Origin of the sequence: Cryobacterium sp. Hh11, assembly GCF_004404045.1 — a bacterium.
Classification (GTDB): Bacteria; Actinomycetota; Actinomycetes; order Actinomycetales; family Microbacteriaceae; genus Cryobacterium; species Cryobacterium levicorallinum.
In genome coordinates this window covers 1-113,893 of the sequence record NZ_SOHF01000026.1, presented here as the reverse complement: position 1 = coordinate 113,893, position 113,893 = coordinate 1, and the positions used below count along the sequence as shown (strand labels likewise).

The 113,893-nt window shown below is 65.3% G+C and carries 103 protein-coding genes, 4 tRNA genes, 2 pseudogenes and 1 riboswitch (1 of these 110 cut by a window edge); of the genes and pseudogenes, 41 read left to right on the top strand and 68 right to left on the bottom strand.

Going from position 1 to position 113,893, the window contains the following annotated elements; genetic code table 11:
* Nucleotides 1-941: the end of a helix-turn-helix transcriptional regulator gene (locus E3T46_RS13060; RefSeq protein ID WP_134578874.1), read on the top strand. The gene continues 1,723 nt to the left of window position 1, outside the view; 941 of the gene's 2,664 nt are visible here — the last part of the coding sequence; its start codon lies beyond the left edge, outside the window; it ends in the stop codon at nt 939-941.
* A gap of 36 nt (nt 942-977) precedes the next feature.
* Here E3T46_RS13060 and E3T46_RS13055 read toward each other — a convergent pair whose 3' ends face one another.
* From E3T46_RS13055 to ald, 4 genes are all read right to left on the bottom strand, one after another.
* Nucleotides 978-2,264: a bifunctional GNAT family N-acetyltransferase/ATP-binding protein gene (locus E3T46_RS13055; RefSeq protein WP_134442847.1), complete on the bottom strand. Its 1,287-nt coding sequence runs from the start codon at nt 2,262-2,264 to the stop codon at nt 978-980.
* Nucleotides 2,265-2,342: 78 nt separating this feature from the next.
* A complete protein-coding gene (locus E3T46_RS13050; RefSeq protein ID WP_134578873.1) occupies nt 2,343-4,100 on the bottom strand; it encodes an aldehyde dehydrogenase family protein in 1,758 nt (585 codons plus the stop codon).
* A gap of 38 nt (nt 4,101-4,138) precedes the next feature.
* Nucleotides 4,139-4,381, bottom strand: a complete 243-nt coding sequence (locus E3T46_RS13045; protein WP_134578872.1) for a hypothetical protein — start codon at nt 4,379-4,381, stop codon at nt 4,139-4,141.
* A 32-nt stretch (nt 4,382-4,413) separates the two neighbouring features.
* Complete coding sequence (gene ald, locus E3T46_RS13040; protein ID WP_134473181.1) at nt 4,414-5,529, bottom strand: alanine dehydrogenase; 1,116 nt, start codon at nt 5,527-5,529, stop codon at nt 4,414-4,416.
* 150 nt (nt 5,530-5,679) lie between these two features.
* On the opposite strand from ald, the gene E3T46_RS13035 reads away from it, so the two are divergent.
* Together E3T46_RS13035 and E3T46_RS13030 are read left to right on the top strand one after the other, a co-directional pair.
* Complete coding sequence (locus E3T46_RS13035) at nt 5,680-6,165, top strand: Lrp/AsnC family transcriptional regulator (RefSeq protein WP_092452027.1); 486 nt, start codon at nt 5,680-5,682, stop codon at nt 6,163-6,165.
* 22 nt (nt 6,166-6,187) lie between these two features.
* A complete protein-coding gene (locus tag E3T46_RS13030; RefSeq protein ID WP_134578871.1) occupies nt 6,188-6,814 on the top strand; it encodes a LysE/ArgO family amino acid transporter in 627 nt (208 codons plus the stop codon).
* Between the two features lie 86 nt (nt 6,815-6,900).
* Here the strand turns inward: E3T46_RS13030 and E3T46_RS13025 are convergent, their stop codons facing one another.
* The 3 genes from E3T46_RS13025 to E3T46_RS13015 are packed head-to-tail and all read right to left on the bottom strand — an operon-like array spanning nt 6,901 to nt 8,392.
* Nucleotides 6,901-7,230, bottom strand: a complete 330-nt coding sequence (locus E3T46_RS13025; protein WP_134578870.1) for a hypothetical protein — start codon at nt 7,228-7,230, stop codon at nt 6,901-6,903.
* Nucleotides 7,230-7,877, bottom strand: a complete 648-nt coding sequence (locus E3T46_RS13020; RefSeq protein WP_134578869.1) for a hypothetical protein — start codon at nt 7,875-7,877, stop codon at nt 7,230-7,232. Before E3T46_RS13020 ends, E3T46_RS13025 begins: the two co-directional genes overlap by 1 nt.
* Complete coding sequence (locus E3T46_RS13015) at nt 7,874-8,392, bottom strand: RNA polymerase sigma factor (RefSeq protein WP_241980736.1); 519 nt, start codon at nt 8,390-8,392, stop codon at nt 7,874-7,876. The genes E3T46_RS13020 and E3T46_RS13015 overlap by 4 nt, the downstream gene beginning before the upstream one ends.
* 186 nt (nt 8,393-8,578) lie before the next feature.
* Here E3T46_RS13015 and E3T46_RS13010 point away from each other — a divergent pair, with 186 nt between their 5' ends.
* The 8 genes from E3T46_RS13010 to E3T46_RS12975 all read left to right on the top strand — a co-directional run bounded on the left by E3T46_RS13010 (nt 8,579) and on the right by E3T46_RS12975 (nt 13,834).
* Nucleotides 8,579-9,055, top strand: a complete 477-nt coding sequence (locus E3T46_RS13010) for an Asp23/Gls24 family envelope stress response protein (protein WP_134578867.1) — start codon at nt 8,579-8,581, stop codon at nt 9,053-9,055.
* A complete protein-coding gene (locus E3T46_RS13005; RefSeq protein ID WP_347232619.1) occupies nt 9,052-9,246 on the top strand; it encodes a DUF2273 domain-containing protein in 195 nt (64 codons plus the stop codon). The genes E3T46_RS13010 and E3T46_RS13005 overlap by 4 nt, the downstream gene beginning before the upstream one ends.
* Nucleotides 9,243-9,668, top strand: coding sequence for a hypothetical protein (locus E3T46_RS13000; protein WP_134578866.1), 426 nt, complete (start codon nt 9,243-9,245; stop codon nt 9,666-9,668). Before E3T46_RS13005 ends, E3T46_RS13000 begins: the two co-directional genes overlap by 4 nt.
* Nucleotides 9,665-10,306, top strand: coding sequence for a DUF6286 domain-containing protein (locus tag E3T46_RS12995; RefSeq protein ID WP_134578865.1), 642 nt, complete (start codon nt 9,665-9,667; stop codon nt 10,304-10,306). The genes E3T46_RS13000 and E3T46_RS12995 overlap by 4 nt, the downstream gene beginning before the upstream one ends.
* Entirely contained in the window at nt 10,303-10,923 is a 621-nt protein-coding gene (locus tag E3T46_RS12990) for a hypothetical protein (protein ID WP_134578864.1), read from the top strand. The genes E3T46_RS12995 and E3T46_RS12990 overlap by 4 nt, the downstream gene beginning before the upstream one ends.
* A 78-nt stretch (nt 10,924-11,001) precedes the next feature.
* The gene (locus E3T46_RS12985; protein ID WP_134578863.1) at nt 11,002-11,175 is read left to right on the top strand and encodes a CsbD family protein; all 174 of its coding nucleotides are present in this window, start codon (nt 11,002-11,004) and stop codon (nt 11,173-11,175) included.
* 95 nt (nt 11,176-11,270) lie between these two features.
* Nucleotides 11,271-12,374 (top strand): YihY/virulence factor BrkB family protein, encoded by a 1,104-nt coding sequence (locus E3T46_RS12980; protein WP_198419213.1) that lies wholly within the window; start codon nt 11,271-11,273, stop codon nt 12,372-12,374.
* A 176-nt stretch (nt 12,375-12,550) separates the two neighbouring features.
* Nucleotides 12,551-13,834 carry a hypothetical protein gene (locus E3T46_RS12975; RefSeq protein ID WP_134578862.1) on the top strand — a complete coding sequence of 428 codons (1,284 nt, stop codon included), beginning with the start codon at nt 12,551-12,553 and terminating at the stop codon, nt 13,832-13,834.
* Between the two features lie 123 nt (nt 13,835-13,957).
* Here E3T46_RS12975 and E3T46_RS12970 read toward each other — a convergent pair whose 3' ends face one another.
* The 4 genes from E3T46_RS12970 to E3T46_RS12955 all read right to left on the bottom strand — a co-directional run bounded on the left by E3T46_RS12970 (nt 13,958) and on the right by E3T46_RS12955 (nt 18,144).
* Entirely contained in the window at nt 13,958-14,476 is a 519-nt protein-coding gene (locus E3T46_RS12970) for a CarD family transcriptional regulator (RefSeq protein ID WP_134578861.1), read from the bottom strand.
* Nucleotides 14,477-14,487: 11 nt separating this feature from the next.
* On the bottom strand, nt 14,488-15,156 hold the full coding sequence (locus E3T46_RS12965; RefSeq protein ID WP_134442863.1) for a TetR/AcrR family transcriptional regulator: 669 nt from the start codon (nt 15,154-15,156) through the stop codon (nt 14,488-14,490).
* Nucleotides 15,157-15,236: 80 nt separating this feature from the next.
* Nucleotides 15,237-17,594, bottom strand: coding sequence for a trehalase-like domain-containing protein (locus E3T46_RS12960; RefSeq protein WP_134578860.1), 2,358 nt, complete (start codon nt 17,592-17,594; stop codon nt 15,237-15,239).
* Between the two features lie 205 nt (nt 17,595-17,799).
* The gene (locus E3T46_RS12955) at nt 17,800-18,144 is read right to left on the bottom strand and encodes an HPF/RaiA family ribosome-associated protein (RefSeq protein ID WP_104132281.1); all 345 of its coding nucleotides are present in this window, start codon (nt 18,142-18,144) and stop codon (nt 17,800-17,802) included.
* Between the two features lie 264 nt (nt 18,145-18,408).
* Here E3T46_RS12955 and E3T46_RS12950 point away from each other — a divergent pair.
* Nucleotides 18,409-18,594: pseudogene (locus E3T46_RS12950) on the top strand (ABC transporter ATP-binding protein); the annotation flags it as partial.
* A gap of 27 nt (nt 18,595-18,621) precedes the next feature.
* Nucleotides 18,622-19,629: a heparan-alpha-glucosaminide N-acetyltransferase domain-containing protein gene (locus tag E3T46_RS12945; RefSeq protein ID WP_134578859.1), complete on the top strand. Its 1,008-nt coding sequence runs from the start codon at nt 18,622-18,624 to the stop codon at nt 19,627-19,629.
* A gap of 7 nt (nt 19,630-19,636) precedes the next feature.
* Here E3T46_RS12945 and E3T46_RS12940 read toward each other — a convergent pair whose 3' ends face one another.
* Complete coding sequence (locus E3T46_RS12940; protein ID WP_134578858.1) at nt 19,637-20,407, bottom strand: hypothetical protein; 771 nt, start codon at nt 20,405-20,407, stop codon at nt 19,637-19,639.
* 123 nt (nt 20,408-20,530) lie between these two features.
* On the opposite strand from E3T46_RS12940, the gene E3T46_RS12935 reads away from it, so the two are divergent.
* The 7 genes from E3T46_RS12935 to E3T46_RS12905 all read left to right on the top strand — a co-directional run bounded on the left by E3T46_RS12935 (nt 20,531) and on the right by E3T46_RS12905 (nt 27,126).
* Nucleotides 20,531-21,376: a MurR/RpiR family transcriptional regulator gene (locus tag E3T46_RS12935; RefSeq protein ID WP_134578857.1), complete on the top strand. Its 846-nt coding sequence runs from the start codon at nt 20,531-20,533 to the stop codon at nt 21,374-21,376.
* Between the two features lie 145 nt (nt 21,377-21,521).
* The gene (locus tag E3T46_RS12930; protein WP_166790280.1) at nt 21,522-22,217 is read left to right on the top strand and encodes a tyrosine-protein phosphatase; all 696 of its coding nucleotides are present in this window, start codon (nt 21,522-21,524) and stop codon (nt 22,215-22,217) included.
* Nucleotides 22,210-23,019, top strand: coding sequence for a metallophosphoesterase (locus E3T46_RS12925; RefSeq protein ID WP_134578855.1), 810 nt, complete (start codon nt 22,210-22,212; stop codon nt 23,017-23,019). Before E3T46_RS12930 ends, E3T46_RS12925 begins: the two co-directional genes overlap by 8 nt.
* Nucleotides 23,020-23,028: 9 nt before the next feature.
* Entirely contained in the window at nt 23,029-24,066 is a 1,038-nt protein-coding gene (locus E3T46_RS12920) for an ABC transporter substrate-binding protein (protein ID WP_134578854.1), read from the top strand.
* Between the two features lie 70 nt (nt 24,067-24,136).
* Nucleotides 24,137-25,741 (top strand): iron ABC transporter permease, encoded by a 1,605-nt coding sequence (locus E3T46_RS12915; protein ID WP_134578853.1) that lies wholly within the window; start codon nt 24,137-24,139, stop codon nt 25,739-25,741.
* 18 nt (nt 25,742-25,759) lie between these two features.
* Nucleotides 25,760-26,836, top strand: a complete 1,077-nt coding sequence (locus E3T46_RS12910; protein ID WP_134578852.1) for an ABC transporter ATP-binding protein — start codon at nt 25,760-25,762, stop codon at nt 26,834-26,836.
* 38 nt (nt 26,837-26,874) lie between these two features.
* Nucleotides 26,875-27,126, top strand: coding sequence for a hypothetical protein (locus E3T46_RS12905; protein ID WP_134578851.1), 252 nt, complete (start codon nt 26,875-26,877; stop codon nt 27,124-27,126).
* 150 nt (nt 27,127-27,276) lie between these two features.
* On the opposite strand, the gene E3T46_RS18535 is transcribed toward E3T46_RS12905, so the two are convergent.
* The 3 genes from E3T46_RS18535 to E3T46_RS12895 form a co-directional block, all read right to left on the bottom strand.
* On the bottom strand, nt 27,277-27,537 hold the full coding sequence (locus E3T46_RS18535; protein WP_241980724.1) for a hypothetical protein: 261 nt from the start codon (nt 27,535-27,537) through the stop codon (nt 27,277-27,279).
* Nucleotides 27,538-27,650: 113 nt separating this feature from the next.
* On the bottom strand, nt 27,651-28,283 hold the full coding sequence (locus tag E3T46_RS18530; protein WP_241980723.1) for a permease prefix domain 1-containing protein: 633 nt from the start codon (nt 28,281-28,283) through the stop codon (nt 27,651-27,653).
* A gap of 223 nt (nt 28,284-28,506) precedes the next feature.
* Nucleotides 28,507-28,938: an ABC transporter permease gene (locus E3T46_RS12895; RefSeq protein WP_166790279.1), complete on the bottom strand. Its 432-nt coding sequence runs from the start codon at nt 28,936-28,938 to the stop codon at nt 28,507-28,509.
* Here E3T46_RS12895 and E3T46_RS18525 point away from each other — a divergent pair.
* Nucleotides 28,909-29,109: pseudogene (locus E3T46_RS18525) on the top strand (hypothetical protein); the annotation flags it as partial. The gene E3T46_RS12895 and the pseudogene E3T46_RS18525 sit on opposite strands and share 30 nt — an antisense overlap.
* Here E3T46_RS18525 and E3T46_RS18040 read toward each other — a convergent pair.
* A complete protein-coding gene (locus tag E3T46_RS18040) occupies nt 29,106-29,360 on the bottom strand; it encodes a hypothetical protein (RefSeq protein ID WP_166790278.1) in 255 nt (84 codons plus the stop codon). The pseudogene E3T46_RS18525 and the gene E3T46_RS18040 sit on opposite strands and share 4 nt — an antisense overlap.
* Nucleotides 29,361-29,770: 410 nt before the next feature.
* Here E3T46_RS18040 and heR point away from each other — a divergent pair, with 410 nt between their 5' ends.
* Nucleotides 29,771-30,574, top strand: a complete 804-nt coding sequence (gene heR, locus E3T46_RS12880; protein ID WP_134578849.1) for a heliorhodopsin HeR — start codon at nt 29,771-29,773, stop codon at nt 30,572-30,574.
* Between the two features lie 26 nt (nt 30,575-30,600).
* Here heR and E3T46_RS12875 read toward each other — a convergent pair whose 3' ends face one another.
* The 4 genes from E3T46_RS12875 to E3T46_RS12860 all read right to left on the bottom strand — a co-directional run bounded on the left by E3T46_RS12875 (nt 30,601) and on the right by E3T46_RS12860 (nt 34,577).
* Entirely contained in the window at nt 30,601-31,647 is a 1,047-nt protein-coding gene (locus E3T46_RS12875; protein ID WP_134578891.1) for a TerC family protein, read from the bottom strand.
* Nucleotides 31,648-32,316: 669 nt separating this feature from the next.
* Nucleotides 32,317-33,534 (bottom strand): HipA domain-containing protein, encoded by a 1,218-nt coding sequence (locus E3T46_RS12870; protein ID WP_134578848.1) that lies wholly within the window; start codon nt 33,532-33,534, stop codon nt 32,317-32,319.
* Nucleotides 33,527-33,997 carry a helix-turn-helix domain-containing protein gene (locus E3T46_RS12865; RefSeq protein ID WP_134578847.1) on the bottom strand — a complete coding sequence of 157 codons (471 nt, stop codon included), beginning with the start codon at nt 33,995-33,997 and terminating at the stop codon, nt 33,527-33,529. Before E3T46_RS12865 ends, E3T46_RS12870 begins: the two co-directional genes overlap by 8 nt.
* 490 nt (nt 33,998-34,487) lie before the next feature.
* Nucleotides 34,488-34,577 (bottom strand) — tRNA-Ser (locus tag E3T46_RS12860).
* A 46-nt stretch (nt 34,578-34,623) separates the two neighbouring features.
* Here E3T46_RS12860 and E3T46_RS12855 point away from each other — a divergent pair.
* Both E3T46_RS12855 and radA read left to right on the top strand, forming a co-directional pair.
* Nucleotides 34,624-35,442 (top strand): SGNH/GDSL hydrolase family protein, encoded by an 819-nt coding sequence (locus tag E3T46_RS12855; protein ID WP_134578846.1) that lies wholly within the window; start codon nt 34,624-34,626, stop codon nt 35,440-35,442.
* Between the two features lie 53 nt (nt 35,443-35,495).
* Nucleotides 35,496-36,857, top strand: coding sequence for a DNA repair protein RadA (gene radA / locus E3T46_RS12850; RefSeq protein ID WP_134443658.1), 1,362 nt, complete (start codon nt 35,496-35,498; stop codon nt 36,855-36,857).
* Between the two features lie 149 nt (nt 36,858-37,006).
* Here radA and E3T46_RS12845 read toward each other — a convergent pair whose 3' ends face one another.
* The 21 genes from E3T46_RS12845 to tilS all read right to left on the bottom strand — a co-directional run bounded on the left by E3T46_RS12845 (nt 37,007) and on the right by tilS (nt 60,672).
* A complete protein-coding gene (locus tag E3T46_RS12845; protein WP_134443659.1) occupies nt 37,007-37,414 on the bottom strand; it encodes a dehydrogenase in 408 nt (135 codons plus the stop codon).
* Between the two features lie 275 nt (nt 37,415-37,689).
* Nucleotides 37,690-38,334 (bottom strand): hypothetical protein, encoded by a 645-nt coding sequence (locus tag E3T46_RS12840; RefSeq protein ID WP_134578844.1) that lies wholly within the window; start codon nt 38,332-38,334, stop codon nt 37,690-37,692.
* A 133-nt stretch (nt 38,335-38,467) separates the two neighbouring features.
* Nucleotides 38,468-43,204 carry an ExeM/NucH family extracellular endonuclease gene (locus E3T46_RS12835; protein ID WP_134578843.1) on the bottom strand — a complete coding sequence of 1,579 codons (4,737 nt, stop codon included), beginning with the start codon at nt 43,202-43,204 and terminating at the stop codon, nt 38,468-38,470.
* A gap of 212 nt (nt 43,205-43,416) precedes the next feature.
* Entirely contained in the window at nt 43,417-43,965 is a 549-nt protein-coding gene (locus E3T46_RS12830; protein WP_241978742.1) for an amino-acid N-acetyltransferase, read from the bottom strand.
* Between the two features lie 294 nt (nt 43,966-44,259).
* Nucleotides 44,260-46,785 (bottom strand): ATP-dependent Clp protease ATP-binding subunit, encoded by a 2,526-nt coding sequence (locus E3T46_RS12825; protein WP_134578842.1) that lies wholly within the window; start codon nt 46,783-46,785, stop codon nt 44,260-44,262.
* 155 nt (nt 46,786-46,940) lie between these two features.
* Complete coding sequence (gene cls, locus E3T46_RS12820) at nt 46,941-48,404, bottom strand: cardiolipin synthase (protein ID WP_134578841.1); 1,464 nt, start codon at nt 48,402-48,404, stop codon at nt 46,941-46,943.
* A 6-nt stretch (nt 48,405-48,410) separates the two neighbouring features.
* Nucleotides 48,411-48,590, bottom strand: coding sequence for a hypothetical protein (locus tag E3T46_RS12815; protein ID WP_092451794.1), 180 nt, complete (start codon nt 48,588-48,590; stop codon nt 48,411-48,413).
* A gap of 35 nt (nt 48,591-48,625) precedes the next feature.
* Nucleotides 48,626-48,772 (bottom strand): hypothetical protein, encoded by a 147-nt coding sequence (locus E3T46_RS18035; RefSeq protein ID WP_166789492.1) that lies wholly within the window; start codon nt 48,770-48,772, stop codon nt 48,626-48,628.
* Nucleotides 48,773-48,785: 13 nt separating this feature from the next.
* Nucleotides 48,786-50,312 carry a lysine--tRNA ligase gene (gene lysS, locus E3T46_RS12810; RefSeq protein ID WP_134578840.1) on the bottom strand — a complete coding sequence of 509 codons (1,527 nt, stop codon included), beginning with the start codon at nt 50,310-50,312 and terminating at the stop codon, nt 48,786-48,788.
* A gap of 47 nt (nt 50,313-50,359) precedes the next feature.
* Complete coding sequence (panC, locus tag E3T46_RS12805) at nt 50,360-51,232, bottom strand: pantoate--beta-alanine ligase (RefSeq protein ID WP_134578839.1); 873 nt, start codon at nt 51,230-51,232, stop codon at nt 50,360-50,362.
* On the bottom strand, nt 51,229-51,990 hold the full coding sequence (locus E3T46_RS12800; protein ID WP_092451788.1) for a DUF2520 domain-containing protein: 762 nt from the start codon (nt 51,988-51,990) through the stop codon (nt 51,229-51,231). The genes panC and E3T46_RS12800 overlap by 4 nt, the downstream gene beginning before the upstream one ends.
* A complete protein-coding gene (locus E3T46_RS12795; protein WP_134578838.1) occupies nt 51,987-53,648 on the bottom strand; it encodes a PH domain-containing protein in 1,662 nt (553 codons plus the stop codon). Before E3T46_RS12795 ends, E3T46_RS12800 begins: the two co-directional genes overlap by 4 nt.
* Nucleotides 53,645-54,181 carry a PH domain-containing protein gene (locus E3T46_RS12790; RefSeq protein WP_134578837.1) on the bottom strand — a complete coding sequence of 179 codons (537 nt, stop codon included), beginning with the start codon at nt 54,179-54,181 and terminating at the stop codon, nt 53,645-53,647. Before E3T46_RS12790 ends, E3T46_RS12795 begins: the two co-directional genes overlap by 4 nt.
* On the bottom strand, nt 54,174-54,656 hold the full coding sequence (locus E3T46_RS12785; RefSeq protein WP_134578836.1) for a DUF3180 domain-containing protein: 483 nt from the start codon (nt 54,654-54,656) through the stop codon (nt 54,174-54,176). The genes E3T46_RS12790 and E3T46_RS12785 overlap by 8 nt, the downstream gene beginning before the upstream one ends.
* A complete protein-coding gene (gene folK / locus E3T46_RS12780) occupies nt 54,653-55,186 on the bottom strand; it encodes a 2-amino-4-hydroxy-6-hydroxymethyldihydropteridine diphosphokinase (RefSeq protein ID WP_134443667.1) in 534 nt (177 codons plus the stop codon). The genes E3T46_RS12785 and folK overlap by 4 nt, the downstream gene beginning before the upstream one ends.
* The gene (gene folB, locus E3T46_RS12775) at nt 55,183-55,545 is read right to left on the bottom strand and encodes a dihydroneopterin aldolase (protein ID WP_134578835.1); all 363 of its coding nucleotides are present in this window, start codon (nt 55,543-55,545) and stop codon (nt 55,183-55,185) included. The genes folK and folB overlap by 4 nt, the downstream gene beginning before the upstream one ends.
* Nucleotides 55,542-56,396 (bottom strand): dihydropteroate synthase, encoded by an 855-nt coding sequence (gene folP / locus E3T46_RS12770; protein ID WP_134443669.1) that lies wholly within the window; start codon nt 56,394-56,396, stop codon nt 55,542-55,544. The genes folB and folP overlap by 4 nt, the downstream gene beginning before the upstream one ends.
* A gap of 32 nt (nt 56,397-56,428) precedes the next feature.
* On the bottom strand, nt 56,429-56,998 hold the full coding sequence (gene folE, locus E3T46_RS12765) for a GTP cyclohydrolase I FolE (protein ID WP_092451776.1): 570 nt from the start codon (nt 56,996-56,998) through the stop codon (nt 56,429-56,431).
* Between the two features lie 6 nt (nt 56,999-57,004).
* Nucleotides 57,005-59,014 (bottom strand): ATP-dependent zinc metalloprotease FtsH, encoded by a 2,010-nt coding sequence (ftsH, locus tag E3T46_RS12760; RefSeq protein ID WP_134443671.1) that lies wholly within the window; start codon nt 59,012-59,014, stop codon nt 57,005-57,007.
* 82 nt (nt 59,015-59,096) lie between these two features.
* Entirely contained in the window at nt 59,097-59,669 is a 573-nt protein-coding gene (gene hpt, locus E3T46_RS12755) for a hypoxanthine phosphoribosyltransferase (protein ID WP_092451772.1), read from the bottom strand.
* A gap of 28 nt (nt 59,670-59,697) precedes the next feature.
* Complete coding sequence (gene tilS / locus E3T46_RS12750; protein WP_134578834.1) at nt 59,698-60,672, bottom strand: tRNA lysidine(34) synthetase TilS; 975 nt, start codon at nt 60,670-60,672, stop codon at nt 59,698-59,700.
* Nucleotides 60,673-60,717: 45 nt separating this feature from the next.
* Between tilS and ppa the strand changes: the two genes are divergently transcribed.
* Nucleotides 60,718-61,209: an inorganic diphosphatase gene (ppa, locus tag E3T46_RS12745; protein ID WP_092106945.1), complete on the top strand. Its 492-nt coding sequence runs from the start codon at nt 60,718-60,720 to the stop codon at nt 61,207-61,209.
* A gap of 339 nt (nt 61,210-61,548) precedes the next feature.
* On the opposite strand, the gene E3T46_RS12740 is transcribed toward ppa, so the two are convergent.
* Together E3T46_RS12740 and E3T46_RS12735 are read right to left on the bottom strand one after the other, a co-directional pair.
* Nucleotides 61,549-63,000: an NlpC/P60 family protein gene (locus tag E3T46_RS12740; protein WP_134578833.1), complete on the bottom strand. Its 1,452-nt coding sequence runs from the start codon at nt 62,998-63,000 to the stop codon at nt 61,549-61,551.
* A complete protein-coding gene (locus tag E3T46_RS12735) occupies nt 62,993-64,342 on the bottom strand; it encodes a M23 family metallopeptidase (RefSeq protein ID WP_241980722.1) in 1,350 nt (449 codons plus the stop codon). Before E3T46_RS12735 ends, E3T46_RS12740 begins: the two co-directional genes overlap by 8 nt.
* Nucleotides 64,343-64,597: 255 nt before the next feature.
* On the opposite strand from E3T46_RS12735, the gene E3T46_RS12730 reads away from it, so the two are divergent.
* From E3T46_RS12730 to E3T46_RS12700, 5 genes are all read left to right on the top strand, one after another.
* Nucleotides 64,598-64,670, top strand: a tRNA-Glu gene (locus E3T46_RS12730).
* A 99-nt stretch (nt 64,671-64,769) separates the two neighbouring features.
* Nucleotides 64,770-64,843: transfer RNA gene (locus E3T46_RS12725), tRNA-Asp, on the top strand.
* A gap of 70 nt (nt 64,844-64,913) precedes the next feature.
* Nucleotides 64,914-64,989, top strand: a tRNA-Phe gene (locus E3T46_RS12720).
* A gap of 506 nt (nt 64,990-65,495) precedes the next feature.
* Nucleotides 65,496-66,167 (top strand): haloacid dehalogenase type II, encoded by a 672-nt coding sequence (locus E3T46_RS12710; RefSeq protein ID WP_134578832.1) that lies wholly within the window; start codon nt 65,496-65,498, stop codon nt 66,165-66,167.
* A gap of 372 nt (nt 66,168-66,539) precedes the next feature.
* Complete coding sequence (locus E3T46_RS12700; RefSeq protein ID WP_134578831.1) at nt 66,540-68,438, top strand: Na+/H+ antiporter; 1,899 nt, start codon at nt 66,540-66,542, stop codon at nt 68,436-68,438.
* On the opposite strand, the gene E3T46_RS12695 is transcribed toward E3T46_RS12700, so the two are convergent.
* Together E3T46_RS12695 and E3T46_RS12690 are read right to left on the bottom strand one after the other, a co-directional pair.
* Nucleotides 68,435-68,809, bottom strand: a complete 375-nt coding sequence (locus tag E3T46_RS12695) for a multidrug efflux SMR transporter (protein ID WP_134443678.1) — start codon at nt 68,807-68,809, stop codon at nt 68,435-68,437. The genes E3T46_RS12700 and E3T46_RS12695 overlap by 4 nt on opposite strands.
* Before the next feature lie 11 nt (nt 68,810-68,820).
* A riboswitch (guanidine-III (ykkC-III) riboswitch) is annotated at nt 68,821-68,885 on the bottom strand.
* Nucleotides 68,886-68,974: 89 nt separating this feature from the next.
* On the bottom strand, nt 68,975-70,024 hold the full coding sequence (locus tag E3T46_RS12690) for a dipeptidase (RefSeq protein ID WP_134578830.1): 1,050 nt from the start codon (nt 70,022-70,024) through the stop codon (nt 68,975-68,977).
* Between the two features lie 471 nt (nt 70,025-70,495).
* On the opposite strand from E3T46_RS12690, the gene E3T46_RS12685 reads away from it, so the two are divergent.
* The 5 genes from E3T46_RS12685 (at nt 70,496) to E3T46_RS12665 (ending at nt 76,679) form a co-directional block, all read left to right on the top strand.
* Nucleotides 70,496-72,043 carry a sugar transferase gene (locus E3T46_RS12685; protein WP_134578829.1) on the top strand — a complete coding sequence of 516 codons (1,548 nt, stop codon included), beginning with the start codon at nt 70,496-70,498 and terminating at the stop codon, nt 72,041-72,043.
* 1 nt (nt 72,044) lies between these two features.
* Nucleotides 72,045-73,298 (top strand): DUF1972 domain-containing protein, encoded by a 1,254-nt coding sequence (locus E3T46_RS12680; protein WP_134578828.1) that lies wholly within the window; start codon nt 72,045-72,047, stop codon nt 73,296-73,298.
* The gene (locus E3T46_RS12675; protein WP_134578827.1) at nt 73,295-74,068 is read left to right on the top strand and encodes a CDP-alcohol phosphatidyltransferase family protein; all 774 of its coding nucleotides are present in this window, start codon (nt 73,295-73,297) and stop codon (nt 74,066-74,068) included. Before E3T46_RS12680 ends, E3T46_RS12675 begins: the two co-directional genes overlap by 4 nt.
* Nucleotides 74,069-74,217: 149 nt before the next feature.
* Nucleotides 74,218-75,675 (top strand): polysaccharide biosynthesis tyrosine autokinase, encoded by a 1,458-nt coding sequence (locus tag E3T46_RS12670; protein WP_134470883.1) that lies wholly within the window; start codon nt 74,218-74,220, stop codon nt 75,673-75,675.
* Nucleotides 75,675-76,679, top strand: coding sequence for a glycosyltransferase (locus E3T46_RS12665; protein WP_134578826.1), 1,005 nt, complete (start codon nt 75,675-75,677; stop codon nt 76,677-76,679). The genes E3T46_RS12670 and E3T46_RS12665 overlap by 1 nt, the downstream gene beginning before the upstream one ends.
* Nucleotides 76,680-76,705: 26 nt before the next feature.
* On the opposite strand, the gene E3T46_RS12660 is transcribed toward E3T46_RS12665, so the two are convergent.
* From E3T46_RS12660 to E3T46_RS12640, 5 genes are all read right to left on the bottom strand, one after another.
* On the bottom strand, nt 76,706-77,782 hold the full coding sequence (locus tag E3T46_RS12660; RefSeq protein WP_134578825.1) for a glycosyltransferase: 1,077 nt from the start codon (nt 77,780-77,782) through the stop codon (nt 76,706-76,708).
* A gap of 60 nt (nt 77,783-77,842) precedes the next feature.
* Nucleotides 77,843-82,123 carry a LamG-like jellyroll fold domain-containing protein gene (locus E3T46_RS12655; protein WP_241980721.1) on the bottom strand — a complete coding sequence of 1,427 codons (4,281 nt, stop codon included), beginning with the start codon at nt 82,121-82,123 and terminating at the stop codon, nt 77,843-77,845.
* Between the two features lie 116 nt (nt 82,124-82,239).
* Nucleotides 82,240-83,187 (bottom strand): glycosyltransferase, encoded by a 948-nt coding sequence (locus tag E3T46_RS12650; protein ID WP_241980720.1) that lies wholly within the window; start codon nt 83,185-83,187, stop codon nt 82,240-82,242.
* A gap of 99 nt (nt 83,188-83,286) precedes the next feature.
* Complete coding sequence (locus E3T46_RS12645) at nt 83,287-86,583, bottom strand: LamG-like jellyroll fold domain-containing protein (protein ID WP_241980719.1); 3,297 nt, start codon at nt 86,581-86,583, stop codon at nt 83,287-83,289.
* A 123-nt stretch (nt 86,584-86,706) separates the two neighbouring features.
* Nucleotides 86,707-87,420, bottom strand: a complete 714-nt coding sequence (locus E3T46_RS12640) for a hypothetical protein (RefSeq protein WP_134578823.1) — start codon at nt 87,418-87,420, stop codon at nt 86,707-86,709.
* 172 nt (nt 87,421-87,592) lie between these two features.
* Here E3T46_RS12640 and E3T46_RS12635 point away from each other — a divergent pair, with 172 nt between their 5' ends.
* Complete coding sequence (locus E3T46_RS12635) at nt 87,593-88,720, top strand: glycosyltransferase family 4 protein (protein WP_134578822.1); 1,128 nt, start codon at nt 87,593-87,595, stop codon at nt 88,718-88,720.
* 16 nt (nt 88,721-88,736) lie between these two features.
* Here the strand turns inward: E3T46_RS12635 and E3T46_RS12630 are convergent, their stop codons facing one another.
* Nucleotides 88,737-90,602 carry a hypothetical protein gene (locus tag E3T46_RS12630; RefSeq protein WP_134578821.1) on the bottom strand — a complete coding sequence of 622 codons (1,866 nt, stop codon included), beginning with the start codon at nt 90,600-90,602 and terminating at the stop codon, nt 88,737-88,739.
* 435 nt (nt 90,603-91,037) lie between these two features.
* On the opposite strand from E3T46_RS12630, the gene E3T46_RS12625 reads away from it, so the two are divergent.
* Nucleotides 91,038-91,496 (top strand): adenylyltransferase/cytidyltransferase family protein, encoded by a 459-nt coding sequence (locus E3T46_RS12625; RefSeq protein ID WP_134578887.1) that lies wholly within the window; start codon nt 91,038-91,040, stop codon nt 91,494-91,496.
* A gap of 99 nt (nt 91,497-91,595) precedes the next feature.
* Here the strand turns inward: E3T46_RS12625 and E3T46_RS12620 are convergent, their stop codons facing one another.
* The gene (locus tag E3T46_RS12620; protein ID WP_134578820.1) at nt 91,596-92,657 is read right to left on the bottom strand and encodes an acyltransferase family protein; all 1,062 of its coding nucleotides are present in this window, start codon (nt 92,655-92,657) and stop codon (nt 91,596-91,598) included.
* Nucleotides 92,650-94,014, bottom strand: coding sequence for a hypothetical protein (locus E3T46_RS12615; protein ID WP_134578819.1), 1,365 nt, complete (start codon nt 94,012-94,014; stop codon nt 92,650-92,652). Before E3T46_RS12615 ends, E3T46_RS12620 begins: the two co-directional genes overlap by 8 nt.
* Before the next feature lie 338 nt (nt 94,015-94,352).
* On the opposite strand from E3T46_RS12615, the gene E3T46_RS12610 reads away from it, so the two are divergent.
* Nucleotides 94,353-95,630, top strand: a complete 1,278-nt coding sequence (locus E3T46_RS12610) for an oligosaccharide flippase family protein (protein ID WP_166790277.1) — start codon at nt 94,353-94,355, stop codon at nt 95,628-95,630.
* A 13-nt stretch (nt 95,631-95,643) separates the two neighbouring features.
* Here E3T46_RS12610 and pip read toward each other — a convergent pair whose 3' ends face one another.
* From pip to paaA, 15 genes are all read right to left on the bottom strand, one after another.
* Entirely contained in the window at nt 95,644-96,600 is a 957-nt protein-coding gene (pip, locus tag E3T46_RS12605) for a prolyl aminopeptidase (protein ID WP_134578817.1), read from the bottom strand.
* Nucleotides 96,601-96,637: 37 nt separating this feature from the next.
* Nucleotides 96,638-97,318, bottom strand: a complete 681-nt coding sequence (locus tag E3T46_RS12600) for a response regulator transcription factor (protein ID WP_134578816.1) — start codon at nt 97,316-97,318, stop codon at nt 96,638-96,640.
* Nucleotides 97,315-98,556 carry a histidine kinase gene (locus E3T46_RS12595; protein WP_134578815.1) on the bottom strand — a complete coding sequence of 414 codons (1,242 nt, stop codon included), beginning with the start codon at nt 98,554-98,556 and terminating at the stop codon, nt 97,315-97,317. The genes E3T46_RS12600 and E3T46_RS12595 overlap by 4 nt, the downstream gene beginning before the upstream one ends.
* Nucleotides 98,557-98,582: 26 nt before the next feature.
* Nucleotides 98,583-99,437, bottom strand: a complete 855-nt coding sequence (locus E3T46_RS12590; protein WP_134578814.1) for an ABC transporter permease subunit — start codon at nt 99,435-99,437, stop codon at nt 98,583-98,585.
* Nucleotides 99,434-100,372 carry an ATP-binding cassette domain-containing protein gene (locus E3T46_RS12585; RefSeq protein ID WP_134578813.1) on the bottom strand — a complete coding sequence of 313 codons (939 nt, stop codon included), beginning with the start codon at nt 100,370-100,372 and terminating at the stop codon, nt 99,434-99,436. The genes E3T46_RS12590 and E3T46_RS12585 overlap by 4 nt, the downstream gene beginning before the upstream one ends.
* Before the next feature lie 148 nt (nt 100,373-100,520).
* Complete coding sequence (locus tag E3T46_RS12580) at nt 100,521-102,629, bottom strand: acyl-CoA dehydrogenase (protein ID WP_134578886.1); 2,109 nt, start codon at nt 102,627-102,629, stop codon at nt 100,521-100,523.
* 174 nt (nt 102,630-102,803) lie between these two features.
* A complete protein-coding gene (gene recQ / locus E3T46_RS12575) occupies nt 102,804-104,645 on the bottom strand; it encodes a DNA helicase RecQ (RefSeq protein ID WP_241980734.1) in 1,842 nt (613 codons plus the stop codon).
* A gap of 330 nt (nt 104,646-104,975) precedes the next feature.
* Complete coding sequence (locus tag E3T46_RS12570) at nt 104,976-105,611, bottom strand: copper resistance CopC family protein (RefSeq protein WP_166790276.1); 636 nt, start codon at nt 105,609-105,611, stop codon at nt 104,976-104,978.
* 99 nt (nt 105,612-105,710) lie between these two features.
* The gene (locus tag E3T46_RS12565) at nt 105,711-106,337 is read right to left on the bottom strand and encodes a hypothetical protein (RefSeq protein WP_134578811.1); all 627 of its coding nucleotides are present in this window, start codon (nt 106,335-106,337) and stop codon (nt 105,711-105,713) included.
* Between the two features lie 130 nt (nt 106,338-106,467).
* On the bottom strand, nt 106,468-107,241 hold the full coding sequence (locus tag E3T46_RS12560; RefSeq protein WP_134578810.1) for an enoyl-CoA hydratase/isomerase family protein: 774 nt from the start codon (nt 107,239-107,241) through the stop codon (nt 106,468-106,470).
* Between the two features lie 23 nt (nt 107,242-107,264).
* Nucleotides 107,265-108,410 carry a 1,2-phenylacetyl-CoA epoxidase subunit PaaE gene (gene paaE / locus E3T46_RS12555; RefSeq protein ID WP_134578809.1) on the bottom strand — a complete coding sequence of 382 codons (1,146 nt, stop codon included), beginning with the start codon at nt 108,408-108,410 and terminating at the stop codon, nt 107,265-107,267.
* On the bottom strand, nt 108,410-108,955 hold the full coding sequence (gene paaD / locus E3T46_RS12550) for a 1,2-phenylacetyl-CoA epoxidase subunit PaaD (RefSeq protein ID WP_134578884.1): 546 nt from the start codon (nt 108,953-108,955) through the stop codon (nt 108,410-108,412). The genes paaE and paaD overlap by 1 nt, the downstream gene beginning before the upstream one ends.
* A gap of 8 nt (nt 108,956-108,963) precedes the next feature.
* Nucleotides 108,964-109,725 (bottom strand): 1,2-phenylacetyl-CoA epoxidase subunit PaaC, encoded by a 762-nt coding sequence (gene paaC / locus E3T46_RS12545; RefSeq protein WP_241980732.1) that lies wholly within the window; start codon nt 109,723-109,725, stop codon nt 108,964-108,966.
* An 83-nt stretch (nt 109,726-109,808) separates the two neighbouring features.
* Complete coding sequence (gene paaB / locus E3T46_RS12540) at nt 109,809-110,114, bottom strand: 1,2-phenylacetyl-CoA epoxidase subunit PaaB (RefSeq protein WP_092106867.1); 306 nt, start codon at nt 110,112-110,114, stop codon at nt 109,809-109,811.
* Complete coding sequence (paaA, locus tag E3T46_RS12535; protein ID WP_134578883.1) at nt 110,111-111,088, bottom strand: 1,2-phenylacetyl-CoA epoxidase subunit PaaA; 978 nt, start codon at nt 111,086-111,088, stop codon at nt 110,111-110,113. The genes paaB and paaA overlap by 4 nt, the downstream gene beginning before the upstream one ends.
* Before the next feature lie 219 nt (nt 111,089-111,307).
* On the opposite strand from paaA, the gene paaI reads away from it, so the two are divergent.
* From paaI to E3T46_RS12520, 3 genes are read left to right on the top strand one after another with little or no spacing between them, the layout of a single operon-like run.
* Entirely contained in the window at nt 111,308-111,736 is a 429-nt protein-coding gene (gene paaI, locus E3T46_RS12530) for a hydroxyphenylacetyl-CoA thioesterase PaaI (RefSeq protein WP_134578807.1), read from the top strand.
* A 17-nt stretch (nt 111,737-111,753) separates the two neighbouring features.
* A complete protein-coding gene (paaK, locus tag E3T46_RS12525; RefSeq protein WP_134578806.1) occupies nt 111,754-113,073 on the top strand; it encodes a phenylacetate--CoA ligase PaaK in 1,320 nt (439 codons plus the stop codon).
* A gap of 41 nt (nt 113,074-113,114) precedes the next feature.
* Complete coding sequence (locus tag E3T46_RS12520; RefSeq protein ID WP_134578805.1) at nt 113,115-113,714, top strand: TetR/AcrR family transcriptional regulator; 600 nt, start codon at nt 113,115-113,117, stop codon at nt 113,712-113,714.
* The last annotated feature ends 179 nt before the right edge of the window (nt 113,715-113,893 follow it).

The window sequence follows — 113,893 nt, the reverse complement described above, 5'->3', positions numbered from 1 at the left end:
ATTCCGCCGAGGGGCTGGCCCTGGAGATTTTCCATACCGGTGCCGCCATTCGCTGCCTGACCGGGTCAGACCGGACCGTGGCCCTCGGCGAGGTGAACGGGTGGATCACCAGCGCCATCCAGATGGGGGACCTTGGCAGCCTGGCCCTGCTGGGCTTCGTCGGCGGGGAATTGGACCGGCCGGCCGACAACGGTTCGGCGCAGCCGAATCGCTGGCAGCCCTGGCTGCAGTGCCTGCGCGCGAGTTCGCTCGCCCGGCTGGGTCTGATGGCAGCGGCATCCGCTGCCCGAATGCCGGCGATCGGCCGGTTTGATCTGGGGTTCCTGCTCAACGCAGGCACCGACAGTGCTCAGTTGCTGGCCGTCTACCTGTACGAAACGGCCGGCAATCGCTCACCGATCATTCGTGCCTGGCTGATCGAGATATTTGTGCAGCTCGGCCAGCCCGCCGGCCACGTCACCCGGTTGCTGACCGAACGGGACGATGAAACGGATGCCCGCGACGCGTCGATCTCGTCCGCTCCGGTCGCGACTGCTCACGTTGGGGGAACGCCGGTCACGGGTGCTGCGGTCTCGGACGCTCCGGTTGGTACGACGCGCGTTTCACACGTGGGCTCGAGCATCCCGAACGGCGCAGCGACCCAGCTGGCTTCAGTTCCAATCGACAGCGGGGAACGCGCTGAGTCGTTCGTGGCCTTCGACGGCGCTCACCTGTTGACCGGGAGGGAGAAGGAAATCACCATACTGGCCGAGCGAGGCCTGACCAACCGACAGATCGCGACTGCACTGTATGTCTCGGTGCGCACGGTTGAGTCCCACCTCTACCAGGCGCGAGTCAAGACCGGGCAGAGCCCGCGAGCCGGGCGCACGCCCCTTGCCGTGTTGATCCCCGAGGACTCATCCACCGATCTGAACGACGAGATCACCGACTCCGTAGCCTGACCCCGCAATCCGTTCCGGGCCCGGGCATCCGTTTGGCTAGAGCCGGGCGAGCCGCTCGATGTCTTCGAGGAACTCGGCGGCGACCTCGGCGGAGACGGTCATGCGGGTTTCCGAGATGGCCCTGACGTAGTCCGCGGTGCTCGGACCATTAATGACCGGACCATCGTCGGCCGAGTACAACGCCTTTTCCAGGGCATGCTGGGACGCCCGATGCGCGGCATACTCAACGTCAGCGGGCGAGAATCCCTCGCTCTTTTCGACCAGCACCGCGAGGTCGACCTCGTCCGTCACGCCTTGCGGAATGTACCGCTCCCAGATGGCCTGGCGAGCGGCAACATCCGGCAGCCCGATCGGCACGACGTAGTCGAAGCGGCCGTGGCGGAGAAAGGCGGAGTCGAGCGCACGAATGAAGTTGGTCGCACAGACCAGCAGGCGCCCGGGCTGGTCACGGAACGCCGGGATGATCTTGAGCAGTTCGTTGGTCACGCCCTGCATCGCCGACGGCGGTTCGCCCGAGCGCTGGGACGCGATCTCTTCGACCTCGTCAATGAACACCACCGCGTGTTCCAATTCGGAAATCTTGAGGAAGGTTTCACGCAGCGCCCCGGCCAGACCTTGCGGGTCGGCAGCCAGGCGCGACGGGAACACCTCGATGAACGACCATTCCAGGCGAGAAGCGATCGCCTTGGCGAAGGTGGTCTTTCCCGTGCCGGGAGGGCCGAACAGCACGACCGCCTTGGGCGGAGAAACACCGTACTGCTCGGCCAGTTCCGGCTTGGCCAGGGGCATAACCAGGCGGCGTTCGAGCAATTCCTTCTCGCGCGCCATGCCGCCGACCTTCTGCCAGAGGTCGCGCGGCAGCACCCGGCCGCCAAGTTCGCCGAGCAGCTTGAGTTCCTCGCGCTGCACGGGAATGTGCCGTTCGAAGTAGCGCAGGTTCTTCTTGACCTCGAAGCCGCGGTTGATAAAAGCGTCGACCTTGGTCTCGGATTCGGGCATGAGCGCCGACAGCTTGGTCATGCCGTGCGGGGCCATGCGGGCCTCGAGCGCGGCGAGCATTGCCGTACCGATGCCCTGACTCTGCCACTTTTCCGCGGTCGCCAGAAAGACAATCCAGCCCTGAGCGTGCGCGGCGCGGCCGACGGCGGCACCGATCACCTCATCTCCGTGCAGGGCCACGATGGCATGGTCTTTCTGGCAGGAGGTGAGCACCTCGGACAGGCCGTAAACCGGCTCGGTGTCGGCGGCCTTGATCTCGTCCCACAGGCGCAGAATGCCGTCCAGATCGTCGGAGTGAAAATCGCGCAGTCGCCAGCCAGTCATCGTGAACCTCGCATTATTGGGTGTGCTGCCACACTATTGCACCCGGACTGCAGTCACGAAGTGGCCGAAGGAACAGGGTCAGGCGCGAAAGGCGGCGGCAAGGATGCCCGGCAGCCTGCGCACCGAGGGACGCGCGGCGAATTCGGTCAGCAGGCGAGCGGTCAGGGCGCCACTTCGGGCTGAGACGAACCACGGAGGCTTCGGCAGCAGCGCCCACTCCCCGTGCACGATCGAGCGTGGAAACGGCCGAAAGGGCCCCCGCACGACGGTGCGCTCCACGTCGTCGAGCAACAGGGCATTGTGCACCACGCCGATGCCGCTCTGCACGTCGCTGAGGGCATGCCCCGGGAATGCACCCCACGGCGCCGCCGCTGACAGAAACCCGACGCCGGTCCAGGCGTTGATCGCGATGGTTCCATAGCGCAAACGCGCCAGGGCCTGCTCGAACCCGGCACCGAGCCGGCGGATCGTGCTCGGCACTCCGAGAATATTCGCGCCGAGCGTGCCGAGAAAGTCGCGGTTTACCGTCTCGACGGCCGCGTCGAGAAACGCCTGGCCCGAGCCCGCAAGTTCGACGACGCCGAGCACCGGCGCGAAGTATTCCGTTCTGAGCATATCTTCCGGCCCAGCGGATGCCCACGGCTCGGCCGAGTCCACACCGCCCGTTTGCGGCGCGTCACGACTCGCCCCGGCTGCCACGAGCAGGCGCCCGCCGGGAATCGAACGCGCGGCCGGGTAGGCGGCGCGAGCCGCGCGCATCCGCTCATCGCTGCCGGGGTACCAGGCTGGCCGAGCCGGTGCGGATGCGAGGGCCGCCGCGACCGCGTCCAGAAACGCGCGCTTCTGCGGCCAGGCGGCGCTGAGTACGAGCACCTGTCCGGCGATGCAGTTGTAGCCGCCGTTGTGCAGCCGCATGGTGGCGACGTGTTCGGCCTGATAGCGCAGGTCGCGGGTGCTCCACCGGCCCGGCAGCACGATGATCGGTGAGACACCGCCGAGTTCGCTGGTGATCGGTTTGGTGAGGCGCGGAGCATCCGTTTTCGAGCCGGCGAACACGATGGCGTCGTGGGTGGCCGCGCTGCCGGTAATGTGCACGTGGCCGATGCCGGCGTGGTGCGCGAGATAGTCGCCCACATCGGCGCCGCCGGTGACGATGCAAAGCAGTCCGGCCTCGATGAGTGGGGCGAGCGCCGCACGATAGACCGGCAGCAGGCCGTCGAAGGTGGGGTTGAGCTTGAGGATGGAGACCCGATTGTGCGCCACGAGTTCGTAGAGCACGTCGAGCGGCGCGATCGAACTGATGTTTCCGGCGCCGAGCACGAGGCCTATTCCACGGTCGGGCCTGGGCCCAGAGCCCTCACTGGGTGCCCTGCCGGAAACGTGCTGCCCCAGTCCGGCCCGGGATCGGGCCTGCGCCGCTGTGACGCCTGGTCGCAGCCAGGCCTGGGCGGTGAATCCGTGCAGCAGGAGCCCGTCCCAGGCATTGTGCGGAAGCACAGAAACCGTGACCCGACCGCCCGGCGCCCGCCCCAGCCGCCGGCCGGCGAGCGGGCTGTGTCCGGCGTCGAGCACCCGAAGTGTGCGCTGCAGAGCGGCCAGTGACGTGAGCACGCCGTACGGCCCGGTCAGCCATTCCTCCCCGATCAGCGGCGACGCCTGGTCGAGCCCCTTGGCGTGCGCGGCAGCGAGCACCCAGCGCTCGGCTTCGGCGCCGACGGATGCTGCGACACTCGCCAGCAGATCGGCTCGCGCCGCTAGGGTGGTCGCCGCCCACCCCGCACTCCCCCGTGCCAGCGCTGCGATGCAGAGGTCGAGCCCAGCCTGATCCACCGTCATTGGTCTCCCCTGATTGCCGACCAGCCTAGTGCTGCAGTTCAGGGTACGACGACGGGGCAGTGCAGTTGGGTACGCTCGCCGCTGCGATCGATCTCGTGCTGATCCATCGGCTGGGCGCAGACCGGGCAGCCCCGAACCGGCGCAGGAACGGCAGGCAACAGATCCGACCCGTTCAATCCGACCGGCGGCGGTCCCAGAATGGGAAACAGACGACCGTTGAGCCAGGCCGTCATTCCGCCAGGTCCCTTGATTCGCGGTTGGGAGTCCTTACCGTGTGTCACAACTCTTAGTGTACTGACCAGCCCGCGACCGCTCAGGCGATCGCGTCGGCGACGCTCAGCAGCTCGGCCTGAAACGCCGCAGCGACGTGCGCGTTGGTGATGCGCCCGTTGTGCACATTGAGGCCCTGGGCGAGGGCGGCGTCTTCGGCAATGGCCTTCTTCCAGCCCTTCTGGGCCAGCGCGATCACGTAGGGCAGGGTCGCGTTGGTCAGCGCACGGGTCGAGGTGGCCGGAACGGCGCCGGGCATGTTGGCGACGCAGTAGTAGACGCTGTCGTGCACGGCGAAGGTGGGGTTGTCGTGCGTCGTGGCGTGCGAGCCCTCGAAGCAGCCGCCCTGGTCGATCGCGATATCCACCAGTACAGAACCCGGCTTCATCGATGCGACCATGGCGTCGGTGACGAGTTTGGGTGCCTGCGCTCCCGGAATCAGCACGGAGCCGATCACGAGGTCGGCTTCCCGAACCTGCTCGGCGATCTCGTACTGGGTCGAGGCACGCGTCTGAATTTCGCCGTTGAACCGCGCCTCGAGCTGGCGCAGGCGGGCCAGAGACAGGTCGATGATGGTCACGTCGGCGCCCATACCGAGGGCGTTGGCCGCGGCGTGCTCGCCGGCAACGCCGCCGCCGATCACGACGACCTTGGCCTTGGGGGTTCCAGGAACGCCGCCGAGCAGAATGCCGCTGCCGCCGTTGGCGCTCAGTAGGTGGTAGGCGCCAACCTGCACCGAGAGCCGGCCGGCCACCTCGCTCATCGGCGAGAGCAGTGGCAGCGTGCGGTCGCTCAGCTGCACGGTCTCGTAGGCGATCGCGGTGGTGCCCGACTCGATCAGTGCTTCGGTGCAGGCAGCGGATGCCGCCAGGTGCAGATAGGTGAACAGCACCTGCCCCTGGCGCATCAGCGGGTATTCGCTCGCGATGGGCTCCTTGACCTTGAGCAGCAATTCGGCCGCCGCCCAGACTTCGGCGGCTGTGGCGACGATGGATGCCCCGGCGAGGCGAAAAGCGTCATCGGTGATGCCAGAGCCGAGCCCCGCGCCCTGTTCGATAATGACTTCGTGACCGCGACGGGTGAGCTCATTCACACCGGCCGGCGTGATCGCGACGCGGTTCTCATTGTTCTTAATCTCGGTGGGAATGCCGACCAACATAGGGGCTCCGTTTCGCAGTCGCCAGTGCCGAACGCATCGGCTTTGATAGGAGTAAGACTGCTATTGATTCGTTTCCGCTAGGTTAAATCCGTGGAATCTGCCAGACTTAAAGAATATTTCACGAATTATGCGGTGACGAGGAGAAGTGACATGGCCGAAGCGAAGAGGATTCGATCGCTCGAACCCCTTGACGAGGTCGATCGCATTCTGGTCGCGGCGCTGCAGGCGGATTCCCGCACCACCAACAGCCGTCTGGCTGCGGCGGCCGGAATCGCCGAGTCCACCTGTGTTTCCCGGGTGCGCTCACTGGTCAGCCGCGGAATCGTCACCGATTTCACGGCCATGGTCGATCCCAAGGCGATCGGCCTCGGGCTGCAGGCGCTGATCAGCGTCAGCATTCGCGCCGGGGCCCGCACGCACATTCCGGCATTTCGCGACTCGATCCGGGTGATGCCCCGGGTCGTCCAGCTGTTCTTTCTCGGGGGCTCCGAAGACTTCATTATTCATCTGGCGGCCCGCGACACCGACGATGTCCGCGATTTCGTGCTCGAGCATCTCTCCGCCAATCCGGCCGTGGCGTCAACCCGCACGAGCATGGTGTTCGAGCACTTCTACAACGGTGTCGCCCCCGAATAGTGCGCCCTAAACTGAGCAGGAAATGAACCTCGCCGATACGCTCCTGCCCGCCCTGTTCGGCTTCGGCACCGGACTCGCCCTGATCATCGCGATCGGCGCCCAGAATGCGTATATTCTGCGGCTCGGCATCGCGGGCAAAAACCGCACCGTACTCGCGGCCGTGCTGATCTGCTCCCTGTCCGACGCCGTGCTCATCTTCGCCGGAATCGTCGGAATCGGCGTGCTCATTCAGGCCGCCCCGGCCGCGCTCATCGTCGTGCAGGTGCTCGGCGTCGGCTTTCTGCTGAGCTACGGCGTGTTCGCCGCCGTGCGCGCTTTTCGCCCCGGCGTGCTCGTCGCCGCGGCCACCACCCAGGTGAGCACCAGGGCCGCCGTCGCGACGACCCTCGCGCTGACCTGGCTCAACCCGCATGTCTACCTCGACACCCTCATTTTTCTCGGCTCGGTGGCCAATCAACAGGGCGCGAACGAACGCTGGTGGTGGGGCGTCGGCGCGATCACGGGAAGCTTCGCCTGGTTCTTCGCGCTCGGCTTTGGCGCCCGGATGCTGCGGCCCCTGTTTGCCAAGCGCTCGTCCTGGCGAGTGCTCGACGCGTTCATCGCCGTGGTCATGATCGCCCTCGGCGTGCGGATGGCCTTCGGGGTATAACGGAACTACGCGCGCCAGCACCCCGCCTTGCCGAGCAGCTGAACCTCGCGGTTGGCGCCCGCGGGCACCGGCACCGGTCCAGGCGCTCAGCCGATTCGAGCGACGACCACGGTGATCTCGGCCACCGCCGGATCGCCGGACTGCCGCAGGTGCGCGGCGATCGCATCGTGCACGCGCCCCGACACTTCGCCAGCCGACTCGTCCGCAGCGATGCCGATCCTGGCCGTGACCCGAACGCCGTCGGCACCCTGCGTCCTGACCACCGCCGCGAGTGCGGGCACGCGATGCGTCAGCGCGCCGACGGTGGCCGTGACCACCGTCGCGAGGAGAGGCCCGGCAGGATACAACGAGTCCACGCCGGCAACCCGACGCACCACCTCGTCGAGTTCGTCGGTCGAGGGCAGCACCGCAGACATCATTGCTCCTGTTCGTGAGCGGATGTATCGGGCGCGGTATAGAGGTCACGCACCGTGATATCGATGGCCGCGACGACCAGCTCCGTGTATTTTCCCAAAGCGACATACATCGCCTGGCGCAGGTGCTCGGCCACCCCCGGAATATTCTCTCCCCGGAATACGGTCACGTCGACCGAAATCGTAATGGGTTCACCGGGCACTCTGACGTCTCCGACGAGCACGCAGCGACCGACCAAAATGTTCTCCAGTCGGTCCCCGGTCTCCCGCAGAATGCCTCGAACGGCACCCTCGGTCACGACGAGGCGCGCCGTCGGTGACGAGTGCGCCAGCGGGATCTCCCGGCCGGCGTGCGCGTCCAGGCTGATGTTGTCAAGGATCAACGCGACCCAGCTGTCGGTGCGGAGGGACTCGCGCTTGAGGTCGCGCTCGAGCAGCGACAGCTGCGCCCGGCGCAGGCGCTCGAGACCGCGCAGCGCAATTTCGCAGTCCGGCGACTTGTCGATGCTCGGGTCTGCGGGTAGCCGACCCTGGTCGAGATAGTCGCTGAGTTGCTCAATAGTGTGGCCGTTGAGGCTCGCTTGTTCGCGTTCGGTGTCGTTGAGATCGAAGGCGACGAAGCGCTGATCTGCCGGCGTCAGTTCGGTCATCGCCATTCCTCCATCTCGCGAAGCAGGGTTTTGCGCGCCCGGGCCAGCAAACCGCGCACGGTCGATGTCGGCAGGTTCAACTCGGCGGCAATATCACCGTAGCTGTACTCGGCGATTTCGCGCAGGGTCCAGCAGCGCCGTTGGTCCTCGGGGAGAGCAGCGAGCACCCGGGCCAGCGCCTCGGCTTGAGACTCGACCTCGACCAGAGCGTGCGGGGCGCGGCTTTCCGGCGCCGGGGCATCCGTGTCGTCGATGTTCTCGTGTTGGCGGCGAGCGCGCAGCCGGTCGATGCTCTTGCGGCTGACGATGCGCATAAGCCAGCTCTTGACGGCGCTGCCATCCTCGAGTCGGCCGAGTTGCTGCCAGGCGGTGAGGAAGGATTCCTGCACCACGTCGTCGGTCTCGTCATTGGAGCCGAGAACTCGGGTGGCGCAGACCCGCATGAGCGGTCCGTACCGGCGCACGAGCACCTCGAAGGCCCTGAGGTCGCCATCGGCGGCACGGTCGGCGAGCATCTGGTCGGCTGCCGTATCCAATGGCGAGGAGACCTGCTCACGCACTGTTCCGGGCACGTCGCCTCCTCGTACAAACGATTCGGAAATTTTCCTCATCTTCGCGTGACGAATATGCCACAGGTTTCGTCATACAGGTAACAATCCGCTTTCGGCCTGCACCGATGGCCCGATCTCAAGGAGCTACCCATGGACCTCATCGACACCAACGGCACCGGATCTGCAACCAGGTCGTCTGGCAACCGCCCGCCCGTCGGGACGACTCTGGCCGGCGAACCACTCACCGGCACGGGAAAAACCGTGATCAATGACGGTGTCGTGGCCAAGGTAGCCGGTATTGCCGCCCGCGAGGTCAGTGGTGTGCACGCCCTCGGCGGCGGCGCGGCCCGGGCGCTCGGCGCCATCCGCGAAGCCATGAACAACACGGATGTGAGCCAGGGCATCTCGGTCGAGGTCGGTGAAACGCAGGTCGCCGTGGACGTGACCATCGTCGCCGACTACCCGGTGCAGCTGCAGCAGGTGGCCGACGACATCCGCTCGAGTGTGATTCGGGCCATTGAAGACCTGGTCGGACTCGAAGTCACCGAGGTCAACGTGACCATCGTCGACATTCATCTGCCCAGCGACGACGCCGAGGCCGAGCCGAGCAAAGCTGCACTGCGGTGACCAGCGCAACCCGTACCGGCATGCTGGTCGGCGCGATTTTAGCGCTGACCTGGGTCATTCTGGGGTTCTGGGTATTTCTGTTCGTGGCGCTGGCCATGCTGGTCGGCGCGCTCGTTGGCCGCGTGGTTGACGGCCGCCTCGATCTGGGTTCACTGATCGGAGCGTTCCAGGGAAAGCGTTCCTCGTCGTGAGCGTGGCGACCGACTGGTTTCTCGGTAAAACGACCGCCACCGCGGATGCGCCGGGCACGACAACCGCGCCGCCCGCGACCCGCGGGCGCACCCGAATCGTGCCGAAGGCGCTGCGCCGGATCGTCGGACTGGCCACCGCGGAGTCGCTCGGCGTGGAACCAGGCCAGGTCGGTGTCGAACTCGGCGACGACCACGGCATGCTCGCGCTCACCGTCAGCACCTCGATTTGCGTTGTTCCGCTTTCGCGCGTCATCCGCGAACCGGCCGTCATCGCGCGCACAGGCGGCACCATTTTGGCTCGGGCGGCCACGGCCCAGATCCAGATTCGTCGCCGCGTCGGCGAACTGACCGGCACCGATATCGGCCGGGTCACCGTGCGGCTGACGGGCATTGATGTGCAGCCGGAACGGCGAGTGCGATGAGCAGCGCGACCGAAATGCACGGTGGGATTGACCGGCCCGGCGCGACTGACCCGTCCGCCGGGACGACGACCGCGCGCAGCGCCCGCATCGGTCGCCGCGAAATTCACTCGCCGCGTTCGGCGGCGGCCATCACCGTGGCCGCCGTGGTCATTGTGTTGTGCGGCTGGCTGGGTACCGAAATGGTGCTACTGCTGTTCGGCCAGCCGGCCCTGCTCGCGACGCCGGCCGATCTGGCCGCTGGCGTCGCATCCGCTTCGAGCCTGCCGATTCCACTACTGGGAACGATCGCGGCGGGCTGCGCCCTGCTCGGTCTCGTGCTGCTGATCGTTGCGGTTGCCCCGGGTCGCCGGGCCCGGCATCTGATCAACTCGGAACGCACGGTGACCGTTGTCGATGACGAGGTGATCGCATCAGCTGTGGCCAGGTACGCCGCTCGCGTGGGCGGGATCGACCCGGACAATACCCGGGTCAGCGTCTCGCGGCGCATCGCCACGGTGCACCTGACGCCGACCTCGGGCCAGCCGGTGCAGCAGGCCGCGGTGCAGCAGGCCGTGCGCGAACAGCTCGACGGTCTACAGCTGCGACCGGCGCTGCAGACCCGCGTCGTCGTGGCCGTCGAAGGAAGGGTCGGAGCGTGAACAACACCAACCGCGCGCTCAACCGGAGCGTCGCTTTCGTGGCCGGCCTGATATTGCTCGCCGTGGCCGCACTGCTCGGCCTGCTCGCCACGCAAACAGCGATTCAGGATGCCTGGGCCCCGGTTGCCGACACCGCCCGCACGACGGTCGCGGGCTGGCTCCGGGCCACGCCTCTCGTCGGAACCGACCCGGATGGCACAGCGCACAGCTGGCTGTGGATTATCACCGTCGCTGTGTTGCTCGCGGTCGTTGGCTTGCTGCTCAGCTTCATCCTGCGGCAGGGGCGCGGCCATTCCGGCCAGCTGATCAGCACAAATACGACGGATTGGGGTGCAACCCCTGTCGATTCCGCTGTCGCTGAACAACTGCTGGAGCAGGCGCTCGGCGAGCATCCCGAATTTCTGTCGACCCGAGTCTCGACCTACCGAGTCGCCCGCGATGCCGTACTCAAGATCTCGGTGACCTGCCGTCGCGGAACGTCCCCGACGGACGTCGTGCGCATCGTCGAACAGGCCCTGCGCGCCCTCGACGAGCTGCTGGGCCTGCGCATCCTCGCCCTGCTGCAGATCAGCGGCGGCTTTCGGGTGCGGACCAGCAGCAGCACGCGCATCCGCTAAGCGGATGCTCCCCTACTTACGTTCGACGCGCCCGCGCCGAACATCCCCCCAGAAACACCACACGAAGGAGAGAGCACGATGAGTGCATCAGACAAGATCAAGAACGCCGCGCAGGACCTCAAGGGCAAGGCCACGGAGTCCGTCGGAAAGGCGACCAATGATGATTCCAAGGTCGCCGAAGGCCGTGCCGACCAAACATCCGCCAAGGTCAAGAAGGTCGGCGAGGACGTCAAGGACGTCTTCAAAGACTGAGCAGACCTGCCCGCACCACAGTAGATTGCCTGTGCCGGGAGTCGCGATCACCCTACCGATTCGCGACCCCCGGCCAGATTCGACAGGAGACTTTCATGGCGGGCATTGACTCGGCGCAGAAGGCAACGAAGGCCACCGGGAGTGCGGATCAGGGTCAGGGCCAGAACCTCGCCGATGCCCCGGCCCCCGACGACGACCGCAAGCCGGACACCCCGGCCGAGGTATCGAAGCGGTCGTGGAAGTACATCGCCAAACGCACCCTGAGCGAATTCGGCACGGACCAGTGCACCGACATTGCCGCATCGCTCACCTACTACGCCGTGCTGTCGTTGTTTCCAGCCCTCATCGCCCTGGTTTCGCTGCTCGGTGTGTTCGGCCAGGGACGACAATCCGCCGACACCCTGCTGACCATCCTCGCCTCGGTCGCCCCGGCCGATGCCCTCGAGGTCGTTCGCGGGCCGATCGAACAGTTCAGCACCTCGCCGTCGGCCGGGTTCGCCCTGGTGGCGGGGATCGCGGTCGCGATCTGGTCGGCATCCGGTTATGTCGGTGCCTTCAGCCGGGCCATGAACCGCATATACGAGATCGATGAGGGTCGCACGTTCCTCAAGCTCAAGCCGACCCAGCTGCTCGTCACCGTCATCGGCATCGCCCTGCTGCTCGTTTCCGTGCTGATCCTGGCGATCAGCGGCCCCATAACGGATGCCGTCGGCGCGGCCCTCGGGCTTGGCCAGACCGTGCAGCTGGTCTGGTCCATTGCCAAGTGGCCGGTGCTCGCGGCCGCCGTGGTGCTGCTGATCGCGGTGCTGTACTACTTCACCCCGAACGTGCGGCAACCGAAGTTTCGCTGGCTGTCGCTCGGGGCGTTGCTCGCCCTCGTGGCCATTGTCGTCGCCTCCCTGGGATTCGGGTTCTACGTCACGACCTTTTCAAACTATGCCAAAACCTACGGCTCGCTGGCCGGGATCGTGGTCTTTCTGCTCTGGCTCTGGCTGACCAACCTCGCCCTGCTGTTCGGAGCGGAGTTCGACGCTGAACTCGAACGCGGCCGCCAACTGCAGGCGGGCATTGCCGCCGAGCAGAACATCCAGCTGCCGCCGCGCGGCACGAAGAAGAGCCAGAAAGCCGCGCTGAAGGAGATGCAGACGGTCGCCGACGGCCGGCGCATCCGCAAGGGGAACGCCCGCCCACGCGAGTAAGCGCGGTGCCCGTCCCACCACGTCTCTTTGGACGGGGCCCGGGCCCCGAAACTGTGCCCAGGTTATAACATGGGCCCGCTTTCCGGGCCCGGGCCCGGAAAGCAATACGTGCGGAGGCTGGTTGGATAGAAGGACGTGTCGGACCGGCGACACGGCCGATCTGGTCTGGGGCACGCGTGCGACTGCTCTATGCGCTGCTCCTGAGCGGCATCATCCTGTGTGTGGGGCTGTCGGTGGCGCTGCCCGATGCGACGCTCGTCGCCGGCGGGCTGACCGTCGCCGCGGCGGCGGTGGGCCTGACGCTGGTGAACCGGACCCAGCGCGTGATCGCCATGCTGCTGATCGGCGTAGGGCTGGCATCCGTTCTGCTGGCGCTTCAGCTCGGCGGCCGCATCGAAATCCGCGACCTGTTCTCGGTCAACCAGGACCTCATCGGCATGCTCACCGCGGTGTCGTTTCTGCGACTGGTGACGCCGACCTCACCGAACACGCGCAGCCGACTGCGCGGCCGCCTCGCCGTGGTGCGCACCGCCCTGGCAACGCACGCGCTCGGCGCCATCATCAATATCGGTGCGGTCGGCATCGTCGGCGATCATCTGCGCGGCCGCTCCGCCCTGCGGCTGGCCGACGCAGCACTGTTGACCCGGTCGTTCTCGGCGGCAGCGTTCTGGTCGCCGTTCTGGGCGGCCGCCGCGGCCGCGACCACTCTGGTGCCCGGCGCGAACTCCCTCGTGTTGCTGCTGGTCGGCCTGGCGCTCGCACTCGTCGCGATCGGCCTGAGCGTCTGGGATATCTTCCGGCTCTGGGGCCGGGAGCTACCCGCCTACACTGGGTATTCCCTCAGCTGGGCGCTGGTGCGCGTTCCGCTCGCCCTCGTCGCCCTCGTCATCACCGCCCACCAGGTGTTTCCCGCGGTGTCTGTGCCGCGCATCGTGCTGCTCGCCGGCCTCGGCGTCACGCTGATCGGTCTGCTGATCAGCAACGGCCGCGGGGCGCTGCGCGCGCTCGCCCGGCACGCTCGGCACGACCTTCCTCAGCTGCGCGGCGAGGTCACGCTCTTTGCCGCTGCCGGCGTGCTCGCCGTCGGCCTGCGGATGCTGCTGCCCCTGTTCGACCTGCCGCTGCCGGTGTCCGAGTTCACCGTTCCCGTGGCCTGGACCTTGATGCTCACCATGATTCTGCTCGCGCTGGTCGGGGTGCACCCGGTCGTGTCGGTTGCGATCGTTGCGGCGCTCGTGCATCCGCTTCACCCCGATCCGACCCTGTTCGTGCTCGCTGCCTGCGTCGGCTGGGGTGTCTCGACCGCGGTCGGCCCGATCACCGGCCTGACCATGCTACTCAGCGCGCGCTACGGCATCGACAGCATCACCCTCACCCGCCGCAACCTGGTCTATCTGGCGGCCGTGCTCGTCGCCGCGTGGCCGGCGTTGCTTCTCTGCGCGGCGCTGGTCTCACTCTGAACCCGGTGGCTGCTGCAAGCGTCGCGCGGGACGATCAGCGGATGCCCACGCCCACGCGATACTGCCGCCAAAGAGGTGTGCACCCTCGTTCGCGCGGCGAACGAGGGTGCACGGTCAGGCAGACTAGACGGCTACTTCAACCGGCTCCTCGCTGACGACGTAGTTCTGAATTTCGATGAGCAGCAGGTCGCCGGCTTCCTGGTCGGTCAGGCCCTGGGCCAGAGCGAGCTCGGAGACGAGGATCTGACGAGCCTTTTCGAGCATCCGCTTTTCGCCGGCCGAAACGCCCTTGTCCTGGTCGCGACGCCACAGGTCGCGCACGACCTCGCTGACCCGGTAGACACTGCCGCTGGCCATCTTCTCTTGGTTGGCCTTGTAGCGGCGTGACCAGTTGCCCGGCTCCTCGGTGAAGGCGTTCTGCAGAATTTCGTAGACGGCGCTCACCCCGGCGGCGTCGATGACGTCACGCACCCCAACGAGCTCGACGTTGTCGACCGGCAGCTGAATGGTCAGCGCGCTGGTGTGCACGTTGAGGGTCATGAACTGCTTTTCGACGCCCTTGATGGTGCGGGTTGCCAGGGCCGTGATGGTGACCGCTCCGTGGTGCGGGTAGACCAGAGTTTCGCCGATTTCAATCTTCATGGAATGCGCCTTCAGTGTTGTGTGGGTGATGCAACGCGTAAGGGCGTTGCGCTTGAGGTCTGGGGGTCCTGCAGCCAACCGGGCAGCAGCGCCACGAGCTGGTCGACAAGTTCGTCGTCGGATACGTCGAGGTGGCCGCGCATCCAGGAGCCGATCAGGGTGAGCGCACCGCCAGCCACATAGGTCGTCACCAGTTCGGCGTTCACGGTCTCGTCGAAGACGAGCACCGACTCGAGCATGCGCGTGGCGTAGGCCTCGATGATCTGGTCGTGCGCGCTGCGGGTCAACGGCAGCTCGAGCACGCTCGCGTAGAGGGGAAAATTCTCAACCATATGCGCGACGAGCCGGCCGTACCCGAATCGGGCAGCGCTCTCGCCCGCTCTTAATGGGCGCAGATCCAGGCCGGCCGAGCCGATGTCGGCGAACTGAGCCTGCAGCAGCTCGGCAGCGAGAACGTCGAGGCTCGCGAAATGCGCGTAGAAGGAGCTGCGGCTGATTCCGGCCAGGCGCACGATTTCGGCCACTGAAACGGATGCTGCCGGCTGAGCAATCAGCGTCCGGATCGCCGTGAGAATGAGCCCCCGGGTGCGCTCGGCCCGCGGATCGTGCGTGAGCTTGAACTCTGGGATAACGTCGACCGGCACCTCGGCCACGAGGCCGGGGTCAGTCAACGAAGTCATCCCTCTACTATAGCACTTTTCGGACACGTGTCCGAGACCCGGGCGCGTCCTCACGGCGGACTCGCGGAAACCGGTAGACGCTACCGCCCGCGGTGCTCGTCGAGGAGCTGCGCGCAGCGGATGAAGCCGAGGTGCGAGTACGCCTGCGGGTGATTGCCGAGGTGTTTCTCGGTGGCCGGGTCAAACTCCTCCGACAGCAGCCCGGTCGGGCCCACGAGGATGACCAGCTGGTTGAACAGCGCCTCGGCCTCCTCGAGACGCCCAGCCAGGACGTAGGCCTCGATCAGCCAGGTCGTGCAAATGTGAAAGCCACCCTCGAGCCCGGGCAGCCCGTCGTCATAGCGGTAGCGGAACACGGTTGGACCAACGCGCAGCTCGCGCTCGACGGCGCTGACCGTCTTCTGAAAGCGCTCGTCGTTGACGTCGAGCAGGCCGGACAGCCCAATGTGCAGCACGGCGGCGTCCAGATCCGGGCTGTCGTAGGCGACGGTATAGGACTGGGCTTCCTCGCTCCAGCCCTCAACCAGAACTTCGTCGCGAATCGTAGTGGCGAGCTCGTGCCACCCGGCACCGACCTCGCGGCCGTGCCGTTCCGCGGTACGAATGGCACGATCCACCGTCACCCAGCACATCGTCTTGGTATAGGTGTGGTGCCGCGGCGAGCGCCGGGCTTCCCAGATGCCGTGGTCGGGTTCCTGCCAGCGACTCGTGACGGCCTCGACCATCTCGGTGAGCAGGTGCCACTGAAAGTCCGAGAGCGTTCCCTGCCGGGCGCTGAGCGTGTCGATGAGTTCGGCGACCGGTCCGAACACGTCGATCTGCACCTGGTTGTCGGCAGCGTTTCCGATGCGCACCGGGCGAGATCCGGCATAGCCGGGCAGAGATTCGAGGCTCGCCTCCGTCGACAGTGACGAGCCGGTGACCGAATAGAGCGGATGCAGCCACTGCGCGCCGGGACTGTCCGCCACGACTCCGGCCAGCCAGTGCAAAAAGCCGTCGGCTTCGTCGGTCGATCCGAGGTCGACGAGCGCCTTGACCGTCATCGATCCGTCGCGCAGCCAGCAGTAGCGGTAGTCCCAGTTGCGGGTTCCGCCGATGCCCTCGGGCAGGGACGTCGTCGATGCGGCGAGCACCGCACCGGTTGGTTCGTAGCAGAGGGCACGCAGCACGAGCGCGGAGCGGCTCACGAGCGACGGCTTGACGCTCGGCAGGGTGAGTGTGTTCACCCAGGCACGGGAGTCATTCATGACCGCACCGCGTCTGGCTGCTTCGCCGGCAGCATCCGGAATATAGGGCTCGGTGTCGCCGCAGCGCAGGTTAAGCATGACTGCGCCGGCAGACAGGTCGACGATGGCCGTAGCCGTTTCATTGCGGCCGTCGGAGGTCACCTCGAACTCGACGCCCGGCGCCGATAGCGCGATGGGGTCCGGTGTTCCGGTGATGGTGACGACCCCGTCGGCCGCGTGCATGTTGAAGTGGGCGACGGCGTAGTCGGGTCGGGGCGCGAACACGATGCGGGCCAGACCGGTACCGGTGAGTTTGCGCACGAGGTTGGTGATGCCGAGCGGTGAGGGCTCGATGTAGTCGGTCACGGTGACGTCGGCCCAGCGGGTTTCGACGATCATGGTGTTGTCCACATAACGCTGGCCGAGAACGCGGCTTTTCTTGACCGGTTCGATCGAGAAGTGACCGGCCTCTTCACTGCCCAAAATGCTCGCGAACAGCGAGCCAGAATCGGGCAGCGGATGCGTCATCCAGCAGATGCGCGCTTCCGGCGTCACGAGGGCGGTCGACGTGCCATCGCCGATCATGGAGTGGCGTTCGATGGCAACGACGTGCTGGCCGAACAGCCAGTCCTTGCGCAGCTCAAAGAGCAGGGCCAGCAGTTGCGCGAGCTTCTCTGGGCCGCTGACCCGGTGCGCGGCGACGGATTCGCCGTCGCCGATGCGAATCCCCAGGTCGGGGCCGTGCAGGGTGTTCATCGCCATCTCGTCGCTCGCACCGTCGCCGGCGAAGAAGGCGGCACTGACGCCCAGTCGGGAGCGCAAGCGGTCGAGGGCCGCGCCGGAATCCTGCCTGGTCGCGTCACCGTCGTCGGTGTCGAAGAACTCCGAGTCGAACTCGGCGCCGTTCGAGCCGACCAGGTGCACCTCGCGGGGCAGTCGGGAGTCAGCGGCGAGGTCGCGCAGGGTGCGCCCGCTCATCACGGCCGTGTGCGTGTTGGGCAACGCGGCGAGCGCCCGCAGTGCGAGCGCCGACTCGACGAGCAGCTTCGAGGGCACATCTGACGCGCCATGATACGACAGGGTGCCACCGTAGTTACAGGCCACGAGGAGGGAGGGCGTGCGCGCCAACTGCTGCAAGTCCTGCAGGATCTCGCGCGACAACCCGGCCAGACTGCGCGGTAGGTTCTTGGACAAGTTCAGGCGTTCGGGCATGAGGGAGTTCCTAGCAGAGGAGCAAACAGAGGGACACTGCTGCCAATCGCTGGGCAGACCTAGGCGACGTTACCATCGGCGCTGGGCTGCGCGAACGGTGCCACACCTTCTGGCATGAGGTTGCCAGCCGCGCTGCGCCGCTCGGGGCACCCAGTCCTCGGGGTGCCCCGAGCGACAAAGGGTGCCCCGACCGCCGCGCGGTGAGTTAGACGACCTCGCCCATCGGGAGGTTACCCTTGCGGGCATCCAGCTTGCCGAAGTGGCTCTCCAGCAGGCTCTTCATCTTGTGCAGGGCACCGGTCAGGGCTTCCTCCACGGCGTTGGCGTTTTCGGTGACGACGACGGGCGTGCCGCCGGCTGGGCGGGCCTCGAGGGTGCACTTGATGTCGTCGGCGCTGCTGCGGCCGGCGCTGCCATCGGAGAGGTGAACCTCAACCCGGGTCAGGCGTTCGCCGTAGCGCGAAAGGGACTCTTCGACGATCGTTTCGAGCGCGCCAGAAACCCGCTCGGTGCCGTCAATATTGCTGTCGGTATTCACGATGACCTGCATAATTACTCCTCCAGTTGCTTACAACTTCAGGCTACCGCTCCCGCATGTGAGCGCCGGTTGGTGACGCGTGGTATGCGCACAGCTGCGTCTGAGGCTTAAGTCGTTCGTGTTCCCAACGTGAGGTTGCACCAGTGAAGATTCTCGTCGCTTTCGCGCCGCAGCCCCTGCGCTGACCCTCGCCATTTCGGTTCCGATGCTAGTGCCTTCAACACCTCTGAGGACCTCGGATTCAGCGCCGCCGACCTCGACCGACCTGTCGGCACCGACGAACCCAGCAACAATCTCGACCGGTAGAGCGTCGACCAGCTCATCGCCGCCCTGCTCGGCTACCGGGGAGCGCTCATCGTGGTCAGCCACGACGACGCGTTCCTCGCCCGGCTGCACCTGACGACGACGCTCGCACTTGATCTGACCGGCGCGCTGGCGGAAAGCGTGAACCCGACTGCGTGATGCCGCAAGAACCCGTAGCCTATTCTCATGCAGACGAGGCCTGACCGGGGCGAACGGGTCGTTGCCATCGACATCACCCGCGGGCTGGCGATCATCGGCATGTTCGTGGCCCATGCCATTCCGCGCGCGGGTGACGCCGAATTGCTCGTCGATGGGCGCTCCTCCATTCTGTTCGCGACCCTCGCCGGGGTATCGCTTGGAATCATGACCGGATCGGCGCATCCGCTCGGTCGCGGCCAACGTTCGGATCGCGTCGTCGGCATCGTGGTGCGCGCGCTGTTTTTGTTTCTGCTCGGCCTGGTGCTGTCCAGCCTGCACAGCGGCATCGCCATCATTCTGCACTTCTACGCCCTGATGTTCCTGCTGCTTCTGCCGCTGTTGTTTCTGCGTCGGTGGCTGCTCGGCCTGATCGGCGTCGCGTTTCTGCTGGGGGCGCCCATGCTCGGCGCCGCCCAGGCCGACGTGGATGTCGACCAGTCCACGCTCGCCTATTTCGTCGACTATTTCTTTCTCAACGGCACCTACCCGGTGCTGATCTGGATGCCGTTTCTCCTGGCCGGCCTGATCGTCGCACGGTCCGATCTGCGGCGTGCGAAAACCCAGGTCGCCCTCGTCGGTGTCGGCGCGTCAGCGGCGGTGGCCGGTTACGGCGCGGCCCTCGTGCTCCCTGGGGTCAGCGCCGAGGCGCACTCCGGATCGATCGCCGAAGTGATCGGCTCTGGCGGGCTCGCCATCGCACTAATCGGCGCGCTGCTCTGGCTCACGGCGGTGGAACGTGGCCGGCTGGGTCGGATGCTCCGCGGCATCCTCTCCCCGGTCGGAGCGACCGGATCGATGGCGCTGACCGTCTACACCCTGCAGATTATGGTCCTGGCCATCGTGGTCGCCGGCGGCCGGGAGGTTGACTACCCCGGCTGGCCGTTGCTGATCTGGATGCTGCTGCTCACGTTCATCCTGGCCAGTCTGTGGCGCTATCTTCTGGGCCAGGGTCCGCTCGAGCGTCTGCTCGCCGCGCTGACCCGCGCGCCGCGATAGAGCTGACTCAGCTGATGCCTCCCATACGCTCGAGCGCCGCGCGCATGATCTGCGCTTCGGGCGTCGCGGCCACGTGGTGGTTGGTATAAATGCCGACCAGCCACTGCAGCACCTCGTCTTCGCTCATCGCGACGGCGGTCCAATCCACCCCGGGCTCCGCCGCGGTGCGCGGCTCCCCGGTTTGCGGGTCGAGCCAGGCGCGCGCGATCGGCACGTCGGGGTCAGCGTTGTTCATGTTCCAGAGCAGCGCGATCGGGTGATTGTCGCCGTCGATGTGTTCGTGGTCGACCCGCCCGGACCCCAGCCACGGCAGGGTCAGCAGCTCGCCGATAATGTCGACCTCGATCAGTTCGAGCTGGGTCGGGTCCGTCTCGGGAACATAGAGCGTGAAGCCCTGCTCGAACCACTCGGCGGCCTCATAGATCGAGTCGAGCAGCTCATCCCGTCCATCGATCTCCTGCACCAGAATGAGCGCCCATTCGAGCAGAATGGCGGTTTGATCCTCCGGCCACGGGCTCTCGTACGGGTCGGCGGTGCCGTGATAGTGAAAGCTGGGGCCGGCTTCATCGAGCAGCACGTGCAGTTGACCGCTGTCGTAATCGATCGACAGGTTGAGGGCCTCGCCCTCGTCGTCGCGGTCGGCGAACAGGTCGGGATGGGCCAGCTCCGGCGGCAGCGTGATCGCTGCAGCGAGCCGGGCGCCCAGATCGAGAACGACGCGAAACTGAACGGTGGGAAGGCGCAGGGTTTCATCCTGCTCGTAGTGCTGGTCTGACATATCCAAAGTTTATCGATCAGGCGCGGGCGTGGTCGCCGGTCCGGCCACGCTTGGCGCATTGATCTCGCGTTCACGGGGTCTCGCTACACTCTGGGCAACTACAGCCGAGGAAAGCAGGTCGCCATGAGTGCCGTCATATCTGATCCCCCGACGGGCACGAGCCTGGTCCTCACCCGGCTTAGAGCTTCGCTCCTCGTGCTCGGGCCCAGCGAGCGTCGGGTCGCCGAAGCAATATTGGCCGCCCCGGCCACGGTAATCGAATGGTCAACGGCCGAGCTCGCCCAGACCGCCGGCACCTCGACGGCTACGGTCAGTCGCGCCTGCCAGTCATTGGGATTTCGTGGCTTTCAACACCTGCGACTGGAGGTGGCCCGATCGGCTCCTCTCGCGGTTTCGCCGCATCACCACGCGCTCGATCAGATTTTCACGGATGCAGCGGATGCGATCAGCCTGGGTCGCCAGAGCCTCGATCTGGTCTGCGTAGAGGCGGCCGTCACAGCACTCCTGTCGGCGAATCGGCTCGTTCTGGTCGGGTCGGGGTTTTCTGCTCCGCCATTGCAGGATGCAGCCATGCGGTTCGCGACGGTGGGCCGGTCGGTTGAAGCGCCCAGCGATATCCTGGCCCAACAATTCGCGGCCACCTCGCTCGGCACCGGTGACGTTTGCCTCACAGTGAGTTATTCGGGGGCGAACACCCACACGCTGCACGCCTGCCGAGCAGCCAAGGAAGGAGGTGCCACGATTATTGCGGTCACCAGCTTCGGGCGTTCTCCGCTCACTCAACTCGCCGACATCGCGCTCGTCACGAGCCCGCTCTCCCGTGCACACGTCATCGACCCCTATTTGAGCCGCCTCAGCCATCAGCTCGTCCTCCACACCCTGCACGCCGAATTATTCGCGCGCAGCGACACGAACTCCATCACCATGCGCAACGTCGTGGTCGACGCCCTCGAGGAGGATGAGCGCTGACCGGCCGTAAATCAACGCCGGGCGTAAACATTCCGTCTATCAGCCGTGCGTGCTCCGTTTGCCTCCCGTTTAGCTGACCAACCTACTTTTGCTCTTGTAACCGCGTTTCACACTCCGTGAAATGCTGAAACGGGGGCGTTTGATAATGGCAATCGTCACGCTCGAGGGCGCCTACAACGTGCGCACGTCCGGCCTGCCGGGTGTGTTTCGCGGTGCCGCGCTCGACGAACTCACGCCGGCGGGGACCGCTACCTTCGCCGGCCTCGACATCTCGGTAGTCATCGACCTGCGCGAGGTCGCAGAGCGCGGTCCGGTGCGACACCGCGCCGCGGTCGTCCACAACCCGATCTATCGGCTTCCCGACGGCCCGCCGGTCACCGGAACGCTCGAGGCGGTGTACCAGCAAATGCTCCAGACGCGTGGTCCGGAACTCACAGCGGCCGTCGCTGTCATTGCCGAGACGACCGGTGCCGTGTTCGTACATTGCTCAGCGGGCAAAGACCGCACCGGGTTGGTGGTGGCCCTCGCGCTGCTCGCCGTCGGAACTCCCCGACCCGAAGTGATCGCTGACTACGTACTCTCGGCCGAGCAGGTCGCCCCCCATCGACACGACCACGCTCGAACCGTCCTCGGCAGTTTCGAGCTGACAGGCGCCCAACTGGCCGACGCAATGCGTCTTCATCTGGACAGCCCCGAAGACGCCCTGCTGTTTGCCCTGGCGCAGATCGATGAGCTCGGCGGGAGCGTCGCCTACCTGCGCAGGCACGGTCTGACCTCTGCCCAGCTCCACCAGCTCCACACTCGGCTGGCGGACGCACGCGTTCGGACCGACGATGAGTAACGAATCGGGAATTTTCAGCATCCTGCATCTGAGCGATATTCATGCCACTCAGGGCAACCTGTTGTATGGGCAGATCGATGGACTGGCCCGGTTACACCAAGTCGGTGACTACGTGGTTGCGGCCGGAATGACGCCGGAGGTGGTGGTGGTCACCGGCGACCTTGCCCAACGGGGGCACACCGAGGTTTACCCCGAGGTGAACCTTGCCCTCCACGACCTCGGCGAACGTGTGCAGGCACCCGTGCTCACTGTTCTCGGAAATCACGATTCACCAACGGATGCGCGCTCTCTCACCGATCATGAGACCAGCCACTATCGCAGCGTCATGATCGGCTCGCTACGCTTCGTGTTGCTTGATTCGAGTAGCGGCTCGCTCGGTGAGGAACAGCTGAGCTGGCTCACCGCAGAACTCACGACATCGTGGGGAGTGGGAACCATAATCGCCATGCACCATTCCCCCGTTCCGTCGCCACTGCCCACGCTCTCACGCACCGGGCTGCGCGATGCCCCGGCATTCGCGAGGGCGATCGCCGGGTCCGATGTTCGCATCATTCTCGCCGGTCACTATCACCACCCCATGTCGGCCACCTTTGCCGGAATCCCCGTCTCGGTGGGGCCGTCGCTGGCCTACCACCAGATCATGAATGCCGGCCCGGACACGGTCGGTGGCCACGACCTGGCCATGTTCTCGATCGTGCAGCTCGCCGACGGGCAGATCAGCACAGCCCCCGTCAGTCTTCACCCGGACCCCCCACTTTTCACTTCTCCCGCTCCGCAGTACTCCTTCGCATCACGACCCTAAGGAAAAGACATGTCTTTGAGAAAATCTCTCGCTCCCGCAGCGGCATTAGCGCTGATCGGGATAGCTCTGACCGGATGCAGCGCCCCGGCCGACGCCTCCACTGCGGCAGGCGACGCATCCACCGTGGTTGCCGACGAGGCGACCATCACCCTGTATACCTCGGAGCCACAGGAGAAGATCGATGCCGTGGTGAGCGCATTCAATGTCAACCACCCCGAGATCACGGTCGAGGTGTTCCGCGCCGGCACCGGCGATCTCACCGCGCGCATCGAATCCGAGCGGGTGAGCGGCGAAGTGCAGGCCGACGTGCTTCTCGCTGCAGATGCCGGAACCTTCGAACGCTACAAAACGGATGACCTTCTCCTCGCCTATTCCCCCGCCGACGTCGAGTCCCTCGACCAGGACGTCGTGGACCCCGAGGGCTTCTACGTGGGGACGCGCATCATTCCCACCGTGATCGCCTACAACACCAACCTCGTCGACACTCCGCCGACGTCGTGGCAGGACCTCACCGACGCCGGCTATGCCGGCCAGATCACCATGCCGAACCCCGATGTTTCCGGTGCCGCAGCGTACAACGCCGCGGTCTGGAGCGACTCTGACGAGCTCGGCGACACGTGGCTGCAGGCACTCGCGGCCAACAAGCCGATCATTGCGGAAAGCAACGGGCCTGTTTCCCAGGCCGTCGCATCCGGAACCAGCTCCGTCGGTATCGTCGTGGACTACCTGGCCCGCGAGCTGAAGGCCGCCGGATCTCCGATCGACCTCATCTACCCGAGCGAGGGCGTGCCGTACGTCTCCCAGCCGGTCGGCATCTTCGCCAGCACCGACGAGCAGGCAGCCTCCGAGGCCTTCGTCGACTTCCTGGTGAGTGAAGCCGGTCAGACCCTCGCCGTCAGCCAGTCCTACCTGCCGGTGCGCAGCGACGTCGGAACCCCCGATGGCGCGCCGTCGATGGACGATATTACGATCATCACCCCTGACCTCGCGGTCATCAGTGTGATCCAGGCTGCGGCAGTGGCCCGATTCAATGAGCTCTTCCAGTAAATTGCTCCATCAGGGCCCGGTCGAATCCGACCGGGCCCGTCGCGCTTCCCGGCCATCTCGGTTGGCGCGGGTGGATGGTGTTGACGCGGTGCGGGTGGCATTGTGGTGCGCGGTATCCGCTGTCATACTGCTCCCGCTCGGCGCACTTCTCGCCCTCGCCTTCAGTCAGAATCGACTGGAGCTGCTCCTGACCGGTGATGTCGCGCAGGCGGGTCTGAACAGTATTGTCTCGGCCTCCGTATCGGCCCTGTTCGCCGTCATTGTTGGCACCGTCATCGCCCTCTTGTTGGATCGCAGTGACCTGCCCGGCCGTCGGGTCCTTCGGTTATTCGCTCTATCACCGCTCCTGGTTCCGCCGTTTGTGGGAGCGATCGCCTGGATTGGGATCGCCGGCCCGGCAGCACCGGTCAATACCTTGTGGACGCAATGGTTCGGGTCCCCCCTGTGGAACATTTATGGCGGTGACGGAGTGGTATTTCTGCTCACCGTGCATTCCTATCCCGTTGCGTACATCATCGTCGCGGCTGCACTACGGCGAGTGCCGTCCGACCTGGAGCAGGCCGCCCGCATTAGCGGGGCCTCGATCGGGCGCGCCGTGCGACACATCACGTTGCCGCTGTTGCGTCCGGCCTTTCTCTCAGCCTTCACCCTGATCGCAGTGTCCAACCTCGCTGACTTCGGAATTCCGTCGATCATCGGGCTGCCGGAACGCTATGTCACCCTGTCCACCCTCGTTTATCGGTACATCCAGTCCGGAACCGTCGACGATCCACTCCAAGTGGTCGCAACGGTCGGGGCGATACTGATGTTGTGCGCGGTAGTGGCCATGATTGTCGATATTCTGGCGGCACGCAGCACCTGGGAGCTGGACGCATCCGCTTCGCCAGCGCAGTTGCTTGGCCTTGGGCGCTGGCGACTGGCCACGACGGTCACCACGTGGGGCACTCTGCTGGCTCTAACCGTGCTGCCCCTGCTCGCCCTGATCAGTCAGGCCCTGTTGCCGGCACCGGGAATTCCGCTGACCTTGCAGAACATCACGCTGGATAATCTGAAGCGCGCAACGACGTCGCCCAACGCCATCGCCGGAGCGGGCAACTCCATCATGCTCTCGGTGCTGGCCGGCGTGATCTGCACGGTTCTCGGCCTCGCCATCGGCACCCTCGTGACACGAACTCGAGCCCGCTCGAACGGGATACTGCGCGCGGTCGCGATGTTGCCGCAGGCGATGCCGGGGCTCGTCATCGCCGTGAGTTGGCTGATTATCGCCCCGCGAATCGGACTGTTCAACACCCCGTGGTTGATCCTGTGCGCTTACGTTATGGCGTTCATCGCCCTCGTCGTGCAGTCGGTGAGCGCTCCGCTTCGGTCGACGCCTCTGACCGCGGAGGAAGCAGCGCGAGCGTCGGGGGCGAGCCGGCTGCGCGCTCTCGTGGACATCTCGTGGCGTATGGCGATACCAGCCGCGATCGCCGGCGGCACGCTGGTGGTCCTGACGGCGGTTCGTGAGCTGACCATTTCCGTGCTGCTGCTCGCGCCCGGCTCCCAGACTCTGGGCGTCACCATCTTTAGTCTGCAGCAGGCCGGTTCCTACAATGCAGCATCCGCTCTCTCCCTCGTCGTCACCGTGCTCGGCCTTGCTGGCCTGGGGCTCACCGCACGGCAATCCCGCCGCTAACCCTTAGGAGGACGCATCATGGCATCTGTAGATCTGCACTCGGTTGGCTTGACCTATCCCGACGGCACCGTTGGCCTCGACGCCATCGACCTGCGTATCGCCGACGGCGAATTCGTTGCCCTCGTCGGTCCGTCCGGTTCGGGCAAAACGACGTTGTTGCGCACAATTGCCGGTTTTCTGGCTCCGACCACCGGTCTGATCCGCATCGGTGAATCCGTGGTCGCGAACGCGACGACGAATGTAGCGCCGGAACGGCGACACCTCGGAATGGTCTTTCAGCAGCATGCTGTCTGGCCGCACTGGAACGTCGCCCGCAACATCGCCTACCCGTTGAAGCTCACAAAAGTATCCAGGGCCGAGCGGGAGGAGCGCGTCGCGGCGGTTATGCAGCTGGTTGGGCTCGAAGGTTTCGGCACCCGAAATCCGACCACACTTTCGGGTGGGCAACGCCAGCGGGTGGCACTCGCCCGAGCGCTGGTCGGCAACCCCCAAGTGCTGCTTCTCGATGAAGCGCTTTCGGCACTCGATGAGCCGTTGCGCGATGCTCTTCGCCTGGAGCTCCAGTCTTTGACTCGCTCCATCGGGTTGACCGTGGTGCACGTGACGCACGACCGCGACGAAGCACTCGCTCTGGCCGATCGGGTGGTTGTGCTCGACCAGGGGAGCATTCAACAGATCGCGTCGCCACCGGAACTGGTGTCATACCCCGCAAGCGCCAGCGTGGCGCGGTTCATGGCCGACGCAACTCTTTTCGAAGGAGTGGTGCACGCCGCAGGTTTCACTGCATCGAACCACCCCTGCGCGGTCGGGCACGACGTTCTCGGTACTCGGTTTCGATTCGGCGAAGAGGGAACCCTCGCCGTTCTGCCGGAGGACGTGCGGCTTGACGCCGACATCGATGGCGCCGCCGAAGTCACCTCGTCATTGTTCGGCCGCAGCGGCAATGATGTCATCGTGGATTGGGCCGGCGTACGGGTTCGCTGCCGCGTCACCGGCCGTCGGCCGCTGGTGGGAGAACGGATGACCGTCACCATTCACCGTGCCCTGTTTTATCCCACCGCGTCCCTGGCTGTGCGGGAGGGCGCCGTGCGATGACCTCGCGCTGCAAGGGCGGGCATGGCCGACTGCGCCGTATGAATATCGAACTGTGGTGGCCCAAGCTGACTCCGTCGACGAGGGTAGGGCTGTTGGAGAACAACGGCGACGCTGTGCCGCCGCAGGTCGTCGCGGAGGTCACACGGGCTGGCGGATCGGCCGCCATCGATAGCGACAGCGCGGAATCGGACTACTACCTGTCCGACGAAGACGTCGAGTGGATCGAGACGGTCACCAACGAGGAAGAGCCCACCGAGGGCCTCATCCTCAGCAAAGTACGTCGTACCTGAAATAGCAAAATTTGAGCTCTCGAAATGTCATCGGTGCCATGACCGCGCCCGATACTGGCAGCCGCTAAGCCGGTTACCGTGGCGGCCACCCATATCGGGGGCGCTCGCGGGCACTGAGCGGATCGGCCGCACTCCGGTGCACGCACGCGCTCACGCGAAGCCGAACATCAGGGGAAAAATCACCACCACGATAGGCGCCCACACGCCGTAAACCGGCAGGTACCGCGTCTGCCAGCCTTCGAGCGCCGTGAACGCGCGTCGACCGCGCAGAAATCCGATCGCGAGCCAGGCCGCGCGCACCAGGTGCGCGAGCAGCAGCGGGTTGAGGCCGAGCACGGCGATCTTGTTGGGGCTGAAACCGAACTCGGGGATGCGCGCCAGCATCGCGGTAAGCATCACGGCATCGACCACCAGCGCTGACCAACGCCAGCTGGAGGGCGTCGAACAGCCCCGGCTGGGCGACCGAGTCGCGGGCCGAGATCGAGTAGAGCAGCAGGCTCAGCACGAGCACCAAATGGCGTCCATCAGGATGAGTAGGTTGCGGTCAACGGTGTATCCAGGACGCCGACGTAGGCGACCCCGACCAGCACCCAGAGCAACACCGGGGCGTGCAGCGCCGCGAGAACCTCGGTGGAGCCACCGGCCGCGAACGGGTAGACGTTGGGCAGCACCGCCAATGCGGCAAACGAGACCACAAGGGTTGCCGCGACCGGTACGGTGCGCCGGCGCTTCCAGCCGAAGTAGACGGCGAGAAACGGAAAGCCCAGCAGGCCCAGATTGCGGGCGAGGCCCATTTCGCCGTTGGACCAGGTCAGGCCGGCCTTGACGGCCAGCCCCGCCCCCAGGGCGATGCCGCGCACCACGGCAAGTTCGCGCCAGGCCGGCGCGCGGGTGGCGTCGGCGTCGTCTGGCACGAGTACGAGCTGCTTCCCGAGCCGATCGGAGTGTTCCCGGGCGAATTCCCGAGAGACGGCGTCGAGGTTGCCCAGCCGCTTGATCGCCACGAGGAACGCTTGGTCGTGGTCGAGCCCGTTGGCTAGCGGGTCTTCGATCTGCTTACGCAGGTGGTCTTCCGGCTCCTCCACCTCAGCGGATGCGATGGCGTGGCGTCGCAGCGCGTAGCCGCGCCACCGGTCGATCTCGGACGACCTGCCCACTATCCCGGGCGTCGCAGAGGCCTGGGGCCACAGCGTGCTGCACTGCCCGTTTTGCCACCGTTAGGAGCTGCGCGACCAGCGCATCGCAGCGATCCAGGCCTACCCATGGGCGGTGGCGGTCGACGCACTCGAGCTGGGTTAGCCATCGTGGGTGACGCTCGCCCCGCCCCAGGCGAGCGGGAGGGCCGGAAGGATCCTCAATCCTCGTTGATCACTTCGCGGGTCACTTGCGCGTGGCGCTCCCAGCGGGTCGCACGAAGACCGTGTTGAAAAAGCCCTTGCTCGTGTAGGAGGTGGATCCGTATCGGAAGAGGCGTGCGGCGATTTGGAGCACGACTGGGCTGAGTAGGAAGAGTTCGATGATGACGATGGCGGCTTCCCAGCCGGAGCGGGAGCCGAACGCGTTGCGCAGCATCGCGGTGATCGGCGCAGAGTACGGGAAATACGTGAAGATCTGAACGACGGGACTGTGTGGGTCTGACAGGGCCAATGACAGGGAGTAGAGCGGGACGATCATGAGCACGATCAGAGGAAAGGATGCCGGGACAAGCTGGCAACGGGACTCGTCTTCGCCGACCGATTCGGAAACCACCTCATGGGCACCCGGGTAAGCCTCGGCACGCGGATCAAAGCGGTGCAACGAATGCTCGGTCATGCCGCCTCGGCGGTGACCCTCGACACGTACGCAGACCTCTTCGATGACGACCTTGACGCCGTTGCAGACCGTTTATGTTGCCACGCACCGGCGGCGCGTTTCAAGATTTCGAATCGTCTTGTTCTAGAAGAGGCCCCGCAGCCGCGTTTGCGTCTGCGGGGCCTCCACTAGCAGACGGTCCGGTTTCGGCGGCGGATCAAGACGGTGCCGACCCCAAGCAGCATCAGTGCGAGAAGTTCAAGCGGTCCTGCGTCCACACCAGTGGCTGCAAGGTCACCAGCCTCGGCCTCGATGGTTGAGACGTAGATCGCTGTTCCTTCGGCACCGACGGTGATGTAGACGACGCTGCTCCGCGCAACCCCATCGACACCAACTGCGTCAAGCGTGAGCGTGTGCTGACCTGGGGTCACGCCTGCAGGCATAACCAAATGGCGCCGTGATCACACCTTCGGCCGGCGCCAGCAGCGATCCGAAGAGCTCGGCGTAAAGGCCATTGCGCAGAATCGTCCAACGCAGTGCGCTGCCCTGAATACGTCGATCTGTCCACCGATGTGCCAGGGCAAAGCCCAGGTGATCCCCGTCCGTGGCAACGCTGGTGCAGATCAGGTGCTGCACGCCGTCGCGTTCCGCGGCCGCCACATCGTTCTCATGCCGAAATCAGGGGCAAGCCCCCTCGGTGGTTCTGAACAATCGTTCGCGAGACAGGACGCACGCCACAGCTGGAGAAATGGCCAGCCTCATCCCGGTTTTTACTCGTCGAACCCGATAGTGGATTCGGCGGTGCCAAGATGTCCTCAAGGGCACTAGCCCCCACGAACGAAGGAGCCGTCCCATGTCCAAAAGGGTCTACTCACCCGACGAGCAGATCGATCGGCTGCGGATCTATAACGTTGTTGCCGGAAGTCTGCACCTGCTCCAAGCCGCCGGATTTGCGGTGATTCTCACCATGCTGAGCTCGCAAGTTCTGTTCGCCGTGACGGCGGACTACCTGGCTGGCCCTCCCGGAGTTCCGATTCCACCGGAACGGGTCACGCTCTTCGAAGTGAACATCGGTGTCGGCGTCGTCGCATTCTTGACCCTCAGCGCCTTCTTCCACTTCCTCATCTCAAGTCCCTGGTTCTTTGCGCGCTACAAGAATGGGTTGCAGAACAACCACAACTACTTTCGATGGGTCGAGTACTCCCTCAGCTCGTCGATCATGATCTGGCTGATCCTGGCAATCAACGGGGCCACCGACATCGGTGCGTTGTTCGCCGTTTTCGCCGTCAATGCGGCCATGATCCTGTTCGGTGCACTGCAGGAGAAATACGAACAGCCCGGCTCGGGCGGGCTGCTGCCCTTCATCTTCGGGTCGATGGTCGGCATCGTGCCGTGGATCCTGATTCTGATCTACTTCCTGCGTCCAGGCAGCGTCAGTGACGTCGCGGCCCCCGGCTTCGTCGTCGGCATCGTGATTTCGCTGTTCCTGTTTTTCAATACCTTCGCTGTTAACCAGTGGCTGCAGTACAAGCAGGTCGGCAAATGGAAAAGTTATCTGCAGGGCGAACGCACCTACATCACCTTGAGCCTGGTGGCGAAGACCGCGCTGGCCTGGCAAGTCTTCTCGGGTGCCATTATCCCGGCGATCGCTAGCTAGGGGCCCTGCCCAACGAGGGATCCACGTCACTCATCGGAGCGATCCTTTGCGCTACCGACAGGCACTCGTCCACTGCGGCGGAAGACCGGCTCGGCCGCGGCAAGTTCCTCGTCGGTGGCGATCCGGAACACCCCTGCCGCCTCGGTATGCACTTCGCGTCGACCTTGACCACGGGTGGCGCGGAGGCTGGCCACGATGGACACCGTGATGATGGTCACGACCACTGCCAGGCTCATCGTGGTCGGGATGTAGAAGACATCCAGGAGCAGCATCTTGATACCCACCCAAATCAGAACGAACGCCAGTCCGATCTTGAGGTAAATGAACCGATGGATCAGGTCCGCGAGCAAAAAGTACATGGCCCGAAGGCCCAGGATGGCAAACGCGTTCGCGGTGAAGACCAGGAACGGTTCGCTCGTGACGGCGAAGATAGCCGGGATCGAGTCAACGGCGAAAATGATGTCCGTGATTTCCACCAGCACCAGCACGGCCAGCAGCGGGGTCGCCACCAGAATTCCTGCCTTGCGGATCACGAACTTCTGCCCGTGGTATGCGTCGGTCATCGGCACGAACCGACGAAACACCTTGAGGATACGGGATTTCTCGGGGTGGACGTGGTCGTTACGGGAGTGGAACATCCGCCACCCGGTGTAGATCAGGAACGCGGCGAATACGTACAGGATCCAGGAGAAGTTCTCGATCAGCGCGGCGCCGGCGGCGATGAAAATCCCGCGGAAGATCAGGGCGCCCAGGACGCCGAGGAACAGCACTCGGTGCTGGTACTCGCGCGGGACCGCAAAAGCGGCGAAGATAATCGCCCAGACGAACACGTTGTCCACCGCGAGGGATTTCTCAATCAGGTAGCCAGCAAAGTACTGCTGCCCGAATTCCGCCCCCCACAGCATCCACACCAGCACGCCGAACGCGACACCGAGAGTCACCCACACGATCGACCAGACGGCGGCTTCCCGCACACCGATCACGTGAGCTTTGCGGTGGGCGACCAGATCGACGGCGAGCATCAGCAGGATCACACCCAGAACAGCGAACCACGCCCACAGGGGGACAGTCATGACAAAGACCTCCACGAAATTTTCGTGAAGGTCTTATCTACCGTGCGGCCCTGCGCACCGGAACCCGCGGCGGGAACGTATTGACGATGCGAAGCGAGGATTACTCCCCTTCTGTAGTCATTCAACAGGAGAGTGTGCTTCACGTCAACCGGGCAAGCAGAGGAATGTTTGAGCGAAGCAAGGAAGATGCTGGTGTGAGGCGCTACCCGCGGGTGTCGCGGACGATGAACGCGGAGGCATGAACGCCAACTCATCGTCGAACGCCTCAATGCCGGCATCGTCGTAGCACGCTCTACGACATCATCGAGGGGTAGACACATCCATCTGCGATCTCGCAGGTGAGAGACGATGCCGGGACGAAGCATCGGGCATGCAGATTCGCCGCGCCGATTACGTGAGCCGCGAGAACGTGAGCCGAGCGGTGCCAACAAATGGCCATCGCTTGGATGCTATCCGAAGAAGGATCGCGGTCCGATGGCTGGCCGTCAATCACCATGATGTCGGTGAATGGTGGGCAAACATAACAGTCGCGACCTCTCATTTTCCCAGAGGCGGCTCAGCGAGCGATGGCCGCGACTACCTGGGCTGCACGGATGGGCGTGCGTTCGACGAACCGCGCGACGATGTCGGTCTGCAAATGCGACGGCAACGACGACGCAGCAGCGGCGATCAGTTGCGGCAGGGAATCCGCGACCGCGCTCGCCCAGTCAGTAACCAGTACACGGCTGAGGCCGGCTTCACGGGCGACGGAGCCCCACTCGAACCAGGATTGCTGACCAGCGGGATAGTCCGCAGCAATGCGCATCGAGAGGTTCGTGTTGCGGAAGGCCGAGTCGGTCCGGGGGGGCGTCCGTCATCTGCTCGCCCGGCATACGGGATGAAGCTGCTCACGTCGTACAACGGAGTGAGGTCGACACCGTCAAGGCCGATGAAGACGGAATAGTTCTTGGAGTGGGCGTCGGTATTCAAAACCATCCAGGAAAACACGAGGGCTTGGACGAATGTCAGCTTCGAGGCGGCTTTGCGTTCGTCCGGCACGTGCGCATCAAGGAGACGCAGCACGTCCCTGTACGTGGGGCCGCCGCGGTTCTCGTACTTCTGTAGTCGGGTGACACCCGTAGCCTGGGCGAGATCCTCCTGATGAACGCGGAAGATAGTCGGGACTTCGCCCGGGCTAGCACCAGCATCGACAGCCAGCCGGTCGAAGCGTTCGACGACGAGGGAGTGCTCGCCGTCGAACATGCCGAGTTCCACAGTGGCAGTGTTGATCTCGGCCATCCGGGCGACTGTCATGGTGATGAACTCGACAAGCTCGCCCTCTTTCTGGCCACGTACCCGGGGCTTGAAAATGTGGGTGGTCGGGTGGCTGCCAGTCGGCTCGTACCAGCCCCGCCCGGCGTTGCCGAGCGAGAACTTTCCCTGGGCGCCGCTGAGCGAGAAATAGCCGGTATCCCGATCTGGATCTTGCCAGCTGGTGTCGTCTTCTCGGATCGCGCGGATTCGCGCAGCGATCTCGGCATCGCTGATCGGTTCACTGGTGCTAGTGCTGCTCTGGTTTGGATCACTGCCCGGGTCGGCGAATTGGATGGCTCCGGCCACGTCGGTGCCATATGCGCGCAGCAGCTCGAACGGCTCAGCTGTGGCCAGCCCTGCCCGGACAGCCCACCGCTCACGAACGTCGGCGTTGTCGGGGAGCAGGTTGTCGAGGAACGACGTGAGCGTCGCTCCCGTGAGCGGCGCAGCTCCAACCGGCAGCGACAGACTGACCGGCATCGTGTTTGGGTCGTCCAGCCACGCTGCGTTGTAGGTGAGGCGGTACTGCAAGGGGGCAAGCATCTCGAGCTCGGCTACGTGGGCGCCGTAAAGATACACGTCGAGGCTAGACATTGTCGGGGTCTGGCGTCGTGTTGGTGTGCGTATTTGGAATCGTGTTCGCGGCGGCACGACGCTGCGTAAGTTTCAGGCTTGCCTCGAGGATGCGTCGACGCCCTGCTGCCAACCCTTCGGGATCGACGCTGGCTGTGCGAGCAAATCCGCCCGTGGAGTCTTCGCGCATCTGAAGACTCGCGCCGACCGTATCCGAGGCGATCAGCGACTGCCGCCAGATGCCTTCACCGACAACCTTCGGCGCGCTGTCGAGCCGCGGCGGCCGGATCTCGAGGTTTAGTTCTAAGACGTCGAGGACCGCGGGCAGGCGGGCGGTGCCGGTGTCGTTCTTGCCCTTCTCCAGGCGCGATATCCACTGCCTGGTGGTGCCGGTCTGCTCGGCAACGTCGGTCTGCGAAAGACTGAGTTCGGCTCGGCGCAGGCGGATGAGCTCGCCAAGCTCGACCAGGTCATTGATGAGCATATCGACCTCAGTGAAACAAAGGCGTTCCGTACCTTATGAATGGGATGCAGTTGTTCCATAGCGCTAAGAAACTCAGCAATGGAACAGCAAGGTTCCAGAACTTCTGGAGGCCGTCATGTTCTTAAAGACACTGGTCAGCGAGCGTTCGAGCTGTAGTGTGTGGCGACATGAAACGGAGGGTTCGCCGCTCTGCGCGGAATGGACGACGAAATCGACGGCCGGGTCACTGACCGCGACAATGTCCCTGTGTCACGCCGCATCACGGTGTCTCACGGTGTCTCACGGTGTCTCACGGTGTCTCACGGTGTCTCACGGTGTCTCACGGCCATCATGGCAACTAACGAACGGGCGTAGCGACTACCCAATCCGGGCGCACTCATCTCGAGGACCCGTTGAGCCGCACGTCGGGCACCGTGTGGGCAAACGGCCATTTGGGCAAAACGAAACCCCCTACTTCCCAGTCAAACACTAGGATTTAGGGGGTTTTTCGTGGCGGTACCGGTGGGATTTGAACCCACGGTGGAGTCTCCCCCACACGACTTTTCGAGAGTCGCACCTTCGGCCGCTCGGACACGGTACCGCCGTTGATTCTAGTAGAGACTGAGGTTCGACGCGAATCGGCAAACATGCAGCAGACACACGGATGCCGCGGAGTACCCTCAGCCGGTGACCTCACCGACCCACGCATCCGCTCTGCCATCGCTACCGGAGCCGCCGTTTTTGCCGGCGGCGTCGTGCTGGCCACGACCTTGTGGCGCCGCGACCTGGAACAGCAGAAGGCCATTCTCAACGAGACCCTGCCGGTGCACTCGGCCTGGTGGCGCGACCACGCGAAGCAGTCAGGCGAGCTGCTCTACGTCGCGATCGGCGACAGTGCCGCCCAGGGAATCGGGGCGTCGAGTCCAAGCAAGAGCTACGTCGGCGTGCTCGCCGATCATGTGCGCCTGGCGACCGGCCAGACGGTACGCGTTGTGAATCTCAGCGTCTCCGGCGCGACCGTGGCATTGGCAGTGCGCGACCAGCTTCCCCGCTTCGCCAGGCTGGAGGCCGACCTGGTCACGGTCGCGATCGGCGCCAACGATATCGCCGCGTGGAACCCGGCGGCGTTTGAAGCCGGTATCCGAACCGTGTTCGCCGCACTGCCGCCGCACACCCTCGTCGCCGACCTGCCCTGCTTTCACCTGCCGCACAACGAGGTCAAAGTCGCCGTGGCCAACAAGATCATCCGCCGCGTTGCCGCCGAGCACGAGCTGACCGTGGTTCCGCTGCACGCAACGACGAAGCGGGCCGGCTTTCGCAGCATTCTGACCCACGTAGCCGGGGATCTGTTCCACCCCAACGACCGCGGCTACCGCTCCTGGGCCGAGGCGTTCCTACCGGCGATCAGCGCCGATGTCGCCCACCGGTTCTCGGCGGTCAATCAGGTGTCGGAGGACGCCGACTAGCGCCGGAACCGCGCGCAGAGTCGACTGTCGGTGGCCCCGGCTAGGCTCGAAATATGGCAAAATCCGTCTCCTCTTTCCGCTGCTCCGAATGCGGCTGGACCACCCTGAAATGGGCGGGCCGCTGCGGCGAATGCCAGCAGTGGGGCACCGTCGTCGATGCCGGCCAGACCGCTGGCATCACCCGCAAGCTCAAGGCCGTCACGCTCGTCGGCGATGGTATCGCCCGGCCCATCACCCACGTTGAAACGGATGCCGCCGCTCACTGGCCGACCGGAATCAACGAGTTCGACCGGGTGCTCGGCGGCGGCATCGTGCCCGGCTCGGTAATTCTGCTCAGCGGTGAGCCCGGCGTCGGCAAGTCCACGCTGCTGCTCGAGGTCGCGTCGAAGGCCGCCGCCGCCAAGAGCCGCGTGCTCTATGTCAGCGCTGAGGAGTCGGTGAGTCAGGTGCGATTGCGGGCCGAACGCACCAACGCGCTCGAACCCGAGCTCTATATCGCGGCCGAAACTGACCTCGGCGTGATCCTCGGGCAGATCGACGCTGTGAAGCCCGACCTCATCATCATCGACTCGGTGCAGACGGTGTCGAGTGCGCTCTCCGACGGCTCGCCGGGCATGCCCAGCCAGGTGCGGGAGGTTGCATCCACTCTCATTCGCGTGGCCAAAGATCGCAACCTGCCGGTGCTGCTCGTCGGCCACGTCACCAAGGACGGCTCGATTGCGGGCCCGCGGGTGCTGGAGCACCTGGTCGACGTGGTCTGCCAGTTCGAGGGCGACCGGCAGACCTCGCTGCGGTTCATTCGCGCGCTCAAGAACCGATTCGGGCCCACCGACGAGGTCGGCTGCTTCGAGATGACCGGCGACGGCATCGCCGAGGTGCCCGACCCGAGCGGGCTGTTCCTAAGCCGGGCCACTGAACCGGTCGACGGCACCTGCGTCACCGTCGCCCTCGAAGGCCGGCGGGCAATGCCGGTCGAGGTGCAGGCTCTCGTCACCGACACCCAGGCACCGAACCCGCGCCGCGTCACGAGCGGTGTGGACGCAGCCCGTGTGGCCATGTTGCTCGCGGTGCTGCAGGAGCGCGCCGGCATGAAGCTCTCCGCCAAAGATGTCTACGTGTCGACGGTCGGCGGAATCCGTCTGACCGAACCGGCCGCCGACCTCGCGATTGCGCTGGCCATCGCGTCGGCCTTCACCGGGCTGGCCGTGGCCCACAACGTGGTCGCCTTCGGTGAGATCAGCCTGGCCGGGGAGGTGCGCGGAGCGCTGATGTCGAAGCAGCGCGTGAACGAGGCCGTGCGCCTCGGGTTCACCACCCAGATCGACGCCGCCTGCGGGTCGATCCACGCGGCGGTTGCTCTCGCGCTCGGAACCAGCCGCAGCCCCCGCGACGCCGAACTCGATCGGGCGTTCTAGACTCCATCACTACCCCGCCCCACATTCGGCCGTAGCTGAGCGCTTTCCCGAAAAAAGGATGCAGGCTCGGCGCACTGACCGGCGCGCCGAGCCTGCGCCTGGACCCGGCGATCTATCGGGCAGTTGCTCGAAGCTGCCCGGGCGAGGACTCAGCCGGCGTCGCTCTGGCCAAGTTCGGGGCTCAGCGCCTTGAGCAGATCGGCGGGAGCTGCCTGCATCACGTTCGGCCCGGCGATGTCGAAGAACACCATCTCCAGGGTCGCGGCGTGCACGGTGAGAAATTCCCGCAGCCACTGCCCGTCGCAGACCATGACCTGCGGGTTCAGGTCGTCGGGTACCACGCGCACGTAGTTTTCGGCGGCCGAGAAGAGCAGCAGCATCCGCTTGTCGGAGCCTTCGCGGCCGAAGACCCGCACCTGCGCCGCCTCCCCGTTGACGACGAGTTGCGGCACAATCATGTAATCGTTGCGCAGCGCATAGGCGACGGCGACGACGTCTTGCGCCGCCAGAGCGGCGGCGAGCGCCTCGGAACGGGTGTTGGCAGTCGTATCGGTCACCCATTCATTCAATCAGGCGCAGCCGTACACGCCCAGCTGGCAGCGCATGCCACGAGCGAACGCGCGCTCGAGCCGAGGCCCCAGCGAGCCGACCACCTGTCCCGCCCCAGCCCCAGGCCCCGGCCAGCCCGGCCTCCGTGAGGGGTCGCAAATCGCTCTAGAACGGCCCCGGAAGAACAGTATGCGAGCCCTCACCCACGCACTCGCCCCAGTTCAACGGGAAATAGTGTTCGGTACCACCGCACCGGGCGGGGCGTCAGATTGAGCAGCCAGCCCTAGTTCAGAATCATCAACGCCGGGTCGGCCGCTTCGATACCGTCCACGGTCACGTGCAGGTAGTACGACGCCCCGCCGGCCGGAACTGCGGTGCGGGACTCGGTCTGGCAGGTGTCAACGGCCGAACGGGTGCGATCCCAGCTGATCGGGGTTGCGAGCGGCATGACCACGCCGGGCTTGAGCGTCACCTCGGCGTCGATCGGGTTGGTCTGACAGTCGGTCGAGGTCCAGTAGACGTCTTCACCACTCATCACGGTGAACACCTGCTGCTTGTTGCCGGCGTTGATCACGCAGTCCGTGGTGCCGATGTTGGTCAGGCTCAGCGACAGCTGCGGCAGCACGTCGGCCGCATAATTCGTGGCGTCGGTGATGGCCGCAACCTGCACCGCTGCCGGGTCGCAGGCCGAGCCATCGACGGCGGTGGCCGTCTCGGGAATGACGGTGGCGGCATCCGTCGGCGTGGCCGACTCGGTCGGGGCGGCCGGCTTTTTCGGGGAGTCTGCGTCGCCCTTGCTCACCCCCGGTTGCACGATGATGAGAAAGAGGATCACCAGCACGGCAAGCACGCCGAGCCCCACTACGAAACGCCGGCGCCGGTACACCTTGCTGGACTGGCGGCCGACCGGTTGCTTGATCGTCGACATGCCCCAAGGTTATTGATGTTCGACGCCAGAAGGCGGTAATGGCGTGCGTGTCGGCAGCAATTGCCGCCGGAACAGGCCGGGGCCCGCCCGCAACCGAAACGGTGCGAGCGGGCCCCGGCCCACAAACCATGGCTTAGCGGCGCCCTGGTTTCGGCGGCTTCGGTGCCTTCTTGGCGTGGTCGACCCTGACGTCGGTCCAGCCGATTACGTCACCGTCAGCGTTCTGCGCGGACACGCTGTACTTGCCGTGCTTGAGGCCGTCAGCGAGTGTGACGCTCACCGTGCCCTCTGCGCTGACGAGCAACCAGCCGCCGAGGTTGGCGGCCTTCTTCTTGTCGTAGGCCCACACCGACACGTACTCGCCGGCGTGCGAGGCACCAACCTCGACAGCGACCGTGTCACCGGCCCGATAGGAGTTCCGGTCGGTATCGATCGCGTTCCGCAGCTTTTTGGTGAGATCCTTCGCTGGGGCTGCGGTCGGCGCATCTCCCGGTTCGGTGCTCACGGTTACCGCAACGGCGAGGCGCACGATCGTGCCCGATTCAACCGCGGTCATCTCGAGGACACTGCTCGCGACGGCATCGGCCGGCACCGTGACGGTGACGATGGCTGCGCCCGTCGAATCAACGGATGCCGTACCGACGTCGGTGCCCGACCAGCTCAGCGTGAGCTGGGTGTTTTTCGGGGCGCCGAGCGAGGTGAGGTTGAGGCTGCCGACCGTGAAGGTGATCGTGTCACCCGGGCTGACCGCGGCCGTGGGGGCGCCGGTGATCGAAGCCTGGCTGGCTTTGAACGACGGGGACAGCGGGCTGTTGGCCTGAATGTAGGAGATCCAGGCGTCGCGGTCGACGAGACCCGAGTCGCGGGTATCCGTTCCGTTCGTGAACTCTCGGAAGTTGTCGCCACCGGTGAGCAGAAAGTTGAACGAACCGATGCGGTAGGACTGCGCCGGGTCGATCTGGGCACCGTCGATCCAGATGCCCGTGATGCGGCTTCCGGCATCTCGTGACGCGTCGAAGGCGTAGTTCACGTTGTCGCTCAAGCCGAGTTGCAGGAACGGCCGGCTCGGGATTGTGCCATCGGCGTTGGTCTGCCACTGCTGCTCGAGAACGGTCTTGAACTGTGCGCCGGTCAGGCTCGTCGTCCAGAGGTTGTTCAGGAACGGCAGCACCGCGTTCGCCTCGGCGTAGGTCACCACGCCGTCAGGAGACAGCGAGAGGTCGGCACGCATTCCACCGGGGTTGACGACGCCGATCTCGGCACCGCCGATGGTGGGGTCGGCCAGCGACGCGCGCAGCGAGTTGGCCACGAGCGTCCCCAGAGTGGATGGCGCCATCCGGTTTTCGGCGCACGGCGCGACTCCACCGAGGCACGCCCGGGTGATGTCGGCGGTGACCGAACCCACGGGCACGTTGCCCTGGATCGCGGCCTCGGCCAACGCGGCGTTGGTGATGGCCTGAACCTCGGCGACGCGCGGGTACGCGGCCACGAGGTCGGCATCGGCAACGGTCGAGCGGGCCACGTTGCGGTTCTTCACCGTGGTCGTGTCACCGGAGGCCACGTCATAGCTGAGCACAACCTGGCCGATGTTCTCGCCGTAGCTGCCCGTCTGCAGCACCGGGCGCGTGGCGCCATCGGCCGCGCCGGGAACCGGGGCGTCCCAGGCGTACTGCTTGTGCGTGTGACCGGTGAAGATCGCGTCGACCTCGGCCGAGGTGTCATTCACGATGCACGCGAAGGCCCCGCCGGCGGCGAGTTCCTGCTCGAGCGTGGCGCCATCCGGAATTCCGGCGCCGGCACCCTCGTGGTACTCGGCGATCAGGACATCCGCTTCGCCGTTGGCGGGGTCGCCGTCGGTGAGCTGCGCGGCAACGCGGTTGACTGCGGCAACAGGGTCCCCGAAGCTGAGGCTCGCGATACCGTTCGGCGAGACGAGGGAGGGGGTCTCTTCCGTCACCGCGCCGATAACGCCAACCATCACGCCGGCAACATCGATGAGGGCGTATTCCTGCATCGCGGGCGTTTCCGTGCCCGCGTTGTAGACGTTGGCTCCGAGGTAGTCGAAGTTGGCAGCATCGGCCACTCGTGCCCCGAGGTCAGCGAAGCCCTGATCGAACTCGTGGTTGCCCACGCCAGAGGCGGCCAGATCGAGGGCGTTCAGCACGTCGATCGTCGGCTGATCGTTCTGCGATGCCGATGCGAACAGCGAGGCACCGATATTGTCGCCGTTCGAGAGGAACAGCGAATTCGCGTCGCCGTACTCGGCCCGCAGTTGATCGATGGTTCCCGCGAACTTGACGGTGTTGGCGTCGATGCGTCCGTGGAAGTCATTGATGTTCAGCAGGTTGAGCTCCACCGAGGTGGGCGTGGCGAGGTTGAGTCCGAGCACGACCGGGTCATGATCGGAGGAGCGGTACGCGTCGGCAACGTAGAAGTCGGTCACGTTGTTGTTGTACCGGCTGTACTCGAGGGCCACCGATTCAACGGAGTTGATGTTCCAAATGTCGACGTCGTTGACCGTGGCATCCGCTTCTGGCGAAGCGAACACGTGGTCGAGCGAGCCGACCGTGCCACCGAAGGCATAGCTGTATTCGCCGGTCTTGGCGCCCTGGTTAATGTACCCGGCGTCGGTGATCACCCGGATCGGGTCTTCCAGGTCGTAGGCGTTGAAATCGCCCGTGAGGAACACCCGGTCGATACCGGTGCTGGCCGTGAGATCGTCGGCGAAGGCCACGAGGGCCGTGGCCTGGTTCACCCGGGAAGCGTTCGAGGCACCCTGGCCGTCTTTCATGTCGGCGTCGACCCCGGTTCCGGAGCCCTTCGACTTGAAGTGGTTGACGATGGCAAGGAACGAGCTGTTTGTGTCGCCGACCAGCTGGAACGCCTGGGCGAGCGGCTGGCGGGCATTGCTGAATGCGGCGGAACCGGTGAGAATTTTGGACCCACCCATGGTTTCGACCGTACCGACCTTGTAGATGAAAGCGGTGCGGATGACGTCTTCGTTGGCGGGGAGCTCGGTGGGCGAGGCCGCGAAGGCCCAGGCCGTGCTGCCGACCGCTGCGTTCAGCGCGTTCACCAGGTTGGCGAGGGCGTCGTCGCGGTCCTTGCCGAAGGCTGCCGAGTTCTCGATCTCCTCGAGCGAGACAACGTCGGCGTCGAGGGCGTTGATGGCCGCGACGATCTTCGCCTGCTGGCGTTCGAAGTTGACAGTGTTTGCGGCGCCGCGGGCGTCGCATCCGCTGCGCACGGTTATCGGGTTCCCGGCCCGGTCGCTGTAGTACGAGCAGCCGACGAGGGAATCACCGACGGTGGAGAAGTAGTTCAAGACGTTGAAGCTTGCCAGACGGATGTCCCCTCCCACGTCTTCGGGAGCCTCCGTGCGGGTATTGGCGAACGTGGCCGGCTGGACCGTGGCGGCGTTTGCCGCGGTGAGCGCCGTGGTGGGCTGGAATTTCCACGCGGAGTTGCGGTAGTCCAAGATCACGGGCGTGGTGAAGGTCACGGCCGCACCGATCCGCAGCGGGTCAGCGACGGTGAGGTACGGAACCGGGGTTCCCTGGTTGGTGCTGGAGAGGTAGTTCGTGCTCGCACCGTCGTCGAGGGTCACGGCGCGTGCGGCGTTGGCCGCGATGGCCGCCGTGTACTCGGCCGAGCCGGGCAGTGCCGTCACGGTCGGGTTCACCAGCGGCGTCGTTCCGGCGGCGAGGCCGATCTCGGCGAACTGGTTGGTTGTGTAGTTGTTGGTGACGGTGTAATCACCCTGGGGCGCGATGAGCATGCCCTCGAGGGTTTCCCGCTGCGCCTCGCTGGTCGGCAGGGACACCGTGACCGGTGTCGGCAGGGCTACGTCGGTGCCCGCGAGCTGGGTGACATCGTCAACGGTACTGAAGGTGATTTCGGTCAGGCCGAAGAACTCCACGACGGTGCCGACGACCTGCACGTGGTCGCCGATCTTCACGTCGGCGGTGGCCGAGTTGGAGTACGCGAAGACGCCGTGCGAAGCGGTGTGGCTGGCGAAGTCGATATCGCCGCCGGTCCCTGCGGTCTGCAGGTAGAAGCCGTTGAAGCCGCCGGTCGGGTAGGCGGCAGTGACGACGCCGGACGTCTTGACGACCGTTCCGGCCAGCGGGCTCGTATCGGTCGTTCCCTGGATCGCGTTGATCGCGGTGAGCTCGGCGGGCACCGGGGTTGGGTCGGGGTCTGGTTCTGGGTCGACCGGGCTGCCGGTCTCGCCCGCCGTGTTTGTCGGCGTTGGCGCGGCCGAGCTGAAGTCGGCGGCGTTGACATCGGTGTCAATGAAGTTCGTGCGGTTCACCGAGGTGGTGACGGATGCGTTGGCTGCAGCCGTTCCCTCGTAGGTGTTCGAGCTGCCGTAACCGATCAGGTCGAGAATCTCGGGCTGCCCGGTGAGCGAGCCGATGGCGGGCGCAGACAGCGCCGCGGACTGGTTGGCGAAGAAGATCGTGCCGGAGCCGGCGGCAAAGGAGATGCCGGAGGCGGCATCCGCTTCTGGGAGCGACGCGCCATTTGTCGCGTTCGAGCCGCCCTGTACGAGGTAGTAACCTCCGGCGGCGATGGTTCCGGTCAAAGCGAGGACCGAGGTCGGATTCGACGTCGAGCCCGACGCGCGATACTGAATCGACGTGCCGTCGAGCGAGACGTCGGCGTTGGTCGGGTTGTACAGCTCGACGAACTTGTTCAGGTAGGTCGCACCCGAGCTGCCCCCGTTCAGGTAGGCCTCGTTGATGACGACTCCGGTGCCGGCGGTGTTGGCGCTGGCCGGTATGGCAATGATCGGAGCGGCCGCGAGGCTTACCCCCAGAAGTGTGGCGAAAACCAGCCTCGAACGGCTGCGAACGGCGGATGACATGGATCTCCTCATTCATTGAACGATGGTCGTCTCATTGCACCCAGGGTCTTGCTCCCCGTGGAGTGGTTCCGGCCGGTGCAATAGTTCGCAGCCTAGTGACGGGCCGTGTCCGGGGGGTGAACTCCGCTCATTTTGCTCGTATGCGCAGCTGAAATCGGCGCCACGCAGCACAGATAGCCGCGATCGAGCCGGTCACGCAGAATTCCGCCGGTTCAGGAACGAGTCAGGCGCTTCACCATGCGGGTGTTGCCGAGCGTGTTCGGCTTCACCCGTGCCAGGTCGAGAAACTCCGCGACGCCCTCATCGGGAGACCGCACGAGCTCGGCGTAGATGGCCGGATCCACGGTTTCGGTACCCATGTCGCTGAAGCCGTTGCGGGTGAAGAAGCCCACCTCGAAGGTCAGGCAGAACAGTCGGCTCAAGCCGAGGTCGCGGGCATCCGCTTCGAGGCGTTGCATCATGGTGTAGCCGACGCCGTGGCCGAGCCAGTTCGCGTCGACGGCGAGGGTGCGCACCTCGCCGAGGTCTTCCCACATGACGTGCAGGGCGCCGCAGCCGATCAGCTTCCCTGAGGAGTCAACGGCCACCCGAAATTCCTGCACCGCCTCGTAGAACACGACCCGGTCCTTGCCGAGCAGGATGCGCTGCTGCACGAGCGGTTCGACCAGCGCTTCGATGCCGGGAACGTCACTCGTGCGGGCGCGGCGCACCGAATACTCCAGTTCGGGTTGTTCCGGTGCCCTCTGCTGCAATACGGTCACGCCTATCGGCCCCTCTCGTGGCTAAATCAGGATCAAACCACCAGTCTAGGGATCGTGCTGCGGGATTCCGCCGCCGCAGCCGCCCGCCGCCCCCGTCCTTTCTGAATTGGCCCCCACTTTTCGCCCCCACCAGAACGGATGCGCCGCCCAGCCACCCCCGGAAAGACGCGGAAGTTGGCGGGAGGCCACAGAAATTGCAGGAGTTATGCGCGCCAGCCGGTACTGGGGGCACGGAAAAGGCCCGGCAGACGAATCTGCCGGGCCTTCTGCCGCTGTGCTAGCGCGGGGTGAAACTTAGTCGCTCGTGATCGCCAGGTCGGGGGTGGCCGGACCGGTGCCGACGGCAGCTGCGGTGTTCACTCCGACGCCGACCGATTCTGCCCGGGTCGTCGTGGTGAAGACGAGCTTGCCCTCGACGAAGTCCACGTGCACGTGGTCTCCGGCGTTGAGCTCGCCCTGAAGGATCTTCTCCGACAGGCGGTCCTCCACCTCGCGCTGGATGGCGCGGCGCAGCGGACGAGCACCGAGCGTCGGGTCGAATCCGACCTCGATCAGGTGTTCCTTGGCCGCAAGGGTGACCTCGACGGTCATGTCGCGGTCGAGCAGACGCACGCCGAGACGTTTGATGAACAGGTCGACGATCTGCAGCAGCTCGGGCTTGGTCAGCTGCGGGAACACGATGATCTCGTCCACGCGGTTGAGGAACTCGGGCTTGAAGTGCTTCTTCAGCTCGTCCTTGACCTTGCCGGCCATGCGCTCGTACCCGGTGGTGGTGTCGCCTTCCAGCTGGAAGCCGACCGGTCCGCCCGAGATGTCCTTGGTGCCGAGGTTGGTAGTCATGATGATGACGGTGTTCTTGAAGTCGACGACGCGACCCTGACCATCCGTCAACCGGCCCTCTTCCAGAATCTGGAGCAGGGAGTTGAAGATGTCGGGGTGGGCCTTTTCGATCTCGTCGAACAGCACCACGGAGAACGGCTTGCGCCGCACCTTCTCGGTGAGCTGGCCGCCCTCTTCGAAGCCGACGAATCCGGGAGGCGCACCGAACAGGCGTGACACGGTGTGCTTCTCGCCGTACTCACTCATATCGAGCGAGATCATGGCGGCCTCGTCGTCGAACAAGAACTCGGCGAGCGCCTTGGCGAGCTCGGTCTTGCCGACACCGGTGGGACCGGCGAAGACGAAGGATCCGGAGGGACGCTTCGGGTCCTTCAGGCCGGCCCGGGTACGACGGATGGTCTTGGCGAGCGCCGAGATGGCCTCTTCCTGACCGATGACGCGCTGGTGCAGTGCCTTTTCCATGAAGACGAGCCGCGAGGACTCTTCCTCGGTGAGCTTGAACACCGGAATGCCGGTGGCCTGGGCCAGAACCTCGGCGATCAGGCCTTCGTCGACCACCGCGGTGGTCTTGACGTCGCCGGACTTCCACTTCTTCTCTAGGCGCAGACGCTCGCCGAGGAGGTTCTTCTCCTCGTCGCGCAGGCCGGCGGCCTTTTCGAAGTCCTGCTCCTCAATGGCGAGTTCCTTGGCGGCACGAACCACGGCGATTTTCTCGTCGAATTCGCGCAGCTCCGGCGGGCTCGACAGGATCGACAGGCGCAGGCGAGCGCCGGCCTCGTCGATCAGGTCGATGGCCTTGTCGGGCAGGAACCGGTCGGAGACGTAGCGGTCGGCGAGGTTCGCCGCGGCCACGAGGGCACCGTCGGTGATGGACACCTTGTGGTGCGCTTCGTAGCGGTCGCGCAGTCCCTTGAGGATGTTAATGGTGTGCGGCAGCGACGGCTCGTTCACCTGAATGGACTGGAAGCGTCGCTCGAGCGCGGCATCCTTCTCGAAGTGCTTACGGTACTCGTCGAGGGTGGTCGCACCGATGGTCTGCAACTCACCACGGGCCAGCAACGGCTTGAGAATGGATGCGGCATCGATGGCACCCTCGGCGGCACCCGCACCAACCAGGGTGTGGATCTCGTCGATGAAGACGATAATGTCGCCGCGGGTGCGGATCTCCTTGGTGACCTTTTTCAGGCGCTCTTCGAAGTCACCGCGGTAGCGGCTGCCGGCGATGAGCGAGCCGAGGTCGAGCGAGTAGAGCTGCTTGTCCTTGAGCGTCTCGGGCACATCGCCCTTGACGATCGCCTGGGCGAGCCCCTCGACGACGGCGGTCTTGCCGACGCCGGGCTCACCGATCAGCACAGGGTTGTTCTTGGTGCGACGCGAGAGGATCTGCATGACCCGCTCGATTTCTTTCTCGCGCCCGATGACCGGGTCGAGTTTGTTGTCGCGGGCCATCTGGGTGAGGTTGCGGCCGAACTGGTCGAGCACCTGGCTGCCGGCCGTGTTGGCCGCCTGCTCGTTGGCGCCGACCGCGACCTGCTCCTTGCCCTGGTAACCGGAGAGGAGCTGGATGACCTGCTGGCGCACGCGGTTGAGGTCGGCGCCGAGCTTGACGAGAACCTGGGCGGCGACGCCCTCGCCCTCGCGGATGAGGCCGAGCAGGATGTGCTCCGTGCCGATGTAGTTGTGGCCGAGCTGCAGCGCTTCGCGCAGGCTCAGCTCGAGAACCTTCTTCGCCCGCGGCGTGAAGGGAATGTGGCCGGTGGGCTGCTGCTGCCCCTGGCCAATGATGTCTTGTACCTGCTCGCGCACGGCATCCAGCGAGATGCCGAGGCTCTCCAGAGCCTTCGCGGCGACGCCTTCACCCTCGTGAATCAGCCCGAGCAGAATGTGCTCGGTGCCGATGTAGTTGTGGTTGAGCATCTTGGCCTCTTCCTGGGCCAAAACGACGACGCGACGAGCTCGGTCGGTAAATCTCTCAAACATATGATCGCTCCCTTGGCGCCAGGGCAGTTGGTGCCGTTACATCGAGAATAACCAGCCTGCGCCGCCCGCGGGCGTTTGTTCGCCGTAGGCGTGATAAGCACAGCGTGACGGATGCTGCGCGCTGGGCCCGCGCGCAGCATCCGCTTGACCGGGCGCTACTGCACGGCGGAAGTGAGCCGGGCGAGGTTGTCGAGGATGGTAGAGCGCAGCGGCTGCTTGCGCCACTCCTCGAGGGTCAACTCGCGACTGTTCAAACGGTTCTCATCCTCCATCGCCCGGAGGTTGCGCACGAACGACCGGCCGCGCACCATGAGCGAGACCTCCATATTGAGGCTGAAGGAGCGCTGGTCCATATTGCTCGAGCCGACGACGGCGACCTCATCGTCGATCGTGAAGTGCTTGGCGTGCAGAATGTACGGCGCGTTGTACATGTAGATGTGCACGCCGGCGGTCAGCAGTTCCTCATAGTACGAGCGCTGGGCGTGATAGACCACGGCCTGGTCGCCGATCTCCGAGACGAACAGCTCAACGCGAAGCCCTCGCTGCACGGCGGTCGTGATGGCGTACATGATCGATTCGTCCGGCACGAAGTACGGGCTCGTGATGATGATGCGGTCCTGCGCGTAGTAGAGCAACGCGAGAAACAGGCGCAGGTTGTTCTCACCCTTGAACCCCGGGCCGCTCGGCACGACCTGGCAGTCGAGGGCATCGGTCACCGGCCGAGGGTGCACCGGCTCAATGTCACGGGTGAGCAGCTCATTGGTCTCGCTGTACCAGTCGGTGATGAAGATGGCGTTGAGCCCCGACACGATCGGGCCTTCCAGCCGGGTCATGAAGTCTTTCCACTTCAGGCCCCGACGAATGTTCTTGCGCATGTTGTAGGTGCGGTCGATGATGTTCTGCGATCCCATGAAGCCGACCAGGCCGTCGACGATGAGCAGCTTGCGGTGGTTGCGCAGGTCGGGTCGCTGCCACTTACCCTTGAACGGCTGCACCGGAAGCATGAGTTCCCAGTCGATACCGGCATCCGTCAGCCGTTTCTTGGTCTGGCGAAAACCCGGCTTGCGCATTGACTGGATGTGGTCCATCAGCACGCGCACGCTGACCCCGCGCCGGTGCGCCCGCTCGAGGGCGTCGAAGAACGGCGCGGTGGTGTGGTCGAGCGAGAGAATGTAGAACTCGACGTGCACGTATTTCTTGGCCAGGTCGATGTCGGCAATCATCGTGTCGAACGACAGCTGATAGTCGTTGATCAGGCTCGCGGTGTTGTCGCCGACGAGCGGCATCGCCCCGAGGTTGCGGTTGAGTTCAACGACCGATTCTAGCCAGCTGGGCCACGGGTGGTCGCGGCGCACCAGCTCCATCCCCTCGGTGCTGCCCTGGATGAACTGGTTGATCTCATCCTGCATCAATCGGCGCTTCTTCGGCAGGGTGCGGTAGCCGATCAGCAGAAAGAGCAGCACGCCGAGGTACGGGATGAAGAAAATGGTCAGCAACCAGGCCATGCCCGACATCGGGCGGCGGTTGCGAGGGACCACGATGATGGCCACGACGCGAACGGAAAAGTCGATGATCAGGGCCAGCAGAACGGTGATGGTCAGGCCGTCGATGCCGAACATTGGTACTTAGGTGGTCGGTTTGTCGAGACCGAGCCGGGCGCGTTCTTCGGCTTCGATTTGGGCGTACACCTTACGTTCGGTGCGATCGGCGCGCAGGATTGAGCGCATCAGCATCCAGAAGATGAGGCCAAGCGCAATGGTGGGCACGACCGAAAAGAGCGCGTTACCCCAGAAGTTCTCAATCACACCCCCCAGACTACGCGTAAAGGCTGGCGAAGCCCCTACTTGGTCAGGATGCCGTAGATTCCGCTGCCGAGAAAATACACGCCGACGCCGCTGACGATCACCCAGATCGCGATGCGGTTCATCGACGGCGGTTTGCGCCCGCCCTTGTCGGGCTCTAATTCGTCTTTGGGGAGATAGCTCATGAGTACCTACTAACTACTTGACCAGCGGGAAGAGGATTGTCTCGCGAATGCCGAGGCCGGTCAGGGCCATCAGCATACGGTCGATACCCATGCCCATGCCACCGGTTGGCGGCATGCCGTATTCGAGAGCGCGGAGGAATTCTTCGTCGAGGCGCATCGCCTCCGGGTCTCCCCCGGCGGCCAGGCTGGCCTGCTCGATGAAGCGTTCCCGCTGCACCACCGGGTCGACGAGCTCGGAGTAGCCGGTGGCCAGTTCGAAGCCGCGCACGTACAGGTCCCACTTCTCGACCACGCCGGCCACCGAGCGGTGGCCGCGCACGAGCGGGCTCGTGTCGATGGGAAAGTCCATCACGAAGGTCGGGCGCACCAGGTCGCCCTTAACGAAGTGCTCCCAGAGCTCTTCGACATATTTGCCGTGAATCGGGTGGTCGATCTCGATGCCTTCGCGATCGGCGATCGCGACGAGGTCGGCGAGCGGCGTCTCGGGCGTGATCGTGATACCGGCCGCCGTGGACAGGCTGTCGTACATGCCGATGCGGTCCCAGTCGCCGCCGAGGTCGAACAGGGTACCGTCGGCCCAGGTGACCACGTATGATCCGGCAATCGCGAACGCGGCATCCTGAATCAGCTTCTGGGTGAGGTCGGCGATGGAGTTGTAATCGCCGTACGCCTCATAGGCCTCGAGCATCGCGAACTCGGGCGAGTGGGTGGAGTCGGCGCCCTCATTGCGAAAGTTGCGGTTGATCTCGTAGACCCGGTCGATGCCGCCGACCACGGCCCGCTTCAAAAACAGTTCCGGCGCGATGCGCAGAAACAGTTCGGTGTCGAAGGCGTTGCTGTGGGTCTGAAATGGGCGAGCGGATGCCCCACCGTGCATGACCTGCAGCATCGGGGTCTCGATCTCGATGAACTCGAGGTCGGTGAACGTCTTGCGCAGGCTCGCGACGGCCTTCGAACGGGACAGCACGTTGGTGCGGGCCTGCTCGCGGCTGATCAGGTCGAGGTAGCGGCTGCGCACCCGCGTTTCTTCGCTGAGCTCGGAGTGCAGGTTCGGCAGTGGCAGCAGCGCCTTCGCGGCGACCTGCCAATCGGTGACCATGATCGACAGTTCGCCGCGGCGGCTGGAGATGACCTCGCCGGTAACGAACAGGTGGTCACCGAGGTCGACCAGGTCTTTCCAGGCGGCGAGTGACTCGTCCCCGACGGCGGCGAGCGAAACCATGGCCTGAATGCGGGTGCCGTCGCCCGACTGCAGGCTGGCGAAGCACAGCTTGCCGGTATTGCGCAGGTGCACGATGCGGCCGGCCAGGCCGACGATGACGCCGGTGACGGCATCCGCTTCGAGCGTGCCGAATTCGGCGCGCACGGCCGGAATGGTGTGGGTCACCGGAACCGACACCGGGTACGCGCCGCCGGCCGGGCTGGCGGCCGCCGCGTTCAGGCGGTCGCGTTTGCCGAGGCGCACGGCCTTCTGCTCGTTCATTTCCGCGTCGGAGAAGCCCTCGTCGTCGGTCGAGATGGGCGGGGTGTTCTGGCTCATACGGTTCTCCGTTGGTGCTGTCAGTTCAGAAATAAAGCGGATGCTGCCTACCCGAGGGCAAGCGGCACGTTGTCAATCAGTCGGGTGGTACCGACCCGCGCGGCCACGAGAATCCGGGCCGGTCCGCGATAGGCGTCGTCGACCGGTACAAAGGTCTGCGGGTGCACGATCACGAGATAGTCCAGTTTAACCAGCGGCTGGGCTGCAATGCGTGCGTGTGCGGCAGCGAGGGCGGCGGCGGGTCCGGCCAGCGCCGCCTGCACGGCCGCGCGGAGCCCGGCGAACAGGGCTTGCGCCGCCGTATTCTGGGCGTCGTCGAGGTAGCGATTGCGGCTCGAGAGGGCCAGCCCGCTCGGCTCGCGCACCGTCTCGACGACCTCGATCGCGGTGCGCAGGTTGAGGTCGGCAACCATGCTCTGCACGAGAAAAACCTGCTGGCCGTCTTTTTGACCGAACACCGCCGTATCCGGTGCCACGATGCCCAGCAGTTTCGCGACGACCGTGAGCATGCCGTCGAAGTGGCCCGGGCGCGCAGCTCCCTCGTAGGCGCTGCCGATCGGGCCGGCGGTCACCCGCGTGCCGTTCGCGCTGTCTGGATACATTTCGCCGGCCGTGGGCGCAAACACGACCGAAACCTTCTCGTCGGCGAGGGTGGCCAGGTCGGCATCGAGGGTGCGCGGGTACCGCTCGAGGTCTTCGCCGGCGCCGAACTGCAGCGGGTTCACGAAGATCGACACCACCACGATGTCGCCCAGAGCGTGCGCCCGCCGCACCAGCGCGAGGTGCCCGGCGTGTAGGGCCCCCATGGTCGGCACGAGCACGATGCGGGTGTCCCCGCCGATAAGCGCCGAACGGCCCCGGGCCTGACCGAGCCGGTGTTGCAGGGCGGTGATGGTGCTGATCACTTCGGGCGTGCTCATTCGATTGTCCGGTCGTCGTCAAGCGGATGCTGCCTGGGCGCGATTTCGTCCAGCCCGGTCAGGTCGAGGCGTTCCGGGCTCGTGCGCCCGAGGGCGTTCTCCATCGCGGAGCGCAGCAGCGGCCCCAGCACGGCTCCCGGCTGCTCCATCCCGATTCCGGCGAGCAGCCGCGTGGCCTGCTCGACGATCGACGTGGAGAATGCGGTGGCGATCTCGATGGCTTCGGCGTAGCTGGCGCGGTCGGCCTCGGCGACGATGAGCGGTTCGCCGCCCATCTCCACCGCGAGCGCCTGACCGATCGGCAGCACCGGGCCGGGCGCGGTCACCGCGAAATAGCTGTCCGCGAGCCGGGCCAAATCGAGGCTCGTGCCGGTGAAGGCCATGGCTGGGTGGATGGCGAGTGGGATCGCTCCGGCTGCCTGGGCGGGCGCGAGCACCGCGGTGCCGAAGCGGGCGGAGGTGTGCAGCACAAGCTGGCCGGGCTGCCAGGTGTTCGTCACGGCGAGGCCCTGCACCAGACTCTCCAGTTGGGCATCGGGTACCGCGATGATGACCAGCTCGCTGCGTTCGACCACCTCGGGCACGGTGAGGATCGGCACGAGCGGCAGGATGGCTTCGGCCCGATCACGGCTGGCCTGCGAGATCGCCGAGATGCCTACGATCGCGTGGCCGGCACCCGCGAGTGCGGCGCCGAGAATGGGGCCGACGTGGCCGGCTCCGATGATTCCGACGCCGAGGCGGCCGGGTTTGGCGTTCATTCTGTCTCTCCGTATTGATCTGCGGCTGGCTTCGGGGCCTCTTCGGCCCGGCTCCAGCGGTGGCTGGTGTCGGCGAGCGCCGAGCTGACCGCGCCGGTGGACATCCATTGGAAAAGCACGAGCGCTTCATCGACGTCGATGACGCTGAGCGACGCCGTGACCGGGCCGGCGACCGCGAGCAGGTCGGCCGAGGCGAGGCGCAGCCGACGCTTGATCGGGCCCTGCCTCACGCTCACACCCTGCATGCGGGCGAGCGGCACGAGGATCAGGTCGCGGGAGAGCACCCCGCGGCGGATCAGGGCGACATTGCCCGAGACCGCCCAGCCGGTGCGCCACCAGGAGAAGGGTCGCAGCCAGACCGCTCGCGGTGGCGCATTGCTGTAGAAATCGGCGACTCCGGAATCAGCTTTGCGGCCGCCGAGCATGCCGTTTTCGACCAGCGCCCCATGGGTATCGGTGGTGAAGCCGGGGAGGGCCAGTTCGAGCACCTTCTCGACGTCGGCGAGGGTGCCGACCGGCAGTAGCACCGTGCTCGTTGGATTACCCGCGCTCGCCCCGGCAGCGTGCCCCGCTGTGTTGATGTTGATCTGCCACCAGCCGAAACGACGCCACAGAATGGGTTGAGACACCTTGATGGCGTGGATGCGCCCGGGCGGCAGGGTCTGGCTGCTCGTGGAGAGCAGGCCGAACCCGACCCGCACGCCGTCAGCCGTGCCCGCGATCGTGAACCGCAGCTGCTTGGTGATGCGCGAGAAGTAGTAGCCGACGCTGCCGATCAGGCCGGGAAGCACGGCCACGAGCACCCAGCCGCTGCTGCCGGCGATCACGCTGACGATCAGCCCGATGCCGGCCAGGAGCAGAAAGACGGTGAAGCCGCTGAGTACGACTGACCCGATCAGCCGTCCGGGCGGAATGCGCACGACCGACTCCGGTGGGGCGGCGTCGGGGCCCCGTTCCGGGGCCACAAACTCGTTGTAGCGCGCCGCGGCGAAATCGCCGAGGGCCGAGTGCGCCGTGGGCGGGCCGATCAGGGTGGGGACGGCGTCGTCGCCGAGCACGGCCGGGACGGTTAGTGGTGGCGCGGCGTCCGCCGCTCTGCTCTGCCGCAGGCCGGAGGCGAGGTGCAGGATGTCGCGGCGTAGGTCATCCGCTAATTTCGAGCCGAGGTAGGCCAGCTGCACGTTGCCGTCCTGACCCGCGACGGCGATGTCGAGCCGGGCGGCTCCGAACAGTCGGGGAATCAACGGCCGAGCCAGGTTCACCCCCTGCACCCGGTCGAGGCGCGCCTTGCGGTTGCTGCGAAAAACGAGGCCGCTGCGCACCTCGACGACTTCCCCGTTGATGCGAAAGGTGTGCATGCGCCAGGACAGGTAGAACGCGACAATTATGACCAGCAGCACGCCGGCGATAATGAGCAGCGCCCACCCGGTGCCGCCGCGCTGGTAGATCTCATCGATCGGGTCGCCGCCGTAGTTCTCCTCGCCCAGGAACAGGTCGATGAGCCGTTCGCGCAGGTTGGCGATTACGAAGCCGAGCACGGCCACCATGAAAATGCCGCCGCGCAGCAGTGGTGTCGCGGGGTGCAGTCGGTGCCACTGCCCGTCGGTGAGGTCGGTGCGCGGTGCAGCGAGTGGCGCCGGAACGGCGGGCTCGCTCACAGCCCCGCCCGGCGGATCTCGGCGAGCTCCACCAAACGGTCGCGCAGACTTTCGGCATCCGCTTCGGCCAGCCCGGGGATCGAGACCCCGGCGGTCGCCGCCGCGGTCACGAATTTGAGGTCGGCCAAACCGAGCCAGCGCGCCACCGGGCCGCGGGTGATATCGATGAGCTGCATGCGTCCGTAGGGCACCGCCACAAAGCGTTGAAAGAGGATGCCGCGGCGAAAGAGCAAATCATCCTCGCGCAGCAGATAGCCGATGGAGCGCACCCGGCGCGGTTCGAACACCAGGTTGATAATGGTCATCAGGAGCACCGCGAGGCCGACCCATAATGCCCAGGTCTGTTCGAGCAGCAGCCAGAGCACGCTGGCACCGCCGCAGACCACGACGCCGAACACAATGGTGCCGACGATCTCGACCAGCACGTACTTCGGGGAAACCCGCTTCCACTCGCCGACGCCGACCAGGTCGAGCCGTTCCGACGGTTCGACCCGCGCGTGTTCGGGTGGGTTCGCATCGTCGGAATCAGGCACGCGTACCTCCGGGCTCGTCGGTATCGGTATCGGTGTCGTCGTCGGGCGGAAGGGTGCAGAAGTGTTCGGCCACGAGGCCGGCCGCCAGCATGACGGCCGCGCCGATCGCCGTACCGATCGCGAGCCAGAGCGAAGTGACCGCCGGCACCACGGATCGGGTCAGGATGTACAGCACGATGCCGAGGGAACCGCCGAACAGCAGGGACGCTGAGAGTGAGGTCGCCTTCGACAGCACGGCCACCCGCATCGCCCAAAACGGGTCGATGCGGCGCAGCGCCTTGCGTCGGCTGCCCTGACGTACCCGCCAGGCCAGACTCACGACGACGACCGCCAACAGGATGAGCGTTAGCGGCAGGGTAACCGGTGGAACGACGATGGGGGCACCGGATGCCGCGAACGCGATCTCGAGCAGAAAGCCGATCACGAGTCCGATGAGCAACACCGCGAGCAGCCCGGTCGCGTGCGAGCGCTTCATCGCGGTGTTCCCGGTGCCGGGTGGAGGGTGGCGACATCCGTTGCCCGGCGCACTGTCTGGCCGGTCGCGGCGAGCAGGTCGCGCACCAGGCCCCGTCCGGGAACGGTGGCTTGCTCATCGAGGTCGAGCCAGGGGGCGAGCACGAAGTCGCGTTCCGCCGCGCGCGGGTGCGGCACGGTGAGGCGCGCGTCGTCGATGCTCAGCTGGCCAAAGGCGATGATGTCGATGTCGAGTGTGCGGTCGCCCCAGCGCTCGGCGCGCACCCGGCCGTGCTCGGCCTCGATGGCGTTGACGGCGTCGAGCAGCGCGTAGGCGTCGCCGGTGTAATCGATCGTGAGTACCGCGTTGAGATAGCGGGGGGCGCGCTCGTCAACACCGTCGAGTTTTACGGCTGCCGATTCGTAGCTCGGCGACACTGCGACGAGCGTCGCGCCGGGCAGATCGGCGAGATCCCGCACGGCGCTCGCGAGCGTCGTTTCCCGGTCGCCGAGGTTGCTGCCGAGGGCCAGAACGACTCGATCACCGGTCATGGCCGCACCCGGGTGATCTGCACGGCCACGTCGATGAAGGGCACGGAGATGGGAGCCTGCGGCTTGTGCACCGTGACCTGCACCTTGAGCGCCGGTGGGTGGGCCAGCACGACGGCGGCGATGCGTTCGGCGACGGTTTCGATGAGGTCGACGGGGTTGTGCCTGGCTGCGTCGGTGATTTGCTCGGCGAGTTCGCCATAGTGGATGGTCTGGGTCACGTCATCGCTCGCCGCCGCCGCGAGCAGATCGAGCCAGACGGTGACGTCAATGACGAAGTCCTGGCCGTTTTCTTTCTCGAAGTCGTAGACGCCGTGGTGGGCGTTCACCCGCAGGCCGGTGAGGGTGATCGAATCAGTCATGGTTCCATTGTGTCGGACTCGAACGACCCGCCCGACAATTCATTGGTGGCCGGCGGCGTCGACTGCCGGGCGCTGGAGAGCACGTTGAGCGCCGCGCGGGTCCCGGCGACGTCGTGCACGCGCACCGCCCAGGCGCCCGCCTGTGCGGCCAGCACACTCACCACGGCGGTCGGCAGGTCACGGTCCTGCACGGGAGCGCCGTCCGGCAGAACCGCCGCCAGAAAGCGTTTGCGCGAGGCTCCGACGAGGATCGGAAGCCCCAGCGAGGCGAAGGCATCCAGCCGGTTGATCAGCTGCCAGTTGTGTTCGGTCTTCTTGGAGAAGCCGAGGCCAGGGTCGAGCACGATGCGCTCGCGCGCCACGCCGGCGGCGGTCAACGCGTCCACCCGGGCGGTGAGCGCGACCATGACCTCGGTGACGACGTCGTCGTACTCCGTGAGGGCATCCATCTGCTGGGCATGGGCACGCCAGTGCATGGCCACAAAGTTCAAGCCCGTGTCGGCGACGACAGCGGCCATGTCGGGGTCGGCCAACCCGCCGGAAACATCGTTGATGATGCTCGCTCCGGCTTTCGCTGCCGCGCGGGCCGTCGAGGCGTTGAGCGTGTCGATGCTCAGGCGCAGTCCCTGCCGGGCAAGTTCGGTGACGACCGGAATGACCCGGTTTTGTTCCTCGGCCGGAGTGACGCGGGTGGCACCCGGGCGAGTGGATTCACCGCCCACGTCGATCAGGTCGGCGCCCTGGGCGCGCAGCAGCAGACCGTGCTCGATGGCGGCATCCGTTGCTGCCCACCGTCCGCCATCGCTGAAAGAGTCAGGTGTGACGTTGAGCACCCCCATGATGAGCGTCACTGGCCTGATCAGAGTCACTGGCCTGATCAGAGTCATTGGCCCGCGGCGATCAGGGCAATGATCTCGGCGCGGGCGGTCGGCTCGGTCAGTACGCCGCGGGAAGCCATGGTCACGGTCGAGCTCGCGCTCTGGCGTGGGCCGCGGGTGCCGACACAGCCGTGCACGGCATCGAGCACGACGAGCACGCCGAGCGGGTCGAGGCCGTCCTGCAATGCGCCGGCGATCTCCTCGGTCAGGCGCTCCTGCAGCTGGGGCCGGGCTGCGATGGTTTCAACAACGGCGGGCAACCGGCCGAGGCCGACGACCCGGCCCCGTGGCAGGTAGGCCACGTGGGCGGTGCCCAGGAACGGCAGCAGGTGGTGTTCACAGATGGACCGAAAGGCGATGTCGCGCAGCAGCACGAGTTCCCCGGTGCTGTCCCCGACCGGAACGAAGTCCTGCAGGAGCTCCTGCGGGTCCTGGTCCAGGCCGGCGAAGAACTCGGCGTAGGCATCCGCTACTCGTCGCGGCGTGCTCTCCAGGCCGACCCGTTCCGGATTCTCGCCGATTGCAGCGAGAATCTCTGAAACGGCCGCCTCGATGCGTGCCCTGTCCACCGCCACGGGCGCCTAAGCGGTCGCGGGGCGGGGGGTACGGGCCGGCGCGCGTTTCGGTTTGGCGGGGGCGGCGTCACCGCTCGTGATGCCACCGTCGACGGCGGCACCGTCGATGGGAGCCTTCGGAGCCGGCATCGCGATCGGCGGCACGTCAGACACGGGGCGCTTGTCGCTCGACAGCCACTGCGGGCGCGACGGGAGCTTTTCGACGTTAGCGAAGATCTCGGCGAGAGCGGTCTGGTCGAGCGTTTCGTGCTCGAGCAGTGCCGTGGCGAGGTCGTCCAGGATCACGCGGTTCTTGATCAATACCTCGTAGGCCTCGTCGTGGGCGTCCTCGAGCAGCTGGCGCACCTCGCGGTCGACGCTCTCGGCCACGCGCTCCGAGTAGTCGCGCTGGTGGCCCATGTCGCGGCCGAGAAACACCTCACCGGAACCCTGGCCGAGCTTGAGCGGACCGACAACGGCGCTCATGCCGAACTCGGTGACCATCTTGCGGGCCGTCGCGGTGGCCTTCTCGATGTCGTTGGACGCGCCGCTGGTCGGGTCGTGAAAGATGATCTCCTCGGCGACACGGCCACCCATGGCGTAGGCCAGCTGGTCGAGCAGTTCGTTGCGGGTGACCGAGTAGCGGTCTTCAAGCGGCATGACCATCGTGTAGCCGAGGGCCCGGCCGCGCGGCAGAATTGTGATCTTGGTGACCGGGTCGGTGAAGTTCATGGCGGTCGCGACGAGGGCGTGGCCACCCTCGTGGTACGCCGTGATGAGCTTTTCCTTGTCGCGCATTACGCGGGTGCGTCGCTGCGGTCCGGCCATGACCCGGTCGACGGCCTCGTCCAGGGCCCGGTTGTCGATGAGCTGGGCGTTCGAGCGAGCGGTCAGCAGAGCGGCCTCGTTGAGCACATTTGCTAGGTCGGCGCCGGTGAAGCCGGGCGTTTTACGGGCGAGGACCTCGAGGTCGACACCCTCGGCCATCGGCTTGCCCTTGGAGTGCACCTCGAGGATGCGCTTGCGACCGAGCATGTCGGGCGCATCAACGCCGATCTGCCGGTCGAACCGGCCAGGGCGAAGCAGAGCGGGGTCGAGAATGTCTGGTCGGTTGGTGGCGGCGATCAGAATGACGTTCGCCTTCACGTCGAAGCCGTCCATCTCGACCAGCAGCTGGTTCAGGGTCTGCTCGCGTTCGTCGTGGCCGCCGCCCATTCCGGCACCACGGTGACGACCAACGGCGTCGATCTCGTCGATGAAGATAATGGCCGGGGCGTTTTCCTTGGCCTGGCTGAACAGGTCACGCACGCGGCTGGCTCCGACGCCGACGAACATTTCCACGAAGTCCGAGCCGCTGATCGCGTAAAACGGCACGTTGGCCTCGCCGGCCACGGCCCGGGCCAGCAGCGTCTTTCCGGTCCCGGGAGGGCCATACAGCAGAACGCCCTTGGGGATGCGGGCTCCGACCGCCTGGAACTTGGCCGGCTCTTTGAGGAAGTCTTTGATCTCTTCGAGCTCTTCGATGGCTTCATCGGCGCCGGCGACGTCGGCGAAGGTGACCTGTGGGCTTTCCTTGGAGACGAGCTTGGCCTTGGACTTGCCAAACTTCATGACCTTGCTGCCACCGCCCTGCATCGAGATCATGAGCCAGAAGAAGGCACCGATCAGCAGCACGGGCAGCAGGAAGCTCAGCACGGAGAGCACCCAGTTGGGCTGCGGCACCTCGTCGGTGAAGCCGTCCTTCGGGTTTGCTGCGGTCACCGCGGTGATGATCTCTTCACCACGCGGAGCAACGTAATAGAACTGAACCTGGGTGCCGAGGTCGCCGCTGGCCTTGGTCAGCGTGAGGTCGACGCGTTGTTCGCCATCGACGATGGTGGCTTCAGCAACGTTGCCCGACTTCAAAAAGCCGAGGCCCTCTTGTGTGCTGACCTCACGAAATCCGGACATGGTGATGAGGCTTGACCCCACCCAGACGGCGATGACGGCGAGCACAATGTACAAAATGGGGCCGCGGAGTAGCTTCTTGACGTTCATGGTGACCTCAGGCTAGCGCGCGTTTACAAGGGAATGCCGTGTGTTCGCCCAAAGGAAAACTCGGGCGCAGAGCCGAACGCTGTTAGAGCGCGGCGGCCGCGACGGTGGAATACACGTGCGGGGCGAGAATTCCGACCGAGCGCAGGTTGCGGTACTTCTCGTCATAGTCGAGGCCATAACCGACCACGAACTTGTTCGGAATGTTGAATCCGACGTATTTCACGTCGATGTCGACGCGCGCGGCATCCGGTTTGCGCAGCAGTGCGCAGATTTCAATGGATGCCGGACCGCGCGTTTTCAGGTTCGCCAGCAGCCACGAGAGGGTCAGGCCGGAGTCGATGATGTCCTCGACGATGAGCACGTTGCGGCCGGACAGGTCGGTGTCGAGGTCCTTGAGAATGCGCACGACGCCGCTGGACTGCGTGCCGGAGCCGTAGGAACTGACCGCCATCCAGTCCATCGTGATCGGGTGGCGCAGTTCGCGGGCCAGATCAGCCATGACCATGACCGCGCCCTTGAGCACGCCGACCAGCAGCAGATCGGTGCCGGCGTAGTCGGCTTCGATCTCGCGGCTCATCTCGGCCAGGCGATCGCGGATCTGCTCCTCGCTGATCAGGATCTCGGTGAGGTCGCCGTCAATGTCGCGAGGTTCCATATGAAAGGTGCAGTCCATTTCTTCAGATTTATGCTGGCACGGAAAAAATCAACAATCCGCCCTGCCGTACAACTCTAATACCCGGCAGGCTGAGTGCCCCCTGTCCATGCCAATCGGTCACGAGGGCCGCCACCGCGAGGGTCTGCCGTCGGTCGAGCCATACCCCACACTCCTGCTCCACTCCCAATCGGATCACGCGCTGCCGCACCGCAGCCGGCTGGGCGGCGAGAGCGGCCGCGTCGATCGTGCCATGAGCCCAGTGCCTGCGCGCGACCGCGTCGGCAAGCTCATCGAGCGCGTCGGAATCCTCGCGCAGCGCCTGAGCGGTGCGGGCGAGCGCCACGGCGACGCCGGGACCGAGCTCGCTTTCCAGCAGCGGCAGCACGGTTTCGCGCGCCCGCACCCGGGCATAGCGCGGGTCGAAATTCTGCGGGTCGGTCCACGGCACGAGGCCGGTATCCGCACAGAATTGCCGGGTAGCGGCGCGACGGATGCCCAGCAACGGTCGCAAAATCGGCCCGGTTTGCGCCGCCATTCCGCGCAGGCTGGTCGGCCCGGAGCCCCGGGCCAGCCCGAGCATCACGGTTTCGGCCTGGTCGTCGAGGGTATGACCGAGCAGCACGCCGCTCGCCCCGGTCTGCTCGAGCGCCGCAGCGAACGCCGCATAGCGTGCGGTGCGGGCGGCCGCCTCCGGGCCGGTTCCGTCGCCGTCTACCGTCACGCTCCAGACGAGCACGGGGTCGAGGCCAAGCTGGCGGGCGGTCTCGGCGGCTGCGACTGCGACATCCGCTGAACCGGTTTGCAGATTGTGATCGACGATGACCGCGCCGGCACGGATACCCGCGCGCCCGGCCTCGAATGCGGTCGCCGCGGCCAGCGCGAGCGAATCGGCGCCGCCGCTGAGGCCAACAAGCACGAGCCCCTCGGTCGGCAGCAACGCGCGCACGGCCCGGCGAATATCGGCGATGGCCGGGGTCAGACGCGGGCGGCGGGTGGATTCCATCCAGTAACGTTATCGGCAGACTTAGATCAAGGGAGAAACAACGCCATGGCCGAATACGACGCAGTTATCGAAATCCCCCGCGGGAGCCGCAATAAGTACGAGGTGGACCACGAGACCGGCCGGGTCTATCTCGACCGCGTGCTCTACACGAGCTTTATGTACCCCACCGACTACGGCTACTTCGAGAACACCCTCGGCCTCGACGGCGACCCGGTCGACGTTCTCGTGCTGCTCGACTACCCGTTGTTCCCGGGCGTTGGCGTCTCCGTGCGTCCGGTCGGCGTGTTCAATATGACCGATGACGGCGGCTCAGACGCCAAGGTCATCGCCGTTCCGGCTGGCGACCCGCGCTGGGACCACATTCAGGATGTCCTCGACATTCCGGAGTACACCCGCAAAGAAATCGAGCACTTCTTCGAGCACTACAAGGACCTCGAGCCGAACAAGTGGGTCAAGACCGAGGGCTGGGGTGACGCCGCCGAAGCCAACCAAATCGTGGTTGACGGCATTGCGAAGCTGGCCGAAGAGGGCCACTAACCCGCAGGAGCTTCCTGAGGGGGCCTAAATCGACCTAAAACCGGTTTCGGTTGGACGGTTTGCGCCCCCTCAGCGCGAAACAGCAGGCGGGCGCTACGAACAGGGGCTCCGGTCACCGGTTATCCGGCGGCAGGAGCCCCCTTTTGGTTTCTGGCTCGGGGCGCCCACCCGCAGCGGGCCCTCGTACTGCCGGTAGCCCCCATCCGCGGGGGCTAGATCAGGAAATCCGCCAAGTGCTGGTGCGGTCGTCGCACTGGTCCGCTGGCCATCGCGCGATCCCGCGAAGATCTCCAGAATCAGCTACACGTCCGGCCTCATGCGGGGCCGCAGAGCTCCGCGCTACGCTGCTGGGCGCCCGACGTAGGGCGCAACAGCCCAGGACGACCAGATGCTGTGCACCCGCACGCGCGCCGAGGGGTTCGGAGCTTCGAGAATCTGCCCGCCGCCGACGTAAATCGCCACGTGGTAGTAATTGCCGGGGCTGCCCCAGAACAACAGGTCGCCCACCTGCACCTGCGCGAAGGAGACGAGCTTGCCCTGCCGCGCCATGGTGTTGTACTGGTCCGTGGCCGAGTGGGTGCCGATATATATGCCCGCCGCGGCGTAGGCCGCCTTGGTCAGACCCGAGCAGTCCCAGGCGTCGGGGCCGGAACCGCCGAAAACGTACCGGTCGCCGAGCTGGTCGCTGGCGAAGGCGAGAGCGGTGTCGACGGCACTCGCATTCGGCGCCGGAACGGTCGTACCGCCGCCGGCCGGAGCGCTCGGAGCGCTCGGCACCACCGGCACCACCGGCACCACCGGAGCGACCGGAGCGACCGCGCCAGACCCCGAACCATTGCCGGAACCGGACCCAGAATCCGAGCCGGAACCCTCAGCGGCCGCGGCGTCCTGCGCCGCAGCGGCAGCAGCCGCGGCCGCATCCGCTATTGCAGCAGCGGACGCCTGAGCCTGCGCGAACGCTTTCGCTGCAGCGGCCGCTTCTTCGCCGACGTGAAAGCTGCGCTCAGCCTCGGCCGTGGTGTCCTTGAGCAGGGCGAGCTGCTCGAACAGCTCGCTCGACCGGCGTTGCTGAGTATCGTAGGCCGCCTCGGCCGCCGCTGAGCTCGCAGCCGCCGCCTCAAAGGTGGTCTTGGACTCTGCGGTGAGGCGTTCGCGTTCGTCGGTGGCCGACGCCGCCTGGTCGCCGAGCGACTCGGCCGCGTTCTGGTCCTGGCGCGCTTCGGTGTAAATCTGCTCGGACTGCTCGCTGAGCTTGCTGGCTGTACCGAGCTGACTGAGCAGGTCATCGGCGCTGTTGCCGCTCAGGAACAGGTTGAGTGAGAGACCGTTGCCGCCGGACTTGGCGAGGTGGGCCGCGATCAGGCCGGCCCGCATCTTCGACGTCGCAGCCGCAGCCTCTGCCTTTTTCGCCTGCGCGTTCAGACTGGCTTCCCGCTCGGTGGCGGCAGCCAAGGAGTCCTGGGTGATGCGATATTCCTCGGCCGCCATCTGTGCGGTCGTCACGGCGGTCGCCGACTGCGCGGCCAAACCGTCCAGCAGCTCACCCAGCGTGGCAATTTCGGCCTGCTTGGTCGACTCGTTCTGCTTGGCCTTTTCGACGTCGTTCCAGCTCGGGTAGTCCGGCGCGGCAAACGCCGCCCCGCCGGCCGCGGCAACGGATGCCGTCACGGCCGAGACCGCGCCGATCGCGACGGCCGAGAACAGGCGCTTCGATCGTGCGTGAACTCGTGCACGTGCAGTGGTGCTCGGTAACGCTGCGGTATCCCGTGCAGGTGTGCTGCTGTTAGCCAAGTGCTGCTCCCCGGTCGGCCATGAATGGAACGGGATTGATGCGGTTTCCACCAATCCAAACTTCGAAGTGCAGGTGGCAGCCGTTGGCGGCCCCGGTCTGTCCGGAGCTGGCGATGAGCTGCCCCGCCGATACCGACTGGCCGACACCCACGTTGTACCCGCCGTCGCGAATGTGAGCATAGCCGGTCGAGACGTTGTCGCCGTGGCTGATCTTCACGAAGTTACCGTAGGTGCCGAGGCGCCCGGCCCAGGTGACGACGCCCGCGTGGGCGGCGTAGATGGGCGCGCCACAACCGGTGCCGAGGTCGGTCGCGTAGTGAAAGCTTCCGCTGCACTGTCCGCCGTCGCCGCAAATGGTCGAGCGGGGGCCGTAGCCGCCGGTGATGCGTCCGCTGGCCGGAACGCCCCAACCGGACATGCTCACCGTTCCGCCGGAGCCGCCGCTGGCGCGCGCTGCAGCCGCTGCAACCCGGGCCGCCTCGGCCTCGGCCGCCACCCGGATCGCTTCGAGGCGGGCGCGCTCGGCCACGCCAGCCTCGTAGCCGGCCGTCGTCGTGGCCTGGGCGTCGCGCATGAACTGCAGCTGCTGCTCGAGCTCGATGCCCTTGGCTTCGGATTCGGCGAGGGCATTGGCCGCCGCCTCGGCCGCGGTCTGGGCCGCAACGAGGGCGGCCTCGGCGGCGACGCGCAACACTTCGCGTTCCGTCTGGGCGACCTTGGCCTGGTCGCCGAGTGACTGGGCGTTATTCATGGCGGACTGCGCCTCGTCGTACACATCCGAACTGCGCTCAACCAGCTTGCTCATACTGCCGAGTTTTGCCAGCAGCAGGTCGGCGTCGGCGCCGTCCCCTCCGCCTTCCAGGAACAGGTTGACGCTCAGGTCCGTGCCGCCGGTGCGGTAGAGCTGGGCGGCGAGCTGGCCGGCCTGCTTGGTGGCGGCATCCGCTGTGGCCTTGCTGTCGTCTGCCTGCTTCTGGATGTCCTCGGCCCGACGGGTGGCATCGTCAAATTCTCGCTGCGCGTCTTCGAGTTCGATGGCGCTCTTCTCGGCGGCGGCCTGGGTCTCCTGCACCTGCACCTGCAGGCCGGCGATGAGATTCTCGATCGCGGTCACCTGCGCGGCGGCGGCACTGGTGTTCGCCTTGGCGTTCTGCAGATCCTGCCACGAGGGGTAATCGACCGCCCGCGCCGGGGCGGCCGGGGCAACCAGCGTGACCAGAAGGGTCATGGCTGCGACGACGCTGGTCAGCGCCAGGCCGTGCCGCGGCCACCGACTGCCCGCTCGAAAACGGCTGGCCGGAGCGTTTCCGGAGCGGCGGATCACGGCTATAGAACGAATCATTGTTTCCCAACGGGCTTTCCAGCTGCAGCTTGCGCCGCAGGAGACTCTTCAGAGTAACAAATTGAGCAGGTTTGGCCCAGTTTCAACGCCGAATCTAACTCGCGAAAAGGGCTGTGGCCCGCACATTTGTGGGCGCGGTGCGAATTGGCGTTACAAAATGGGCAGCTTTCAAGCGAATGCTGCGCGCGTCGATTTGGCCTTCGCCCCACAAGACCGTATGCTTACTCTTCGGCAGCCATGAAATTTATGGCTCACGGCCCCATCGTTTAGCGGCCTAGGACGGCGCCCTTTCACGGCGTTAACACGGGTTCGAATCCCGTTGGGGCTACGCAAACTGCACGTGCACACAGAGTAAGTGAAAAAGTAGTAAAGAAATAGAATAGTCTTACCAAGTGCCTCGCACACAGATTCACAATTTTCACCTCGAGGCCCTGTAGCGCAGTTGGTTAGCGCGCCGCCCTGTCACGGCGGAGGTCGCCGGTTCAAGTCCGGTCAGGGTCGCAAAGGAAATATAGCCCTTTCGAAAGGAAGGGCTTTTTTTCTTAGAAGACGCGTTTTGACGTATCTTTGGGGCCCTGTAGCTCAGTTGGTAGAGCGTTCGACTGAAAATCGAAAGGTCACCGGATCGACGCCGGTCGGGGCCACCACCGCCACTCCCTAGGAAACTCACTCGTGAGGGACTCGGGGAGTGGCCTTTTTTATGCCCGGTCCAAGTCTCGGGCAGCGCGCCCTCGACAGGGCGGGTGTGAGCTGCAGCTCACTTGCATCGTTGTCGTCGGGTGCCTGCGGCCCGGTGGCCTTGGCGCCGGTTCGCGACGGCGAGATGGCCCTGAGCCAGAAACTGGTTCTGACTGGAGAAACGCTGTGCCGACCCAGGCATGAGCTCACGGTCGACGGCGCCCCACTCGGGAAATTTCTCGGGCTGACTCCTTGACGGTGAGCACATCACGAAAAGTGAACCATATGACGGATGCCCTCCCTACGCCCACCGACGACGGTGCCGCCGATCACCTGATCGGATTGCACCTGCCTGACATCGCCCTTGCATCGACATCGGGCGGTGCGCGAAGCGTGAGTGGGCTCTCCGCGCAGAGCAGCGCTTCATCGCGCGCCTGGTGCCGACCGACACACCCACCAACCCACGGAGCGAGTCATGACCAGCACACCATCAGTGATCGTATTCGATGTCAACGAGACTCTCTCCGACATGTCCCCGCTGAGCGCCCGATTCGTGGAGATCGGCGCCCCGGCCGAACTGGCCCGAATCTGGTTCGCCGCGCTGCTGCGGGATGGGTTCGCCCTCGCCGCCGCGGGTGGCAGTGAAAAATTCGCGACGATCGGTTCGGAGATTCTGCGCGGACTACTCGGCGATGTGGCGCTCACCCGCAGTCTCGACGATGCCGTGACCCACATCATGAACGGCTTCCAATCGTTGAGCCTGCACCCGGACATCGCTGACGGAATCCGGGCCCTGAAAAGCGCGGGCATGCGCCTCGTGACATTGTCAAACGGATCGGATCAGGTAGCCGAGTCCCTGCTGACCCGGGCCGGGCTGCGGAGCGACTTCGAGGCCGTACTCACGGTAGAAGACGCCCCGGCGTGGAAGCCGGTTCAGGCCGCCTACGACTATGCCGCGGCTGCGTGCGGGGTTACAGCGGGCAACCTGGTGCTGGTGGCCGTGCACCCCTGGGACATCCACGGGGCGGTCAGGGCAGGCCTGGGCACCGCGTGGTTGAACCGCACGGGCGAGGCCTACCCGAGCTACTTTGCGGCACCGGACCACACGATCACCGCTTTGAGCGACCTCGCCCGTCAACTCAAATAGGGTACGAATGTGGCCGCTGAACGTCGGTTTGTGTCCGTCTGCGTCCAAAATGGGCACATGAGGACGATGACATCACCGAATACACACTTCCCGGTCTCCGACATCGTTCTCGGGCTGATGCGGGGAAAGTACTCAATTTCGGCGTCTCCAATCACACTCCCGGGCAGGTCGAGTTGCTGAAGCATTCGGTGGCGCAACCGCTCATCGTCGATCAGGTGCAATTGAGCATTACGCATGCGCCGCTAATCACCGCCGGCGTTTCGGCCGCGGGGTCTCGTATCACCCTCATCAGGGGAGAATGGTACCGACTCTTCACTGCCACCGGACATATCTTGCCGTAGTCAGTCCCCTGCAACTCTTGGCGGTAAAAAAATGAATGTCGCACTCGGTCTTCTCACTCTCGTCGCCGTCGTCTGCGCGGCCAGTGCTCTCGCGAAGCGCCTGAACCTGTCTGTTCCACTGCTGCTGGTGGTCGTTGGAGTGATCGGCTCGTACCTGCCGTTCATTCCAGCGATCAAGCTGGATCCGGAACTGGTATTGGTGGGCATCCTTCCTCCATTGCTCTACGCGGCCGCCATTCGTACCTCCCTGGTCGAGTTCCGCACAAACCTGCGTTCTATCGCCCTACTGTCGGTCGGCTACGTCGTTTTCGGAACCGTAGCCATCGGCCTCATTGTCTGGTGGCTGATCCCGGAGATTCCACTGGCTGCGGCGTTCGCCCTGGGCGCGGTGGTGGCTCCGCCGGACGCGGTAGCGGCGACCACGATTGCCCGTCGCGTTGGGCTTCCGCGCCGGGTGGTGAGTCTTTTGGAGGGCGAGTCGCTGGTCAACGATGCGACCGCACTGGTGCTCCTGCGCACGGCGATCGTTGCTATCGGCGGCAGCGTCACCGTCTGGCAGGTGGCGTCTGACATCGCTTTGGCCGCCGGCGGAGGTGTCGTGATCGGACTGATCGCGGCGTTGCTCCTGTTGCAGATCCGAAAACGGGTGCGTAACGTCGCCATAAATACGTCCATGTCTCTCGCTGCCCCGTTCGTGGCGTATATCCCGGCGGAGGCGATCCATGCATCGGGCGTGTTGGCTGTCGTCGTGGCCGGCCTCGTGATCGGCACCAGGTCGCCAGCTATGCCCGGCGGCGCCTCCCGATTGAGTCAGCGCAGCAACTGGGCCACCGTCCAGTTTTTGCTCGAGAACTCCGTCTTTCTGCTGATCGGGTTACAGGTGCGCTCAATCATTGAGGCGACCTCCGGCGATTCGCTTGGCGCCGCGCGTATCTGGGGCACCTGTGCTGTCGTATTCATCGCGGTTCTCCTGTTGCGCCCGGTGTGGGTGTTCCCGGCAATTTATCTGCCTCGGCTGATACCCAAAATTCGCGCGGCTGACCCCGCACCACCCTGGCAGTTGCCCACCATCGTGTCTTGGGCCGGTATGCGCGGCGTGGTCACCCTGGCTGCCGTGTTCGCCCTGCCAGAAGACATCGCACACCGCCCCGTCCTCGTGCTTGCGGCCTTGGGAGTCGTGGCGGGAACGCTGGTTGTGCAAGGCCTCACCTTGCCATGGCTGGTGCGGGTCCTGGGCGTGCATGGCCCAGATACCCATGCGGATGCGCTCAGCCAGGCCGCGCTGATGGACCAGGCCACCGCCGCGGGAATCGAAAACCTGCGCCAGCACACCCGGCCCGACGATTCTCTGGAGGTGCTGGCCATGCTCGAGCGCCGTACGCAGGAACGCAATAGGGCAGCATGGGAGCGCCTCGGGCGTTCGGAGCTCGCAGACCGCACTCCCAGCAAGCGCTACGTGCAGCTGAGGCTGGCCATGCTCGATGCGGAGCGCGCCAGGGTTCTCAAACTGCGCCGCACCGGCGATTACGCCCACGAGGTGATCAGTGAAGTGCTGGAGATGCTCGACGTGGAGGAATCCATGTTGGATTCCTCCACCGAGGGTGCGGATATCGACGCGCGCACCCCGGCCCGACCCGCCAATCGGCGCGACAACGGCGAAGCGCGCCTGGGGGCGGGCGGCTGCGAGCACCTACGGACCGTGGGCGAGCAGTCAGTGCCGCAGGACCCGGAGTGTCAGGACTGTGTGCGCGAAGGCACCACCCCGGTGCACCTTCGAATGTGCCTGGCCTGCGGAAACGTGGGGTGCTGCGATTCATCCGCGGGTCAGCATGCGACCAAGCATTTCCAACAGTCCGGCCACGCCATCATGTGCAGCGCCGAGCCGCGGGAATCATGGCGCTGGTGTTACGTTGACGAACTCCTCGGCTAGCGCGTGCTCGTCGACTCGTTGTAAGAACCGTCCCCGAGAGCTGCAGCGTTGGGCGGGGTGTCGACGAGTTTGAGGCCGACGATGCAGCCGATCAGGCCGAGCAGCAGCGCGATCTTCAGCCACGACACGCTCGCATCGCCGCTGATCATGGCCCAGACCACGGTGAGGGCCGCTCCGATGCCGACCCAGACGGCGTAGGCCGTTCCGATCGGAATCTCCCGCATCGCCCAGGCCAGACCGCCCATGCTGAGTGCGAGCGCACCGCCGAAGATAATCGTCGGCCACAACTTGCTGAAGCCCTCGGACTTGCCGAGCGCCGTCGCCCAGACAGCTTCCAGCACTCCGGACGCAATGAGTACGATCCACGACATGACTGCTACTCCTCGGCCAGTCTTGTCTTGTGCCGGGTACTGATCCGTCGTCCGGGGCCGCGTTTTTCGACCTCCCTCGACCATAGACAGACCCACTGGGCAACGCCTGTGCACAGCCGCGCGAAACAAGCGGATGCCGCAGCATCCGTTCACCGGCAGCAGCCGCTACGCGATAAACGCGCGATAGGCGGGGTCGTTCGCGCGCAGCACGCGCAGCACGTTCTGGTAGCCGAGTTTGGCCAGGTCAGCGTCGCTCCAACCGCGACGCGACAACTCGGCGAACAGATTCGGGTACCCCGAGACGTCGGCCAGACCAACCGGCATGTCGGGGCAGCCGTCGAAGTCGCCGCCGAGTCCGATGTGGTCGACGCCGGCCACCCGCCGGGCATGCTCAACATGGTCGGCCACGTGCGCGACCGTCACGAGCGGCTTGTCCCCCGCCGAGCCCTCGTCTTCCCAGCGTCGATAGTCGGCCGAGATGAACGCGGGCACGAAGGTGATCATCTGCACACCATTGTTGGCCTTGAGCTGGGTGAGAATCTGATCCGGCACGTTCCGCGGGTGGGGGTTGAGGGCAAAGCACGACGAGTGGCTGAAGATGAGCGGCAGCTCGGTCGCGTCGAGCGCGTCCTGCATGGTCGCGGCCGAGACGTGCGAGAGGTCGATCATCATGCCGATGCGGTTCATCTCCGCGATGACTGCTCTACCTCGATCATTTATTCCGTCGTGGGTCACATCGCCCACTGCTGCGTCAGCCCACTCGGTCGAGGAATTCCAGGTCAGCGTCATATACCGCACACCAAGGCGGGCGTATTCGCGCAGCACGGCGAGCGAGTTGTTGATCTGATTGCCGCCTTCAACGCCCAGCAGCGACGCGATTCTTCCATTCAGCTGGGCGCTCTCGACGTCGTCGGCCGTGACGGCCCACTCGAAGTCGTCGGGATACGCCGCAATCAGGCGGTGAATGAAGTCGATCTGCTCGAGGGTTGCCTGGACCGAATCCGTCCCCTCCAGATCGGTGTGCACCCAAACCGACCAGAACTGGCCGTGTACGCCTCCGCGACGCAACTTGGGGACATCCGTTTGAAGCGCGCTGCGCCCGGAATCCTGCTCGGAATCGAGTCCGCTGACGGAATAGTCACGATGCGCGCGGCAGGCCCAGGCAAGATCGTTGTGTCCGTCAATGACAGGAAATCTCGTAAATCTTTTGGTCATGTGAATTCTCCCCGGCAATGCGTTGGCTCCGATCAGCCTACGACCCGCGCCGTGCGGGTGCGCGGCCGCCGAGAACGCCCAAGTGTGCCGCAATACCGCACGTTAATGAGACGCCAAGCCGTTCGTGGCGACACAAACATGGCCCGTGACGGACGGCCCCACCCGGCACGGGGAATCTGCCCCCAGTTGAGGTTACAGCGCGGCCGACTTGAATCGGGGTAGTCTCTGCCAGTAAGTTGCTGAGAAAGAATCAGCTTCACTGCCGCGCTCCACCGAGAGACAAGTGCCAGCATCGTCACCTTGTCGCTAAGACCACCTGTTCCTGTAAACCCGACTGCAGGGAATGCAACGTGACACACACCCCGACCCGTCGCTCCACCGTCAGCGCAACCTGCGCCAGTCCGGTGCCCCGCGCACCCGATTGCCCCTATCTGGCCGTGCCCTGGCGCTCGATCACACCGGGAAGCACGCATGAGTGAACCCGACTCCCCCGCGCCACTCCCGGTAGGCGATTCCCTTCCTCGCGCGCCGAAGCTCCGTCTCGTCGACCAGGCCGCGTCAGCCACCCGCGACATCGCGCTCGACACCCCGTCGTCGGGACTCATCTGGGCGCGCCGCTACCGCACGAAGCTGCGACTGACCGATGCCACCGTCATCATGCTGGCCGTGGCTGTTGCCCTGGTCTTTCGGTTCGGTGTGCGCGGTATTCCGGCCGTTCCCGGATCGTTCAGCGCCAATTATTGGCTGGTGTCCCTGCTGATCGTGGTGACCTGGCTCGTCGCTCTCGAGCTGTTCCATACCCGCGATTCGCGCGTGGTGGGTGTGGGAGCGCACGAGTACAAACAGGTGGTGAATGCGAGCGCCGTGACCTTCGGCATGCTCGCCATCGCCTTTCTCATCTTGCAGGTTGACATCGCGCGCCTCTTTTTCATTCTCGCGCTGCCCCTCGGCGTCATCGCCCTGGTATTCGAACGGTGGTTGTGGCGCAAATGGCTGCTGCACCAGCGCACGTTCGGCCACTATCTCGCCCGGGTCATCGTGGTGGGAAACCGGGAGGACGTTGAGTATGTCGTCAGCCAGATCGACACCAAGTCCGGCGCCGCGTACTACATCGTCGGGGCCGCACTCGAAGAGAGCGACAGTGCTGAGATAGCCGCTGGCGACCGCCTGGTGCCGATCGTGTCCGATCTCGAACATGTCGCCGCGGCGGCATCGGCCATGGGCGTCGACACCGTCATCGTGGCCGGACAGCCCAGCGGTGGCAGCTCCTACATCCGCAACCTCGGCTGGGACCTCGAGGGCACGTCGGCCGAGCTCGTTCTCTCCAGCCGGCTAACGGATGTCGCTGGTCCCCGCATCCATTTCCGTCCCGTTGACGGCCTCCCGCTGATCCACGTCGAAATCCCCCGGTTCGAAGGGGGCCGTCATGCCCTCAAACGCACCCTGGATATCGTGACGACCGGACTCGCCATCGTGTTTCTGCTGCCCGTCCTGGCCGTGATCGCTGTGCTGATCAAGATCGACAGCCCCGGCCCTGTGCTGTTTCACCAGGAGCGTTGCGGCCGCAATGGCCGGACCTTCCGCATGATCAAGTTCCGTTCCATGGTGGAGACGGCCGAAGACGACCTGGCTGGCCTCCTCGACCAGAACGAGGCCGCCGGGGTGCTGTTCAAGATTCGCAATGACCCCCGCATCACCAAGTTCGGCCGGGTGCTGCGCAAGTACTCGCTCGACGAGCTGCCCCAGCTCTGGAACATCTTTGTGGGTGAAATGAGTCTGGTCGGCCCCCGTCCGCCGCTTCCGGAGGAAGTGCAGGGCTACGAGACCCACGTGCACCGACGCCTTTATATCAAGCCCGGTCTGACCGGCATGTGGCAGGTCAACGGGCGTTCCAACCTGAGTTGGGAAGACAGCGTACGGCTCGACCTGTACTACGTCGAGAACTGGTCGCTGGCCGGCGATCTGATGATCATCTGGCGCACCTTCAAGACCGTCATCCAACCTGTAGGGGCGTATTGACATGACCGCGGGGACCGAACTCACTGCGCCCACCAGCCAACGACGCCTGCACATCGCAATGATCGGCACCCGCGGAGTACCCGCCACCTACGGTGGTTTTGAAACGGCCGTCGAGGAGATCGGCCGGCGAATGGTCGACCGCGGCCACGACGTAACCGTGTACTGCCGCCACACGGTGGAGCCGGCGCCAAAAGAATATCTCGGCATGACGCTGGTTGAGCTGCCGGCCCTGCGGCACAAGATTCTCGAAACCCTCAGCCACACCGGGCTCTCGGTGCTGCACGCGACCACCCGTCGCCGCCCCGATGTCGCGTTCGTCTTCAACGCCGCCAACGCACCGTTCGTCCCCCTGTTGCGCCTGCGCGGAATTCCCAGCGTTGTGCACGTGGACGGACTCGAGTGGAAGCGCGACAAGTGGGGCCCAACGGGCCGCCGCTACTATCGGTGGGCCGAAGAGGTAGCGGTTCGTGAAGCGGATGCCCTGATCGCCGACGCGCAGGGAATCGTCGACTACTACCAGGATGAGTTCGACGTGCCCACCGAGCTGATCTCTTACGGCACCAAGATTCTTACGGACACCCCGTGCGATCGGCTCGCCGAACTCGGCCTCCGCCCCGGCGGCTACCACCTCGTTGTCGCTCGGTTCGAGCCGGAGAACCATGTCGATGTGATCGTCGAAGGCTACCGCGCCAGCGGCGCCCTGCTTCCGCTCGTGGTGGTCGGCTCTGCACCGTACGCGGTCGATCACATCAATCGCATTGCCGACCTGGCCGCCTCCGATTCGCGTATCCGCATGATCGGAAGTGTCTGGGACCAGAGCCAGCTCGACCAGTTGTACGCGCACGCGCACACCTACCTACACGGCCATTCCGTCGGCGGAACCAACCCCTCGCTGCTGCGGGCGATGGGCGCCGGCACCAAGGTCATCGCCTGGGATGTCGTCTTCAACCGGGAGGTGCTCGGCACCCACGGTGCCTACTTCAGCCGGGCGGACTCGCTCGGCGCCCTGATCGAAGACTCCGAGCGGAGCCCCGATCGCACCGCCGAGGTCGGAACCGCGCTGCAGGAGCGGGCGGCGAAGTTATACAACTGGGACAGTGTCACGGCGAGCTACGAGGGCCTTGCCCGCCGTGTGGCCGCTGGCTACAGCACGCACCATCAGAGCAGCGGGCGTGCCGAGGAGTCGACCTGGAGCCTGCCCGAGACCATGAGCCGGCAACCGTCACCCGCGCCGTCCAGGGGAATCACACTATGACCGGCACGCCAGTCCCGACCGCGCAGCCAACGGAAGGCTATTTCGACACCGTGCGCCGGTTGTCCTCCGCCCAGAAAACCGCCACCCGCGGTGCACCGGCCTACTCGGTCTACGTGAACCGACGAGTCGGCCGTTACATCGCGGCCGGCGCCTATCGGATGGGGCTCAGCCCCAATAACGTGACGGCGATCAGCGCCGGCTTCACGTTCTGCGCCATCGGGCTGGTCGCGATCGGCGAGCCGAGCTGGCTGCTCGGCATCACCGTGTGGCTGCTGCTGGCCGTCGGCTACGCCTTCGACTCGGCCGATGGCCAGGTCGCACGATTGCGTGGTGGTGGCTCAGCCTCCGGCGAATGGCTTGACCATGTCATCGACGCCATCAAGATCTCCACGCTCCACCTGGCCGTGCTGATCACCGCGTTCACGCATTTTGCCCTCACTGATCCGGCCTTGCTGCTGGTTCCGATCGGGTTCACCGCGGTGGCGGCCGTATCGTTCTTCGCGATGATCCTGAACGACCTGCTCAAGGCCAAGCATGCTCCCCTGGCTCCACCATCGACCGCTCGCCGCACGGTGCTGCGCTCGCTCCTGGGGGTGCCGACCGATTACGGTGTGCTCTGCCTCGCGTTTGTGCTGCTCGGCGCTCCCCCGCTGTTCTTCGGGGTGTACGCCGTGCTCTTTGTCGCCAACGCACTGTATCTGGCGCTCGCTTTGGCCAAGTGGTTTCGGGACATGACCGCGCTGGGCTGCGTCGGAGCGACCCAGCCGTAGCTGGGCATCCGTTTGTATCCGGACCGAGTATTCCAGCGCCCCTGAAGTATTCGGCGACGTACCTCCTACTGGGGGATGTGCTGCGGCCTGACGAATGTGAGTTTTGATCAGCTTGATTGTAGTGTGGGCGCAACTGAACGGAGAATGCTGTGGAACCGATCGACTATTTGAGAACCATCACTCGGCGATGGCTGATCATCCTTATTGTCGGGCTGCTCGGCGGTGCGGCAGCGTGGGGATATGCGGCGAGCCTGCCCCCGCAGTTCCAGGCCACCAACAGTGTTTTCGTCACGAGCGATCGCGGTGAGACCACCAGCGAACTCCTGCAGACCTCCACCTTCACGCAGAATCTCGTACAGTCCTATGCGCAGCTCGCGACGACGCCGACCGTTCTCGGCCCGGTGATCACCCGATTGGGACTGGATACGACCACCCAGAGCCTCGCCGCCCAGGTGTCCGCCGTCACGCCGCTCAATACCGTATTCATCAATATCACCTCCACCAGCACGTCAGCGGAGCAGGCCGTCGAGCTGGCCGACGCCGTTTCGCTGTCGCTCGCCACGACGGTCGAGAGCCTGGCGCCCAAGGGCCCCGACAATTTGCCGTCGATCTCGGTGAAGACCGTGTCGCCCGCGCAACTCCCCGGTGCACCGTTTTCGCCCAATACCAGGCTCATCGTGCTCACCGGCCTGCTGCTCGGCCTCATGGTCGGCGTGCTCTATGCCCTGGCCCGGGAGGTTCTCGATACCCGGGTGAGCACGCAGAAGGACCTCGACCGGGTCTCATCGGACCCGCTGCTCGGCATGGTCGGGCGTAAGCGGCGCTCCGACCCCGCGGGCCTGGCCATGCGGGTCATGCCCCACAGCGCGCTGGCCGAGGCCTACCGCCGGGTGCGCGCCAATCTCGAATTCATCGACGTTGACAGCCCGCCGCGCAGTACAGTCGTCACCTCCGCCGTCGCTCGCGACGGAAAATCCACGACCGCCATCAACCTTGCGCTGGCCATGGCCGAGCGCTCCGCGAAGGTGCTGCTGATCGACGCCGACCTGCGACGCCCGTCTATCGCCGAGCTGTGTGACCTCGAGGGCGACGTCGGCCTCACCACAATTTTGCTCGGCGACGTCGGACCCGAAGATGCCATCGTGCGTTGGTCCGATGGGCTCGATGTACTGCCGTCCGGCGCCGTCCCGCCTAACCCCGGGCGACTGCTCGGTTCGGCCGCGATGAAAACGCTGATGAAGCGCCTGCTCGAAGACTATGACTTCATCGTCGTCGACTCCCCTCCGCTGCTTCCGGCGACCGACGCCCTCGGGCTATCTCACCTCACCGACGGTGCCATCGTTGTGGCTCGCTACAAAACGACCACCCGTCAGCAGCTCACGACCACCCTCGAGTCCCTCGAAGCGGTCAACGCCCGCATTCTCGGCATCGTACTGAACCAGGTGCGCGAACATCGCGCCGAGGTCTACTACGGACCGCTCGCACCCGTGAAGGGAGTGTCCGCACCAATGACTGGACCGGTCAACCGGGTCACGGCCACCCGAGCGCCCAAAGCCGCGTTCGATGACTCCGGCCGCCGAGACTCGGAATCGGCGCGGACCAAGTAGTGCGCATCCTCCAGTCGTTTCCGGAGGGCCGCGCCACGACCAACCCCTACCTCGTTCAACTCGACCGGGGGCTGCGGGAGCACGTGCAGGTTGACGGATTCTCCTGGTGGCGTGCGTTGACGGCACCATACGACGTGTTCCACGTGCACTGGCCGGAGATTCTGCTGCAGGGGCGCACCCCGGCGCGCGCTCTGGCTCGGCGCCTGCTGTTCGAACTTCTGCTGACGCGGCTGCGTCTGCGCCACACGGCCGTGGTTCGTACGCTGCATAACCTGCGCAGCCACGAAGAGAAGTCACCGACCGAGCGGCGCCTGCTGCAAGCGTTCGACCGCCACACCACCCTGTGGATCCGGCTCAACGCGTTCACTCCGCTTCCGGCGGGCGCGCTCGAACGCACGATTGCACACGGCGATTACCGCGAGTGGTATGCCGGGCAGGCCCGCCCCGCGACAGTGCCCGGTCGCCTGCTCTATTTCGGTCTGATCCGCCCCTATAAGGGCATCGATACACTGATCGAGTCCTTCACGGCGATAACGGATGCTGCGGAATCGTCCGCAACGCTGCGGATCGTCGGCCAGCCTCACACGCCAGAGCTGGCCCGAGCGCTGGTGGCTCTTGCGGCTGGAGACCCACGCATCGAATTCAGCCTGGGCTACGCGAGCGACGAGACGCTCGCCCACGAGATCGGCGAGGCCGAGCTGGTCGTCCTCCCCTACCAGGAGATGCACAATTCTGGCGCCGCGCTGTTGGCCTTGTCTCTCGGCCGCCCCGTTTTGGTGCCGCGGAACGCTGTCACCGAGGCGCTGGCGAACGAGGTGGGCGGCGACTGGGTGTTGGTCTACCCCGACACACTCTCGCCCGGGGACCTCACCGACGCGCTCGCCGCCGCTCGGTTCTCGCGCCACACGGCCCGCCCTGATCTTTCGGCCCGCACCTGGGAGACCGGCGTGGCCGGGCACCTGGAGGCGTACGAGTGCGCCGCTCGCGCCGCTCGTGCGCGCTGAGCGCCCACCCACCGAGCTAGCTTCTTCTAGCGCGCCCCGACGAACATCCAGGCGTCGGCGGCCAGGCGCCCGTCGACCGCCGGCAGGTCGGCCATGCCAGTTCCTACCCGCTTCTGCAGGGCGTGCAGGACCGCGTTCGCCAGCGCCGGAACCCCCGCCCCGGGGGCGACGACGTCGTGGCCGTGCTCGGTGAGCCAGTCCGCGAGGCCAGTCTCCGACGTTGTGACGATATTGCACCCGTGGGCCAGTCCCTCAACTATGGGCAGGCCAATTTGCTCGCGCCACGTTGCCGTTGGCTGAGACGGCAGGGCGAGCACTCTCGCGCGCCGCAGGTGAGCGTGAATTTCACTGCGCGGCGGGTCGATGATGACCTCAATCGTCGGGTCCTGCTCGGCCGCTTGACGGGCCCGGTCTTCGAGGGCCCCCTTGCCGATGATGGTCAGCCGCGCTGCGGGAATGAGAGCGGTGACGCTCGGCCAGGCCGCAAGCAGTTCAGGAAAGCCCTTTCGTGCCACGAGGGCTCCGAGAAAAACAACGCGCGGCCCGCCAGGGCCGGAATCGACCGGGCACGCACACGGGGCGGGCAAAGCCGGGATGACGGTGCTCGTGGTTCCGGCCGACGGCCGACGCAGGGCGCTGCCGTAGGTAATTCTCGCGGCATCCGTGCCGAAGGCGATGCGATCGGTGTGCCGCCAGACAAACCGCGACAGGCGGCTGTTGGCGAAGCGCCGCAGTCGACCCTCCTCGCCGACCGGGCGGACCAGAGGATTTGAGTTTTCCATGGCGTAGCTGACGATCGTCGCGCGCGGGCCACCGAGCAGCGACCGCGCTCGCAGGCCACTGATGGCCAGTGCACTGCCCCACACGCTTGAGAGCATAAGCGGTTCGTTGATTTCGAGGGTGGTCACCTTCGACCGAGCCAGTAGCCAGGCGGCGCGCACCGGACCGGCCTGCACGACGGTGAGCCCCTCCACCAGAGATTCGTGAAAGTCGTATCGTTTCGCCCGATAGAGAATGGTCGCCTCCGGCAACACATGGGCACGCTCAAGATAAGCGCTGCGCAGGGTTCGGTACAACCTCGCCCGTGTGGTTACGATCCGCATCCGGCGCGGTCCCTTTCCTGCTCAATGTCTGTCATCGAAATAGCGCCTTGCCTGGACAAATTACTGGGGCGTCACAGCGATCAGGTCATCGAAGGTCGCCGTCATCGGGCTCACTGTGGCCGAGCCACTGACGTAGAACGCCACCCCGATCGAACCTGCCTGCTGCAGGGCGGCCGTTGAATCCGTCGCACTGACCTGCCAGGTATCAGGGGCAGGCTCACCGAGCTTCCACGCCATCGCCTTGAGCGTGGTCGGTACGGTGCCGGTGACTTGCACCCGCAGCTGCAGCTGATCGCCCGCCGCGTAGCTGAGGCCGGGGATGGTCAAGGACTTGAGACTCGTCGCATAATGCAGGATCTGCACCTGCACCGCCCCGGAGGCCAACAGCTTAACTCGGGCCCGATAGTCGTCCGTACCAACCCGACGCCCGATCGCCGTGAGGTAGACGCCGCCGCCAGTCACTGCCTGCTGCACGCCCGTTGTCACGGTCAGATCGGTTTCAGTGGATGACACCGTGCTCAAATAGCCGTTGAGCATCCTGCCTGGCACGGCACGGAGTGTGGCCACGCCGTCACCGACCGAGTAGTTTGCTGCTGATCCGGTCGTGGTCCATGACCCGCCGAGGTCCGCTGCGCCGAAGCCGGTGCTCATGGCTCGGCTGAAGGCATCCGCTGCGAACGCCGTCGCCGGCGCTGGCGCCGGGTCGGTGACCACAACGCTGCGGGAAGCGCTCGCCGTTGCACCGGCATCGTCGGTGACGGTGAGCACGATTTCATAGGTGCCGGCTCCCGCGTAGCCGTGGGTTGCCTTTGCCACGGCGGCAGATTCGGTCGCGGCGTCTCCCCAGGCCCAGGTGTAGCCCGTGATCGTGCCGTCCGCGTCAGTCGAACCGACGCCGTCGACAGCGACCGCAAGATCGGTGGCCGTCGCCGTGAAGGCCGCAACCGGAGGCGCATTCTCCGGGGCTGGCGGCGGGGCGGCGGTGACCGTGACCGACTCGGTGACGGCCGAGGTGGCCCCGGCATCGTCGGTCACGGTCAAGGTGACCTCGTACATTCCCGACTCGGCATACGTGTGGCTCGTCTGGACGGCGGTGCCGGTGGCGCCATCGCCGAACGTCCACGCATGGCTCGCAATCTGTCCGTCGGAATCCGACGACGACGCCGCGTCAACCTGCAGGGCCAGGTCGTCGACCGAGGAGACGAAGGCTGCTGTCGGTGGCAGGTTGGCCGTGCTTCCTCCCGATCCGAGCGTGAAGTGCTGGCCGATGACCCCTGGCGCCAGGGCGGTGGAATAAACCGCAACCTCGTCGAGGGTACCAGCGAGCGCCGGGCTGCTCGAGCCCCAGGTGGGGTCGCTGCCAATGCGCCAGTATCCCGAGTAGGCCTGCGCCGCCGGTTGCGGATTCGTGCCCACCAGTGCGCCGTCGACGTAGAGCTGCATGCCGGCGGGAGACTGCACGGCGACCACGTGGTGACTCACGCCATCGTTGTAGGACGCGGCTGAGGTGACCGTGTTTGCTTTGCCGGTCCAGGTTCCGAAGACGAGACGCCCATCATCCTGCAGGTAGACGTGACGGTCATAGTTGGTCGACAGCCCGGTCTGGCGGTTGCCGAAGCCGATGATTTTTCCGCCCTGCGTCGTGGTCGTGTTGAACCAGGCCTCGAGCGAGTACGTCGTCGGATTCACGAATTGCGTGTTGCTGCTGACCGTTCCGCCGTTGAAGGTGGCGGCGGTATTGCTCGCCCCGGCGATCAGTGCGTCCGCACCCTTCGTGACGGCTCCGGAGTACGTTCCGGAATTGCCCAACTGGCCGGCATCGAGGGCGCTCGTTCCGGCAGCTTCGCCGAGCCGCCAGTACAGGTCGGGTTCGGCACCGTACACGGCGGCACCGTAGGCATCGGCGGGGGCGGCCGGTACCGGTGAGGTGCGGCCGGATGCGACGTAGTGGTCGAGCACCTGCTGACGGCTCAGCGGGCCGCTGTACAGCGCGACCTCGTCGATATCGGCCGCAATGTACCCGCTCGTCGGCTGGCTGGTCCAGCTGCTGAGGGTATCTCCGCCGATTCGCCAGAATCCCTGGTAGACCTGCCCGGTCGTCACGTCGGAGCGATGGGCCGCGCGCGTGCCGTCGATGTACAGCGTCATGCCCGCCGGGCTGAGGCTGGCCACAATGTGATGCCATTGCCCATCGTTATAGCTGTCACTCGTATTAATGGTGCGAAGCGCGCTGGGGTAGGCGCCGAACCAGATCTTGCCGCCGTTGTCCATATAGACGTGGCGGTCGTACCCGGCCGAGCTGCCGGTGGCCTTGTCACCAAATCCAACGATTTTACCGCCTTGGGTGGTTGTGGTTTTCACCCACGCCTCGACACTGAAGTTGTTCGACGATTCTTCCGCCCTTGCGGTCGAGGCCAGCCCGTTTGCCGTTCCGTCAAAGCGAGAGGCGGCCTGCTCAGCAATGGCGCCTGAGACATCTCTGGTCACGCCCGACCGCACTGCCAGATCGGCTCCGCCGGTCCAGTCGAAGGCCGTTGTGCCCTCCGGCTCACCCAGTGGCCAGTAAGACCGCGGTGAGTCACCCAAAACGGATGCCGCGTAGTCACTCAACCCCGCGCCCTCGGCAACCGTGACCGAGGCCACGGCACCGGTGCGACTGTTGCCGAATGGGTCGGTCACGCGGATTCGATAGTCGTAGCTTTGTCCCGGTGTCAGCCCGGTGTCGCTCCAACTGAGCATCGGCCGGTCCCAATCGGTGGAGTCGGCCAGGATGGTCGCGACGCTCACACCGTCCCGGAGCACTTCGTAGCTGAGGTTTTCGTTGTCACGGTCGTAGGCGCTCATCCAGCTCAGCCGGGTGCCTCCCGGCACGAAGGACGCGACGGACGGCACGAAGTCTGCGGCCACGAAGGAGGTATTTGTGACCCGCGGGCCTTCTTTATTCGGGGCGATGGTCCGAGCCGCGAACCGCGCAAGCCCCTGCTGCCCCTTGTTGTTGACGATCGTGAACTCGCCGCCATAGAGCAGGTAGTCCTCATTCGCGGTGATGTTCCATGGTCCCTGCCCCTGACCGGTGTACGTGCCCGAATTGATGTCGGGGTAGAAGGTCAGCAGGTCGGGCCGGGGCGTTCCCTCAAAGTTGTAATACGAGCCGCCCGTGCGGTTTCTGGTGATGATTCCCTTCGCCTCCGACGTGAATGTCAGGGTGCGGTGGAAGGTCCACGGGTCGGTCTGCGGCGGGCCGGCGATGTTGCCACAAAAGTGAGCGTGCGAGGTGGTGTAGACGACGTCGCCCACTGGCACGGCAGAGTAGGTATCGCCGTGGCAGTCCTCGACCCAGATCAGCGCGCCCTCGTCCCAGCTGGCGCGAAACGCACCCTCGAGAGTTCCGCCGGTTCCGAAGACATAACCGGTTCCGATCACGCCCTGATCCGACGAGGTCAGGCTCAAGATGGCGGCGTCCTTGCCGCCGTTACGAATGATCGAGTTGATCTTCCATGGAAGGGACGCGCCGGTGGCGGCATCCGTTGCGGCCATGCCATAGCCGGGGTTGGAGCTGCCGTTGTACGAGGTGAACGCGCCGCCGATGACGACTCGGCCCCCGTCAGGCGAGATGGTCAGTGCGTTGACCCCGCCGCCGGCCGGCGTACCGGTCCAGGTGCCGAGTGCACCGTTGGACGCAGCGAATGAGGCCGTCATGGTGCGAGCCTGTCCCCCGGCGGTGGAAAAGGTTCCTCCGGCATAGACCGTGTCGCCGAAGAATCCCAGCGCCTTGACGGAGGCGTTCACGACCGGCTTCCAGGTGGAGACCAGGGCGCCCGTACCGGTGTCAAAGGCCGCCAGGCGGTACCGAGTGTCCGAACCGACCTTGGTGAAGGACCCGCCGGCGTAGACCCGGGTACCGTCGGCCGAGGCGACCAGAGCACGAACGGCTCCGTTGACGTTGGGGTTGAACGAGGAAAGGAGTTGTCCGGTGGTGAGGTTGTAGGCGAGCAGGTTGTTGCGCACCACCTCGTTGGCACCTCGGGCCGAGCCGGCCGGGCGAGCCCTGGTGAATTCCCCTCCCACGTACACCGTGTTCCCCACGATCAGCTGAGTCCAAACGACACCGTTGATCTGTGTCGTCGGCAGCGAATCCGCGGCGACCGTGGCCGGAGTGCCGACATCGACCGGTGCGGAATCCGCCAGCGCCATCGCTGGGACGCTCAGAACTCCGGCGATCACGGCGACCGCCGTCGCCAGAGCGAGCCAGCCCGCCCGTGCCAGGTGGGCCAGGCGCGGGGTCCCGCTGGGCGCTGGAGCGACAAGACGGCGCGAAGGGATGAGCAAAGGAGCAGCCACCAGAAGGCCTCACTTAGGGTTTGGACCGTAGCCTTCGAATAGCCACCGCACTAGTTCGCAGTATATTGAGTCTTCGTCAGTTACCAATGCCCCCCATACAGGGCATTGGTGCTGGGCTAGCGCTTGTACTCGTGATAAATCGACCCCACGGAGCCGCTCAGCATGCCGGCACCGCGGGCGGCGGTGCGCAGCCCCCGGGCCCGATGGGGCAATTGTCCGATGATCAATCCGGTCAGGTAGCGGGCAAGGCCGCCCAGCACCCGCGCGGCGCCGCGGGCGACCATGGTGGCTCGCACGAGCATCCGCTCGCCGTGCGCGGTGTCGTCGAGATTGATTCGACTCCAGGTATTGCCCATGCGGAAAGCGCGCTGCAGCACCCATTCTCGGGTGAGCCGGCTGGCTGGGACCACGTCGATGACAATGGCCTCATCGCACCAGATCATTTGCCCGCCGAGGCGATGCAGCTGCCGGGTGAACAGCGAATCCGAACCGCCGGAGATGCCGAACCGTTCGTCGAACTGCAGGCCGAGGCGGCGCACCTGAACGAGGTCAAGGAGCAGATTGTTGGTGGCGGCGAGCGAAACAGGCGTCCCCGTGGCGAATCGGCGGCGCTCAAAGAAGCCGCCGGCCCGAATCCACGGTTCAGGCTCCGTGTCGTATCGCGAGAGCACCGGACCGACCACGGCGGCCGGGCGAAAAGTAGCGTAGGTGTCGAGAAGCTGCATGAGCCACTGGGCAGTGGGCCGCTCATCATCATCGATGAAGATCAGCACTTGGGCATGATCTGCTTCCGTCAAGGCCCGATTGCGACCGGCCGCGATCCCAGGAATCGGTTCATGCACGTACCGCACCGGCACGGAGCCACTCGAAGCGGCGACCGCAGCCACCTGGTCACGTGCACCGCCGTGCGGATCGTTGTCCACGACGAGAATCTCGATCGACCGAGAAACCGTGGCGGCCTGGTCAAGGAGCTCTGGCAGCAACTCCACCAGGTCATGGGCTCGACAATAGGTGAGGACCGCGATCACGACGCTGGCCTTACCACCCGGATATTCTTTGGTCACGATTCCCCCTCTTTGGCATTTCGCCATCACAAATCCTGCACAAGCAGCGGCGCTGCTCACCTCCGATCAGTCACGCTGATCGGCCTCTACCGGCATCGGTCAATTGACGCGCAGGGCGACGAAATCGTCGAAGGCCGTGGTGACCGGAGTCACGGTAGCCGTTGACCCGAGGTAGAGGGCCAGTCCGACCGAGCCCGACGCCTGCATGGCGGGCGTGGCATCCGTCGTACTGAGCTGCCAGGCCGACGGCTCGGTGCCGCCGACGCTCCAGACTTTAGCCCGAATGGTCGTCGGCCCGGTGCCGAAAACCTGCAGCCGGACCCGAAGCTGGGTTCCTGTCGTGTAGGTCAGCCCGGCGATGTTTTGCACCGTTAAGGTCGTTGCACCGTGCAGGAGTTGCAGCTGCACAACACCCGTAGCCAGGAACTTGACCCTGGCCCGGTAATCATCGGTGCCAACTCGTCGGCCGATAACCGACGAGTACGCTCCCGAGCCGGTGGCCGCCTGCTGAAGTGCCATCGTCACACTCACGTCACTGTCAGCCACGGACACGCCCGACAGATATCCGTTGACCGTGGCCCCGGCCGCGGCTTTAAACCGCCCGACACCTTCACTGACCGAGTAGTTCCCCGACGATCCGGTCGTGGTCCACGCGCCTCCGCTATCGGCTGTGCCGAGCCCGCTGCTCAAGACGCGGGAAAACGCGTCGGTTGCCACGGGAAGATTGGGATCGACAGCCGGCACGAGCACGTTCTGCGTCGTCACGGCCGTTGCGCCATAGTCATCGGTAACCGTGAGGGAGACCGGATAACTGCCGTCGACGGTGTAGCTGTGCGTGGCTGTTTTGCCAGTCGAATTCGTCCCGTCGCCCCACGACCAGGCGTATCCTGCAACGGTGCCATCAGCATCCGTCGAAGCGGATGCGTCCACCGAAACGGCAAGCGGCGACGTCTGGTAGCTGAATGCCGCAGTCGGCGGCACGTTGGCCTGAGGTCCGGAGCTGCCCACGGCGTAGTGGTTCGCGATGGATGCCGCCCCGAGTGCGGTCGGATACACGGCTACTTCATCAATGTCAGCGGCGATGTAGTCGCTCAGGGGCCGACTGGTCCAGCCGCTCAGGTTGTCGCCGCCAATGCGCCAATAACCTTGAATCGGGGCGGCGGACGTCGTGTCGGTGCGTTGGGCGGCGAGTACTCCGTCGATGTACAGCGACATACCGTTTGCGCCGACAGTGGCGACGATGTGGTGCCACTGTCCATCATTGTAGGACCCCGTCGTCTTGAGCGTGCGGAGAACACCCGGCTTGACTCCGAACCAGATTCGGCCGGTATTGTCCATATAAACGTGGCGGTCGTAGGCGGCGGAGTTGGCGGTGGCGCTATTGCCGAGGCCGATTATTTTACCGCCACGCGTGGTCGTGGTCTTGACCCAGGACTCAACGCTGAAGTCGCCGCGCGGCGTTTCAAACGCGCTGGACGCGGCGAACCCAGCGTTAGTGCCGCTGAACCGCGAAGCAGAGCCATCGTCGCCGCTGAGGGCACCCGCGACGCCCCTGGTCACGCCAGAGTTGGTTTGCGCATTGGCGGCGGCGGCCCAGTCGAAGGCCGTCGTTCCGCTGGCTTCGCCGAGCGGCCAGTAGGACGTCGGCGAGTCTGCACGAACCACGGATGCGTACGCGCTGTAGCTCCCGGCACTTGCGACGGTAACGGATGCCGAACTTCCGGTCTTCACGTTGCCAAACGGGTCGCTCACCCTGATCTGATAGGAATATGCCTGCCCGGGGGACAGCCCACTGTCCGTCCAGCCCATGCTGGGTCGGGACCAGTCGACGGATAGACCCAATACGGTGCCGACCGATACTCCATCACGCAGAACTTCGTACTTGAGTCGCTCATTGTCACGGTCGTAGGCCGACTTCCACCCAATGCGCACCGTGCCGGTCGAGAGCGATTGCAGGTCTGGAACGAAAGCCGACGCGACGAAGGCCGCGTTGGCCAAGCGGGGCCCTTCTTTATTGGTCGCGGTCGTGGAGCTGGCGAATCGCGCCAGACCCTGCTGCCCCTTGTTGTTGACATTCGTGAACTCGCCGGCGTACAAGAGGTATTGACCATTGGTCACGACGTTCCAGGGACCCTGCCCTTGCCCGGTGTAGACGCCGGTGTTGATGTCCGGGTAAAAGCTCAATAGGCTCGGTCGAGGTTTGCCGACGAAGTTGTCGTAGCTGCCCACGGCGTTCGGCGTAATGAGTCCGGTGGTGGCCATCGTGAACGACAGGGTGCGGTGGTAGGAGCGCGGCGCCGTCTCGACCGGTCCGCCAATATTGCCGCAGTAGTGCGCGTGACCGGTGGTATAGACGACATCCTGTGTCGGGGCCGCGGAGTAGGTGTCACCGTGGCAGTCTTCCATCCAGATGATCGAACCGTCCGACCAGCTGGCGCGGAAGGTGCCCTCGAAGTTGGCGCCAGCGCCATAGTCGTATCCAGTGCCGAAGACACCATCGGGCGAGGAGGTCAGGCTCGTGATCCCGCCGTTGATCCCTCCGTTACGGAGTAGCGAGTTGACCGCCCAGGGCAGGGAGGCGCCGGTGACGGCGTCGAGGGCCGCCATCCCGTAGCCGGGGGTGCTGGCGCCGTTGTACGAGGTGAAGGCGCCGCCGATAATGACCTTGGCACCATCGGGCGAGACGGTGAGGGCGTTGACGGCGCCGCCGGTCGGGGTTCCTGACCAGGCCTTCAACGCACCGTTGGAGGCGTCAAAGGACGCAATCTGAGGGCGCGGCTGACCACCGGCAGTGCTAAAGACCCCGCCAGCGAACAACGTGCCACCCGAAAATCCGAGCGCTTTGACCTGAGCGTTCAGGACTGGGGCAAACGAGGCGACGAGCGCGCCCGTGCCGGTGTCAAAGGCCGCCAGACGGTACCGATTAGCTCCGCTCACGGAGGTGAACGAGCCGCCGGCATAGATTCTGCTGCCGTCTGCGGAGGCGACGAGTGCTCGAACCGCACCGTTGGGGTTTGGGCTGAACGTCGGGATCAGCACACCGGTCGTCAGGTTGTAGGCGAGCAGATTGGTGCGCACCACCTCATTCACCCCAACGCCGGAGCCGGCCGGGCGGGCTCTGGTGAATTCACCCCCCACATAGACTGTGTTGCCAACGATCAGCTGGGTCCACACCACACCGTTGATCTGCGCGGTGGGCAGGGAATCCGCGGCCATCGTCACCGGCGTCGCCGGATCGGTAGGAGCGGTGTCGGCTACGGCCTGAAGTGGAACCGTGAGAACGGCGGCGACGACCGCGACAGCGGTCAGCAATCCGAAAACACCGGCGCGTGCTGGCCGATTACGAACCGAAATCAGACCTGCGAGGTTCAGTCGAGACGCGTAGAGAGATCCCACGATGTTTCCTTACTCGGAGGAGGAGCGGGGCCGTCGGGTGGCCGTCGCATTCAACGGAGTCTAGTGAGATTTTCTCAGCACGAAATACCCTCTATGGGGGGGGTAGCCATTTGCACGGCCTGGTCAGTGCGGTGCCGCGCCCTCAAAGAGCACGATCGGCACGCCAGCCGAGTAGTCGACGGCGATCTGCACTTCGTCTCGCGCATCAGTGGGGACAGTGAAAACGAACACGCCCTGCGCGGCCTGGCCCGCGGCGACCTCGTCAGGAAATGGGACTCCGCCTGGCGCGGCAAGTTCGGTGGCCGGAGACTGGGCAGCCCCAAAAAAGAAGTTGACGACGGTTGACGTCAACGACACGGTCGCAGCCGTGTCGTTGCGGACAGAGACGGCGAACCGGAGCGACGGCCCGGCAATCTCGCCCGGTCCCCGCGCCACACCCTCGACCGCCTCGAGCTCGCTGATACCGAACACGACCCCGGGCACGGCCACGGCGGGGTCCGTCAGTGGAACCGGTTCCTGAACCTGTGGCGGAGCGACCTCGCTCGATGGAACGCCGACTCCGGCGTTCGGGTCGGGAACTCTCGGGGCGGGCGGCGTCGTTTCGGCCGGCACGGGGCTGGGCGAAGGGCCGGGCGACCGGGAGGGAGCGGGGGAAGTGGTCGTCACGGACCGCGTCCCGGTGACAGCGGCCGAATCGGCACGTTGGGATGCCCAAACGTTAGCCACCAGCATGATGACCACGAGCATGGCCAGCAGTCCGGCTCCGGCGATCCACCACAGCAGACGCCGCCGGCCCGCGATTTCGGGACCGGTATCGGAGGGGTGGTGCACGGCCATGGTCGAACTCCAAGCTAAGGACCCGCTCAAAAAAAGAATCGGGTGAAGACGTCGTTGGGCCATTAATACACGCGTGGGGTTTCTTTCCAAGGGGGCACCTGCGCCCACTTTGGGGGTACACGCCCACCCTGTACAGTGTGTGAAAGCTGCCGACCACTGATGAGGCCCACACATGCGCATCGCAATCCTGCACGGGAACAATGACGCCTACGGGGCCTCTCGCGTGCTCATTCAGGAAATCTCCTGCCTCCTCAGCCTCGGCCACACTGTGGCCGTCATCGTGCCAAATGCCGGACCACTGGCAGACGAGCTGGCTCAGTCCGGACTCTCTGCGACCGTCATCGTTGACCCGGGGCTGTCGGTCCTGAGGCTCAGCAAGATCTCAGACCTCCTGCATCCGATTCGTCTTCGACCAGAAATTACCCACGCCGACGTCGTGGTCTTGTGGACGCTCGCCCTCGCCGCGTACATTCCACTCCTGCGCCTGAAACGCAAGAGTTTTTACCTATCGGTGCACGAGCTTCTCCCCAGCCGCTTGGGAAACCTCCTGGTCCGGGTACTCCTGGCCCCCGGCCGCTTTCCGATCTGCGCCTGCAGCGAAGCCACGGCAGCGTGGCTGGAGCACAACGGGGTCGCCCGCATGCGGCTGACCGTGACGTCGCCCGTGTTCGACCCGGTCACGTTCGTCAGAGCACCGACGCTCCACGACCCGTTCACCCTCGCCGTCATCGGCCGCGTCAATGGTCGCCGGGGACACCTCGAGGTGGCTCAAGCGCTCCAGTCCCTGTGGCCGGCGGTGAGCCCCCACCGTCCGACAACCGGACCTTCCTGGCGACTTCTTCTGTTCGGTGCGCCATTTCCCGGTCAGGAGTCCGCTCTCGACGCGGTGTTGCACCTGATCGAGGGCGACCCCCGGATCGAGTACCGCGGCGAGGCAAAATCCTTGGAATCCATCGCGAGCGAGATTGACGCTGTTGCCTGCTTTCCCTCCATGCCCGAGTCGTTTGGCCTCGTTCCCGTTGAAGCATGGCGAGCGGGGGTTCGGGCTGCGGGATTCGCCGACGGTGGGCCCGGCGAGGTGTTGCCCATTGTCGGCGGCATTGGCGTGGCACGCACCGGCACACCCCTGGCTGATATTTCCTCGGCGCTCCTCACTCTGGAGCGGTCCGTCCGAGCTCGGGAAGCATTGCCCCAACCGTCGACGGTCAACCTGCACTTTACGAAGGAACGCCGTCTGATATCGCTGACCCAGGTTCTCAGCCGGGCCGTTGCCCGGCCAGCCCGCCGCACGGTCCGCTAACGCCATTCCTGATCGGCTAACCCTGTCCCTTCGGCGTAGGCAGCACGTTCAGGTCGGGAACCTCTGCGGACTCAGGCACGACGTCCGGGACGGGAACCGCTTCGGGCTCCGGCACGACGTCCGGGTCGGGAACCGCTTCAGGCTCAGGCACCACCTTCGGCTCCGGCAGCACCTGTGAGTCGGGAGCGACCTCGGGTGCCGGCAATAGATTCACGTCGGGAGCGACTTTCGGTTCAGTGGACGCAGTCGGGTCCGGTGTCTGCGTGAGGGTAGCGGCGCTGGCAACTCTCACACTGACGGCATCACCGGTGACGGTATTGCCGAACGGGTCACTCACCCGAATTTGGTACGAGTACGTCGTTCCGGGCGTACGGCCGGTGTCTGTCCAGCTAATCGTGGGACGGCTCCAGTCAACGGACAGCCCCGTTTGCGTGCGCACGACAGCGCCGTTTCGCAAGACCCGATAGGTAAGCAATTCGTTGTCGCGGTCGTAGTTCGACGTCCAGGTGACCGTGACCGTTCCGGCGCTTGGCGTGGTGAGCGTTGGCGTGAAGCTGGCACCGGTCACCCGTGGCCCTTCTTTGTCGGGCGCGATGGACGACACCGCAAAGCGCACAAGTCCCTGCTGCCTCTTATTGTTGACGAGCGTGAACTCGCCGCCGTAGAGCACGTATTGGGAGTTGGCGGCCACGTTCCACGGCCCCTGACTTTGACCGGTAAAGTTGCCGGCATTAATGTCGGGGTAGAAGGTCAGCAGCGATGGCCGGGGGCGCCCCTCAAAGTTGAAGTAGCTACCACCCGTGCGGTTCCGGGTGATAGTGCCTGTTGCATTTTTCGTAAAGGCCAGAGTCCGATGAAAGGTTCGCGGACTGGTTTCCGAGAACCCGCCGATGTTTCCACAAAAGTGAGCGTGCGCGGTCGTGTACACGACGTCGCCGACCGGAACGGCCGAGTAGGTGTCACCATGGCAGTCCTCGATCCAGACGGTATTGCCGCTGCTCCAGCTGGCCCGGAACGTTCCCTCGAACATGGCGCCGGGGCCATAGTCGTACCCGGTGCCGTAGACGCCGCCGGAATCCGAGGTGAGCGACAGAATAGAACCGTTAGGGCCAGCATTCTTGATGAGCTTGCCGATGTTCCAGGTCATTCCGGCGCCCGAGCTGGAATTCGTCGCCGCCATTCCATAGCCGGGAGTCGTCGCGCCGTTGTAGGAGGTGAACGAACCGCCGATGACGACCCGGTCGCCGGTCGGGGAAACTGTTAGTGCGTTCACGGCCCCGTCGGGCACCGTGCCCTTCCAGGTACCGAGCGATCCGGTGGAACCGGTGAACGACGCGATCCGCTGTCGCCCCTGAGAGTTGGCCGAGGTGAAGCTCCCGCCCGCGAAGACGGTGCTCCCAAACGCGCCAAGCGCTCTGACGGTGTTGTTCGCGGTGGGTTTCCAGCTGGAATCGAGCGCCCCGGTGGCCGTGCTGAAGGACGCCAACCGAGTTCGCGTCAGGGACCCGACGGTCGTGAAGGCTCCACCCACGTAGATGCGAGATCCGTCTGGCGAGGCGGTAATCGCCCGCACTGCGCCATTGAGGTTGGGGTTGAATGACGTCATGACACCAGTCGACAGGTTGTACGCCATGAGATTGTTGCGCGTCACCTCGCTCGTTCCGGCCGAAGCTCCAGCGGGGCGTGCGCGAGTGAACTGGCCACCAACGTAAACGGTGTTTCCGACGATCGTCTGGGTCCACACCACCCCGTTGATTTGGGCGGTCGGCAACGCATCGGCCGCGACAGTTTTGGGGGTGGAAGAATTTGGCGGTGCCGTGTCCGCTTGCGCGCTGCCGGTACCAAAAAAAATCGTCGCCACCAAAGCTGCTGTCGCGATCATTGCCACTATCGGAGACCGCACGCTCCGCGCCATAAGAAAACCTCAACTTCAACTCGGACGGCGGCCTTCGGGCGGCCCCGTGGTGCCGGAATTATACTTGACTTCACAAATTTTGGGCTTATGCCGCGAAAAACTGCAGGCCCGACCGTCGTTGGTCCGTCGGGGCGTGCGCCGGCGGAACGGCATCCGCTCAGTTCTCACCCCTAGTCAGGCCGAAGGATAAAGGTTAGGATTCCTCACTGCCTCCCTTGCCCGAATCCTGTTGAAGCTCGCGCTGCAGCCTGAGAGAAATCTGAGCCTTCTGTGACCCCCCAGCACCCGACCACCCCGCACCCGACCACAGCGATTCCTCCAGAAACGAAACCTCACCGCGCGAACCCGCTGAAGCCCGCTGGCGACGAGTCCCCCGTGCTCCTTGCTGCCCGGCAGAACGGGCTGCGCATCGGCTACGCGGCTGGCGGATTCGACCTTTTCCACGTTGGACACCTCAATATTCTCAAGCACGCCAAAAGTCAGTGTGACTACCTGATCGCCGGCGTTGTATCCGACGAAATGCTCCAATTCACCAAGGGCATCACCCCCGTCGTGCCACTGGTCGAACGTCTGGAGATTGTTCGACACATCTCCTTCGTGGACGAGGCCGTCGCCGAAGTCGTCGAGGACAAGCTCGACACGTGGCGTGACCTCCGCTTTGACGTGTTCTTCAAGGGCGACGACTGGCGAGGCACCCCCCGCGGGGTACACCTCGAGAACGAGTTCGCTGCTGTCGGCGTTGAGGTCGTGTACTTCCCCTACACGGTCAATACCTCCAGCACGATCTTGCGTCGGGCGCTCGACGTTCTCACGCGCCCCGATGCGGCCGGTCTTCGGCAACCTCGCACGAGCACCCCCTAACCGTAGGCGAGCAGCCAATGCACCAAAGAACGGGTTTCTCGGCCGAGAAACCCGTTCTTTTCGTGTTGTTCCCGTAACTGCCGCAAACATCGGGCACAATCAAGCGGATGCTTCGGTTTGCTCCCGCACGGCCTTGCGCGGCTGCGCTGCCCAAGAGGCGATGGGCACGGTAAACACTCCCGGCACGGCCGCAAATCGGCGGTAGACGGCCAGAGCCAGCACGATTGCCGCGCCGCACAGCAGCAGCGGAACCGCCGTTGCTGCATGCGTCGGTAACGTCACGCCGCCGGCCATGACGATCGCCGCGAGCGCCGCCATGGGAAAGGTATGCACCAGATAGATGGGCAACGTGCGACTACCCAGCACCCGCATGAAATCAAACATCGGTGCGCGCGACAGCACGACGGCCACGCTGATGCCCACCAGCACTGCCAGCACGCTCACGGCGAGGAGCACGAACGGTACCCGCGTCAATGACAGTTTCACCATGAGGAGCACAACGCCGGCATACAAGCCACAGAGCACGGCCATGTGCCACCACCGCACCCGCGGAATCAGGCGTCGCACGCGCGGGCCCAGCCAGATCGCCGCCAGGAAGAAGACGAGGTAACGGCCCATCTTGTCCCACGGCGTACCCGTGTGCAGAACCTGCGAGCCGAACAGCACGGCGAGCGCTCCCGTTACGGACACGGCAATGAGCGGATGCCAGCGCCGAGTCAGCCAGGCCACGGTGAGGAAGATGGGCAGGGCGTAGATAAACCAGAGATTTGAGCTCGGCCGAATGAACAGGGCAACCAGGTCGGTCCACCTGGCATTGGGCCCGTCGGGGCTGATCGGCGGCAGGGCCAGCAGGAACAGGGTCTGGGCGGCAACCCAGGCCGTGTAGAGATACAGCAGCAGGGACATTCGCTTACGAAACAGCTGCCAGAAGGGCAAGCGAATGGCCTGGGCCGCGAGGAGTCCGGACATGAAGAAGAACAGGGGCATACAGAAGGTGTCGAGCAGCGGGTTGAGCGGCGCCAGGGCGCCGGCCAGACCGACCCGGTCGAGATACATGACCGAGTGATAGAGCACAACCAGGGTGATCGCGATGCCCTTTGCCACGTCGATCCAGGCTTCGCGTAGCGTGCCGCGAATGACGAACGAGGCGGCGTCAGTCACGGGGCACGGTCTTGAGAGACTTGCCGAAGGGGAACAGTGCTGCCACCCGGCGACGGTCGGGGTTCGGCAGCTCGGGACCCTTGGGAATCAAAGTCAGCGCGAGTACCAGGATGAGCAGTCGCGCCGCGGTGTACAGCGGGCCGAAGAAGAACACCCACACGGTGTTCACGACCAGAAACAGCAGAATTCCACTGGCCCGGTTCGCGGCCACCGCGGCTCCGACCCCGCGCAGAACCAGAAAAAGAATGACGACGGCCAGCAGGACGCCGGGAATGCCGAACCGTGCCCAGAGGTCGCCGAGCACCGAGTGCAGTTCGATATTGCCGCCGAACATGTAGTTTTCGACGTACCCATTGTCGGGGTCGTAGCTGATCGATGCCATTCCCGTCTTCGCCGCGAGCAGATCGGTCGGATTCAGCAGCGTGCCGGCCCCGAACCCGTATGGCTGGTGTGCCATCAGCGAGGCCGTCGCGGCCAGTTCCGGTCGCCCGCCCAGAATGAGCGACCCGGCAGTGTTGAGCTGGTCGATGGTGCGGGCCCGCGTCGCCTCGCCGAACAGCCCCGCGACGATGGCCGCCTGCCCCAGGTTGTACACGACGACGGCGAGCACACCGAGGGCGACGACAACCCCGGCGCCCGATCTGATGCGCAGGTAACGAAACCGGCTGGTCGGGCGCATCTGCCAAGCCACGAGAATGAGGGTCAGAAGCAGGATCGCGAAGGACGAGCGCGCATCGGTGACCATTGACAAGACTGTCAGCCCGAGCACAGCGAGCAGGTCGAACCAGCGACGATCAAGAATGTGCGCGATGGCGAGGATCACCACTGTCAGAGCAAAGGAGAATCCGAAGCGCCAGGGATTGTCGAAGAACCGGGCGTTGTCGGTGGTTACGCTCCCGAGCAGGCCGAGCCCAAACCACAGGGCCACCCACGAGTCGGGCAGTACGCTGCGGGTCCAGAGCACAAAGCCGAAGGAGCACAACAGGCCAACCAGCCCGATGGAGTTGCCGGCCAGTTCGCTCATCGCGATGACGTGGGTGGGTTCGGCGAGTACGGTCAGCCAGATGCCGGAGCCGACGGCGACGAAGCCGATCAGCACGAGGGTGAGCGCGCCCCGATAGCGGCCCAACGTAGGCAGCCAGAGCGGAGTCAGCGCTGCGGCCGCCAGGTAGCCGGCGGTGATGCCGAGCGGAAGGTCGAGTCGCAGACCGATCAGGACCAGCACGATGACAGCAAGGATTTTGGTCGAACGCGGCACCACCGCCTCGGTCGAGGTCACCCGATCACGGCCGGAATTCACGGCGAGCGGCACGGGCTGCTCGCGCGTCTGGCGTGCGCTCGCGCGCTGTTTTGTCACGGTCTGTTGTGTCGTCTCGCGCATGTAGGTCGTTCGGCCCCGCACCGGGCCGCGCCCGAAACAATTCGGGTATTGTTCCTGCCGCGCGACCGCATCGGCATAACAGTAGGACCATGAGGGCACGGGATCAAGGCCGAGTCGGGTGAATTCCCATTGCGATTCCCCCCGATCGGGGGTCGCACTCTGCTGACAGGCTGCGTGTACAGTGGCGTTTTCAGCTTGATCCACGCCCTGAGCCAATGGGAGCTACCGCCTTGCCCGAGGATGCCTCACCCGCAGCTCCAATGAAACGCAAGCCCGATCTACTGCCCAATCGGACCGGCACAGTTTCGCGTAATATGACGGTCGCATTGCTGGGCAACGCGTTTCCCCCGCTCGTCGCACTGTTCTCCGGCCCCATCTTGGCGCAGGCCCTGGGGGTTGACGGGCGTGGTGCTGTGGCAGCGGCGACGGCACCATTGGCACTGGTCGTCACGATAGCCACGTTTGGAATTCCCGAAGCCGTCACGTGGATTATCGCGAAAAAGCCAGCGTTGGCGCGAAACGCAGCGGGTCGGGGCATGCTTATTCTGGGCATCGCCGGACTATTCGCGACCGCCGCCATCGTCTTTTCACCACCTTTGTTGAGTGGTGGCGACCCGAGCGTTCAGCTGTTGATCGTGTTCGCCAGTCTGGCCATTGTGCCGAACCTTCTCGTGGGGATACTCCGCGGCGTTGCCTCGGCCACGAGCAGCTGGCGGCTCGTATCCATGGAACGCATTATCTCGTCGGTTCTGCGCCTCGCGGTCCTCATCCCGTTCTGGCTGACAGGAACGCTCACCCCGCTCGTGGCCACCATCACGGTCGCTGCCATGCCCGTGGTCGGCGCCTTTGTCTACATCGGGCGCATGCGCAGCCTCGACCCGCGCGCGCACGAGGTTCCGCCCGAAGCACGCATGCGCGGGCTCCTCAGCTACGGCAGCCGAATGTGGGTCGGTTCACTGTCGGGCGTGCTCCTGACGCGTCTCGATCAGGTACTGCTGACGCCGCTCGCCGGTACCTACCAGCTCGGACTCTACGTCGTGGCGGTGAGCATCAGCGAGTTGCCGTTGATCATTCACCACGCGGTGCGTGATGTCTCGTTCGTCAACGAAGCGGCCAAGTCTGAGGATGAACGTCTCAGTTCCTCTGCCCGCATCTCGACGGCGCTCTCGGCACTGGCAGCACTGACACTCGGCGTGTCCATGCTGTGGTGGCTGCCGTTTCTGTTCGGGGAAGGCTTTCGCGATTCGATTCCGATTGCCGCAGTGCTCCTCGTAGCCGTTGTGCTGCTCACGCCGGGTTCCATTGCTGGCGCCGGGCTGAGCGCGCGCGGCCGTCCCGGGCTGCGCAGCATCGCACTGACCATTTCGTGTGTCATCAACATTGTGATGCTCATCATCCTCGCGCCGCTGCTGGGGGCGATGGGCGCGGCGCTCACGACGCTCGCGGGCAACATCATCACGAGTAACCTCAACCTGCTGTTCCTGTCGCGGGTGTTTGGAATCGGAATGCTGCAGTTCTACGGTCTGCGTCGTTCAGACATCGCCACCATCGGCCGCTACGGTAAGCGGATACTACGGCGCAAGACGCGCTGACCGGGTACGTACGTTAGCCGGCGAAGCGGTCGGTGGCCTCGATAATGGCGTCCAGGATTCCGGGCTGGTCGAAGGCATGGCCGGCATCGGGAATCAGCTTGAATTCCGCCTCCGGCCAGTTCTTGTGCAGGTCCCAGGCGGTGAAGGCCGGCGTGCACATGTCGTAGCGGCCCTGCACGATGACACCGGGGATCTCGGCGAGCCGGGAGGCGTTGTCGATCAGCTGGTTCGGCGTGAACCAGCCCCTATTGGCGAAGAAGTGGTTCTCGATGCGGGCAAAGGCCACAGCGAAGGCTGGGTCGGAGAAGTGCGCGATCTTATCTGGCTCCTGCAGCAGGGTGATCGTGGAGGATTCCCAGGTGGCCCAGGCCACGCCGGCGCGTTCGCGCACGAACTGGTCCGGGTCGTGCAGCAGCCGACCGTAGGCCTCGATCAGGTGGCCGCGTTCGTTTTCGGGGACCGGAGCGAGAAAGGATTCCCACAGGTCGGGGTAGATTGCCGCGGCGCCGCCCTCGTAGAACCAGTCGAGTTCGACCGGGCGAAGGGTGAAGATACCGCGCACGACGAGTTCGGTGACCTGGGCGGGGTGGGTCTCGGCGTAGGCGAGCGCGAGGGTGCTACCCCAGGATCCGCCGCAGACCAGCCAGCGGTCGATGCCGAGGTGCTCTCGCAGTTTTTCCAAGTCGGCGACGAGAGTCCAGGTGGTGTTCACGCTCAGGTCAACGTCGGGCTCGCTCGCGTGCGGCGTGCTGAGACCGCAGCCACGCTGGTCGAACAGAATGATGCGGTACTTCGCGGGATCGAATACCCGACGCTGGTCCGGGCCGGACGCGCCACCCGGGCCGCCGTGCAGATACACCGCGGGCTTGCCGTCGGGGTTGCCCGAGGCTTCCCAGTAGATGGTCTGGTTGTCACCGACATCGAGCATGCCGGTTTCGTAGGGTTCAAGCTCGGGGTAGAAGGTTCGCATGCTTCGAGCCTATGCCCCTCGTGTACGCGGCCCCGGATCAGCTGCCGACGAGTCCCACCTCGTAGGCCAGAATGACCGCCTGCACCCGGTCGCGCAGCCCGAGCTTGTGCAGGATTCGCCCGACGTGGGTTTTCACCGTCGATTCGGAGAGAAAGAAGCGTTCGGCCAATTCGGTGTTGGAGAGCCCCTCGGCGATGGCCAGAAAAACCTCGGTTTCACGGTCGGTGAGCGCCGCGAGCGTCATGGCATTGGAGGCCCCACCCGTCTCAGGCTGCGGCAATTTGGTGCCGAAAAGGTCGAGCAGGCGTCGGGTCACCCGCGGTGAAACGGATGCCTCACCCGAGACCACCGTGCGGATCGCGGCGATCAGCTCCCCGGGTTCGGCGTTTTTCAGCAGGAAGCCGCTAGCACCGGCGCGCAGACCACCGAAGGCGTACTCGTCGAGGTCGAAGGTGGTGAGGATGATAATGCGGGTCTCCGGCTGGGCGGCCATGATCTGCCGGGTCGCCTCGATGCCGTTGACGCCGGACATGCGCACGTCCATCAGGACCACGTCGGGATTCAGCCTGGCTGCGAGGGCGATCGCCTGCGCGCCGTCGCTCGCTTCACCGACGACGGTGAAGTCGTCTTCGGCCTCCAGCACCATGCGAAAACCCACGCGCAACAGGGCCTGGTCATCGACCAGCAGGATACTGATCGGTGCGGAACGGGGAGTCATTGTTCGTCCTCAAAGTTCAGGGTCGCGTGTACGCGCCAGCCGTCGCGGAGTCCCGGCGCTGCCTCAAAGGTTCCGCCATAGATCGCCACGCGTTCCTGCATTCCGATCAAGCCGCGCCCGAAACCGCGAACGCTTGCCACTGCCGCATGCCGCCCATTGTCGCTGATCGTGACTTGGGCGGCACCGGGCGACGATTGCAGGCGCACGACCACCCGGGTCGGAGTGTTCGCATAGCGCAGCACGTTGGTCAGCGACTCCTGGATGAGCCGAAAAATCGTCAGCTGCACGCTCGCATTGCTCGGCTCACGCCCGCTCCGTTCCAGAACAACGGGAAGCCCGGTCGACCGAAACGATTCCACGAGGTCGGCCAGCTCGTCGATGCCCGGCTGCGGAGCGCGCGGGGCCGGGTCGGTGTCCACCTCGAGCACCCCGAGTAGCCGGCGCATCTCGGACATGGACCGGCGCCCAGTGGCCGCGACGTCGAGCATCGCCGCGCGGGATCGCTCCACGTCTTTGGGGGCGATGGCGTGGGCACCGTCGGCGAGCGCCACCATGACCGAGAGGCTGTGGGCGACCACATCGTGCATTTCGCCGGCGATTCGGGCGCGCTCGGAGATGCGGGAGAGCTGCGCTTGCTGGTCGCGTTCGCGGGTCAGCTGCGCGGCCAGGTCCAGCAGGGACGAGACGTAGCGCTTGCTGTTGCCCATATTGACGCCGACCAGGGTCGCGGCGAGCAGCATGATCGCCACCTGGACCGCGACCGGAATCCAGGGAACTTCGTCGGGATTATCGGTGAGCCAGGCGGCCAGTCCGGCCAGCAGAACGGATGCGCTGAAACCGGTCCACGCGCTGCGCACGTCCGAATACACCGCGACCGCGTAGAGCGCCAGGAGCTGGGCGATGAGTTGCACTTCGCCGTAGTCGGCGAAGGTGAGCAGGCCGATCCAGGTGAGGGCCAGGACGAGCCGCGGCATCCGTCGGCGAAAGAGCAGTGCGACGGCCAGCAGCAGCATGAGGCCGGCATTGAGCAACGCGTCCGGGAGCGGAGCCGGGTTATCGTCGAGCAGGTTGAGCACCAGGGTGAGCACCATCGGAACGACGTAGATCGCCGCGACGAGGCCGTCGGCCAGGTGGGGATGCCTGGTCCAGAACCGCCGCACGATTCCGGGCGGGGTGGGCAGGCGCAGGTCTCCCCCCGGCGCCAGAGTGCGCCCGGGGGGAGAGGTGGTGGTGCTCATCTGTCGACTCTACGGGTCGTGGCGCCTCAGGCGTCCCGGCGCTTGAGCAGCAGCGCGGCAACGCCGAGGCTCACGACCACCCAGGCGAGCACGATCAGGAAGCCCTGCCAGGATTCCATGGCGTTCGGGGTGATCATCGTCGCACCGGCCACGGTGAAGAGGTAGGGCACGATGTCGGCGATCCACTCAACGAACATCGACAGCACGGCCAACACCGTCGGCAGGAGCAGGGTGATTCCGAGCACCGTGGCAATGCCGCCGGCGCTGCTGCGCAGAATCGTGCCGATGCCGAGGGCGAACACGGCAATGATCGCGAGGAACAGCGCGTTACCGAGCAGCGGCAAAAACACCTCGGTGTCGAACAGGCTCGCACTCAGGTCCTTGGCGCCCAGGATGGGCATGGCCACGAGGAACGATCCGACCACGCTGATCAGGCCGACCAGGAAGGTGAACCCGAACAGCACGACGACCTTGGCCCAGAGTGCGGGCAGACGATTGGGCACCGCGGTCAGCGTCGACTTGATCATCCCGCTGGAGTATTCGCCGCTGATCGAGAGTACGCCGAGGACAGCGACAATCAGCTGGCCAAGTCCGAGACCGGTCGTGGAGACGAGCACGAACATTTGCGCACTCTCCACGGCCATGGGGGCACCGGTGGTCGGATCGAATCCGGCCGTTGACGCCGACATGGCGAACGACATCAGCACGGCGATGCCGAGCGAGACCACGACAACGAGCGAGAGCGTCCAGTAGGTGGAGCGCAGGCTCCACAGCTTGATCGATTCGGAGCGGAGCAGGCCGGTGATGCTGAGCCCGGATCCGTTCGGCACGAAGGAGGTGCGGGCTGCGGACGGCTGGACGGGGTTGGTCAGGGTGCTCATCGGGCAACCTCCGCTTCGGTGTGAGAGGACGCATCACCGGTGCGATACTCCACTTCGTTCTGGGTGAGTTTCATGTAGGCGTCCTCGAGCGAGGCGCTCACCGCGGAGAGTTCGTGCAGGGAGATCTGGGCGGCGGCGGCGCGGTCGCCGATCTCGTTGACAGAAAGTCCCGTGATCTCGAGCACGTCCTGCTCGATGTTGGTGATGGTCATATCCGGCTGGGCGAGCAGAGTGGCCAGAGCTGCGGTGTGCGGAGTGCGCACGCGAACCGTGTTCTGCGCGGCCGAGGCGATAATGTCGGCGACCGAGGCATCCGCTATCACCCGGCCTCGACCGAGAACGATGATGTGGTCGGCGGTGAGGGCCATCTCACTCATGAGGTGGGAAGAGAGCAGCACGGTGCGGCCCTCGGCGGCGAGCTGCTTGGTGAGTTTGCGCACCCACTGCACGCCCTCGGGGTCGAGGCCGTTGACCGGCTCGTCGAGAATGAGGGTGGCCGGGTCGCCGAGCAGCGCGGCGGCGATGCCGAGGCGCTGGCCCATGCCGAGGGAGAAGCCGCCGACACGTTTGCGGGCGACGGATTCGAGACCGGTGAGGTTAATCACCTCGTGTACTCGGCTGGTGGGGATGTTGTGGGTGGCGGCCATGGCGCGCAGGTGGTTGTAGGCGCTGCGTCCGGTGTGCACGGCCTTGGCGTCGAGCAGCACACCCACTTCGCGCAGCGGCGCCTTGTGTTCGTGGTACGGCTTGCCGTTAACGACGACGGAGCCTGCGCTGGGCTTGTCCAGACCGACGATCATGCGCATGGTGGTGGACTTGCCGGCGCCGTTCGGCCCGAGAAAGCCGGTGACCTTGCCCGGCTGCACCGTGAAGTCGACCGCGTCGACCGCGGTCTTGCTTCCGTAGCGCTTGGTCAGGGACTGTGCCTGGATCATGCCTGCCTCATTCCGTTGATGGGTGAGGCCCCGTTTTCGTGCGCTGAAGCCCCCATACCAAACGGTATGGTTTGTGACCTCTGTGGCGCATCAACCATGGGGATGGTTGTGCACCATCCCCGTCGTACCTGGGTACGACGGGGCCCTGCTATTTCTTGACCGGCTTTTCGGGGGTTGGCGCGGTTCCGGAGGCACGCTGGGCGGCGTAGTAGTCGCGGGCTTCATTCTGGCGCTCACGCTCGGCACCGCTCGCGATCGTGGCTCGGAGGTGGTCCGGCGAGTAGCCGAACGCGTCGACGAGGTCCTGGGCGTGCGGGCGAATGCGGGCGATCAGCCGATCGATGTAGGCGGTGACGGCCTGGGCGCGCTGGGCGGAGAGCCGGCCGTGGATGAGGTACCAGGCCAGGTTCTTCTCAATCAGGCCGAGGCCGAACAGGTCGCGCAGCCAGGTGAGTACCTGCTTGGTGCCGGCGTCGTCGGTGTGCTCGAGGGCACGGGTGAACGATTCCCACTGCAGCAGTTCGCCGTGGGCACGGGCAGCTTCGATGAGCTCGTTCTGGTGCGCGTTGAACAGGTCGGCCGCCTGCTTCTTGGGCAGCTTGGTGGCGCCGCGCAGCTTTCCGGCCACCTCGGCGATCATGCTCTCGACCCGGTCGGTGAGCAGCTCGCGCTGCACGTCGGCGTCCCGGAGGGCGCCGACGGAACGAGCCGTCGACCCCCGGTCGGCTACGGCCTGCGCGAGGGTGCGGAGGCCCGTGCCGTGGTAGGCGCGACCGGCGGCGTGCTGCACGACGTAGCGGGCGAGGGCGCCGGCATCCGCTGTGGCGAATTTGCGACTGTAATCGGTGAGTAGACGCTTGGCGACGAGCTGCAGCAGCACGTTGTTGTCGCCCTCGAAGGTTGCGAAGATGTCGAGGTCGGCGCGCAGGCCGACGAGGCGGTTCTCGGCCAGGAAGCCGGCACCGCCGCAAGCCTCGCGAGCTTCCTGCAGCGTGTCGAGCGCATGCCAGGTGGAAAGTGGCTTGAGCGCCGCGGCGAGGGTTTCAAGGTCCTGCCGGTCGTCGTCGGTGTCGGCCTTGCCGCTGAACACCTCGTCGAACTTCACCAGGAACTCGTCGTGCGCGAAGGTCTGCGCGTAGGTCGTGGCGAGGCGCGGAAACAACCGGCGCTGGTGCCGCTGGTAGTCGAGGATGACCTCTTCGTCGGTGGCGCTTCCGGCCGTGAACTGGCGACGCTGGCTTCCGTAGGTGATCGCGATGGTCAGCGCGAGTGCGGATGCCGCGGTGGCGGCCCCGTCGAGCGACACGCGACCCTGCACCAGCGTTCCCAGCATGGTGAAGAAGCGGCGGCCGGGGCTTCCAATCGGGCTGGAGTAGGCGCCGTCTTCTGCAACGTCGCCGTAGCGGTTGAGCAGATTTTCGCGCGGGATACGCACGTTGTCGAAGTGCAGTCGACCGTTGTCGATGCCGTTGAGTCCGCCCTTGAGGCCGTCGTCTTCGCCGCCGACGCCGGGCAGAAAGTCACCGTGCTCGTCGCGAATGGGCAGATAGAAGGCGTGCACGCCGTGATTGACGCCCTGGGTGATGAGCTGGGCGAACAGCACGGCCGCGATGCCGTCCTTCGCGGCGTTGCCGAGATAGTCCTTCCAGGCGGCGCGAAACGGGGTGTTGATGACGAACTCGCCGGTGGCCGCGTCGAAGGTTGCGGTGGTGCCGATGCTCGCGACGTCGGAGCCGTGCCCGATCTCCGTCATGGCGAACGCACCGGGAACGCTCAGGTCCATGATGCCGGGGAGGTACTTGTCGTGGTGCGGCTTGGTGCCGAGGTGCAGCACGGCAGCGCCGAACAGCCCCCACTGCACTCCTCCCTTGATCTGCAGGCTCGGGTCGGCGATGACGAGTTCTTCGAAGCCGGCGATGTTTCCACCGTGGTCGTCCTGCCCGCCAAGGTGCTTGGGGAAGGCGCGCAGCACGTGGCCGTTGGCGGCGAGCACCTTGAGCTGTTCGAGCACGCGCAGGCGGTGGTCGGCCATCGAGAGGCCTTCAATGCGCTGCATGTCGGGGCGGGCGGTCACCTCGCGTGCCTTCAGCCGCACGTCGGCCCAGGTGCCGAGCAGTTGTCGTCCGAGTTGTTCGACGTTGACCACGGGGGCGGCCTCGTCGCCGATGGATTTGATGGGGCCGGTATCGACGCCGACCTCGAGGCTGGGGTCGATCGTCGCCGATCGGATGTTGGAGCGCTGGGCCGTGTCTACCATCATTGGTCCTAACTGATCGCACGAAAGTGGTGATCGCCACGTTAGAACCACATGGTGCGGTCGCGAAATGCGCGGTGCGGGGGCCACAACGATATATGCCGTCTACGGCATCCATTTTGTAGGATCAGTACAACTGCAAGCTGCGTGGACTGTGATCCCCCACAAGCAAGGTGGTCAGGCGGAGGAGGCAACGACCTCGAGCAGGGCCTCGCCGTAGGCTTCGAGCTTCTTGGCGCCGATGCCGGTGATGCCGTCGAGGCCGGCCAGGGTGGTGGGGCCGGCCGCGGCGACGGCGATCAGGGTCGCGTCACCGAAGACGATGTAGGCGGGCACGCCCTGCTCCTTCGACTCGGCCGAGCGCCAGACGCGGAGCGCTTCGAACAGGGTCTCTTGGGCAGCGCTGAGGTCGGCGGCGGCGACCTTGGCGGCGCTCGGGCGGCGGGCCGCGCTTGAGCGCGCGGGGCGGTCGGGTTCGCGCCGCAACTGCACGTCGCGACGGCCGCCGAGAACGTCGGCGGCGGCATCCGTCAGAATGAGGGTGCCGTACTCGCCGGACGTGGCGAGCAGACCCTGGGCGAGCATCTGGCGCACGACGCCGCGCCAGGCCTGGTCACTGAGGTCGACGCCGAGGCCCCAGGTACTCAGTTCGGTGTGCCGATACTGGGTCGCGCGAGGGGTTTCCTTGCCACGGAGGATGTCGATGAGGTGGCCGGCGCCGAACTTCTGGTTGCGTTCGCGGTGCAGGCGCACGATGGTGGAGAGCAGTTTCTGGGCGGGGATAGTGCCGTCCCAGGCCTCCGGTGGCTCGAGGCACGTGTCGCAGTTGCCACAGGGCTCACTGGTCTGGCCGAAGTAGCGCAGCAGATTGACGCGGCGGCAGTGCACGGTTTCGCACAGGGCAAGCATGGCGTCGAGATGGGCGGACAGTTTGCGCCGATGGCTGAGATCGCCGGGCGACTCGTCGATCATGCGGCGCTGCTGCACCACGTCTTGCAGGCCGTAGGCGAGCCAGGCCGTGGCCGGTGCGCCGTCGCGTCCGGCGCGACCGGTCTCCTGGTAGTAGCCCTCGACCGATTTGGGCAGGTCGATGTGGGCGACGAAGCGCACGTCCGGCTTATCGATTCCCATGCCGAACGCGATCGTGGCGACGATGACGACGCCCTCCTCGCGGAGGAACCGGGACTGAGTGCGGGCGCGCAGGCCGGCATCGAGCCCGGCGTGATAGGGCAGGGCGTTCACACCGTTCTGACGCAAAAACTCTGCCGTCTGGTCGACGGTTTTGCGGCTGAGCGCGTAGACGATTCCCGCGTCACCGGGGTGCTCGGTCTTCAGGAAGGACAGCAGTTGCTTGCGCACCTCGGACTTGCCGACGATGCGGTACTGAATATTGGGCCGGTCGAAGCTTGCCACGAAGTGTTTCGCATCGCCCATCTGCAGGCGGGTGGTGATCTCCTGATGGGTGGCATCCGTCGCGGTGGCAGTGAGGGCGATGCGCGGAACGTCGGGCCAGCGGTCGGCGAGTTCGCTGAGCGCCAGGTAGTCCGGCCGAAAATCGTGGCCCCACTGCGACACGCAATGGGCTTCGTCGATGGCGAACAGGGCGATGGTTCCGCGGTCGAGCAGGCGTTTGGTGGCCTCGTTGGAGAGGCGCTCGGGGGCGACGTAGAGCAGGTCGAGGTCGCCGTTGAGGTAGTCGCGTTCGACCTGGCTGCGGGTGGCGGAATCCTGGCTGGAGTTGAGAAATTCGGCGCGCACACCGACAGCGGTGAGGGCATCGACCTGGTCCTGCATCAGGGCGATCAGCGGCGAGACGACGATGCCGGTGCCGGCCCGCACGAGCGCGGGAATTTGATAGCACAGGCTCTTGCCGCCACCGGTGGGCATGAGCACGACGGCGTCCTTGCCGTCGACGACCTGCGCGATGATCTCGGCCTGGTCGCCGCGGAACGTGTCGTAGCCAAACACGGTGTGCAGGGCTTCGGCCGCGGTCTTGAATTTGCGGGTCGCGGCGCGCACAGGTACAGCGGCGCGGGCTGCGGGGCCGTTGGCTTGATTCAAAGCGGATGCTGCACCCGAGTAGGCCGGCTGTCGCTGGAACTGCTGGTCGCCGAACTGCCGGTCAGCCTCGGGCGGCGGTGCGTCGTAGTCGTCGGGGGCGTCGAAATCACTCGGGCCGTCGAATTCACTCGGTACAGCAACGTCGCGGGGTGCTTCAACGTCGTCGGGGTTCCCGGGCAGCTCAGCGTTCCAACTCACCTGCCTAACTGTACCCGGGGCCCCTGACACGTTGCCCCGCGCGCCAACACCCCCCGCGAGAGATTGAAGTGCGGGGAGGGCGGGCGAAAGCTAGCGGCTGCGCTTGCGGCGGCGGAGGAGAAGCAGGGCTGCTGCGCCGGCCAGGACCACAGCGCCGAGGATCCCCCCGATCCAGGCAGGGGTGCTGTCGCCAGCAGCATCAGTCGCGCCGAGGTCTGCGGGGGGCGAGGTCGCGGCATCCGTCGTGACGGCATCCGCTTTCGTGCCGCAGGTTGGAGCCGTGGCGGCCCCGTCGGCGAGCACCTGGTCGGCGGCCGGCTGCCAGTCGAAGGTGTACTCGTCGGAGATAGGGTGGCCGTCGATGGAAACCGTCTGCCAGATCACCGTGTACTGCCCGGCAGCGCCGAGCTGCGCTGTCGTTTCGACTGTGGCACCGGAGACAGTGCCGCACCCGTCGCCATAGAAGAGCGGTGCGTCGGCCGGGCCGGTCACGACCATGGCGCTTCCCTCGCCGGTTCCGCCGAGATCGAGGAGCAGATCGCTCGTGGTGACCGAGAATTCACCGGGCTGCTCGGTCACGACCGAGTCGCCCTCTGGTGAGGAACCAATCTCGTCGTTGTGGGCCGACGCCGGGGCCGTGCCCCAGCCGAGAGCCAGGGCGATAACGGCGGCCGCGAACAGAGTGCGAGCGGTCGTGGCAGCAGATTTAGAGGTCGTGACCTTCATGATTGTCCTTAAACGTGGGGTGCCCGCGCTACTCGAACAGTGCAGGGCAATGCCTCTGCTACTCATTCGGTGCGGTGGGCTAAATGGTCTGGTTGCGGTTTAGGCTGCGAGAGCGAAAACCGGCGGGCCACGATGGCGCATGGCCGACAGCACCAGAACCAGATCGCGCGGGGTGAGCACCGGCGCGACGTTCCCAATGCGCTGCGGGGCCGCCATCGGCACGGCCAGTTGGGCGGGCACGAACAGCGTGCGGATGCCGAGGCGAACGTTTTCGACGAGACTCCAGAACGCGCGTTCGGCGAAACGCAGCGCCAGAATCGTGGCGATCGCGGCCCCAAAGTGGGCGAGCCACATGGCCGCGCCATCGTGTGGGACGTGGGCGGTCGCGCCCATGACCATCGGGTCGATCAGACCGGGCATCGCAGCGTGCTGATGGGTGGCCGCGGCGGCGATGGCGTCAGCTCCGAGCATGCCTCCGGTTGCCCCAAGCGAAAACAGTCCATGAAAGATGATCTGGCTGACCAGCACCGACACGGCACCGCGCCAGAACGACAGGGTGCGACCGGCGAGCACAACGCAGACCATTCCGGCGAAGGCGAGCGACACGACGACGGCCAGGAGGCTCGGCGCCGAGCCGCCACCCAGGGTGTGCGACAGGGCCGCGACAAAGGTTGAGAACGCGGCGACGATCCAGCCACGCGCGAAGCGGGCCCAGCGTGTGTGCATTTGGTCCCTCTCCGGTCTCCTCCAGAGTAGCCGACCGTCCTTGGAGAGAGGCGATGCACTCGAGTCCCTGGACCACGATCAACGCGAAGAGATCCCGCCCGAATTGGCCGCAATCCCAGCTGGGGACAGGTCAGGCGCGGCCGGTGAATGCGGGCTTGCGCTTCTCCTGGAACGCGGCGAAGCCCTCGCGGTAGTCGCCGGTGGCGCACAGCGCGGCCTGGGCGGCGGTCTCGTCGCTCATGCTCTGCCAGAGTCCGAGGCGTTCGTCTCGCAGTGACTGCACGAGCGCTTTGCTCGCGAGAAAGGCCTGCGTTGCACCGGATGCCGCGCGAGCGGCCGCCTGCACGGTCACCTCGGTAAGCTCCGCGGCCGGAAAGACCTGGCTGAACAGGCCGCCCGCGACGGCCTCAGCCCCCGACATGAGCCGGCCGCTGTAGATCAGGTCGAGGGTGCGGTGAGCGCCGAGGCGTTCCACGAACAGGGCGTGCCCGCCGGAGTCGAGGGTGGCGCCGAGGTTCGCAAACGGCGAGCCGATCTTGGCGGTGTCGGCGACGTAGACAACGTCGGTCGCGATGAGCAGACCGAGTCCGACGCCAAGGCAGGCGCCGTGGGCGGCCGCGAAGGTCGGTGCCGGAAACCGGCTCATGCGCTCCAGCAGCGGCGTGACGAGATCACCGAGGTAGCCGAGCACATCGTCGGTGCGCGGATCGACCGCAGAAATATCCCGGCCGGCGCAGAAGGCCCGTCCCTCGCCGCTCAGCACCAAGGCGCGCACGCCGGCCCGCTCGGCCGTTTGGTAAGCCGCGTCGAGTTCGACGATCGCGGCCGCATCGAGGGCGTTGAGCTTGTCGGGCGCGCTCAGCACCACGTGGGCGACGTTGTTGGCTATTGAGAGCTCGATCACGGCATCCGCTTTCTTGGTATCGGTTAGACGTCGTAGTCGACAACGACGGTGTCGGTGGTCGGGTGCGACTGACAGGTCAGCACGTAGCCGCGGGCGAGCTCTTCGGGCTCGAGCGCGTAGTTCTCGGTCATAGTGACGTCGCCGCTGACCAGTTTGGCGCGGCAGGTGCCACAGACTCCGCCAGCGCAGGCGAACGGCACGTCGGGCCGCACCCGGAGGGCTGCGTTCAGGATGCTCTCGTTCGCATTGACTGGCGTCGTCACCGTGTTGCTCTGGCCGTCGAGGGTGAACTCGATCTGGAAGGTCTTGTCACCGGTGCCGATGATGACGGGTCGGCCGCGATCACCATTGGCTGCCGAGGGCTCACCGGTGCTGAACAGTTCGAAGCGCACGTGGGAGCGTTCGACGCCCGTGCTCTCCAGCGTGTCGCGGCACAGCTGCACGAGTTCGAAGGGGCCGCACAGAAACCACTCATCGACCGTGGCCGGGCGCAGAATGGTGTCGAGCATGCGCCGAAATTTCTCTTCGTCGATGCGGCCGGACAGCAACGTGGACGAGCGCTGCTCGCGGGAGAGCACGTGGTAGAGCGCGAGGCGGGCCGGGTAGCGGTCCTTGAGCTCGGCCAGTTCGTCGAGGAACATCACGTCGAGCGCGGTGCGGTTGGTGTAGACGAGGGTGAACATCGAGGTGTCTGAGGCGGCAAGCACGGTGTGCGCGAGCGCCATGAGCGGGGTGATTCCCGAGCCGGCGGCCACGCCGACGACGTGCTTGTGGTCGAGGTCCTTCAGCGTTGAGGTGAAGCTGCCCTGTGGGCTCATCACGTCGATTTCGTCGCCGGGGTGCAGTTCGCTGTTGGCCCAGGTGGAGAAGGCGCCACCGAGGTCGCGCTTGATCGCAACGCTGATTTCACCGGCGGTTTCGGGCCGGCAGATCGAATAGCTTCGGCGCAGCTCCTGGCCGTCGATCGTGGCCCGTAGGGCGAGGTGCTGGCCGGGCAGGTAGCCGAACGCGCCCTGCAGTTTGGGCGGAACGGTGAAGGTGACCTCGACGCTGTCCGCGGTGAGCGGGCGCACTTCGGCCACGGTCAGGGTGTGGAAACGCGCGCGGTGCTTGACCGGCGCCAGGGTGGTGGCGCCCTCGTTCGTGGATTCGAGACGTGTTGCAGCCATTAGAGCACCTTGAAGTAATCGAACGGCTCGAGGCAGTCTCGGCATTCGTAGAGGGACTTACAGGAGGTGGAGCCGAAGTGCGCGAGCTCGCGGGTGTTGAGCGAGGAACAGCGCGGGCATTTCACGGCCATTTTCAGGCGGATCGGGCCGGCCGGACCTGAGGCGCGCACGGTCGCATGCCCGGTCGGAGCCGCGATGCCATACTCGCGGAGTTTGGCTTTGCCGATCTCGCTCATCCAGTCGGTGGTCCACGACGGGCTGAGCACCAGCCGAACCGAGACGTTCTCGTACCCGGCGCTCGTGAGCACCGCGAGAACGTCATCGCGCATGGCGTCCATCGCGGGGCATCCGCTATAGGTCGGGGTCAGAGTGACCGCGACTGCCTGGGTACCGTCGGCGTCGCTGGTGACGTTGACCCCGCGCAGCACGCCGAGGTCTTCGATGGTGAGCACCGGAATCTCGGGGTCGACGACCTGGGCGGCGATGGTCCAGGCGGCGAGCGAGGCCGCGTCGGTGGGACGCGGGCGGGCGACAGCTTCGTGCATCTGGGTGGTCACCAGGACGCTCCGGGGTGAGCGCGGGTGAGTACCTGCATTTCGGCGAGAAGAAAGGCGAGGTGTTCGGAGTGCTTGCCGGTGCGGCCACCGCCGGAGGCGACGAATCCCACCGGAATGTCGAGTTCGGCTTCGGCGAGCACCGGCGCGATGGCGGAGTCGAACGCGGGGCGCAGGCTCGACGGGCGAACCGCGATTCCCTCGAGGCGGTCGATGAGCGGGTCATCGCGAAAGATCTCTTCGACGTAGGGCCACAGGTCACTCATCGCGGTGATCATGCGGCGGCGCGATTCGTCGGTGCCCTGCGCGAGGCGCAGCACCCACTGGGTGGAGTGGTCGCGGTGGTAGTCGACCTCTTTCACCGCCTTGGCGGCGATCGCGGCGAGGGTTGGGTCAGCGGATGCCCGCAGCCGGCTGTACAGCTCGAACAGGTAGTGGGACACGACGAACTGGCGTGCGATCGTGTGGGCGAAGTCACCGTTGGGCTGCTCGACAATGTGCAGCGAACGAAAATCGGGCTCGGTGCGCCAGTAGGCGAGGTCGTCTTCGCTGCGGTCCGTGGCGGTGCCGGCGTAGTGCAGCAGGGACCGGGCGTGCCCGATCAGATCGAGGGCGACGTTGCCGAGGGCGACATCTTCCTCGAGTTCGGGAGCGCGGGAGATCCAGGCGCCGAGTTGCTGGGCCAGGACGAGTGAGTCGTCACCGAGCCACAGTGCGTATTCCGCGATGTCGGCTGTGGCGACGGACGGGCCTTCGATCAGCTCGGCGTCGAGGGTGGTGACTTCGACGGCGACGTGGCCATGAGCATCCGCTTCGGCACTGTCATTGTTCGCAGTGTCGTCACTCACAGGTGTTTCACTCCCTCGCTCTTGGAGTAGTAGCTCGCGTGGCGGTAGTTCTTGCCGGCGGGCGATTCGAAGAAGGCGCCCTTGGCGTCAGGGTCACTCGTGGTGATGGCGGCCGCGGGTACGACCCAGACCGAGACGCCCTCACTACGCCGGGTGTACAGGTCTCGGGCGTTGCGCACGGCGAGGGTCTCGTCGGGGGCGTGCAGCGAGCCGACGTGCACATGGCTGAGGCCACGGTTGGAGCGCACGAAGACCTCCCAGAGGGGCCAGATTTCTGCGGCTGAGTCGCCGGGAGTGGTCATGAGGCTGCCATTTCTTCAGTTCGTGCGGACTGGGTGCGTGCGGTCTGTTTGCGTGCGTAGGCCGCGGCTGCTTCGCGCACCCATTGGCCCTCGTCGTGGGCGTCGCGGCGACGCTGCAGACGCTGGGCGTTGTTCGGGCCGCGGCCGGCAAGCACCTCGTGGAACTCGGTCCAGTCGATCACGCCGAGATCCCACTGCTGGGTTTCCTCGTTGAAGTGCAGGTCGGGGTCCGGCAGGGTTACGCCGAGCACGGCGGCTTGCGGAACGAGCATATTCACGAAGCGCTGACGCAGCTCGTCGTTGGAGTGACGCTTGATCTTCCAGGCCATCGACTGCGCTGAGTTGGGCGAGTCGTCATCGGGCGGGCCGAACATCATCAGCGCGGGCCAGTACCAGCGATTGACCGAATCCTGGGCCATTTGGCGCTGCTCGTCGGTGCCCTGCATGAGCTCGAGCAGAATCTCGAAACCCTGGCGCTGATGAAAAGATTCTTCCTTACAAATGCGCACCATCGCGCGGCCGTAAGGGCCGTAACTGGCACGGCACAGCGGCACCTGATTGCAGATGGCAGCGCCATCGACGAGCCAGCCGATCGACCCCATGTCAGCCCAGCTCGGGGTCGGGTAGTTGAAGATCGAGGAGTAGCGCGCCTTGCCGGCGATGAGGGCATCCGTCATGTCATCGCGGGTAGCGCCGAGGGTCTGCGCGGCGGAATAGAGGTAGAGGCCGTGGCCGGCTTCGTCTTGCACCTTGGCCATCAGGATGGCCTTGCGCTTGAGGCTCGGGGCGCGGGTGATCCAGTTGGACTCGGGCTGCATGCCGATGATTTCGGAGTGCGCGTGCTGCGAGATCTGGCGCACGAGCGACTTGCGGTAGTCCTCGGGCATCCAGTCGCGCGGCTCAATGCGCGAATCGGCTTCAATCAGATCGTTGAACTGCTGTTCTTCGACACTGATTGCGGCGGGGACGCTCATATCGGGCGTGATGGTGCTTGTCATCATCGGCTCCTGGTCTGCGTTGACTGCGGTGGTCGGATCTTTATCGTGTACGAGCTGGTGGCGCTAAGGTAAGCCACGTCGAGAATTTTGCACACTGAACGGCATTCTATTACCAACCGATCGTTCAGTTAGTATATAGTCTCATTATTGGGCGGGCAACCCCCGCTTGAACGGCAACTCAACGAGGAGATCCGAATGACCCAAGCCGCATCCGCCGGCAGCCAGGCCATGATGCAGCGCGACCGGGCATCCGCTTCTCTCGGAATGATCGTGCACCGTAACGAGCCGGGCCACTCGGTGGTCTCGATGGTGGTGCGCGACGACATGCTCAATGGTTTTGATGTCACCCACGGCGGTTTCATCTTCGCTCTCGCCGACACGGCCTTCGCCATCGCCTGCAACGACTCGCATCACGTGACGCTCGCCGCCGGCGCCGACATCATTTTTCTGAAGCCGACCACGAGCGGCCAGAACCTGACCGCAACCGCCCTGTTGCGGGTCAAGAGCGGCCGAAGCGGCATCTACGACGTGCGGGTGACCATCGACGACGACGTCACGGTCGCCGAATTTCGCGGCCGAAGCCGCACCACCAACTTGCCCGTTCCCGCTCACACCTACCTCTAACCCTTCCGGAAGGCACCATGTCAACGCTGACCAAGACCCGTCTGCACGCACCGGCACTCGAGGAGCTCGACGCAGCAGAGCGCCTGGACCGCGACGAGATTCGCGCGCTGCAACTGATTCGCCTCAAGCACACCGTGCGGCACGCCTATCAGAACGTACCTCTCTATACGCGCAAATTTGATGCCGTCGGAGTACACCCCGACGATATTCGCACCCTCGAAGACGTGTCGCTATTGCCCTTCACGACGAAGGAAGATCTGCGCGTCTCCTATCCCTTCGGCATGTTCGCGGTTCCGATGGATCAGGTCGCGCGTATTCACACCTCGTCGGGCACTACCGGCCTGCCGACCGTGGTCGGCTACACCAAGAACGATCTGGCCATGTGGTCTGGTCTGGTCGCCCGCAGCCTGCGCGCCTCGGGTGTGCGTCCGGGCATGAAGGTGCACAACGCCTACGGTTACGGCCTGTTCACCGGTGGCCTCGGCGCCCACGCCGGCATCGAAGCGCTCGGAGCCTGCGCCATCCCCATGTCTGGCGGCCAGACCAACAAGCAGGTGCAGATGATCACCGACTTCGAACCCGATGTGATTCTCTCAACCCCGAGCTACCTGCTCACGATCACCGATGCCATGGTGGCAGCGGGCCTGGACCCGCGCCGTTCCAGCCTCAAGGCCGGCGTGCTCGGTGCCGAGCCGTGGACCAACCAGATGCGCCTCGAGCTGGAAGACCGTCTCGACTTCGACGCACTCGACATCTACGGCCTCAGCGAAGTCATGGGCCCGGGAGTCGGCAATGAGTGCATCGAGTCCAAAGACGGCCCGCATCTCTGGGAAGATCACTTCCTGCCGGAAATCATCAATGGTGACACCGGACAGGGCCTGCCTGACGGTGAAACGGGTGAACTCGTGTTCACGTCGCTGACCAAGGAGGCGTTTCCGGTCATCCGCTATCGCACCAGAGACCTGACCCGATTGCTTCCCGGTACCGCTCGACCAGGTATGCGCCGGATGGAGAAGATCACCGGTCGCAACGACGACATGATCATTCTGCGCGGGGTCAACCTTTTTCCGACCCAGATCGAAGAGATCGTGCTCGGCATCGAGCACCTCTCCCCGCATTTCGTGCTGGAACTGACCCGACCCTCCCGCATGGACGAATTGACCGTGCGTATTGAACGGCACGAGCACTCCACCGATACAGAGTCAACGGTTGCCCGCGCCCTCCTCATCGCCCTGATCAAGGACCGGATCGGCTCGAGCGTCAATGTACTCATCGTCGAACCCGGAACCCTGGAACGCAGCACCGGAAAGCACAAGCGCGTGTACGACCTTCGCTAGTTTGTCGTGTCCGGACCGCCTGCGTGAGAGACTCAAGACCTATGTCTGACGTACACACCCCCAAGCGCGGGCGCCCCGGCTACGACCAGCGCGCCATCCTCGAGATCGCCGTCACCGCGTTCAATGAATTCGGTTATGACGCCACCTCGATGGGAGTGCTCGCGACACGCCTCGCCCTGTCGAAAGCGGCCATCTACCACCACTTCTCCTCCAAGGATGAAGTGCTTCAGCTCGCCCTCGACGAGGCACTGAATGGTCTCGAGGGCGTCCTGCTTGAGTCCGGAGCGCTGACCGGAAGCGCTATCGACCGCCTGGCCTACGTGCTGCGCGGTGCCGTTCAAGTTCTCACGTCGCGGCTTCCCTACGTCACATTACTGCTCCGCGTGCGCGGCAATACCGAGGTCGAGCGGCTGGCTCTCACACGCCGTCGGGCCTTCGACCGCGCCGTCTCGTCCCTGGTCATCGAGGCCAGCGATGCGGGTTCACTACGCAGCGACATCGATCCCCGCATCGTCACGCGCCTACTCTTCGGCATGGTCAACTCCATCGCCGAATGGTACCGCCCCGAAGGTCCAGAGGATGCCGTCCAGCTCGCCGACGACGTCCTGGCCGTAGCCCTGGACGGGCTCCGCCGCCGCTAGCTATTAAGTAGCAAAGGCCACGCACTTCTGTGCGTGGCCTTCTCTCTCTCGTTGTCGTGGGTTAACGCAAAAAGGCCACCCTTTCGGGTGGCCTTTTTGTTTGTTTCTAAGTTAAGTCCGGCGGTGTCTTACTCTCCCACAGGGTCCCCCCTGCAGTACCATCAGCGCTGAGAGTCTTA

What these genes read in the sequence shown, in the direction of transcription:
- E3T46_RS13055 (WP_134442847.1), bottom strand. Translation starts at nt 2,264, where the DNA reads ATGACTGGCTGGCGACTGCGCGATTTTCACTCCGACGATCTGGACGGC.
- E3T46_RS13050 (WP_134578873.1), bottom strand. Translation starts at nt 4,100, where the DNA reads ATGACGGTGGATCAGGCTGGGCTCGACCTCTGCATCGCAGCGCTGGCA.
- ald (WP_134473181.1), bottom strand. Translation starts at nt 5,529, where the DNA reads ATGTTGGTCGGCATTCCCACCGAGATTAAGAACAATGAGAACCGCGTC.
- E3T46_RS13035 (WP_092452027.1), top strand. Translation starts at nt 5,680, where the DNA reads ATGGCCGAAGCGAAGAGGATTCGATCGCTCGAACCCCTTGACGAGGTC.
- E3T46_RS13030 (WP_134578871.1), top strand. Translation starts at nt 6,188, where the DNA reads ATGAACCTCGCCGATACGCTCCTGCCCGCCCTGTTCGGCTTCGGCACC.
- E3T46_RS13025 (WP_134578870.1), bottom strand. Translation starts at nt 7,230, where the DNA reads ATGTCTGCGGTGCTGCCCTCGACCGACGAACTCGACGAGGTGGTGCGT.
- E3T46_RS13020 (WP_134578869.1), bottom strand. Translation starts at nt 7,877, where the DNA reads ATGACCGAACTGACGCCGGCAGATCAGCGCTTCGTCGCCTTCGATCTC.
- E3T46_RS13015 (WP_241980736.1), bottom strand. Translation starts at nt 8,392, where the DNA reads ATGCTCGCCGACCGTGCCGCCGATGGCGACCTCAGGGCCTTCGAGGTG.
- E3T46_RS13010 (WP_134578867.1), top strand. Translation starts at nt 8,579, where the DNA reads ATGGACCTCATCGACACCAACGGCACCGGATCTGCAACCAGGTCGTCT.
- E3T46_RS12995 (WP_134578865.1), top strand. Translation starts at nt 9,665, where the DNA reads ATGAGCAGCGCGACCGAAATGCACGGTGGGATTGACCGGCCCGGCGCG.
- E3T46_RS12985 (WP_134578863.1), top strand. Translation starts at nt 11,002, where the DNA reads ATGAGTGCATCAGACAAGATCAAGAACGCCGCGCAGGACCTCAAGGGC.
- E3T46_RS12980 (WP_198419213.1), top strand. Translation starts at nt 11,271, where the DNA reads ATGGCGGGCATTGACTCGGCGCAGAAGGCAACGAAGGCCACCGGGAGT.
- E3T46_RS12970 (WP_134578861.1), bottom strand. Translation starts at nt 14,476, where the DNA reads ATGAAGATTGAAATCGGCGAAACTCTGGTCTACCCGCACCACGGAGCG.
- E3T46_RS12965 (WP_134442863.1), bottom strand. Translation starts at nt 15,156, where the DNA reads ATGACTTCGTTGACTGACCCCGGCCTCGTGGCCGAGGTGCCGGTCGAC.
- E3T46_RS12960 (WP_134578860.1), bottom strand. Translation starts at nt 17,594, where the DNA reads ATGCCCGAACGCCTGAACTTGTCCAAGAACCTACCGCGCAGTCTGGCC.
- E3T46_RS12955 (WP_104132281.1), bottom strand. Translation starts at nt 18,144, where the DNA reads ATGCAGGTCATCGTGAATACCGACAGCAATATTGACGGCACCGAGCGG.
- E3T46_RS12945 (WP_134578859.1), top strand. Translation starts at nt 18,622, where the DNA reads ATGCAGACGAGGCCTGACCGGGGCGAACGGGTCGTTGCCATCGACATC.
- E3T46_RS12940 (WP_134578858.1), bottom strand. Translation starts at nt 20,407, where the DNA reads ATGTCAGACCAGCACTACGAGCAGGATGAAACCCTGCGCCTTCCCACC.
- E3T46_RS12935 (WP_134578857.1), top strand. Translation starts at nt 20,531, where the DNA reads ATGAGTGCCGTCATATCTGATCCCCCGACGGGCACGAGCCTGGTCCTC.
- E3T46_RS12930 (WP_166790280.1), top strand. Translation starts at nt 21,522, where the DNA reads ATGGCAATCGTCACGCTCGAGGGCGCCTACAACGTGCGCACGTCCGGC.
- E3T46_RS12925 (WP_134578855.1), top strand. Translation starts at nt 22,210, where the DNA reads ATGAGTAACGAATCGGGAATTTTCAGCATCCTGCATCTGAGCGATATT.
- E3T46_RS12920 (WP_134578854.1), top strand. Translation starts at nt 23,029, where the DNA reads ATGTCTTTGAGAAAATCTCTCGCTCCCGCAGCGGCATTAGCGCTGATC.
- E3T46_RS12910 (WP_134578852.1), top strand. Translation starts at nt 25,760, where the DNA reads ATGGCATCTGTAGATCTGCACTCGGTTGGCTTGACCTATCCCGACGGC.
- E3T46_RS12905 (WP_134578851.1), top strand. Translation starts at nt 26,875, where the DNA reads ATGAATATCGAACTGTGGTGGCCCAAGCTGACTCCGTCGACGAGGGTA.
- E3T46_RS12895 (WP_166790279.1), bottom strand. Translation starts at nt 28,938, where the DNA reads ATGACCGAGCATTCGTTGCACCGCTTTGATCCGCGTGCCGAGGCTTAC.
- E3T46_RS18040 (WP_166790278.1), bottom strand. Translation starts at nt 29,360, where the DNA reads ATGCCTGCAGGCGTGACCCCAGGTCAGCACACGCTCACGCTTGACGCA.
- heR (WP_134578849.1), top strand. Translation starts at nt 29,771, where the DNA reads ATGTCCAAAAGGGTCTACTCACCCGACGAGCAGATCGATCGGCTGCGG.
- E3T46_RS12875 (WP_134578891.1), bottom strand. Translation starts at nt 31,647, where the DNA reads ATGACTGTCCCCCTGTGGGCGTGGTTCGCTGTTCTGGGTGTGATCCTG.
- E3T46_RS12870 (WP_134578848.1), bottom strand. Translation starts at nt 33,534, where the DNA reads ATGTCTAGCCTCGACGTGTATCTTTACGGCGCCCACGTAGCCGAGCTC.
- E3T46_RS12865 (WP_134578847.1), bottom strand. Translation starts at nt 33,997, where the DNA reads ATGCTCATCAATGACCTGGTCGAGCTTGGCGAGCTCATCCGCCTGCGC.
- E3T46_RS12855 (WP_134578846.1), top strand. Translation starts at nt 34,624, where the DNA reads ATGCAGCAGACACACGGATGCCGCGGAGTACCCTCAGCCGGTGACCTC.
- radA (WP_134443658.1), top strand. Translation starts at nt 35,496, where the DNA reads ATGGCAAAATCCGTCTCCTCTTTCCGCTGCTCCGAATGCGGCTGGACC.
- E3T46_RS12840 (WP_134578844.1), bottom strand. Translation starts at nt 38,334, where the DNA reads ATGTCGACGATCAAGCAACCGGTCGGCCGCCAGTCCAGCAAGGTGTAC.
- E3T46_RS12835 (WP_134578843.1), bottom strand. Translation starts at nt 43,204, where the DNA reads ATGTCATCCGCCGTTCGCAGCCGTTCGAGGCTGGTTTTCGCCACACTT.
- E3T46_RS12825 (WP_134578842.1), bottom strand. Translation starts at nt 46,785, where the DNA reads ATGTTTGAGAGATTTACCGACCGAGCTCGTCGCGTCGTCGTTTTGGCC.
- cls (WP_134578841.1), bottom strand. Translation starts at nt 48,404, where the DNA reads ATGTTCGGCATCGACGGCCTGACCATCACCGTTCTGCTGGCCCTGATC.
- E3T46_RS18035 (WP_166789492.1), bottom strand. Translation starts at nt 48,772, where the DNA reads ATGAGCTATCTCCCCAAAGACGAATTAGAGCCCGACAAGGGCGGGCGC.
- lysS (WP_134578840.1), bottom strand. Translation starts at nt 50,312, where the DNA reads ATGAGCCAGAACACCCCGCCCATCTCGACCGACGACGAGGGCTTCTCC.
- panC (WP_134578839.1), bottom strand. Translation starts at nt 51,232, where the DNA reads ATGAGCACGCCCGAAGTGATCAGCACCATCACCGCCCTGCAACACCGG.
- E3T46_RS12800 (WP_092451788.1), bottom strand. Translation starts at nt 51,990, where the DNA reads ATGAACGCCAAACCCGGCCGCCTCGGCGTCGGAATCATCGGAGCCGGC.
- E3T46_RS12785 (WP_134578836.1), bottom strand. Translation starts at nt 54,656, where the DNA reads ATGAAGCGCTCGCACGCGACCGGGCTGCTCGCGGTGTTGCTCATCGGA.
- folK (WP_134443667.1), bottom strand. Translation starts at nt 55,186, where the DNA reads ATGACCGGTGATCGAGTCGTTCTGGCCCTCGGCAGCAACCTCGGCGAC.
- folB (WP_134578835.1), bottom strand. Translation starts at nt 55,545, where the DNA reads ATGACTGATTCGATCACCCTCACCGGCCTGCGGGTGAACGCCCACCAC.
- ftsH (WP_134443671.1), bottom strand. Translation starts at nt 59,014, where the DNA reads ATGAACGTCAAGAAGCTACTCCGCGGCCCCATTTTGTACATTGTGCTC.
- hpt (WP_092451772.1), bottom strand. Translation starts at nt 59,669, where the DNA reads ATGGAACCTCGCGACATTGACGGCGACCTCACCGAGATCCTGATCAGC.
- tilS (WP_134578834.1), bottom strand. Translation starts at nt 60,672, where the DNA reads ATGGAATCCACCCGCCGCCCGCGTCTGACCCCGGCCATCGCCGATATT.
- ppa (WP_092106945.1), top strand. Translation starts at nt 60,718, where the DNA reads ATGGCCGAATACGACGCAGTTATCGAAATCCCCCGCGGGAGCCGCAAT.
- E3T46_RS12735 (WP_241980722.1), bottom strand. Translation starts at nt 64,342, where the DNA reads ATGATTCGTTCTATAGCCGTGATCCGCCGCTCCGGAAACGCTCCGGCC.
- E3T46_RS12710 (WP_134578832.1), top strand. Translation starts at nt 65,496, where the DNA reads ATGACCAGCACACCATCAGTGATCGTATTCGATGTCAACGAGACTCTC.
- E3T46_RS12700 (WP_134578831.1), top strand. Translation starts at nt 66,540, where the DNA reads ATGAATGTCGCACTCGGTCTTCTCACTCTCGTCGCCGTCGTCTGCGCG.
- E3T46_RS12695 (WP_134443678.1), bottom strand. Translation starts at nt 68,809, where the DNA reads ATGTCGTGGATCGTACTCATTGCGTCCGGAGTGCTGGAAGCTGTCTGG.
- E3T46_RS12690 (WP_134578830.1), bottom strand. Translation starts at nt 70,024, where the DNA reads ATGACCAAAAGATTTACGAGATTTCCTGTCATTGACGGACACAACGAT.
- E3T46_RS12685 (WP_134578829.1), top strand. Translation starts at nt 70,496, where the DNA reads ATGAGTGAACCCGACTCCCCCGCGCCACTCCCGGTAGGCGATTCCCTT.
- E3T46_RS12680 (WP_134578828.1), top strand. Translation starts at nt 72,045, where the DNA reads ATGACCGCGGGGACCGAACTCACTGCGCCCACCAGCCAACGACGCCTG.
- E3T46_RS12675 (WP_134578827.1), top strand. Translation starts at nt 73,295, where the DNA reads ATGACCGGCACGCCAGTCCCGACCGCGCAGCCAACGGAAGGCTATTTC.
- E3T46_RS12660 (WP_134578825.1), bottom strand. Translation starts at nt 77,782, where the DNA reads ATGCGGATCGTAACCACACGGGCGAGGTTGTACCGAACCCTGCGCAGC.
- E3T46_RS12640 (WP_134578823.1), bottom strand. Translation starts at nt 87,420, where the DNA reads ATGGCCGTGCACCACCCCTCCGATACCGGTCCCGAAATCGCGGGCCGG.
- E3T46_RS12635 (WP_134578822.1), top strand. Translation starts at nt 87,593, where the DNA reads ATGCGCATCGCAATCCTGCACGGGAACAATGACGCCTACGGGGCCTCT.
- E3T46_RS12630 (WP_134578821.1), bottom strand. Translation starts at nt 90,602, where the DNA reads ATGATCGCGACAGCAGCTTTGGTGGCGACGATTTTTTTTGGTACCGGC.
- E3T46_RS12610 (WP_166790277.1), top strand. Translation starts at nt 94,353, where the DNA reads ATGACGGTCGCATTGCTGGGCAACGCGTTTCCCCCGCTCGTCGCACTG.
- pip (WP_134578817.1), bottom strand. Translation starts at nt 96,600, where the DNA reads ATGCGAACCTTCTACCCCGAGCTTGAACCCTACGAAACCGGCATGCTC.
- E3T46_RS12600 (WP_134578816.1), bottom strand. Translation starts at nt 97,318, where the DNA reads ATGACTCCCCGTTCCGCACCGATCAGTATCCTGCTGGTCGATGACCAG.
- E3T46_RS12595 (WP_134578815.1), bottom strand. Translation starts at nt 98,556, where the DNA reads ATGAGCACCACCACCTCTCCCCCCGGGCGCACTCTGGCGCCGGGGGGA.
- E3T46_RS12590 (WP_134578814.1), bottom strand. Translation starts at nt 99,437, where the DNA reads ATGAGCACCCTGACCAACCCCGTCCAGCCGTCCGCAGCCCGCACCTCC.
- E3T46_RS12585 (WP_134578813.1), bottom strand. Translation starts at nt 100,372, where the DNA reads ATGATCCAGGCACAGTCCCTGACCAAGCGCTACGGAAGCAAGACCGCG.
- E3T46_RS12580 (WP_134578886.1), bottom strand. Translation starts at nt 102,629, where the DNA reads ATGGTAGACACGGCCCAGCGCTCCAACATCCGATCGGCGACGATCGAC.
- E3T46_RS12570 (WP_166790276.1), bottom strand. Translation starts at nt 105,611, where the DNA reads ATGAAGGTCACGACCTCTAAATCTGCTGCCACGACCGCTCGCACTCTG.
- E3T46_RS12565 (WP_134578811.1), bottom strand. Translation starts at nt 106,337, where the DNA reads ATGCACACACGCTGGGCCCGCTTCGCGCGTGGCTGGATCGTCGCCGCG.
- paaE (WP_134578809.1), bottom strand. Translation starts at nt 108,410, where the DNA reads ATGGCTGCAACACGTCTCGAATCCACGAACGAGGGCGCCACCACCCTG.
- paaD (WP_134578884.1), bottom strand. Translation starts at nt 108,955, where the DNA reads ATGCACGAAGCTGTCGCCCGCCCGCGTCCCACCGACGCGGCCTCGCTC.
- paaB (WP_092106867.1), bottom strand. Translation starts at nt 110,114, where the DNA reads ATGACCACTCCCGGCGACTCAGCCGCAGAAATCTGGCCCCTCTGGGAG.
- paaA (WP_134578883.1), bottom strand. Translation starts at nt 111,088, where the DNA reads ATGAGCGTCCCCGCCGCAATCAGTGTCGAAGAACAGCAGTTCAACGAT.
- paaI (WP_134578807.1), top strand. Translation starts at nt 111,308, where the DNA reads ATGACCCAAGCCGCATCCGCCGGCAGCCAGGCCATGATGCAGCGCGAC.
- paaK (WP_134578806.1), top strand. Translation starts at nt 111,754, where the DNA reads ATGTCAACGCTGACCAAGACCCGTCTGCACGCACCGGCACTCGAGGAG.
- E3T46_RS12520 (WP_134578805.1), top strand. Translation starts at nt 113,115, where the DNA reads ATGTCTGACGTACACACCCCCAAGCGCGGGCGCCCCGGCTACGACCAG.